General features: G+C 70.5%; 95 protein-coding genes, 3 tRNA genes and 4 pseudogenes (1 of these 102 only partly in view). 43 read left to right on the top strand and 59 right to left on the bottom strand.

All coding sequences use genetic code 11. The features are described 5' to 3' along the window. Positions 1-762 carry the 5' portion of a membrane-associated oxidoreductase gene (locus OG747_RS13740; RefSeq protein WP_405885532.1) on the bottom strand. 813 nt of this gene lie to the left of the window's left edge, so the window shows 762 of its 1,575 coding nt (coding positions 1-762); it begins with the start codon at positions 760-762; its stop codon lies off the left edge, out of view. Between the two features lie 8 nt (positions 763-770). Further along, the gene (locus OG747_RS13735; RefSeq protein ID WP_405879609.1) at positions 771-1,478 is read right to left on the bottom strand and encodes a vancomycin high temperature exclusion protein; all 708 of its coding nucleotides are present in this window, start codon (positions 1,476-1,478) and stop codon (positions 771-773) included. A gap of 367 nt (positions 1,479-1,845) precedes the next feature. Between OG747_RS13735 and OG747_RS13730 the strand changes: the two genes are divergently transcribed. The 5 genes from OG747_RS13730 to OG747_RS13710 all read left to right on the top strand — a co-directional run bounded on the left by OG747_RS13730 (position 1,846) and on the right by OG747_RS13710 (position 9,159). Beyond that, a complete protein-coding gene (locus tag OG747_RS13730) occupies positions 1,846-2,673 on the top strand; it encodes a sirohydrochlorin chelatase (protein WP_405879608.1) in 828 nt (275 codons plus the stop codon). 62 nt (positions 2,674-2,735) lie between these two features. Further along, positions 2,736-4,178: a deoxyguanosinetriphosphate triphosphohydrolase gene (locus OG747_RS13725; protein ID WP_405879607.1), complete on the top strand. Its 1,443-nt coding sequence runs from the start codon at positions 2,736-2,738 to the stop codon at positions 4,176-4,178. Positions 4,179-4,269: 91 nt separating this feature from the next. After that, a complete protein-coding gene (locus tag OG747_RS13720) occupies positions 4,270-5,535 on the top strand; it encodes an NAD(P)/FAD-dependent oxidoreductase (protein WP_405879606.1) in 1,266 nt (421 codons plus the stop codon). 46 nt (positions 5,536-5,581) lie between these two features. Beyond that, entirely contained in the window at positions 5,582-7,486 is a 1,905-nt protein-coding gene (gene dnaG / locus OG747_RS13715) for a DNA primase (RefSeq protein WP_405879604.1), read from the top strand. Positions 7,487-7,755: 269 nt separating this feature from the next. After that, positions 7,756-9,159: an RNA polymerase sigma factor gene (locus tag OG747_RS13710; protein WP_405879603.1), complete on the top strand. Its 1,404-nt coding sequence runs from the start codon at positions 7,756-7,758 to the stop codon at positions 9,157-9,159. A gap of 74 nt (positions 9,160-9,233) precedes the next feature. Here OG747_RS13710 and OG747_RS13705 read toward each other — a convergent pair whose 3' ends face one another. The 4 genes from OG747_RS13705 to OG747_RS13690 form a co-directional block, all read right to left on the bottom strand. Next, positions 9,234-11,213, bottom strand: a complete 1,980-nt coding sequence (locus tag OG747_RS13705; RefSeq protein ID WP_405879602.1) for an ABC transporter ATP-binding protein — start codon at positions 11,211-11,213, stop codon at positions 9,234-9,236. Further along, positions 11,213-12,946, bottom strand: a complete 1,734-nt coding sequence (locus tag OG747_RS13700) for an ABC transporter ATP-binding protein (RefSeq protein ID WP_405885531.1) — start codon at positions 12,944-12,946, stop codon at positions 11,213-11,215. Before OG747_RS13700 ends, OG747_RS13705 begins: the two co-directional genes overlap by 1 nt. A gap of 204 nt (positions 12,947-13,150) precedes the next feature. Next, the gene (locus OG747_RS13695) at positions 13,151-14,605 is read right to left on the bottom strand and encodes an FGGY family carbohydrate kinase (protein ID WP_405879601.1); all 1,455 of its coding nucleotides are present in this window, start codon (positions 14,603-14,605) and stop codon (positions 13,151-13,153) included. A gap of 197 nt (positions 14,606-14,802) precedes the next feature. After that, positions 14,803-15,108 carry a YtxH domain-containing protein gene (locus OG747_RS13690; RefSeq protein ID WP_405879600.1) on the bottom strand — a complete coding sequence of 102 codons (306 nt, stop codon included), beginning with the start codon at positions 15,106-15,108 and terminating at the stop codon, positions 14,803-14,805. A 145-nt stretch (positions 15,109-15,253) separates the two neighbouring features. Between OG747_RS13690 and OG747_RS13685 the strand changes: the two genes are divergently transcribed. From OG747_RS13685 to OG747_RS13675, 3 genes are all read left to right on the top strand, one after another. Then, a tRNA-Asn gene (locus OG747_RS13685) sits at positions 15,254-15,326 on the top strand. 5 nt (positions 15,327-15,331) lie between these two features. Next, a tRNA-Asn gene (locus OG747_RS13680) sits at positions 15,332-15,404 on the top strand. Positions 15,405-15,569: 165 nt separating this feature from the next. Further along, positions 15,570-15,643: transfer RNA gene (locus OG747_RS13675), tRNA-Ile, on the top strand. 1,477 nt (positions 15,644-17,120) lie between these two features. Here the strand turns inward: OG747_RS13675 and OG747_RS13670 are convergent. Beyond that, a complete protein-coding gene (locus OG747_RS13670; protein ID WP_405879599.1) occupies positions 17,121-18,182 on the bottom strand; it encodes a glycoside hydrolase family 5 protein in 1,062 nt (353 codons plus the stop codon). A gap of 1,206 nt (positions 18,183-19,388) precedes the next feature. On the opposite strand from OG747_RS13670, the gene OG747_RS13665 reads away from it, so the two are divergent. Next, complete coding sequence (locus OG747_RS13665; protein WP_405879598.1) at positions 19,389-20,327, top strand: class I SAM-dependent methyltransferase; 939 nt, start codon at positions 19,389-19,391, stop codon at positions 20,325-20,327. Between the two features lie 184 nt (positions 20,328-20,511). After that, positions 20,512-21,261, top strand: coding sequence for an SDR family oxidoreductase (locus tag OG747_RS13660; RefSeq protein ID WP_405879597.1), 750 nt, complete (start codon positions 20,512-20,514; stop codon positions 21,259-21,261). Between the two features lie 24 nt (positions 21,262-21,285). Here OG747_RS13660 and OG747_RS13655 read toward each other — a convergent pair whose 3' ends face one another. Continuing rightward, a complete protein-coding gene (locus OG747_RS13655) occupies positions 21,286-22,035 on the bottom strand; it encodes an SDR family NAD(P)-dependent oxidoreductase (protein WP_405879596.1) in 750 nt (249 codons plus the stop codon). 206 nt (positions 22,036-22,241) lie between these two features. Between OG747_RS13655 and OG747_RS13650 the strand changes: the two genes are divergently transcribed. Continuing rightward, a complete protein-coding gene (locus OG747_RS13650; RefSeq protein WP_405879595.1) occupies positions 22,242-23,132 on the top strand; it encodes an alpha/beta fold hydrolase in 891 nt (296 codons plus the stop codon). Between the two features lie 60 nt (positions 23,133-23,192). Here OG747_RS13650 and fxsT read toward each other — a convergent pair whose 3' ends face one another. From fxsT to OG747_RS13610, 8 genes are all read right to left on the bottom strand, one after another. Next, positions 23,193-27,119: an FxSxx-COOH system tetratricopeptide repeat protein gene (gene fxsT, locus OG747_RS13645; protein WP_405879594.1), complete on the bottom strand. Its 3,927-nt coding sequence runs from the start codon at positions 27,117-27,119 to the stop codon at positions 23,193-23,195. Beyond that, positions 27,116-28,561, bottom strand: a complete 1,446-nt coding sequence (locus OG747_RS13640; protein ID WP_405879593.1) for a TIR-like protein FxsC — start codon at positions 28,559-28,561, stop codon at positions 27,116-27,118. The genes fxsT and OG747_RS13640 overlap by 4 nt, the downstream gene beginning before the upstream one ends. Before the next feature lie 180 nt (positions 28,562-28,741). Continuing rightward, positions 28,742-30,991, bottom strand: coding sequence for a radical SAM/SPASM protein FxsBH, inactivated beta-hydroxylase extension form (fxsBH, locus tag OG747_RS13635; protein ID WP_405879592.1), 2,250 nt, complete (start codon positions 30,989-30,991; stop codon positions 28,742-28,744). 369 nt (positions 30,992-31,360) lie between these two features. Continuing rightward, positions 31,361-32,908, bottom strand: coding sequence for a GAF domain-containing protein (locus OG747_RS13630; protein WP_405879591.1), 1,548 nt, complete (start codon positions 32,906-32,908; stop codon positions 31,361-31,363). 26 nt (positions 32,909-32,934) lie between these two features. Further along, the gene (locus OG747_RS13625; RefSeq protein WP_405879590.1) at positions 32,935-33,972 is read right to left on the bottom strand and encodes a rod shape-determining protein; all 1,038 of its coding nucleotides are present in this window, start codon (positions 33,970-33,972) and stop codon (positions 32,935-32,937) included. A 268-nt stretch (positions 33,973-34,240) separates the two neighbouring features. Then, positions 34,241-35,593, bottom strand: coding sequence for a carboxyl transferase domain-containing protein (locus OG747_RS13620; RefSeq protein WP_405879589.1), 1,353 nt, complete (start codon positions 35,591-35,593; stop codon positions 34,241-34,243). Beyond that, positions 35,586-37,130 (bottom strand): acyl-CoA synthetase, encoded by a 1,545-nt coding sequence (locus OG747_RS13615; RefSeq protein WP_405879588.1) that lies wholly within the window; start codon positions 37,128-37,130, stop codon positions 35,586-35,588. The genes OG747_RS13620 and OG747_RS13615 overlap by 8 nt, the downstream gene beginning before the upstream one ends. A 219-nt stretch (positions 37,131-37,349) precedes the next feature. Continuing rightward, positions 37,350-38,099 carry a metallophosphoesterase gene (locus tag OG747_RS13610; RefSeq protein ID WP_405879587.1) on the bottom strand — a complete coding sequence of 250 codons (750 nt, stop codon included), beginning with the start codon at positions 38,097-38,099 and terminating at the stop codon, positions 37,350-37,352. 388 nt (positions 38,100-38,487) lie between these two features. Here OG747_RS13610 and OG747_RS13605 point away from each other — a divergent pair. Then, positions 38,488-38,843 (top strand): annotated as a pseudogene (locus tag OG747_RS13605) (transposase); the annotation flags it as partial. Positions 38,844-39,097: 254 nt separating this feature from the next. Here the strand turns inward: OG747_RS13605 and OG747_RS13600 are convergent. Next, positions 39,098-39,511 (bottom strand): ATP-binding protein, encoded by a 414-nt coding sequence (locus OG747_RS13600; RefSeq protein WP_405879586.1) that lies wholly within the window; start codon positions 39,509-39,511, stop codon positions 39,098-39,100. Positions 39,512-39,670: 159 nt separating this feature from the next. Here OG747_RS13600 and OG747_RS13595 point away from each other — a divergent pair, with 159 nt between their 5' ends. From OG747_RS13595 to OG747_RS13565, 7 genes and pseudogenes are all read left to right on the top strand, one after another. Further along, entirely contained in the window at positions 39,671-40,228 is a 558-nt protein-coding gene (locus OG747_RS13595) for a GntR family transcriptional regulator (RefSeq protein ID WP_405879585.1), read from the top strand. Next, positions 40,209-40,988, top strand: coding sequence for a GntR family transcriptional regulator (locus OG747_RS13590; protein ID WP_405879584.1), 780 nt, complete (start codon positions 40,209-40,211; stop codon positions 40,986-40,988). Before OG747_RS13595 ends, OG747_RS13590 begins: the two co-directional genes overlap by 20 nt. Positions 40,989-41,273: 285 nt before the next feature. Further along, positions 41,274-41,903 carry a transcriptional regulator gene (locus tag OG747_RS13585; RefSeq protein WP_405879583.1) on the top strand — a complete coding sequence of 210 codons (630 nt, stop codon included), beginning with the start codon at positions 41,274-41,276 and terminating at the stop codon, positions 41,901-41,903. A gap of 116 nt (positions 41,904-42,019) precedes the next feature. Continuing rightward, positions 42,020-42,562 (top strand): toxin-antitoxin system, toxin component family protein, encoded by a 543-nt coding sequence (locus OG747_RS13580; protein WP_405885530.1) that lies wholly within the window; start codon positions 42,020-42,022, stop codon positions 42,560-42,562. A gap of 6 nt (positions 42,563-42,568) precedes the next feature. After that, positions 42,569-43,789, top strand: coding sequence for an MAB_1171c family putative transporter (locus OG747_RS13575; RefSeq protein WP_405879582.1), 1,221 nt, complete (start codon positions 42,569-42,571; stop codon positions 43,787-43,789). A 30-nt stretch (positions 43,790-43,819) separates the two neighbouring features. Continuing rightward, positions 43,820-44,058 (top strand): annotated as a pseudogene (locus OG747_RS13570) (pyridine nucleotide-disulfide oxidoreductase); the annotation flags it as partial. Positions 44,059-44,140: 82 nt separating this feature from the next. After that, complete coding sequence (locus OG747_RS13565) at positions 44,141-45,043, top strand: RimK family alpha-L-glutamate ligase (protein WP_405879581.1); 903 nt, start codon at positions 44,141-44,143, stop codon at positions 45,041-45,043. Here the strand turns inward: OG747_RS13565 and OG747_RS13560 are convergent. The 9 genes from OG747_RS13560 to OG747_RS13520 form a co-directional block, all read right to left on the bottom strand. Further along, positions 45,024-45,629 carry a hypothetical protein gene (locus tag OG747_RS13560; RefSeq protein ID WP_405879580.1) on the bottom strand — a complete coding sequence of 202 codons (606 nt, stop codon included), beginning with the start codon at positions 45,627-45,629 and terminating at the stop codon, positions 45,024-45,026. The genes OG747_RS13565 and OG747_RS13560 overlap by 20 nt on opposite strands. Positions 45,630-45,759: 130 nt before the next feature. Further along, positions 45,760-45,987 carry a Trm112 family protein gene (locus OG747_RS13555; RefSeq protein ID WP_405879579.1) on the bottom strand — a complete coding sequence of 76 codons (228 nt, stop codon included), beginning with the start codon at positions 45,985-45,987 and terminating at the stop codon, positions 45,760-45,762. Next, the gene (locus OG747_RS13550; RefSeq protein ID WP_405885529.1) at positions 45,984-46,889 is read right to left on the bottom strand and encodes a hypothetical protein; all 906 of its coding nucleotides are present in this window, start codon (positions 46,887-46,889) and stop codon (positions 45,984-45,986) included. Before OG747_RS13550 ends, OG747_RS13555 begins: the two co-directional genes overlap by 4 nt. Positions 46,890-46,904: 15 nt before the next feature. Then, the gene (locus OG747_RS13545; protein ID WP_405879578.1) at positions 46,905-47,687 is read right to left on the bottom strand and encodes a methyltransferase domain-containing protein; all 783 of its coding nucleotides are present in this window, start codon (positions 47,685-47,687) and stop codon (positions 46,905-46,907) included. Then, positions 47,684-49,009, bottom strand: a complete 1,326-nt coding sequence (locus OG747_RS13540) for a condensation protein (RefSeq protein WP_405879577.1) — start codon at positions 49,007-49,009, stop codon at positions 47,684-47,686. The genes OG747_RS13545 and OG747_RS13540 overlap by 4 nt, the downstream gene beginning before the upstream one ends. Beyond that, complete coding sequence (locus tag OG747_RS13535; RefSeq protein ID WP_405885528.1) at positions 49,006-53,505, bottom strand: alpha-(1->3)-arabinofuranosyltransferase family protein; 4,500 nt, start codon at positions 53,503-53,505, stop codon at positions 49,006-49,008. The genes OG747_RS13540 and OG747_RS13535 overlap by 4 nt, the downstream gene beginning before the upstream one ends. Beyond that, on the bottom strand, positions 53,502-54,281 hold the full coding sequence (locus OG747_RS13530; protein ID WP_405879576.1) for a class I SAM-dependent methyltransferase: 780 nt from the start codon (positions 54,279-54,281) through the stop codon (positions 53,502-53,504). The genes OG747_RS13535 and OG747_RS13530 overlap by 4 nt, the downstream gene beginning before the upstream one ends. 5 nt (positions 54,282-54,286) lie before the next feature. Then, positions 54,287-55,492, bottom strand: a complete 1,206-nt coding sequence (locus OG747_RS13525; protein ID WP_405879575.1) for a glycosyltransferase family 4 protein — start codon at positions 55,490-55,492, stop codon at positions 54,287-54,289. 229 nt (positions 55,493-55,721) lie between these two features. Then, positions 55,722-56,699 carry a DUF3068 domain-containing protein gene (locus OG747_RS13520; protein ID WP_405879574.1) on the bottom strand — a complete coding sequence of 326 codons (978 nt, stop codon included), beginning with the start codon at positions 56,697-56,699 and terminating at the stop codon, positions 55,722-55,724. Between the two features lie 257 nt (positions 56,700-56,956). Between OG747_RS13520 and OG747_RS13515 the strand changes: the two genes are divergently transcribed. The 5 genes from OG747_RS13515 (at position 56,957) to OG747_RS13495 (ending at position 61,998) form a co-directional block, all read left to right on the top strand. Next, positions 56,957-57,109: a hypothetical protein gene (locus OG747_RS13515; RefSeq protein WP_405879573.1), complete on the top strand. Its 153-nt coding sequence runs from the start codon at positions 56,957-56,959 to the stop codon at positions 57,107-57,109. Between the two features lie 152 nt (positions 57,110-57,261). Further along, the gene (locus OG747_RS13510; protein ID WP_405879572.1) at positions 57,262-58,476 is read left to right on the top strand and encodes a helix-turn-helix domain-containing protein; all 1,215 of its coding nucleotides are present in this window, start codon (positions 57,262-57,264) and stop codon (positions 58,474-58,476) included. A gap of 154 nt (positions 58,477-58,630) precedes the next feature. Further along, positions 58,631-59,407, top strand: coding sequence for an IclR family transcriptional regulator (locus OG747_RS13505; protein ID WP_405879571.1), 777 nt, complete (start codon positions 58,631-58,633; stop codon positions 59,405-59,407). Next, positions 59,404-60,270 (top strand): SMP-30/gluconolactonase/LRE family protein, encoded by an 867-nt coding sequence (locus OG747_RS13500; protein ID WP_405879570.1) that lies wholly within the window; start codon positions 59,404-59,406, stop codon positions 60,268-60,270. Before OG747_RS13505 ends, OG747_RS13500 begins: the two co-directional genes overlap by 4 nt. A 222-nt stretch (positions 60,271-60,492) precedes the next feature. After that, positions 60,493-61,998: an alpha-N-arabinofuranosidase gene (locus OG747_RS13495; protein ID WP_405879569.1), complete on the top strand. Its 1,506-nt coding sequence runs from the start codon at positions 60,493-60,495 to the stop codon at positions 61,996-61,998. On the opposite strand, the gene OG747_RS13490 is transcribed toward OG747_RS13495, so the two are convergent. Beyond that, complete coding sequence (locus tag OG747_RS13490; protein ID WP_405879568.1) at positions 61,995-65,009, bottom strand: beta-galactosidase; 3,015 nt, start codon at positions 65,007-65,009, stop codon at positions 61,995-61,997. The genes OG747_RS13495 and OG747_RS13490 overlap by 4 nt on opposite strands. Before the next feature lie 69 nt (positions 65,010-65,078). On the opposite strand from OG747_RS13490, the pseudogene OG747_RS13485 reads away from it, so the two are divergent. Continuing rightward, positions 65,079-65,198 (top strand): annotated as a pseudogene (locus tag OG747_RS13485) (transcriptional regulator); the annotation flags it as partial. Between the two features lie 177 nt (positions 65,199-65,375). Here the strand turns inward: OG747_RS13485 and OG747_RS13480 are convergent. After that, positions 65,376-66,059: a DUF4232 domain-containing protein gene (locus tag OG747_RS13480; protein WP_405879567.1), complete on the bottom strand. Its 684-nt coding sequence runs from the start codon at positions 66,057-66,059 to the stop codon at positions 65,376-65,378. 210 nt (positions 66,060-66,269) lie between these two features. Next, entirely contained in the window at positions 66,270-67,322 is a 1,053-nt protein-coding gene (locus OG747_RS13475; RefSeq protein WP_405879566.1) for an alpha-hydroxy acid oxidase, read from the bottom strand. 135 nt (positions 67,323-67,457) lie between these two features. On the opposite strand from OG747_RS13475, the gene OG747_RS13470 reads away from it, so the two are divergent. After that, entirely contained in the window at positions 67,458-67,970 is a 513-nt protein-coding gene (locus OG747_RS13470) for a DinB family protein (protein ID WP_405879565.1), read from the top strand. 4 nt (positions 67,971-67,974) lie between these two features. Then, positions 67,975-68,367, top strand: a complete 393-nt coding sequence (locus OG747_RS13465; RefSeq protein ID WP_405879564.1) for a VOC family protein — start codon at positions 67,975-67,977, stop codon at positions 68,365-68,367. Between the two features lie 79 nt (positions 68,368-68,446). On the opposite strand, the gene OG747_RS13460 is transcribed toward OG747_RS13465, so the two are convergent. Further along, entirely contained in the window at positions 68,447-68,866 is a 420-nt protein-coding gene (locus tag OG747_RS13460) for a nuclear transport factor 2 family protein (RefSeq protein ID WP_405879563.1), read from the bottom strand. 204 nt (positions 68,867-69,070) lie between these two features. After that, positions 69,071-69,805, bottom strand: coding sequence for a DUF2637 domain-containing protein (locus tag OG747_RS13455; RefSeq protein ID WP_405879561.1), 735 nt, complete (start codon positions 69,803-69,805; stop codon positions 69,071-69,073). Positions 69,806-70,435: 630 nt separating this feature from the next. On the opposite strand from OG747_RS13455, the gene OG747_RS13450 reads away from it, so the two are divergent. After that, positions 70,436-71,149, top strand: coding sequence for a GNAT family N-acetyltransferase (locus tag OG747_RS13450; RefSeq protein WP_405879560.1), 714 nt, complete (start codon positions 70,436-70,438; stop codon positions 71,147-71,149). Between the two features lie 179 nt (positions 71,150-71,328). On the opposite strand, the gene OG747_RS13445 is transcribed toward OG747_RS13450, so the two are convergent. The 3 genes from OG747_RS13445 to OG747_RS13435 all read right to left on the bottom strand — a co-directional run bounded on the left by OG747_RS13445 (position 71,329) and on the right by OG747_RS13435 (position 73,274). Continuing rightward, positions 71,329-72,096 carry an intradiol ring-cleavage dioxygenase gene (locus OG747_RS13445; protein WP_405879559.1) on the bottom strand — a complete coding sequence of 256 codons (768 nt, stop codon included), beginning with the start codon at positions 72,094-72,096 and terminating at the stop codon, positions 71,329-71,331. Positions 72,097-72,186: 90 nt separating this feature from the next. Further along, positions 72,187-72,432, bottom strand: a complete 246-nt coding sequence (locus tag OG747_RS13440) for a DUF397 domain-containing protein (RefSeq protein ID WP_405879558.1) — start codon at positions 72,430-72,432, stop codon at positions 72,187-72,189. After that, the gene (locus OG747_RS13435) at positions 72,429-73,274 is read right to left on the bottom strand and encodes a Scr1 family TA system antitoxin-like transcriptional regulator (protein ID WP_405879557.1); all 846 of its coding nucleotides are present in this window, start codon (positions 73,272-73,274) and stop codon (positions 72,429-72,431) included. The genes OG747_RS13440 and OG747_RS13435 overlap by 4 nt, the downstream gene beginning before the upstream one ends. Before the next feature lie 127 nt (positions 73,275-73,401). On the opposite strand from OG747_RS13435, the gene OG747_RS13430 reads away from it, so the two are divergent. After that, positions 73,402-73,950, top strand: a complete 549-nt coding sequence (locus tag OG747_RS13430; RefSeq protein ID WP_405879556.1) for an ATP-binding protein — start codon at positions 73,402-73,404, stop codon at positions 73,948-73,950. Here the strand turns inward: OG747_RS13430 and OG747_RS13425 are convergent. From OG747_RS13425 to OG747_RS13385, 9 genes are all read right to left on the bottom strand, one after another. Further along, entirely contained in the window at positions 73,859-75,127 is a 1,269-nt protein-coding gene (locus OG747_RS13425; protein WP_405879555.1) for an extracellular solute-binding protein, read from the bottom strand. The two genes, OG747_RS13430 and OG747_RS13425, sit on opposite strands and share 92 nt — an antisense overlap. A gap of 575 nt (positions 75,128-75,702) precedes the next feature. Then, complete coding sequence (locus OG747_RS13420; protein WP_405879554.1) at positions 75,703-77,547, bottom strand: aminotransferase class I/II-fold pyridoxal phosphate-dependent enzyme; 1,845 nt, start codon at positions 77,545-77,547, stop codon at positions 75,703-75,705. A 205-nt stretch (positions 77,548-77,752) separates the two neighbouring features. Further along, entirely contained in the window at positions 77,753-78,928 is a 1,176-nt protein-coding gene (locus tag OG747_RS13415) for an aldose epimerase family protein (protein WP_405879553.1), read from the bottom strand. 58 nt (positions 78,929-78,986) lie between these two features. Next, the gene (mmsB, locus tag OG747_RS13410) at positions 78,987-80,231 is read right to left on the bottom strand and encodes a multiple monosaccharide ABC transporter permease (RefSeq protein WP_405879552.1); all 1,245 of its coding nucleotides are present in this window, start codon (positions 80,229-80,231) and stop codon (positions 78,987-78,989) included. Next, complete coding sequence (gene mmsA / locus OG747_RS13405) at positions 80,228-81,778, bottom strand: multiple monosaccharide ABC transporter ATP-binding protein (RefSeq protein WP_405879551.1); 1,551 nt, start codon at positions 81,776-81,778, stop codon at positions 80,228-80,230. Before mmsA ends, mmsB begins: the two co-directional genes overlap by 4 nt. A gap of 43 nt (positions 81,779-81,821) precedes the next feature. Continuing rightward, on the bottom strand, positions 81,822-82,931 hold the full coding sequence (gene chvE, locus OG747_RS13400; protein ID WP_405879550.1) for a multiple monosaccharide ABC transporter substrate-binding protein: 1,110 nt from the start codon (positions 82,929-82,931) through the stop codon (positions 81,822-81,824). Positions 82,932-83,073: 142 nt separating this feature from the next. Then, on the bottom strand, positions 83,074-84,042 hold the full coding sequence (locus OG747_RS13395; protein WP_405879549.1) for a hypothetical protein: 969 nt from the start codon (positions 84,040-84,042) through the stop codon (positions 83,074-83,076). A gap of 167 nt (positions 84,043-84,209) precedes the next feature. Continuing rightward, positions 84,210-85,214 (bottom strand): zinc-binding dehydrogenase, encoded by a 1,005-nt coding sequence (locus tag OG747_RS13390; RefSeq protein WP_405879548.1) that lies wholly within the window; start codon positions 85,212-85,214, stop codon positions 84,210-84,212. Continuing rightward, positions 85,211-86,368: a mandelate racemase/muconate lactonizing enzyme family protein gene (locus OG747_RS13385; protein WP_405879547.1), complete on the bottom strand. Its 1,158-nt coding sequence runs from the start codon at positions 86,366-86,368 to the stop codon at positions 85,211-85,213. The genes OG747_RS13390 and OG747_RS13385 overlap by 4 nt, the downstream gene beginning before the upstream one ends. Positions 86,369-86,633: 265 nt before the next feature. Here OG747_RS13385 and OG747_RS13380 point away from each other — a divergent pair, with 265 nt between their 5' ends. Then, entirely contained in the window at positions 86,634-87,401 is a 768-nt protein-coding gene (locus OG747_RS13380; protein WP_405879546.1) for a hypothetical protein, read from the top strand. Between the two features lie 189 nt (positions 87,402-87,590). On the opposite strand, the gene OG747_RS13375 is transcribed toward OG747_RS13380, so the two are convergent. Continuing rightward, positions 87,591-88,025, bottom strand: coding sequence for a MarR family winged helix-turn-helix transcriptional regulator (locus OG747_RS13375; RefSeq protein WP_405879545.1), 435 nt, complete (start codon positions 88,023-88,025; stop codon positions 87,591-87,593). 124 nt (positions 88,026-88,149) lie between these two features. Between OG747_RS13375 and OG747_RS13370 the strand changes: the two genes are divergently transcribed. Both OG747_RS13370 and OG747_RS13365 read left to right on the top strand, forming a co-directional pair. After that, positions 88,150-89,169 (top strand): NADP-dependent oxidoreductase, encoded by a 1,020-nt coding sequence (locus OG747_RS13370; protein ID WP_405879544.1) that lies wholly within the window; start codon positions 88,150-88,152, stop codon positions 89,167-89,169. Positions 89,170-89,341: 172 nt separating this feature from the next. After that, positions 89,342-90,166: an EI24 domain-containing protein gene (locus OG747_RS13365; RefSeq protein WP_405879543.1), complete on the top strand. Its 825-nt coding sequence runs from the start codon at positions 89,342-89,344 to the stop codon at positions 90,164-90,166. A gap of 181 nt (positions 90,167-90,347) precedes the next feature. Here the strand turns inward: OG747_RS13365 and OG747_RS13360 are convergent, their stop codons facing one another. Beyond that, entirely contained in the window at positions 90,348-91,280 is a 933-nt protein-coding gene (locus OG747_RS13360; protein ID WP_405879542.1) for a LysR family transcriptional regulator, read from the bottom strand. A 49-nt stretch (positions 91,281-91,329) separates the two neighbouring features. Here OG747_RS13360 and OG747_RS13355 point away from each other — a divergent pair, with 49 nt between their 5' ends. From OG747_RS13355 to OG747_RS13345, 3 genes are read left to right on the top strand one after another with little or no spacing between them, the layout of a single operon-like run. Next, a complete protein-coding gene (locus OG747_RS13355) occupies positions 91,330-92,145 on the top strand; it encodes an NAD(P)-dependent oxidoreductase (RefSeq protein WP_405879541.1) in 816 nt (271 codons plus the stop codon). Positions 92,146-92,157: 12 nt separating this feature from the next. Further along, positions 92,158-92,565, top strand: coding sequence for a RidA family protein (locus tag OG747_RS13350; RefSeq protein WP_405879540.1), 408 nt, complete (start codon positions 92,158-92,160; stop codon positions 92,563-92,565). Between the two features lie 25 nt (positions 92,566-92,590). Next, positions 92,591-92,920, top strand: a complete 330-nt coding sequence (locus tag OG747_RS13345) for a YrdB family protein (protein ID WP_405879538.1) — start codon at positions 92,591-92,593, stop codon at positions 92,918-92,920. Positions 92,921-93,173: 253 nt separating this feature from the next. On the opposite strand, the gene OG747_RS13340 is transcribed toward OG747_RS13345, so the two are convergent. Next, the gene (locus OG747_RS13340; RefSeq protein WP_405879537.1) at positions 93,174-94,154 is read right to left on the bottom strand and encodes an aldose epimerase family protein; all 981 of its coding nucleotides are present in this window, start codon (positions 94,152-94,154) and stop codon (positions 93,174-93,176) included. 49 nt (positions 94,155-94,203) lie between these two features. Next, positions 94,204-95,106, bottom strand: coding sequence for an SGNH/GDSL hydrolase family protein (locus OG747_RS13335; protein WP_405879536.1), 903 nt, complete (start codon positions 95,104-95,106; stop codon positions 94,204-94,206). A 242-nt stretch (positions 95,107-95,348) separates the two neighbouring features. On the opposite strand from OG747_RS13335, the gene OG747_RS13330 reads away from it, so the two are divergent. After that, positions 95,349-95,843: a DUF3145 domain-containing protein gene (locus tag OG747_RS13330; RefSeq protein ID WP_405879535.1), complete on the top strand. Its 495-nt coding sequence runs from the start codon at positions 95,349-95,351 to the stop codon at positions 95,841-95,843. Positions 95,844-96,038: 195 nt separating this feature from the next. On the opposite strand, the gene fabF is transcribed toward OG747_RS13330, so the two are convergent. The 5 genes from fabF to fasR all read right to left on the bottom strand — a co-directional run bounded on the left by fabF (position 96,039) and on the right by fasR (position 101,007). Further along, positions 96,039-97,310, bottom strand: coding sequence for a beta-ketoacyl-ACP synthase II (gene fabF / locus OG747_RS13325; protein WP_405879534.1), 1,272 nt, complete (start codon positions 97,308-97,310; stop codon positions 96,039-96,041). Positions 97,311-97,416: 106 nt separating this feature from the next. Then, entirely contained in the window at positions 97,417-97,665 is a 249-nt protein-coding gene (locus OG747_RS13320; RefSeq protein WP_028800941.1) for an acyl carrier protein, read from the bottom strand. A gap of 74 nt (positions 97,666-97,739) precedes the next feature. Further along, positions 97,740-98,771: a ketoacyl-ACP synthase III gene (locus OG747_RS13315; RefSeq protein ID WP_405879533.1), complete on the bottom strand. Its 1,032-nt coding sequence runs from the start codon at positions 98,769-98,771 to the stop codon at positions 97,740-97,742. Positions 98,772-98,785: 14 nt separating this feature from the next. Further along, a complete protein-coding gene (locus tag OG747_RS13310) occupies positions 98,786-99,712 on the bottom strand; it encodes an ACP S-malonyltransferase (protein ID WP_405879532.1) in 927 nt (308 codons plus the stop codon). 89 nt (positions 99,713-99,801) lie between these two features. Beyond that, the gene (gene fasR, locus OG747_RS13305; protein WP_405879531.1) at positions 99,802-101,007 is read right to left on the bottom strand and encodes a fatty acid biosynthesis transcriptional regulator FasR; all 1,206 of its coding nucleotides are present in this window, start codon (positions 101,005-101,007) and stop codon (positions 99,802-99,804) included. A gap of 129 nt (positions 101,008-101,136) precedes the next feature. Here fasR and OG747_RS13300 point away from each other — a divergent pair, with 129 nt between their 5' ends. Next, on the top strand, positions 101,137-101,796 hold the full coding sequence (locus OG747_RS13300; RefSeq protein WP_405885527.1) for a pirin family protein: 660 nt from the start codon (positions 101,137-101,139) through the stop codon (positions 101,794-101,796). A 32-nt stretch (positions 101,797-101,828) separates the two neighbouring features. Here OG747_RS13300 and OG747_RS13295 read toward each other — a convergent pair whose 3' ends face one another. Together OG747_RS13295 and OG747_RS13290 are read right to left on the bottom strand one after the other, a co-directional pair. After that, positions 101,829-102,653: a serine hydrolase domain-containing protein gene (locus OG747_RS13295; protein ID WP_405879530.1), complete on the bottom strand. Its 825-nt coding sequence runs from the start codon at positions 102,651-102,653 to the stop codon at positions 101,829-101,831. Between the two features lie 19 nt (positions 102,654-102,672). Continuing rightward, a complete protein-coding gene (locus tag OG747_RS13290; protein ID WP_405879529.1) occupies positions 102,673-103,149 on the bottom strand; it encodes a GNAT family N-acetyltransferase in 477 nt (158 codons plus the stop codon). 149 nt (positions 103,150-103,298) lie between these two features. On the opposite strand from OG747_RS13290, the gene OG747_RS13285 reads away from it, so the two are divergent. Together OG747_RS13285 and OG747_RS13280 are read left to right on the top strand one after the other, a co-directional pair. Further along, positions 103,299-103,787: a MerR family transcriptional regulator gene (locus tag OG747_RS13285; RefSeq protein WP_405879528.1), complete on the top strand. Its 489-nt coding sequence runs from the start codon at positions 103,299-103,301 to the stop codon at positions 103,785-103,787. Then, entirely contained in the window at positions 103,784-104,800 is a 1,017-nt protein-coding gene (locus OG747_RS13280) for an aldo/keto reductase (protein WP_405879527.1), read from the top strand. The genes OG747_RS13285 and OG747_RS13280 overlap by 4 nt, the downstream gene beginning before the upstream one ends. 118 nt (positions 104,801-104,918) lie before the next feature. Here the strand turns inward: OG747_RS13280 and OG747_RS13275 are convergent, their stop codons facing one another. The 3 genes from OG747_RS13275 to OG747_RS13265 all read right to left on the bottom strand — a co-directional run bounded on the left by OG747_RS13275 (position 104,919) and on the right by OG747_RS13265 (position 107,925). After that, complete coding sequence (locus tag OG747_RS13275; RefSeq protein WP_405879526.1) at positions 104,919-105,773, bottom strand: DUF4429 domain-containing protein; 855 nt, start codon at positions 105,771-105,773, stop codon at positions 104,919-104,921. Between the two features lie 66 nt (positions 105,774-105,839). Then, positions 105,840-107,057: an alpha/beta hydrolase gene (locus OG747_RS13270; RefSeq protein WP_405879525.1), complete on the bottom strand. Its 1,218-nt coding sequence runs from the start codon at positions 107,055-107,057 to the stop codon at positions 105,840-105,842. 202 nt (positions 107,058-107,259) lie between these two features. After that, positions 107,260-107,925 carry a TetR family transcriptional regulator gene (locus OG747_RS13265; protein WP_405879524.1) on the bottom strand — a complete coding sequence of 222 codons (666 nt, stop codon included), beginning with the start codon at positions 107,923-107,925 and terminating at the stop codon, positions 107,260-107,262. Between the two features lie 113 nt (positions 107,926-108,038). Between OG747_RS13265 and OG747_RS13260 the strand changes: the two genes are divergently transcribed. Then, on the top strand, positions 108,039-109,661 hold the full coding sequence (locus OG747_RS13260; protein WP_405879523.1) for an MFS transporter: 1,623 nt from the start codon (positions 108,039-108,041) through the stop codon (positions 109,659-109,661). A 324-nt stretch (positions 109,662-109,985) separates the two neighbouring features. Here OG747_RS13260 and OG747_RS13255 read toward each other — a convergent pair. Both OG747_RS13255 and aceE read right to left on the bottom strand, forming a co-directional pair. Then, positions 109,986-110,126 (bottom strand): annotated as a pseudogene (locus OG747_RS13255) (two pore domain potassium channel family protein); the annotation flags it as partial. 102 nt (positions 110,127-110,228) lie between these two features. Further along, complete coding sequence (aceE, locus tag OG747_RS13250) at positions 110,229-112,976, bottom strand: pyruvate dehydrogenase (acetyl-transferring), homodimeric type (RefSeq protein ID WP_405879522.1); 2,748 nt, start codon at positions 112,974-112,976, stop codon at positions 110,229-110,231. 481 nt (positions 112,977-113,457) lie between these two features. Between aceE and OG747_RS13245 the strand changes: the two genes are divergently transcribed. From OG747_RS13245 to OG747_RS13235, 3 genes are all read left to right on the top strand, one after another. Further along, complete coding sequence (locus tag OG747_RS13245) at positions 113,458-113,886, top strand: DUF3052 domain-containing protein (protein WP_405879521.1); 429 nt, start codon at positions 113,458-113,460, stop codon at positions 113,884-113,886. A 179-nt stretch (positions 113,887-114,065) separates the two neighbouring features. Further along, positions 114,066-114,524 carry a peroxiredoxin gene (locus OG747_RS13240; RefSeq protein WP_405879520.1) on the top strand — a complete coding sequence of 153 codons (459 nt, stop codon included), beginning with the start codon at positions 114,066-114,068 and terminating at the stop codon, positions 114,522-114,524. A gap of 128 nt (positions 114,525-114,652) precedes the next feature. Next, positions 114,653-115,228 (top strand): TerD family protein, encoded by a 576-nt coding sequence (locus OG747_RS13235; protein ID WP_405879519.1) that lies wholly within the window; start codon positions 114,653-114,655, stop codon positions 115,226-115,228. Positions 115,229-115,343 lie beyond the last annotated feature (115 nt).

Below are 115,343 nucleotides of genomic sequence, written 5' to 3'. Positions count from 1 at the left end.
GGCGGTCTCACCGGGCGGCGCGTACAGCTCGGCGTCGTCCAGGTTCAGCAGCCCGCCGACCGTGGCCCCGTTCAGCCGTACCTGGCCGTGCGCGACGAGGCCGACGGCCCATACGTCGGTGCCGATGTCCGCGTGATTGAGCTGGAGAACCGGTTCCTCGGGCTCTTCTGTGTCTGGGGCGTCTGGGGCGTTCGGGGTGTCCGGAGTGGCCGGGGCGTCCGGGGTGTCCGGGGCCGTCGGGCGGCCGAGCCGCGCCCCGTTGACGAAGACGGCGCCGGAGATCTTCGCCCCCTGGAGCAGCACCGGGCCGGAGATGCGGCAGCAGCTGAGCCGCAGCACCCCGTCGACGCGCAGGTTTCCCGCCCTGAAGCCGGGCAGCACAGAGTCGCTCAGCACCAGGGCGCGCAGCCGCGCCCCGTACAGCTTCGGAGCCTGTTCGAAGTGGCAGAACCGCAGCTGCACGGCCTGCTCGACCGTCCCGTACCGGAGATCCAGCTGTCCGCTGAGGCGCGCGCCCGTGAGCTTCAGGCCGGCGATCTCCCCGTCGCGCGCCGGTGCGCCGAGCAGCAGCGCCCGCAGCACCTCGGCGCGCACGGTCCGCTCGGGGCCCCAGGATGCGCCGGCCGCGGGGTCGTCGGCGGCGTTCTCACCGGAGGCGGCTCCCTCGCCTCCCTCGCCTCCCTCGCGGAAGTCGACGCCCTCGCCGAGCGGGAAGGCCTCCCAGACGCGGCGTTCCGCGGGCGTCAGATCGGTGGGATCGATGACCGCCCTCACTTGCGCACCGCCGCCAGGGCCCGGGCCACCCCCGGCTCCTTCGGCCCCAGGAACTGCGGATCGGGCTTGAACACCGCGTCCAGCACGGCCTTCCCCGCCGCGAACACCTCGCGCGTACCGCCGTAGTACCAGGTGACGTCGTGGGTCGCGTCGACCCCGATGCCGTACGACCGCACGCCCGCCGCCCGGCACAGCGCGACCGCCCGCCGGATGTGGAAGCCCTGGCTGATCAGCACGGCCTCGTGGACGCCGAAGATCTTCCGGGCCCGTACACAGGAGTCCCAGGTGTCGAACCCGGCGTAGTCGCTGACGATGTGCCGGTCCGGCACCCCGTGCTTCGTCAGATAGGCCCGCATCGCGTCCGGCTCGTCGTAGTCCTTGCGGCTGTTGTCCCCGGTGACGAGGACGACCTCGATCCGCCCGGCCCGGTACAGCTTCGCCGCCGCGTCCAGCCGGTGCGCGAGGTACGGGGACGGCTCGCCGTTCCACAGCCCGGCCCCGAACACCACCGCGACCTCGGTGCGGGGGGCGTCCGCCGTCGTGCGCAGCCGGTCGGCCGTGCTCACGTACAGCCAGGTCGCCGGAAGCAGCGCCAGCACGCACAGCAGCATGATCGCCTGCACGGCGCGCCGCTGCCCGGTGCGGGTGCGCGGCAGGCGGGGCAGCCGTGGTCTGAGGATCCTCGGGTGCGGCAGGCGCGGCATGGTTGTTCGTCCCCCCGGTGACGTCGGCTCGCGTGGGTGCTCGCGTAGGTATTCGACAGATGGGGACGCAGCGTAAGCCCGTTCGGTTCGCGCGGTTACCGTGACCGGGCTCACTCGGCGCGAAGGAGCCGCAGGTGGGAGGCGCTCACACCGGCACCGTTCCGTACCGTGAACCCCCGGAAAACACCCGTCATGCCCGTGCAACGGTCCGGCAACCTGCTGCCGCCAGGATCAGTCCATGACGGCGTCGAACCCCTCTCCCGACGAGTCCAAGCCCCTCGCCCACTCTCGGCTTCGCTCGAGCGGGGGGACCCCCACCGGCGGCCAGCCACTCCGTGGCGCCCACCTCGACAGTACGGCGCAACTCATGAACGCGATCACCAGCCAGCTCGGCAGCCAGCTCAGCCTCGTGTCGCTCAACGGCACTCGCCGCCCGCCGCCGCCGCTACTCGTCCTCGTCGCGCACGGCAGCCGCGACCCGCGCGCGCTGAGCACCGTACGTACCCTGATCGAACGCGTCCGCGAGCTGCGTCCGCACCTGTCCGTGCACCTCGGCCACATCGAGCTCAACGAACCGCTGCTGGCCGACACGCTCGCCTCCCTCGACCACCCCAAGGACGGCGCCGTCGGTGCCGTTCTCGTACCGCTGCTGCTCAGCCGCGGCTACCACGTCAAGCGGGACATCCCCGAGGCCGCGGCCGCCGTACCGGGCCTGCGGGCCCGTGTCGCCGCGCCCCTCGGCCCGCACCCCCTCCTCGTCGAGACGCTGTACGAGCGGCTCGTCGAGGCCGGCTGGCGGACCGGGACGAGCGCCGCGGCCCGGCGCGGCGACGGTGTCGTGCTCGCCGCCGCGGGCTCGCGCGACCCGGAATCGATCGTCGACACCCGCCGCACCGCCCAGCTGCTGGCCGAACGCCTCGGCGTGCCCGTCGTCCCCGCGTACGCCTCCGCCGCCGCGCCCACCGTCGCCGCCGCCGTGCGCGCCCTGGCCGCTCGCGGCCGCCACCGCATCGCCGTCGCCTCCTACTTCACCGCGCCCGGCCGCTTCGCCACCGAATGCGCCGCGGCCGCCCCCTGGATCGCCGCCGCCCCGCTGGGCACCCACGCCGCGATGGCCCGTCTGGTCCTGCACCGTTACGACCAGGCCGTCGCGACCCCCGAACCGGCCCCCGAACGCGAGCTGGCCTCGGCCTGAACCACGCCTCCCCGCGGTAGGCCGCGCCCCGTTTGTCACCGGCTGCGTTTACTGTCGGGTGCATGGACGGCACTGCACCGAAGGCACCGAACGCACCGAACGCATCGGCGACATCGACGACATCGGCGACATATGAGGGCCACGCCACGCTCACCGCGTCCGGGGCGTCCGGGGCGTCCGGGGCGTCCGGGGCGTCCGGGGCGTCCGGGGCGTACGAGGCGTACGACGAGTCGTCCGTCGAGCGCTGGGCCGTCGAGCCCGACAAACGCCCCGGCCGCACCGCCTTCCAGCGCGACCGCGCGCGCGTGCTGCACTCCGCCGCGCTGCGCCGCCTCGCGGGCAAGACCCAGGTCGTCACCCCGGGCACCCGCAGCCAGGCCTGGGACGCCAGCCCCCGCACCCGGCTGACGCACTCCCTGGAGTGCGCCCAGGTCGGCCGCGAGCTGGGCGCCGCCCTAGGCTGCGACCCCGACCTCGTCGAGGCGGCCTGCCTCTCCCACGACCTCGGCCACCCGCCCTTCGGGCACAACGGCGAACAGGCGCTGAACGAGTTCGCGGAGGACTGCGGGGGCTTCGAGGGCAACGCGCAGTCGCTGCGCCTGCTGACGAGGATCGAGCCCAAGCGCTTCATGCGCAGCGACGAGACCGGCGAACTCGTCAGCGTCGGGCTCAACCTCACCCGCGCCGCCCTCGACGCCGCCACCAAGTACCCCTGGCCGCGCGGCGCCCACCCCACCGCCCCCGGCTCGCGGAAGTTCGGGGTCTACGAGGACGACCGGCCGGTCTTCGACTGGGTCCGCAAGGGCGCCCCCGGCAGCCGTACGTGCTTCGAGGCCCAGGTCATGGACTGGTCCGACGACGTGGCGTACTCGGTGCACGACGTCGAGGACGGCCTGCACGCCGGACACATCGACCCGGGCTGCCTGCACGCCGAACCGGAACGCCAGGAGATCTTCAAGGTCGCCATCGGGCGGTACGTGCCCGCCGACACCGACCCCGCCGAGCTCGCCGAGGCCCTCGACCGGCTCCTGGAGCAGGAGTGGTGGCCGCACGGGTACGACGGATCGGCCGTCGCGCAGGCCCGGTTGAAGGACGCCACCAGCCAGCTCATCGGACGCTTCTGCCTGGCCGCCGAGGGCGCCACCCGCGCGCGGTACGGCGCCGGGCGGCTCACCCGGTACGCGGCGGAGCTGGTCGTCCCGCGCGCCGCCCGCCACGAGTGCGCCGTCCTCAAGGCGGTCGCCGACCGGTACGTCATGCAGCGCGCCGAGCAGGAGCGGCTGCGCGCCGATCAGCGGATCGTCGTCGCCGAGCTCGCCGAGGCGCTCACCGCGCGCGCCCCCGACGGCCTGGACCCGCAGTTCCGGGCGCTGTTCGACGAGGCCGGGGACGACCGCGCGCGCAAGCGGGTGATCGTCGACCAGATTGCCTCGCTCACCGACGCCTCGGCACGTTCACTGCACCTCAGGCTCACCACCCGCCCCACAGGCGGCGGCGGAGGGTGACCCTGCGTGGCCTGATCGGGCCACACCCTCTTCCCGCATCACGCTGCGTGCGGGACGCTCGCTTGGCGACAACGTTACGAGGAGGCATCAAGTGGTCGACGCGGATCAGACATTCGTCATCGTCGGAGGTGGCCTGGCCGGCGCCAAGGCGGCCGAGACGCTCCGAGCGGAGGGTTTCACCGGCCGCGTGATACTGATCTGCGACGAACGTGACCACCCCTACGAGCGCCCGCCGCTCTCCAAGGGCTATCTCCTCGGCAAGGAGGAGCGCGACAGCGTCTTCGTGCACGAACCCGCCTGGTACGCGCGCAACGACGTGGAGCTGCACCTCGGCCAGACCGTCGACGCGATCGACCGCACGGCGAAGACCGTCCGCTTCGGCGACGACGGCACCCTCGTCCACTACGACAAGCTGCTCCTGGCGACCGGCGCCGAGCCGCGCCGCCTCGACATCCCGGGGACGGACCTCGCGGGCGTCCACCACCTGCGCCGCCTCGCCCACGCCGAACGCCTCAAGGGCGTGCTGGCCGCGCTCGGCCGTGACAACGGGCACCTCGTGATCGCGGGCGGGGGCTGGATCGGCCTGGAGGTCGCTGCGGCGGCCCGCGAGTACGGCGCCGAGGTCACCGTCGTCGAGCACGGGCCGACCCCCCTGCACGCGGTCTTCGGCCCCGAGCTGGGCAACCTCTTCGCCGAGCTGCACCGCGAGCACGGCGTTCGCTTCCGCTTCGGCGTCCGGCTCACCGAGATCGTCGGCCAGGACGGCATGGTGCTGGCCGCCCGTACCGACGACGGCGAGGAGCACCCCGCCCACGACGTCCTGGCGGCCATCGGGGCGGCGCCGCGCATCGGGCTCGCCGAGGCTGCGGGGCTGGAGATCGCCGACCGGGCGCACGGCGGCGGCATCGCGGTCGACGACCGGCTGTGCACCTCCGACCCCGACATCTACGCCGCCGGTGACGTCGCCTCCTTCCCGCACGCCCTCTTCGACACCCGGCTGCGGGTCGAGCACTGGGCCAACGCCCTCAACGGCGGACCGGCGGCGGCCCGCGCGATGCTGGGCCGCGAGATGACGTACGACCGTGTGCCCTATTTCTTCTCGGACCAGTACGACGTCGGGCTCGAGTACTCGGGCTGGGCGCCCCCGGGGACGTACGACGAAGTGGTGATCCGGGGCGACGCGGGCAAGCGTCAGTTCATCGCTTTCTGGGTGAAGGACGGGCGGGTGCTGGCCGGGATGAACGTGAATGTGTGGGACGTCACGGAACCCATCCAGCGGCTGATCCGATCCCGGGCCCAGGTGGACACCGAGGCGCTGGCGGACCCGCACGTCCCGCTGGACAGCCTGGTCCCGTGAGGGACGGCGGCGCCCGACTGTCACACCACCCCCGTAGAATTCACGCGTGGCCGGAAGGATCAACGACGAGGACGTGAAGGCGGTTCGGGACGCGGTCCCGATCGACGCCGTCGTGTCCGAGTACCTCCAGCTGCGCAACGCGGGCGGCGGAAACCTCAAGGGTCTCTGCCCCTTCCACGACGAGAAGTCGCCGTCCTTCCAGGTCAGCCCGAGCAAGGGTCTCTTCCACTGCTTCGGCTGCCAGGAGGGCGGCGACACCATCACGTTCGTGATGAAGGTCGACCACCTCACCTTCTCCGAGTCGGTCGAGCGCCTCGCCGCGCAGGCCGGCATCACGCTCCGCTACGAAGAGGGCGGGTACAACCCCTCCCACCAGCGCGGCGAGCGCATCCGCCTGGTCGAGGCGCACAAGATCGCCGCGCAGTTCTACATCGAACAGCTCGACACCAGCCCCGAGGCCGACACCGGCCGCACGTTCCTCGCCGAGCGCGGCTTCGACCAGGCCGCCGCCGCGCACTTCGGCGTCGGCTACAGCCCCCAGGGCTGGGACCACCTCACCCGCTACCTCCGCGGCAAGGGCTTCACCGACAAGGAACTGCTCCTCTCCGGCCTCTCCCAGGAGGGCCGCCGCGGCCCCATCGACCGCTTCCGCGGCCGCCTGATGTGGCCGATCCGGGACATCGGCGGCGAGGTCGTCGGCTTCGGCGCGCGCAAGCTGTACGAGGCGGACAACGGGCCGAAGTACCTGAACACGCCGGACACCGCGATCTACAAGAAATCCCAGGTCCTGTACGGCATCGACCTCGCCAAGAAGGACATCGCCAAGGCCAGCCGCGCGGTGGTGGTCGAGGGCTACACGGACGTCATGGCCTGCCACCTCGCGGGGATCACCACGGCGATCGCGACCTGCGGTACGGCCTTCGGCGGCGACCACATCAAGATCCTCCGCCGCCTGCTGATGGACAACGGCTCGGCCCGCGTGATCTTCACCTTCGACGGCGACGCGGCCGGCCAGAAGGCGGCCCTGCGCGCCTTCGAGGACGACCAGAAGTTCGCCGCCGAGACGTACATCGCCATCGCGCCGGACGGCATGGACCCCTGCGAGCTCCGCCTCGCGAAGGGCGACGAGGCGGTCGCCGACCTGGTGGAACCCCGCACGCCCCTCTTCGAGTTCGCCCTGCGCCAGATCGTCGCGCGCTACGACCTGGAGACCCCGGCGGGCCGGGCGGCAGCCCTGGACGAGGCAGCGCCCATCGTGGCCCGCATCAAGAACACCGGCGCACAGCACGAGGTCGCCGTGCAGCTCGCGGGCATGCTCGGCATCCTCGACACCCAGTTCGTGGTCAAGCGGGTGGCCCAGCTCGCCCGTTGGGCCCGCGACCGCGGCGGCAAGGGCCCGGCTCCCACGAACGGGCAGCGCCCCCAGCAGACGTACGCCGCCGTCCAGGGCCCCGTCGGCGGCCCGGCGCTCAACCTCCGCAACCCCGTCTACGCCACCGAGCGCGAGCTGCTCAAACTCGCCCTCCAGCGGCCCGAGCTGGTCGCCCCGGCCTTCGACGCGTACGGGATCGACGAGTTCACCGCCCCGCCGTACGCCGCCGTGCGCCTGGCGATCATGGAGGCGGGCGGCGCGGAGTACGGGGTCCCGGACTCCCAGGAGTATCTGGTCCGGGTGCGCGAGGTGGCCCCGGACGACGTGGTCCGCGCCATGGTCACCGAGCTGGCCGTCGAGGCCATCATGCGCAAGACCGTCGACGAGACCTACGCCGGCGATCAGCTCGTCATGGTCCGCCGCCGCGCCGTCGAGCGCCGCATCGTGGACGTCCAGGGCGCCCTGGCCCGCGCCAGCGCCCAGGGCGACCCGGCCCAGCTGGCGGCCGTGCAGAACGAGTTGTGGGTACTCCAGCAGTACGGGCAGGCACTGCGGGAGCGGGGCGCGGAGGCGCTCTGAGGGTGCGGGCGCGGGGCGCGGGGCGCTCCGAGGGTCAGCCCGGCGGCGGCAGTCCACCGCTGCAGCCGCTCGGACTCGACGGGACTGTCGCAGTGGACGGTCACGTGGGTTTCGTAGAGGGAACCGGGCATCGGGCGATCGTGCCAGATCAGGGCACGAACAGGCACTCGAGTTTCCCGCGAGGGTCACCAGGTGGTCACGGACCGGACGCAAAAAGTCACCGCACGCCCCTCGTGGCGGCGATGTGTCGTACTCCACACTGGGTTCCGGTGCCTGAGTCCTCGGAGCGCGGCCGACCCGCACGCGACGGGTTCCCGATCCCCGCCGTTCCGCCAAACGACTTCGGGATGGACCGCGGCGAGGCCGTCGACCCCATCCCCGACGTACCGCTGCCGCACGTCTCAGCAGCGACATTCCTGGAGGTCGCCCCCGTGCAGACCCAGACCCTCACACAGACCGACAACGTCACGGACACGGACACGGACACGGACACGGACAGGGACAGGGATACGGATAGGGATACGGACAGGGATACGGACAGGGACGCCGAGCCCGACGTCGTCGCGGCGCTCTCCCCGCAGAGCCGTGCCGCGCACCACCCCGAAACGGAACCCGAGGAGCGGCCGGAGCCGGACGAGCCGCCGGCCGGCGCCGTCGAGGCCGTCGGGGCCGCCGAGGCCGGGGCCGAAGTCGAGGTCGAGATCGAGGCCGAGGCCCCCGAGCCCGTCGAACTGCCCCGGGGCCGTACCACGGACACCGGTGGCCCCTCCTCCGACCTGTTCCGCCAGTACCTGCGCGAGATCGGCCGCATCCCGCTGCTCACCGCGGCGGAGGAGGTCGAACTCGCCCGCCGGGTCGAGGCCGGCCTCTTCGCCGAGGAGAAGCTCCGCCTCACCCCCGACCTGGACAGCCAACTCGCCCTCGACCTGGACAAACTGGTTGTCATGGGCCGTATGGCCAAGCGGCGTCTCATCGAGGCGAACCTGCGCCTGGTCGTCTCGGTCGCGAAACGCTACGTGGGCCGGGGCCTGACCATGCTCGACCTGGTCCAGGAGGGAAACCTCGGTCTGATCAGGGCGGTTGAGAAGTTCGACTACGCCCGTGGGTACAAGTTCTCCACGTACGCGACCTGGTGGATCCGGCAGGCCATGTCGAGGGCACTGGCGGATCAGGCCCGTACGATCCGAGTCCCGGTCCACGTGGTGGAGTTGATCAACCGGGTAGTGCGCGTCCAGCGGCGGATGCTGCAGGAGCGCGGCTACGAACCGACGCCGGACGAGGTCGCCGCCCATCTCGACCTCCCCGGTGAGCGCGTGAGTGAGGTCCTGCGCCTGGCCCAGGAACCGGTGTCGTTGCACGCGCCGGTGGGCGAGGAGGACGACGTGGCTCTCGGTGACCTGATCGAGGACGGTGACGCGACGTCTCCGGTGGAGTCCGCGGCCTTCCTGCTGCTGAGGGAGCACCTGGAGGCGGTGCTCTCCACGCTCGGCGAGCGTGAACGCAAGGTCGTCCAACTCCGCTACGGCCTGGCTGACGGCCGTCCTCGCACCCTTGAGGAAATTGGCCGCATCTTCGGCGTCACGCGCGAACGCATCCGCCAGATCGAGTCCAAGACCCTGAACAAACTGAGGGACCACGCCTTCGCGGACCAGCTCCGGGGCTATCTGGACTGAGGAACCCTTTCCTTGCGGTAGGGGCGGAGGGGGCGAGGAGAGCCTTGCCTCCGCCGCCCCCACCCGCGTACCCGCTAGTCCACCTCGGCCACCGCCTGGGCGAACTGGGCCTTGTACAGGCGGGCGTACGCCCCGTTCGCCGCGAGCAGCTCCGCATGGGCGCCCTGCTCCACGATCGAGCCGTTCTCCATCACGAGGATGGTGTCGGCGTCGCGGATCGTCGACAGGCGGTGGGCGATGACGAACGACGTCCGGCCGTCCGCCAGTTTCGCCATCGCTTTCTGGATCAGCACCTCCGTACGGGTGTCCACCGAGCTGGTCGCCTCGTCCAGCACCAGGATCACCGGATCGGAAAGGAACGCCCGCGCGATGGTGATCAGCTGCTTCTCACCCGCGCTGACCCCCGTCCCCTCGTCGTCGATGACGGTGTCGTAGCCCTCCGGGAGCGTACGGATGAAACGGTCCGCGTGAGCGGCCCGCGCCGCCTCCTCGATCTCCCCGCGCGTCACGCCCACCCGTCGCCCACCACCACCCTTGCCGGAGGCACTTCGCGCCGCCCCTTCTACTCCAGCCCCGTACGCGATGTTCTCCGCGATCGTGCCGCCGAACAGCCAGGTGTCCTGGAGCACCATCCCGATCCCGGCCCGGAGTTCGTCCCGGGACATCGAGGAGATGTCGACGCCGTCCAGGGTGATCCGGCCGCCGGTGACCTCGTAGAAGCGCATCAGGAGGTTCACCAGGGTCGTCTTGCCGGCGCCGGTCGGGCCGACGATCGCCACCGTTTGGCCCGGCTCCACCTTGAGCGACAGGTCCTCGATGAGCGGCTTCTCGGGGTCGTAGCGGAAGGACACGTTCTCCAGCGCCACCCGTCCGCGCAGCTCGTCGGGGCGTGCCGCCGGCACCGGGTCGGCCGCCTGCTCCTCCGCGTCGAGGAGTTCGAAGACGCGCTCCGCCGACGCGATACCCGACTGCACCAGGTTCGCCATCGACGCCACCTGCGTCAGCGGCATCGAGAACTGGCGGGAGTACTGGATGAAGGCCTGCACGTCGCCGATCGACAGCGAGCCGGACGCGACACGCAGTCCGCCGACCACCGCCACCAGCACGTAGTTCAGGTTCGACACGAACATCATCAGCGGCTGCATGACCCCGCTGTTGAACTGCGCCCTGAACCCGGCCTCGTACAACTTCTCGTTCTGCTCGGCGAACTGCGCCGCCGACTCCTCCTGCCGCCCGAACACCTTCACCAGCGTGTGCCCGGTGTACATCTCCTCGATGTGGGCGTTGAGCTTGCCGGTGGTGCGCCACTGCTGCACGAAGTGCGGCTGCGAGCGCTTGCCGATGCGGGTGGCGACGAAGAAGGAGAGCGGGACCGTGACCAGCGCCACCAGCGCGAGCAGCCACGACACCCAGAACATCATCGCGAGCACGCCGACGATGGTCAGCAGGGAGTTCACCAGCTGGCCCATCGACTGCTGCAGGGTCTGCTGGATGTTGTCGAGGTCGTTCGTGGCGCGGCTGAGCACCTCACCGCGCTGGCGCTTGTCGAAGTACGAGAGGGGCAGGCGCGAGAGCTTCGCCTGCAGGTTCTCGCGCATGCGGTAGACGGTCTTGTTGACGGCCCGGTTCACCAGGCGCGTCGCCACCGCCATCAGCAGGCCGGACAGCAGGAACGTACAGAGCGCGAGCAGGAGTACGTTCCCGACGGCTCCGAAGTCGATGCCCTTGCCGGGGGTGAAGTCGGTCCCCGAGAGCATGTCGGCCATGCCCCCCTCGCCGCGCCTGCGCATGCCGGCGAGGACCTCGGCCTTGGTGGCGCCGGCCGGCATCTGCCGTCCGATGATCCCCGCGAAGACGAGGTCGGTGGCCTTGCCGAGGATCTTCGGTCCGATCACCGAGAGCGTCACGCTCAGGACGACGGCGACGAGCATCCCGTACATTGTGGTGCGTTCGGGTTTGAACTGTGCCAGGAGCCGTTTTCCGGACCCCTTGAAATCCATCGAGTGCTGATCGGGGCCACCCCCGGCCATCATGCGTCCCATGGGACCGGCCATCAGGCAGCCTCCGCTTCCGTCAGCTGGGAGAGCACGATCTCCCGGTAGGTCTCGTTGTCGGCCATGAGCTCGTGGTGACGCCCCGTGCCCACGACCCGGCCCTCGTCGAGAACCACGATCCGGTCGGCTTCCCTGATGGTCGACACCCGCTGGGCGACGATCACCACGGTCGCCTCGGCGGTCTCCTCGGCGAGCGCGCCGCGCAGCGCCGCGTCGGTCGCGTAGTCGAGCGCGGAGAAGGAGTCGTCGAAGAGATAGATCTCGGGGCGCTGGACGAGCGTGCGGGCGATCGCGAGGCGCTGCCGCTGGCCGCCGGAGACGTTGGTGCCGCCCTGTGCGATCGGTGAGTCCAGGCCGTTCTCCAGCCGCTCCACGAAGCCCTTGGCCTGCGCCACCTCCAGCGCGTGCCACAGCTCCTCGTCGGTCGCGTCCGGATTGCCGTACCGGAGGTTGGTGGCGACCGTGCCCGCGAACAGGTACGGCTTCTGCGGGACGAGTCCGACCGTCTTCGCGAGCAGCTTCGGCTCGATGGTCGACACATCCACGCCGTCGACGAGTACCTCTCCGTCGGTGGCGTCGAAGAGCCGGGGCACGAGCCCCAGCAGCGTCGACTTCCCGCTGCCCGTCGACCCGATCACGGCGGTCGTCTCACCCGGCCGCGCCACCAGCTCGATGGCCTTCAGGACCGGCTCCTCGGCGCCCGGGTAGCAAAACCCGGCGCCGCGGAGCTCCAGGTGGCCATGGCGCCGCAGCTCCACGACCGGAGCGGTCGGAGGCACCACGCTGCTCGACGTGTCCAGGACCTCCTGGATGCGCTCGGCACAGACCTCCGCGCGCGGCACCATCATGAACATGAAGGTGGCCATCATCACGGACATCACGATCTGCATGAGGTAGGCGAGGAACGCGGTCAGGTCGCCGATCTGCATACCGCCGCTGTTGATGCGGTGGGCGCCGAACCAGACCACGGCGATCGACGAGAGGTTCACGACGGTCATGACCATCGGGAACATCAGTGCGAGCGTCCGCCCGGTACCCAGCGACACCTCGGTCAGCCGCGCGTTCGCGGCCTCGAAGCGGTCCTTCTCGTAGTCGTCCCGGACGAAGGCGCGGATGACGCGGTTGCCGGTGATCTGCTCGCGCAGCACCCGGTTCACGGTGTCCAGACGCACCTGCATGGTCCGGAACAGCGGGCGCAGCCGGCGCACGATCAGGGTCACTCCGATGCCGAGCACCGGCACCACGGCGATCAGGACCGTGGAGAGCGGCACGTCCAGGCCGAGGGCCAGCACGATGCCGCCCACACACATGATCGGCGCCGACACCAGCAGGGTGAACGTCATCAGGGCGAGCATCTGCACCTGCTGGACGTCATTGGTGGTACGGGTGATGAGGGACGGCGCCCCGAAGTGGCCGACCTCGCGTGCGGAGAAGGACTGCACCCGGTCGAAGACGGCGGCCCGGATGTCCCGGCCGACGGACGACGCCGTACGGGCGCCGTAGTAGACGGCGCCGATGTTGCAGAAGACCTGGACCAGCGAGATCCCGATCATCAGGGCGCCGAAGGACAGGATGTAACCCGTGTCTCCCTTGACGACACCGTTGTCAATGATGTGCGCGTTCAGGGTCGGCAGGTACAGGGTGGCGCAGGTCTGCAGGAACTGCAGGAACACCAGCAGGGCGATGGGTTTCTTGTACGGACTGAGGTAGGCCCGAAGGAGTCGTATGAGCACGCGGCTTCTCTCGGAGTCGTCGACGGCAGTGCGGTCGGTGGTGCACCACCCCCTATCGTCGGACACTCCACCCGTGTTACCTCAACCGATTAATCCAAGAGCGGACCAAGGGCGGACCGAAACCGGACCTTGAGACGTACGCCGTAGTGCCCCTGGCGGACCGTGCCGCACACCCGAACACTCCCTATGCCCCTCTGTGCACCCCTATGCCCGGAACGCACCCGGATGCGTCTGTTCCCGTACGGACACGTACTGCTGGCGTACGGCCTGGCCCACGGCGAGTTCCTCGCCGGGCTCCAGAATCTGTGCGACCGCACCCTGCCAGACGGGTGGCAGCCGGGGGTCGAGGGTGCCCTGCGAGACGCCGAGGGCCCAGGCCGCCTGGCGGGCCGCGCCGAGCGCCGCGTAGTCCGCGGGCTGCGGTACGACGACCTGCGCGCCGAACAGCGCGGGCGCCGCGGCCTGCACGGCCGGCAGCTCGGCGGCCGCCCCGAGCAGGAACACCCGCCGGACGTCCACGCCCCGGCCGCGCAGTACGTCGAGCGCGTCCGCGAGGCCGCACAGCATGCCCTCGAAGGCGGCCCGCGCCAGGTGCTCGGGCCGCATCGACTCGCGCCGCAGCCCGGCGAGGGTGCCCGCGGTGTGCGGCAGATTCGGTGTCCGCTCACCCTCCAGATACGGCAGCAGAACCAGCCCGTGCGCACCCGGCGTGGACTTCATCGCCAGCTCGGACAGGCTCTCCAGGTCGGGCAGGCCGAGGAGTTCGGTGGCGCCGCGCAGGGTCCGTACGGCATTCAGGGTGGTCACCACCGGCAGGTGCAGACCGGTCGCGTCCGCGAGGGAGGTGATCATGCCGGAGGAGTCGACCAGCGCCTCGGTGTGTACGGCCATCACGGACCCGGAGGCGCCGAGGGACACGACCGCATCCCCGAGCCCGATCCCGAGCCCGAAGGCGGCCGCCATGGTCTCTCCGGTCCCCGCGGAGATCAGCAGCCCCTCGGGTGTCGTCCCCGCGGCCTCGGACGGGCCGAGCACCTCGGGCAGCGCGGCCTGGTGGCCGAGCGCCAACTCGACGAGATCCGGCCGGTAGGCGCCGGTCGCCGCCGACCAGTAACCGGTCCCGGAGGCCCCGCCCCGGTCCGTGGTCCGCCTGAGCGGCCGCCCGAGCAGCTGCCACACCAGCCAGTCGTGCGCCTGCAGCAGCGCGGCGGTGCGCAGCGCGGCGTCGGGTTCGGTCCTGTTCAGCCAGCGCAGCTTGGTCACCGGCTGCGCGGCCTGCGGTACGCAGCCCACGGCCTGGGCCCACGCCTCGCGCCCGCCGAGCGCGTCGACGAGATCGGCGGCGGCGACCTGCGCCCGCTTGTCACCGCCGACCATGGCCGGCCGCACCGTGTTGCCCTGCGTGTCCAGCGGGACGAGCGCGTTCTGCTGCGCGGAGACGCCGATGGCCTGCACGCCTTCCAGCAGCCCACCGCCGGCCGCCTCGCCCAGGGACAGCAGCCAGGCCTGCGGATCGACATCGGAAGGACGGCCGCCGCCCTCGGTGTTCTCCAGCGGATGCGGCGCGTACCCCTGCCTGAGCACGGCCCCCGTGTCCGTGTCACAGACGACGATACGAGTGAATTCGGGCGAACTGTCCAACCCGGCGACTATCCCCATGGTGGAAATTCTGCCGTACGGCGGGGCATGACCGCGCCGCGTGGCCCCCGCCGGGGCGGGGGTGCAGGTCGGGCCGCGTGGCGCCGGCCGGAGCCCCGCGCCTCAGCCGTACCCGGGGCTCCGCCCCGGACCCCGGGTGTGTTCTGGGACGGGATGGGACGGGACGGGGCGACTGGGGGTGGCAGGGGCGACAAACGCTATGTGTTGCTGGTGCCCCAGTCGTCCCCGCGGGTGCCGTTGGTGTTGCGTCCGCGCAGGGAGCGGACTCGGTCGGCGACCGAGTCCGGGACGTGGTCGCCCACCTTCTCGCTCACCGTGTGGAACGCCTTGCCCGCGAACTCCCGCCCCTGCTGGGCGGCGGTCTCCGCGGTGTTGCGCACCGCCGGGTTCTGCGCGACCTCGCGCGCGGACTTCTTCAGCTGCTCGTAGCGCTCGCGCCCGGCGCGAGTGCCGAGCACGTAACCCAGGACCAGTCCGGCGACGAATGTGAGCCGGTAGCGCATGACGGCCACCCTTCCCTTGCGTCGACATCGGTGCGGAGGGAACCGATTGGCGGAGCACCCCCCTGCTTGCGCTAATGTATGTGTCGCAGCGAGCGCACGCCCCCTGGCGAATACCCGGGTAGGTGCGTTCGATGCAACGAAGCAATCCTCCGTAGCTCAATTGGCAGAGCAGCCGGCTGTTAACCGGCAGGTTACTGGTTCGAGTCCAGTCGGGGGAGCTCGATCTCCTGTAGCTCAATTGGCAGAGCAGCCGGCTGTTAACCGGCAGGTTACTGGTTCGAGTCCAGTCGGGAGAGCAACGAAAGAGGACCCCTCAGGGGTCCTCTTTCATGTCCGGGGGAACCGCTCGGACCGCGTCGAAGTCCTCATGGTCATGCGATGCCGACCATCCGAAGCAGGAGATCGTATGAGCGGCTATGCTGCGGCAGACGGCGCGCACAAATGTGCGCGACGCGCCGTAAGGGGCGGTAGCTCAGCCGGTTAGAGCAGCGGACTCATAATCCGTCGGCCGTGGGTTCGAGTCCCACCCGCCCCACCGCGCACTACGCGTGCAGAATCGATCTCACCTGCGGAGACGTGACAGCGGCGGTCGCCACGCCGACGCGGCGCCCCCCGTTCACTCCTCCAGACCAAGACCAAGGGGTCCTACAGGGGCTCGGGCGGCCGAACACCGGCCAAGAGGTGCCCGTTGGCGGCTGCACGGCCTTCCGGGACCGTGGTGAAGGATGCCGGCCGACGCGGCTTCGCGAGCTGCCGGATCGAGGGCTGGGCGTGGCGGACGGCCCCATCGGGTGGGGCGGGTTCCGGCCTCGTGGCTGCAGGCGGTGTCGATCACGCCGGTCCGCCCGGAGGGTTCGTGGCCTCAGTGCAGGTCGGAGGAGTTCCGGCCGGATACTGCGCCCGTGCCGTAGACGGCGGTCGGGGTGGTGTCGATCGGCACCCATTGGCCGTTCTGGCGCACCTGCTGCGGGCTGGATGAGCCGCGGCGGGTGAAAGTACCGTCGGGGTTGGGCGACCACTGTTGTCGTGGTGCCGGTCAACGAGTCGATCGGCATGGGCCTGCCCGAGGACTTGGCGGTGTCGATGGCGGCCCGGAGCGGATCCGCGCTCCTGGGCGCGGTGGCCGCGGCCTTGCCGGAGGTGCTCGCGGGGGTCGCGGCGTGCGCCGCTGTCGCGTTGACGCTGAGCGCACCCGCCGTCACCAACGCCGCGAGGCCGGCCGCGAGCGGTCGAGCTCCTCCGGAGCGTGGGGCGGCTCTTCGTGAGCGGAGTTCCGCGCAGCGGTCATTCCGCGGGGCAGCTGTGGGGCTGATCAATTCTTGGGCCCCGGCAGCCCCTGGGGTGATGCCCCGTCAAGTCCCTGAAACTGCCCAGGCCACACAGAGAAACACCTGGGGGCGGCTTCAGCGTGCCCTCGGCCGGGAAGTACCCGGTGGGCGGCATCGGCGACGACCTCGCCGCCTACGTGGAGGAGCGGGCCTCGGCCGTCCTGCCCACCAACGCCCTGCTGACCGTGGACGGCCAATGGCGCGGCATCGCGGGCCCGGACCTCCGCCGCTACTTGACGCCTACCTCGATGAGCTGCCGGCCGACGCGATCGTCGACGGGTCGCCTCGAACCTGTCTCCCTGGGGAGGGCACGGGAGAGATCCGCGTGCGGCCCGAGGAAGGTCTCGCGCGGCCCCGTAGTGGACACGCGGTGGACGGAAGGATCGGGAAAGGCCGGGAAGTCCTCCGCGGGAGTACGTACCTCGGCATCGCTTCGCGCGCCGGCCGCAAAGGTTCCGCCCCGAGTACCGGACGCTGTTGGCGGATCCACCGCGGGTGGGGTGCCGGCCGCGGGAATGTGACACTCGCACGGCAAGTGTCACATTCCCGCGGCCGCATACAGGGGATCTGGTGCCGAAGGCCGGTCGCCCGGGGCGGAGCCTCTGCGCGTGCGAAGGGCCGTTCGCCGCAGGTGAGTTCACACCATGAGGTGCGGCGGGCAGGGTGCGGTCGGTGCGGACCGGGTCAGGGCTGGACGGGCTTGCCGCGTCCCCAGGCCCAGGCGAGACGGTCGGCGCCGGACTGGTTGGTGGTGGCCAGCCAGGGCCGGGCGGGGTCGCCGGTCAGGGTCTGCAGCGAATAGGTGTCGTCGGTGCGCAGGCCGGGCCAGTACACGGACCCCATCTTGAGTTCGCGGAAGGTGTCGGTGACGGCCTGAACGTAGTTGATGTAGTTGTCGGAGGCATCCGGCTTGTTGTAGTCGAGGCCGGTGGTCATCGGGGCGCCGAACTCGTCGGCGACGGTCCGGTCGGCGCAGTCACCGATGCGCTCCTTGAGGTCGGCCACCCACTGGTCGTAGGTGGCATAGCTCTTCCAGAACCCGTAGTGGTGCAGCGAGAGGTACGTGCCCTTCAGGCGCGGGTCGGCGCAGACGGAGGTGACGTGGTCGTTGTAGCCGGCGCCGCTGACGAACACCCGGTCGCGAGGGACCGACGGGTACGTGGCCAGCCACTTCGCGGCGATGTCGGCCCACTCGGTCTCGGTGTAGCCGTGCGGCTCGTTCATCGGCTCGAAGTAGACCCGCTCGTCGTTCTTGTAGGTCTTGACCACGGTGTTCCACATGGGCCAGAAGGTGGCGGGGTCGTCGATGAAGCCGTCCTTGCGGGAGCCCGTCCCCTCCCAGTAGGAGACGATGACCTTGAAGCCCTTGTCCGACGCCGCGTCGATGACCCCGCGGTAGGACTTCCAGTAGGCGCCGTTGACGGTGTACGGGTTGATGGGCAGCCGGACGGTGTTGGCACCGAGGTTCGCGCGGAACGCCGAGATCACCCGACTCGCCTTGGCGTAGGTCTGGGCGTAGCTGTCGGAGATCGACAGACCGGACAGTACGACGGGGTCGTCGGCGAAGTTGTCGCGGGGGTCGGCCCAGTTCACGCCCTTGAACTGGGTCGTGTCCTTGTGCGGCGCGGCGTAGGCGGGGCTGCCGGCGACGGCCGTGCCGCTGGTCCCGGCGATCAGCAGCGCCACGAAGGCGGCGCGCAGGCGGGGGGTGAAGCGGGTGCCTGCGGGGATTTTCGTTCTGCGCATCAGCTTGGCCTTTCAAGAGAGGGCGACTCGGTGCAGGGCGGTGCGTGTGCGTGGCTGAGCGGCCGTCGGAAGGTGTGCCGGGCCGGACGGGCGGTGTCGGCTCGCCGTCGGGGGCCCGGTGATGTCCGGTGATGTCCGGTGGTGGCGGGGGGAGGTCGCCGCCTTCGACGCGTGTCCGCGCTCCGGCATGGACGTTGAAGGGCTCAAGGGCTCAAGGAAGGTGTGAGGCGGGGTTCTTGTCGGTGCCGGCCTCCGGGACGGCCGGGGAGGTTCCGACGCCGCACGGCCGACCGGCCCATGGACGCCGTCCCGAGGGCGACGGCCTCCAGGCATCGTGAACGCTCGCCTGCGGCGCTGAGACCATCGTTCCGTTCCTCCCTGCTCCGCCGACCGCCGCGCGGTGTTTACGTAAACACGCTTCGGTACGTGGAGATGTTTACGTAAACATGGCGGCGCCGGAATCGTGGCACCCGGCCACAGAGATCGTCAAGGTTTCGCGCACGTAACGTCGTTGGCGTCGCGCGGGAGGTTCCGGACCCGGGCCCGAGGGAAGCGGAAGGGGTGGAGCGACGGCCGGAACGACCGTGAGCGGCGGGTTTCCGCACCCGCGGGCGCCGCGTCACGCGCCATCGAGGCTCCGCCGCCCGATGGCCGGGGCGGAACCTCTCCTGTGGGAAGGGGGGCGGTCGAGGGTGAGTTCGCGACCCTTGTCCGAGCCGGCGGGATCGTGCGCCAGGACTTCGGCCCGGGGGCCCGAGCGGTGCCGGAACGCGCCGCTCGGTCGGGTGGCGGCGCGAGGCCGGGGCGGTCCCCGAGCGGGGCTTGTCGGTCGTCGTGCTGGTGTTCGCTTTCGCGAACCGGACGGTGTGGCCGAGGGTGGTCCGCTTGGCCTTGGAGGGGGCTCCTGGGGTGCGGGAGAGATGGGTCTTCCTGTGCCCGTGGGCGTGCTCGGCGCATCCACGTCGCATCAGTCGCGTCACGCCGCATCACGTCATCGGTCCCGTAACCCTCCGGTCGCCCAAACATCATTCACGCGTCTCCCGCTCGGGGTTCTGCGTTTGCTGTGTTTGAACTGTGGACGGTTTACGCTTTACCGTCCTTTGGGCGTAGGGCCCCACTGTGCCGCCCGTCACCGCCAGGGCGAGCGCACCTTCTGTCCCCATGTGTACGCAGCACTTCTCCTATACCTGCGAGGGTCACAGAGCCATGCGAGCGTTACTCACCACCAAGGCCGCCAGGCGCGCCCTGCGTCCGGTCGCCGACCTCATCGATCAGCGCATCGAGCGTCAGATCCGCCGCTCCATCGGGGACGGCTCCGCGGGCGGACTGCAGCGCGAACTGACGGCGCTGCGCAACCGCCAGCGCCCCCTCGAACTGCTGCTCGACGGAACCGGACGCGGCGTGTCGCGCATGCCGGCCCAGGTCCATCTCGACCGTGCCATCGACGAGTTGGCGCAGGTGAGCGGGGACAGGGGCGGTGCGGAGCGGAACATCGCCCAGGCGTTCCGGCTGCTCATCGCGCTGGAGGCGCTCGGGGTCGGCCGGATCGCCGGTGGCACCATGAACATCTGCGGCAAGCTCTCCGCCGTACCGCTGCTCGACCCGCCGAACGACGAGATCCTCGAAATCGGCACCCTGTACGGGATGTTCGGCGCGGCCCTGATCCGGATGATGGAGCGCGCGGGACGCGACCCGCGTCTGACGATCGTCGACCCGCTCGCGGGCCTGCAGCTGCAGCCCGGCACCACCGAGGGCGCCGACCCGACGGGCACGCCCGTGCGCGGGGCCGCGGTGCGCGCCAATCTCGCTCTGGTCGGCGCGGCCGGTGCCGCGGCCCGTGTCCAGCAGGGCTTCTCCGAGGACCCCGAGGTGCGTGCCCTGGTCTCCGACCGTGCCTACGGAGTGATCATCGTCGACGGTGACCACTCCGCCTCCGGCGTCGCCGCGGATCTGGAGTGGGCCGAGCAGATCGTCGCGCCCGGCGGCATCGTCGTACTCGACGACTTCGGGCACCCCAAGTGGCCCGGTATCAAGGAGGCCTTCGAGAAGCACATGGCCACGGACACCCGGCTGACGTTCCTCGGTCAGGTGGCGAACTCGGGTTATCTGCGTGCGGATGCGAAGCCCGGGGGCGCCTCGGCGTGACGCGGGCCGCCGCCGAATCCCGTTCCCGAGCCATGCCATGGATGCCCTCGGGCACATCTCCGTGCGGCGCTTGGTGATATCGCTGTGCCGGGCATCGGTGGCGGCAGGGGGTCTGTCCCTCTGCCCGGGGTCGTGATAGAAGCGGCGGAAAGGGATTGTCGGATACTGAGAATGAGGTTCTGGCATGCGGGCTGTCGTGGTGGGTGCCTCGAGTGGACTGGGCCGGTGCATAGGGGTCGACCTGGGGCGCCGTGGCGACCAGGTCGCCCTGCTGGCACGCCGGCACGACCGGCTGGTGGACGCGGCGAAGGAGGCGGGAGCGGACGCGCTCGCCGTCGCCTGTGACGTGACCGAGGAGTCCTCGTGCCAGGCGGCGATCGAGGAGGCCGCCGCCGGACTGGGCGGCATCGACGCCCTGGTCTACGCGACCGGCGTCGGCCCCCTCGCCCCGATCGAGAAGCTCGACGGCGACACCTGGCGCCGGACCATGGACACCAATGTGATCGGCGCGGCGCTGGTCACCAATGCCGCGCTCCCGTACCTGTCGGCCTCGGGCGGCGTCGCCGCCTACCTGTCCTCCATCGGCGGCTCGCTCACCCCGTCCTGGCCGGGAGTCGCGGCGTACCACGTGAGCAAGGCGGCCCTGGAGAAGCTCGTCGAGGCGTACCGCGTCGAGCACCCGAGCGTGGGCTTCACCCGGTTCGTGGTCGGCGACTGCGCGGGCGGTGAGGGGGACGCGCGGACCGAGTTCAACAACGGCTGGGACCGGGCGTACGCGGCCGAGATGGTGCCGGTGTGGCGGCAGCGCGGCTATCTGACGGGCTCTCTGCTGGAGGTGGAGGAGTTTCTCCGCGTGCTCGACACCGTCCTGCGCTGCGGCGGCACCATCCCGGAGGTGACGGTGACGCCGCGCCCGCCGGCCCGCTCCTCGTAGGCCCGCTCCTCGTAACAGCCGGGGCTAACGGCCCAGCGCCGCGCCCCCGTTGATGTGCAGCAGCTGCCCCGTCAGATACGCGGCCTCCGGTGACGCCACGTACCGGACGGCCGCGGCGATCTCGGAGGGCCGGCCCGGTTGGCCCGTCAGGGTCTGGGCGACCCGGGAGGCGATGAACTCCGGCGTCCCGCGGTCGCCGAAGAACTCCGTGTCGCCGACGAAGCCGGGGGCGACCGCGTTCACGGTGATGCCCTCGGAACCGACGCGCTGCGCGAGGTCGTAGGTGTACGTGTTGATCCAGGCCTTGGAGCCGCCGTACGAGCCCGGGCCGCGCAGCGAGGCGATGGAGGAGAGCTGCACGATCCGGCCGCCGGGGCGCCGCATATGGGGGAGCAGCGCCTCGGTGAGCAGGACCGCGGTGAGCACATTGGCGTCGAAGTTGTCGCGGTAGCTCTGCGCGAGGGAGGCGAGCGTGCCGTCCTGCGCGCGGGCCGCGTTGCCGCCCGCGTTGGCCACCAGCACATCCACCGGGGTCGCGTCCGCCGTGATGAACTCCCGTGCCGCGCCGACCTGTTCGGGGTCGGCGAGGTCGGCCGCGCACCAGGTCGCCGTGGACTGCCCGTACTGGCCGTTCAGCGCGTCGGCCGCCTTGCGCAGCACGTCCTCGCGGCGGCCGAGGAGCACCACCCGGTCCCCGTCCGCCGCGAACGCCTCCGCCGTCGCCAGGCCGATTCCGGTACCGCCGCCGGACACCACCACACGTCGCTGGGTCATGGGCACCCCGTCCTCAGATGTGAATACCGGTCATCTGCCGGTCATAAGTGAGCGCGGGCTGCGACGCTACGGAGGGCGCGGAAAGACGTCAAGTAGCCTGAGACGAGGCGTGGTTGACCTGCGCAATCGTTTTGTGGCACGGGCTCGTGGGCAGGGTCCGGGCAGCGTTTGCCCCGGGTCCGCCGGACGGAGGGAGAGAGAGCGCTGTGTCTGACCAGGTACGGACGGCGGACGGGCGGCTCCTGCGGGTCGACGTCTCGGGCGATCCGTGCGGACGCCCGGTGTTCCTGCTGCACGGCACACCCGGCAGCCGGGTCGGCCCCAGACCGCGCCCCATGTTCCTCTATCAGCGCGGCACCCGGCTCATCAGCTACGACCGCCCCGGGTACGGGGGTTCCGACCGCCAGGAGGGACGCCGGGTCGCGGACGTCGTGACGGACGTGGTCGCCGTCGCCGACACCCTCGGAGTGGAGCGGTTCGCGGTCGTGGGCCGCTCCGGCGGCGCCCCGCACGCCCTGGCCTGTGCCGCGCTGCTGCCGGACCGGGTGACGCGGGCGGCGGCGCTGGTGGGGCTCGCGCCGCGGGACGCCGAGGGGCTGGACTGGTTCGCGGGGATGGCGCCGTCCAACGTCGAGGAGTTCCGCGCGGCGTTCACCGACCCCGAGGGGTTCGTGTCCTGGCTGATCCCGCGCTCCGCCGCCATCCGTCAGGACCCCGCGCGGCTCCTCGGTGAGCTGCGCCACGACCTCACCGACGGCGACCGGCAGATCGTCTCGGACACCGGCATACGCGCGATGCTGCTGCGCAACTACCAGGAGGCGCTGCGCACTTCGCCGTACGGCTGGATCGACGACGTCCTCGCCCTGACCGAACCCTGGGGTTTCGACCCGGCCGGGATCAAGGTGCCGGTGCTGCTCTGGCACGGCGCTCAGGACGTCTTCTCACCGGCGTCCCACGCCTCCTGGCTCGCCGAGCGCATCCCTCACGCGACGGTCGTCGTCGAGCCCACCGCGGCCCACTTCGCGGCCCTGCCGGTGCTGCCCAAGGTGCTGAACTGGCTGCTCGCGGAGTCCTCCGGCTGGCCGGCACCCCGGTGAACGCGCCCCCTGCGCCCGACCCGCGTGCCGCGCCCGCCTCCCGCATACCGTGGCCGCCGGTCACACCGCCAGCGGCTCCAGATCCCGGTAGATGCGCCTCTCGTCCCGCGCCGCCTGCGCCATGCTGTTCTCCTCGCCGAGCAGGGAGCGCAGCTCCGCCAGGGCCTCGGCGCGCCGTCGGCGAGCCTCGTCCTCGCGGCCCAGCGCGGCCAGCGTCAGCGCGGAGTTGGCGAGGACGGCCAGCGTCTCCGGGTGATGCGTTCCGAGCGCCGTACGCAGCGTGACCAGGGCGTTCTCCTCCAGTTCCAGGGCTTCGTCGAGACGTCCCCGCTGGGCGAGGACATTGGCGTAATTGATACCGGTGAACATGGTGTGAGGGTGCTGTTCACCGAGCAGCTGAGCCATCTGCGGCAGCACCTGGCGGAACGCGCTCTCCGCCTCCTCGGTGTCCCCGCAGCCCCAGTGGAAGATCCCCAGATTGTTGAGCGCGGCCTGGGCGTACGGGTGGAACTCGCCCGGCACCTTCACGTACTTGGCCAGCGCCTCCTGGGCCACCTCGCGCGCGGCCTCCCGCTCGTCGGCGGCGTACAGGTCGGCGGCCATGTTCAGGTCGCAGGCCAGCGATTCCGGCGTCGGTTCCCCGGGCAGGGCGCGGTACTGCGCGCGGGTCGCCGTCGTCAGCCGCCGGGCGTCCTCGAACTGTCCCACCCGGCGCAGCGACACGGCGAGCGACTTGGCGCAGCTCAGCGTCCCGGGGTAGTCCTTGCCCAGCAGCCGCTTGTGGGAGTCGTAGGTGCGCGAGAGCAGGGACACCGACTCCGCGTACCGGCCGACCTCCCGCAGGTCGCGGCCCAGCCGGGCGGCCGAGGCGAGGGTGGAGGGGTGGTCGGGGCCGAGGACCTCCAGACGCCGGTCGAGGGTCTCCTGGTCGAGGACGCGCGCCTCGGCGTAGCGGCCGACCATGCTCAGCGCGAGCGCGAGGTTGTTGGCGGAGTTGAGGGTGCGGCGGTGCGACTCGTGGAAGATCTGGCTGAAACCGTCGTGCGCCTCGCGGGCCAGCTCGACCGCGGTCTGGTACTCGCCGAGCGCCGCGTGGTCGCTGGAGAGGCTGGACGTGGTGACGTAGGTGTGCGGATGCGAGGCCCCCAGCACCCTGCGCTGGCGCTCCAGCACCTCGGTGTCGATCTCCCGGGCCCTGACGTAACGCCCTTGTGAACGCAGCACGTTGGCGAGCTGGCAGCGCAGATACAGGTACTGCACGTCGTCCGCGCCGAGCGTCGCCTCCCAGCGCGACAGCAGATCCTCGGCGAGCTCCTGGGCGCCCGAGAGCTCGCCGCGCTTCCACAGATAGCGGACGCGGTCGATGAAGAGCCGGCGGGTCTCCGGGTTGGTGCAGTTGTCCGCGCGCGACGCGGCGAGGTGCGGCCAGATGAGGGCGAAGCGCGGCCAGTTCTCCGGGTCGTCGATGGGCTCGTCGCTGGTGGGGCGGGCACCCGACAGGACGGTGTGCACGACGTGCCGTGCCTCCTGCTGCTCCGCGTCGTCGAGCTGGGAGCGGATCACGGACTGCACCAGGCGGTGCACCTGGATGCTGTCGGTGACCTGGTCGACCTTGGCGAGCGCGAACCGGCCGATCTCCCGGATGACCCGGCCCAGCATCAGACTCTCCTGCAGGTCGGGGTCGTACGGCTTGAGGGCGTCGATCATCTCCTTGCTGTAGAGCAGACGCGAGGAGATCGGCTCGGGCGCGAGGAAGGCGCACAGCTGGAGCAGCCGCACCGAGGCCGGGGAGCGTTCCCGCAGCCGGGCGATGGAGACGTTCCAGGTCGCGGCCACGGTCTGCGGATAGTTGGCGGGCTGGTTGACGCTCAGCACCTCGGTGGTCTGCTCGGCCAGCTGCAGCAGATAGTCCTCGATCGGGGTGGCCGTCTCGGCCAGCCAGGCCGCCGCCACCTCCACCGCCAGCGGCAGGTCGCCCACCGCGGTCGCCACCTGGTCGGCCTCCTCGGTGGCGAGCCCCGGAGCCCGCCGGGTGAGGTGCTCCAGGCTCTCCTCGCGCAGGAACACGTCGATCGGCAGCGACTCCACCTGCTGCGCCCAGGCCTGGTTGCGCGAGGTGACGAGGATGTGCCCGCCGCCTCCGGCCGGGAAGTAGGGGGTGAGCTGCTCGGGGTCGTCGGCGTTGTCGAAGACCAGCAGCCAGCGCTTGGTCGGCAGCCCGCGCGCCAGCATCTGCAGGGCCTCCTGGCTGGCCAGTGTCAGGTCCTCGCCGCCCGGTGCGCCGATGCGGTCGGCGAGTTCGGCGAGCGAGGCCACGACGAGGTCCGACTGCTCGGCGGAGATCCACCACACCAGGTCGTAGTCGGCCATGAACCGGTACACGTACTCCAGCGCCACCTGTGTCTTGCCGACGCCGCCGAGCCCGAACAGCGCCTGCGGCTGCGGCAGGACGACGGAGATACCGCTGCTGAGCTGCTCGCGGACCCGGTCCAGGACGGAATTGCGGCCGGTGAAGCTGTAGTTGCGCTGGGGCGCGTTCCAGATCGCCGGGGTGTTGCCGGGGAACCGCGGGCCCGAGGGGTCGCTCTCCGGGGGCCGGCCGGGCAGTTCCAGGGCCTGCAGCAGCGCCGTGACGCACTGGGCCTCGCCGAGCCGGTGCAGGTCGAGCGGGTTGTGGTCGAGGTAGGACCCGGGCAGCCGCACCTCGTCGACGCGTAGCGGGAGGGTGGTGCCGCGCGGGGTGTCTCTGTCGGAGTCGGCTTGGGTGAGGGTGCGCCAGACGAGGTCGGCGTAGCGGGACTTGCGGAAGCCGTTCGACAGCAGGACGAGGCTGCGCGTCGCCGAGTCCGGCCGCTCCACGGGCCCGGTCGAGATGTCGTGCGAGGTGACCTGGCAGCCGACGCGCCCCAGCAGCGCCGCGACCCAGTCGGCCCACATGCGGTTCTCCGGCGCGTAGGCGATGAGGACGTCGGCCGCGGTCGCCATCGGCCGACGGCGCAGGAACGCGTCGCGGCAGCGCAGCCGTACCTGCTCCGGCACCGGCGGCAGCGAGGTGACCGCGCCGTCCGAGATGACGGCGGTGAGCCGTTCGAAGGCGGACAGCAGCGAGTTGGTGATCCCGCTCTCGTCGCCGACGGTGGCGAGGGTCTCCTCGTACGCGTAGTACGGTCGGTAGGGGATCTCGACGGCGCCCCAGTACGCGGTCAGCTCCTCGGGGCCGAGCCCCTTGGGCAGGCCGTCGAACTTCAGCCGGGCCAGCGCCCGTCCCGCGTCGGCCTTCTCCTTCTCGCCCTCGTCGATGCGCATGGGTACCGGCAGCACCCGGATCTTGCGCTTGCGGTGGTCGTCCTCGATGCTGCGGGCCACCGCCGCCGCGCCGTCCATCGACTGGTCGCTGAAGGTGAAGCAGTCCACGACCGTGTCGGGCATCTGGATGGTGCAGATGTCGGCGTTGTCCGACAGCCCGGTGCGGCTGTCGATCAGGACGTAGTCGTACGAGGCCTTCATGTCGTCGCGCAGCGCGTCGAGGAAGAGCCCGCCGCCCAGCCGCTCGTAGAAGTTGTCCCATTCGAAGGACGACACGGTCGCGGAGTACGAGCGGTCCTGGCGCCCCGCGGAGAGGAAGTCGAGCGAGCCGCCGTCCGGGAAGCGCAGCCCGAGGCGCTCGGGCGTCAGCGACAGCGCGTGCCGCTCGACGCGCGCGTAGTCGAGGTGCCAGGCGCCGGAGCGCTGGGTTCCGGTGGTCGCGGCCCAGGCGTAGTCGTTGATGATGTCGATGACACCGGTGGTGGCCGCGAGCGCGTTGGGGTCGAGGAAGGGGTGGAAGAAGCGGTGCAGGCCCGGTGCCTCCAGGTCCCAGTCGACGGCCAGTACGCTCCTGCCGTTGGCGGCGAGGATCCACGCCGTGTTGGCCAGGGCCATGGTGCGGCCGGTGCCGCCCTTGTACGAGTAGAACGTGATGATGCGTCCGTCCGGCGCGGCCGTCATGCTTCTCCTCCGGGGTCTGCTCCGCCTGCGCGGTACGGCGAGTGGGTGGGGCCCGTCAGACGGGGCCGGGGGGTCGGCGGCCCCGGCGGCGGATGGGCCTCGGCGTGCTTGAGGTACTGCCGGGTCGCGTGCGCGACCACGGCGGGAAGGACGTCGGTGAAGGCCTTCAGGGTGGGGACGCCGTTGACCGCGACCCGGCAGTCGGTGCGCCGGCCCCGGTCCAGGATCAGCGGCAGGGTGCGCTCCAGCTCCGCCGTGAGCCGTCGGCCCTCGTCGCCGTGGCACTGGGTGTCGGCCTGGTTCCAGGGGACGATCACGCCGACCCAGGGGCGGGCGCCGGCGTCGAACGCCGCGAGCCTGCGCCGCCGTGTCTCGTCGGTGAGCGCCCAGCGGTCGACGAGGAGGATGCGGGGGTGGTCGGGCGGCGCCTTGTCGGGGTCGCCCGCGGCCGGACTCCCGCCGCTGCCCCAGCCCATGTCCCCGGCCGTGTTCCCGGCCCTGTCCTCGCCCCCGTCCCGGCCGCTGTCCCCGCCTGTGTCCCCGCCCTTGCCCTCGCCGGTGTCCTCGTCCCCGTTCTTGCCCCCGCCCTCGCGGGTGCCCTCGTCGTCGAAGGAGGACACCGTGATCAGGTAGTCGAGGGAGCGGATCAGCTCTTCGGCGAGCGCGGACAGCGGGCGGGCCGACTCGGAGTGGTACGGGTTCCAGTCACGGGCGTCCTCGCCGTACGGGCGGGCGTCACGGTGCTCGGGGATGCTCTGCCGGGTGGGGGCCGCCACGGTCAGATGGATGTGCCGCGGGCCCGCGTCGAGGCGCGGCGGACCCTGGTCGCGCGGGGTGAACGCGCTCGGCGTGTGCTCGTACGACGGGAGCCGGCCGGGCGGCACCGGTGACTCGTGCGCGATCCGCACGATCCGGCGGGCCAGGCCCAGCACGGTCTCCTCGTACTCGTCGTGCAACCGGTCGAGTTTGATCAGCCCGTAGATCCCGCCCGCCGCGTAACGGACCCCGAAGACGGAGTGATCGACGTGGAGGTGGCGTACGGAGTCGGGGAGCCGGTCCTCGGCGATGTGCGTCCACAGGACCGGAACGGTCCCGGAACCGGTGGCGCGCGCCCACACCCTGCGCTCGTGGAACGCGGACCACTCCCGCCCGCAGCTCTCGCTGGTGAAATAGCGCGGCGAGAACAGCGGCACGAACACCCGGCAGGTCGCGAGGTTCTCACGGAGCCGCTTGGGCCAACCGTCGCCCGGTCGTGTCTGCCGGTCCATGAAACCGGCGGGGGCACCGGCGGGCAGGTCCGTGAGCGCCGTGACGCGGTCGCACAGCGCCGTGAAGAACGTGTGCACCCAGTGATCGGGGTCCCCGCCGTCCGGCCCCCAGGCGGGAGTGTGCGCATAACTCAGGAAGAAGTACGGCCGGTTGTCCGTGTCCCGATCGGGCATGTCCACACGTCCCCCTGCCTGTGGATGAACCCTCGCCCCGTTCCCGCCGGTGGCGCATTCGGCGGGAACCAATAATCTTCCCGACCACCGACCCGCACGGGTCATTTGTTTCACGTCAATCAGCGGTGATATCCGGACATCTTGTGGCTTGATCTTTCCGGCGTGCGGGCGGGCACGGGATCAGCCATGGTGGTGGCCGGCCCACTCGGCCCGCAGTTCCCCGGCCAACACCTCGCCGGTCGGGGTCAGTTCATGCTCCGGCAGGGCGGCCAGCTCCACCAGGGCACGGCCCGCGCGCTCCAGCGCCGCCGCCCGGGCCACGGGATCGCCTGCCCAGTAGGAGGCGTTGCCGAGCGCGTCGCTCGCCTCGTCCAGGAGGCGTCCGGCGAGATTGCCCGGCACGTTCAGGTCGGTCGTCTCGCGCAGGGCGGTGAGGCGGGCGAGCCGGGCGGCGCGGGGCAGCGCCCGGACGAACTCCTCGGGCTCGATGTCGACGGCCACCCCCAGCGCGCCGAGACCGTGCGCGCCGAGCCGCACTCCGGTGCCCGCCGCGAGCGGGGTGACCGTGGTGGTCGTGGTGACCGAGGTGACCCTGGCGACCGAGGTGGCGAGGAGCGCGGGGACGCCGTCGCGCGGTGCGGGCTCGCGCTCGTACAGCAGCGCGCACGCCGCCCGCAGCCGCTCGGTGAACCGGTCGAGGTCGGCGGGGGCCAGGGTCGGGGCTACGGGCACGGGGTAGCAGTCCCGCAGGGGATCGGCGTCGTCGACGACCACGGGCGGTGCGCCGGGGCCGAGGACCGCACTTGTCAAGGGGCGCCATACGGCGGGGGTGGCCGCGGGGAGGCCTTCGGGGAGCCCTTCGGGAGTGGCCTCGGGGGCGTACGTCCGGCCGTCCTCGGTACGCACGCGCGGGCGGCCCGCCGTCACGGTGACCCGGACGCGGCCGGGCCCCGGGAGGGTCAGGGTGCCCAGGGTCGGGAGGTACAGCGCCGGGGCGGGCTGGTCCCAGGCGAGCCGCAGGGAGGTGCGCGCGCGGACCGCCGCCGCGACGACCGCCGCCGCCAGGGGCGCGGGAGCGGTGCTCCGGCCGTGCAGACAGTGCTTGAGCAGGGTGTGCAGATAGGGGTGGGCGAGGATCTCGTCCAGGTGTGGCGCGGTCTCCGGCGTCCCGTCGAGGTCCAGGAGGGCGCGCCACACCGCGTCCCAGTCCGGCTCACCGGCGTGCCGGGCCGCGATGACGGAGAGCGTGTGCCGGTCCGACTCGGCCCCCGCGAAACGGAGTTCGTCCTGGTCGAACACGGCCGGGCTGAGAGTGCGGTCGGTGATCCGCTCGGCGACCCCGTCGACGAAGGCGCGCAGGTCGGCACAGAAGACGGACGGATTGTCGAAGCCGCGTTCGCCGCTGTACCGGTGCGCGTACAGCCCTCCGCCGCAGGACGCGACCACCGGGCAGCGGCGGCAGGTGTCGCTGACCCCGTCGATACCGAGCTGCCGCGCGCGTACGCCGGGATGCCCCGCCACCTCCTCGAAGGTGTGCCGGAAGACGTCGTAACCGGTCGCGGGGGCGCCGTCGTAGGCGGTCTTCAGCGAGTCCGCCTGCTCGTAACTGCCGTCGGTCTCCACCACCGCGAGGTCGCTCGGGGCCAGCCCCAGCGCCTCCGTCGTGCTCGGGCCGCCGCGCAGGGTGCTGAGCACGGATTCGAAGGTCCGCACCGGCACCGTGCGGCCCTGCCGGTCCCAGTGGTCGAAGATCCTCAGCAGCCAGTCGGCGTACGCGGTCGGGGCGTTCGGCGGTCTGGGCGGCGGGCTGTCCCAGGTGGAGTGCGGAAGCAGGTAGTCGATCCGGGGCGGGTCGAGCGCGGCCAGCGCGTCGTGCACCGCGACGGGGTCGTTGGCCACGTCCACGGTGCACAGCAGACCGCTGTAGAGATGCCGGTACTCGGGGGTACGCAACAGGTCGATCGCACGCAGCACCCGGTCGTAACTGCTGCGCCGGCCGCGGTCGAGCCGGTGCCGGTCGTTGGCGGCGCGGTCCCCGTCGAGCGAGACGCTGACCTTGACGTCGAACTCCCGGAACACGTCGAGCTGACGGGTGTCGAGCCGCACACCATTGGTGTGAATGTGGAGATCGAGCGAGGTGACCGGGGAAAGGGCACGGGTGAGTTCCGCACAGATATTCCTCATCCGGGCGGGACCCACGAGAAGGGGTTCGCCGCCGAGCAGGATCACGGAAACGGAAGGGAGTTCCCGTGCTTCCGCATAGGCGGCGAAACGATGGGCGACCGCGGCGAGCGTTTCCTCGGAAATGAAGGCCGGGCGCCCTTTCCAGCTCTGGTCGGCGTGCTCGTAGACATAACAGTGATCGCAGGCGAGGTCACATCTGCTGTGGACCTTCAGAACGAGTTGTCGGAGCGGGGCAGCGCCGTTCACACTGCCGAGTTGAAGGTGGGGAGCGGGGCCGGACGCCTTCCGGGAACGTCCGCCACGCGGTCGGCGGACCGCACCGCGGCGGGTGCGTGCGGGTCGATCGCCGACAGGCGCGTGTGGCGCCTGCGCGGGGGCCGGGGGGCGGACGAGGAAAGCGTCGTCGGCGTCACCGAAGGATTCATTTCACCGCTTTCATCGGGGACTTCGGGGGCACGGCCGCCACGAGCAGAAAGGCAACCGCTTGATCCCAGGAATACCGCTGACTTCGCGTGCGAGCAATACGGCGGCGGCCGCCCTGGGCGAATCCCGGCCATGCCAGAGGCAAGGCTGTGGGCAAGGCTGTGGGCAAGGCTGTGGGCATGACAGCGGGCCTCACAGAGGTGCCTGCCAGGTGACTGTCGTACCCGCCCCGCCCTTCCCGCCATGTTCCGGGGCGCCGTCGTCGAAGACCGTCAGCCGGAGCCCGGGCCGCCCGTCGGGAAGGGCCGCCGTCGCGTCGACCGTGACCTCGATGCGGGACACCCCGGAGCGGCGCGACGCGGCGGCCAGCGCCCGGCGCAGCGCAGCGAGCAGTTGGCCGGCGACGGGCTCCTGGACACGGCTCTCCACCGCGCCGGTGAACTGGGTGGACGGCTGGAATCCCAGCACGGCCGCCGCGCCCGCCGTCTCGCGCAGCACCCTGCCGCGGAAGGTGGTGGGGGCGTCGGCCGGTGGCTGCTGGAGCGCGAAGATCGCCGTGCGGACTTCCTGGATGGTGGACTGGAGTTCGTCGACGGCCCGGCCGAGGGTCGCGTGCACGGCATCGGCATCGACATCGGCATGGGCACGGGCATCGCCGCCGGCGGTGGCGCCCGCGCTGCGGCGCTGTGCGGACTCCAGCATCATGCCGGTCGCGAACAGCCGTTGGACGACCAGGTCGTGCAGGTCGCGGGCGATCCGGTCGCGGTCCTCGTAGACCGCGAGCCGCTCCCGGCTGTGCTGGGCGTCCGCGAGGACCAGCGCCAGCGCGGCCTGCGAGGCGAACTGCGTGGCGAGCAATCGCTCCACCGTGCTGTACGGCCGGTCGCCGCGCCGGCGGGGCAGGGCGAGCGTGCCGATCAGGCGGCCGCCCGCCTGGAGCGGCAGCATCATGTTCGGCCCGAACCGGTGCCGTACGCGCGTGGTCATCCGCGGGTCGGTCGCCGAGTCGTCGATGAACACCGGTTCACCGCCCAGGAGTGGTTCCAGGACGGGGCTGCCCGGCTCGATCGTGGTGCCGACGAGGTCACCGGGGTCGTCGAGCGTGGAGGCGGTCACGATCTCCATGCCGCCCTCCTCGGTGGGCTGGAGGATGACACCCGCCGAGGCGTCGGCGAGGAGCCGGGCCCGTTCGGCGACGGTCATCAGCGCGTCGGTGGCATTCTCGCCGGTGAGCAGCGCGGTGGTGACGGCCGCCGCGCCCTCGATCCAGCGCTCGCGCTGCCGGGCCGTCTCGTACAGCCGGGCGTTGCCGATCGCCGTGCCGGCCTGGGCCGCGAGCACCCGCAGCAGCCGCTCGTCCTCGTCCGTGAACGGACCGCCGTGCTTCTGGGCGAGGTACAGATTGCCGAACACCTCGTCGTCGACGCTGATCGGGACGGCCAGGGTGTCCTTCGACCGCCTCGCCGCCGCGTGCTCGGGCAGGTCGGCGGTACGGATCTCCACGAGTCCGTCCTGTTCCGCCTCGACCATGTCGAGCTCCGCGTACCGGGCCCCCGTCAGCTCGGCCGCGGCGTCCACGATGCGCTGGAGCGTGGCCCGCAGTTCGAGGTCGGTGCCGACGCTGAGGACGGCTTCCAGGAGGGCCGGCAGGCGGGGGACGGGATCGGGAACGCCGGAGTCGGGGGCGGGGGCGGGGGCGTGGGTGGGATCGGGATCGGGATCGGGATCGGGATCGGGCATCACGGGACTCTTCCGGGTCCCGGCCGTCAGTTCGCCAGCGGGTCCAGGCCCAGCGGCTCGATCTTGCCCTCCAGCATGTAGCCCAGGCCCTGCACCGCGCACACGTCGGGCCGTTCGGCGATGTGCACCGGCATGCCCGTCGCCTGCCGCAGCATCTGGTCGAGCCCCGGGAGCAGGGCGCTCCCCCCGACCATCATGATCCCGCGGTCGACGAGGTCGGCCACCAGGTCGGGTGGGCAGACGCGCAGCACCTTCCCGATGCCGTCGAGTACGGCGGTCAGCGGGGTCTGGATGGCGTCGCGCACGGCGGCGGTGTCGACCCGCACGGAACGGGCGAGGCCGGTCGCCACGTCCCGCCCGTGGATCTCCGTCGAGGCCGGGCCGTGCGGGGTGAGCCCGTTCCCGGACAGGGCGAGCTGCAGCGGCCGTACGGACTGCGACGGCAGCATCAACTCGTGGTGATGCCGCAGGTGCTGCACGATCGCGTGGTCGACGGCCTCGCCGCCCACCGGGATGCGCTCGGCGGTCACGATGGACCCCAGCGACAGCACGGCGACCTGGGTGGCGGCGGCCCCGCACACCATGATCATGGTGGCCTCGGGCAGCTCGACGGGCAGCCCGCACCCGACGGCGGCGGCGATCAGTGTGTCGACCAGCTCGACCCGCCGTGCCCCCAGCCCGACCAGCGTCTCGATCGCGGCGCGCTGTGCCAGCGGGTCCGCGTCGTGCGGGGTGCAGGCCGCGGCGCGCAGCCGGGGTTTGCGGCGCAGGGCACGGCGGACCTTGTCGCCGAGCAGCTGGCGCAGCATGCGCTGGGCCATCTCGATGTCGACGACCGTACCGCCGGACACCGGCCGCATGACCCGGATGTAGTCGGGGGTGCGGCCCGTCATCTTCTCCGCGAACTCGCCGACCGCGATCAGCGCACCGGTCTTCGTGTTGATCGCGGCGACGCTCGGCTGGTCGACGACGAGTCCCGCGCCCTTCACATACACCCGGGTCCGGGCCGCGCCCAGGTCGACGGCGAAGTGGCAGCGGCGCAGCTGCTCCAGACTGGCGGTCATGGCAGGTCCTCCCGAGAGCAGACCGTCTGGCTCCGCCGGGCGGCGGTCCTTACTCGCATCGTGTGGGGGAGAGGGACGAGGCGCCTTTTGTGGGGGGCCGGCTGGGGTGCCGCTGGACGGGTGGTCTTGCTGAGGGGATGAGGGGATGAGGGAGAATCCGGGGCCCTCGGAGGTGGCGCCCTCGGAGGTAGGGGGCCAGGGGGCGCGTACCGGTCGCCGTTCGCCCTGGCGGAAAGCCGCCAGGGCAGCCTCCCGCCAGGTTCCGTCTTCAGTGCCCCGGGTACTCGACGATGCCCCGGATCACACCCAGGTCCAGCAAGTCCTGCGGGCGGATGCGGAGGTGGTCCGCCGTGGCACGAACCTCGCTCGCGGGCCGCTTGAGGATCGCCGCCGCGAGCTCCGGCGCGATGACGGAGAAGTAGCTGTCCGGGGTGGCCCAGGTGTTACCGGGCGAGGCCAGCGCGAGCGCGCCGCCCGAGCCGCCCTCGCCGATCACCAGCGTGGTGACCGGCGTACGGGCGGTGGCCACCGCGGCGAACAGATCCGCGATCGCGGAACCCGCGCCCTGCCGCTCGGCCTCCGCGTCATTGGCGGCGCCCGGGGTGTCCACCAACGTCAGTACGGGGATGCCGAGCCGGTCGGCGAGGTGGATCAGCCGGGCGGCGGTGCGGTATCCGGCGGGGCGGGTCGCGGTCCCGCACTGGGCCGCGTACGCCACGGTCCGCCCTCCGGGCCCGGAACCGGAGCCGGAGCCGAAGCCGCACAGCATGCCGTCGTCGGTGCCTCCGCAGCGGTCGCCGCTGATCGCGGCGCGGCGCGTGAAGAGGGCGTCCAAGTAGGCGGCGGCCCGGGGGCGTTCGGGGGAACGGGCATGCTGGACGGCGTCCCAGCCGGTGGCGGGGAGGGCGGGGGTGCCGAGGGCGGGCGGGGGAGGGACGGCCTTGGCGGAGGGGCTGGTGAGCAGCCCCAGCCACAGCGCCAGCGTCTCCCGCAGCTCCTCGGGCCGTACGACGGCGTCCACCGCGCCCGCCGCCACCTGGGCCTCGGCCGTGTACGCCGCCGGGTCCGCGCCGGGCGGACGGACCCGGGAGCCGGCGAAGCCCACCTGGGCGCCGGGCAGCGCCAGGGTCACGTCGGCACCCGCGCCGAGCGTCGCCCAGCCCCCGCCCGTCGTCGGGTCCCGCAACACGGCGAGCTGCGGCAGCCCCGCCTCCCGGGCGAGCGCCGACTGCCGTGCCACGCGCTGGAGCTGGGTGAGCGCGAGCATGCCCTCCTGCATCCGGCTGCCGCCCGTCGCGACGAGCGAGACGACGGGGAGGCGGTGCTCACGGGCGTAGGTGTACGCCGCCTCGATACGGTCGCCCGTGCGCTCGCCGAGCGAGCCGCCGAGGAAGCCGAACTCGAAGGCGATCAGTACGGCGCGGGTGGCGCCGATGACGGCGCTGCCGCAGACCACCGACTCGTCCTCGCCGGTACGGGTGGTGGCGCGGCGGCGCGAGTCGTCGTACCCCTGCCAGGACAGCGGGCCATCGGGCTTGAACATCCTTATCGGGACGGGTAGTTCACTGAACTCGTCGGTGGCCAGGGCGATGGCCTCGCGGGCGGAGAAACGCTCAGTCATGCGTGAGGGGGCCATTCTTCTCAGGGCCGTTCGTGAGGGCGTCAGGAAGGGCGTCAGGAAGGGCTCGCTTGAGAATCTTGCCCATGTCGTTGCGGGGCAGCGACGTGAGGAAGCGCACGACACGCGGGCGTTTGTGCGGGGCGAGGCGGCGCGCCACGTGGTCCGCCAACTCATCGGCGGACGGCGGGGATTGGGGATCGCCGGGGACGATCCACGCCACGATCCGCTCGCCGAGATCCGCGTCGGGCTCACCGGTGACGGCGGCCTCGCGCACCGCCGGATGCTCCAGCAGCGCGTTCTCGATCTCGCCGGCGCCGATCTTGTAGCCGCCGCTCTTGATCAGGTCGGTGGCCTTGCGGCCGACGATGCGTACGGAGCCGTCGGGGTCGATGACCGCCATGTCGCCGGTGCGGAACCAGCCGTCGTCGGTGAACGCGGCGGCGGTGGCGTCGGGCCTGTTCAGATACTCGGTGAAGAGGTTCGGCCCGCGGACCTGGATCTCGCCGACGCGCTCGCCGTCGTACGCGCCCGTGGGGGTGCCATCGATGTCGTACGAGGCGATCGTCGTCCCGTCCTCCTCGACGAGCCGCAGGTCGACGCCGGGCAGCGGGACCCCGACGGTTCCGGGCCGGGGTTCCCCGTCCACCCGCACGCTCGTGTTCATGAGGGTCTCCGTCATGCCGTACCGCTCGATGACCCGGCGCCCGGTCGCGGCCGTGATCCGCTCGTGGTCGTGCACCGGAAGCGCGGCGGAACCGGAGACGAGCAGCCGCGCCCGCCCGAGCGCCTTGGCGAGTTCGGGGTCCTGGGGGAGTGCCTCGGCGAGCCGGTGGTACATCGTCGGCACTCCGAACAGCATCGTCGCGCCCTCGCCCAGCTCCCGCGCCACGCCCTCCGCGCTGAACCGCCCCAGATGCCGCACCGCCCCGCCGCGCCGCAGCGGTCCGAGGATGCCCAGGATCAGCCCGTGCACATGGAAGAGCGGCAGCCCGTGTACGAGTACGTCGTCGCCGGTCCACTGCCAGGCGTCGGCCAGCGCGTCCAGGGTCGAGGCGATGGCGCGGCGCGGGACGACGGCACCCTTGGGCGGGCCGGTGGTGCCGGAGGTGTAGACGACGAGGGCGGGGGCGGCGGGGTCGTCCGGCTCGGCGGGGCGCGCGGGGGTGTCCGAACCGGTCGCGAGCGCCTGGACGTCGACGCGCTCCACGTCACGTACGGCTGGCGGGAGTTCGAGGCCCGGCTCGGCCAGTACCAGCGACGGCGTGCTGTCGGACAGGATGTGCCCCAGCTCACCCTCCCCCGACTTGGGGTTGAGCGGCACGGCGGGCACCCCGGCGAGCAGCGCGGCGACGACCCCGACGGCGGTCTCCAGGGACGGGGTCGCCCACACGGCGACCCTTCCCCGGCCGTCGAGCCGCGCGGCCAGGGCGCCCGCAGAGGCGGCGAGCTGCGCGTACGTCAGGGACCGGTCGCCGAAACGCAGGGCGGGCCGCCGTGCGGTCGAGCCGCTGACCAGGGCGGGGAAGAGGGAGGACACGCGGGGTACTCCTTGCCGTAGGGACCTGCTGGAGGACGTTCTGCCGGTGACAGTCAGAACCGTTCCTACACCAGGGCGAGGGAAACCCGCCGTTGCCTGAGATCGATGCGGCGGACCGGAACGGGCAGTTCTTCGCCTTCCTGAGGCCAGGTGGACCGTTCCGGCCACGCGTCGGCGACCTCGATCACGCCGAGGAGGCCCTCGACCCCGTTGCGAAGGTCACACGGCGACGGTCCGGTAGTGGGTGGTGAGCCGTCCCTCCTCGTCCAGCACGTGGAACGCGAGCGCGGGCGGCAGGTCCAGGTGGACGTGGTCGTCCGGATGGGCGCGGTGTTCCCACGGGAGGCGGCTGGTGGAGACGACGCCGGGGGCGACCAGGAGGGGGCGGCCGGCGAAGGTGGTGGCCGCCGGGGTGTGGGCGTGGCCGGTCAGGAAGGCGGTGAGGCGGGGGTGGCGGGCGGCCAGGTCGGCGAGGCGGTGCTCGTCGACGAGGCGGATGCCGTCCACGTAGGGCATGTTGAGCGTGGCCGGAGGGTGGTGGAAGGCGACCAGGACCGGAGCCGTGGCCTTCGTCAGTACATCGTCCAGCCAGCTCAGGGTCTCGTCGGCGAGGTGGCCGTGGTCCTTGCCCGGCACGGAGGAATCGCACAGGGCGAGCACGAAGCCGGGTGCGTGGTGGACCTGGTTGACCGGCCCCGGCGCGGGCGGAACCCCGAGCAGGTGCGCGCGGAACGCGGCGCGTTCGTCGTGGTTGCCGGGGCAGACCAGGACCGGGTGCCGGGAGGCGAGGAGCCGGCCGGCCTGCTCGTACTCGGACGGCAGCCCGTGGTCGGCGATGTCTCCTGTGACGAGAACGGCGTCCAGGTCGTAGGGCAGGTCTTCCAGATACGCCATGACGGCGCGGGCGCGCTCGACACTGCGCTGCCCGCTGTCGATGTGAAGGTCGCTGACGTGCGCGATCACGATCACGGTGGGGTCCTTTCGTCGGAGGTCGCGTCGGAGGCGGGTTGGTCCCGCGACCGACCCTGGAAACCCTCCGGACCAGACTTGAGATCCAGTCCCATGCCCGAAAACTGGACCAGTTCGCGGCTGGCCGGACAAGTCGACCTGCACCTCGACCTCGGTGGCCTCGGCATCCCTTGGACGTGGTTGTCCCGCGTTGCTGCTCCGCTTCCTTGGCGTGCTTGGGGCAGCGTCCGCCCGTGGTCAGTTCCGGGCAGCCGGGTACCGAGCACGGAGGGCGGGGCTTTCTCGGCATGGGGGATCACCTACCAGGGGTGGGTGTGGGAAAGGTCACGCATCTACCAGGACTCCGTTAGGTCCTTCTGCCGGTCGTGTTCAGCGGCATGGTGGGTGTGTGGACGCACCTGAAGTGAATCGGGTTCGGGCGAAGTGGCGAAGTCGGCGTTATTCGTGGCTGATGTGTTCGCCTCGGTGCCGCGGAGGGACCAGCGGGCCAAGAGCGACTGCTGTCTGCGGAGACTGATGATGGACGGTCGCCGCAAGTCCATCCAGGCCATGGCCTCGCGGCTGCCGGACGGCAATGAACAGAACCCGCAGCAGTTCGTGAACCAGTCCACCTGGAATCCGGTGTTGGTGGGGCGGCGGATCGCGCAGCGGATGGTGCCGCTGATCGGTCCGGATGTCCGGGCGGTCGACGACGTGTCGTTTCCCAAGGACGGAAAGATGTCGGTCGCCGTTGCCCACCAGTACTGACGCTGAGGAGAAAACCTTCCGCAGTTGATCGTCAGGCTGCGGGAGGTTCGGCGGTGATATGCGGCCGCGGGAATGTGACACTCGCCGTGCGAGTGTCACATTCCCGCGGCCGGCACCCCGCCCGCGGCGGATGCGCCAACAGCGTCGGTACTGCGGGGCCTTGGGAAAGCAGGCGAACTGTCAGGTGGCGGTCAGCGAACGCGGGTACCCGGCGGCCCTCGACGCGCTGTGCGGTGTACTGGCGGACTCCTTCACGGGCCCGGATGCTCGGTGCCAGGGGCCGCCGCGACTTTGAAGACGGCCCAGACGGTTTTGCCCAGGCTGTGGTCGATGACGCCGAACTCGTCGGCCAACTCCTGGACCAGGTAGAGCCCTCGGCCGCCGCACCCCTCCGCGTCGGGCTCGCGGACTTCAGGGTCGCCGTCGCCGCTGTCCAGTACCTCGACCTTGAGCAGGTTGGAGTCCAGGGACAGACGGAGTAAGTACTGCCTGCCGGGCGGCACTCCGTGGAGTACCGCGTTGGTGGCGAGTTCCGAGACGCACAGCCTTATGTCGTCCTGGCGGTCGGTGATCCCCCATTCCATGAGCGTGGAAAGGGCGAACTCGCGTACCGCGCGGACAGAGGCACGTGCCCGCGGGAACCGTCGGTGCCGTAGCAGGGGCACGGTGAACCACCACCTTGATCCTGAGCTGTACGACCCTCAGCACCGTACTGCTATTCACGAAAAGCAGCAAGGTTGCCTTCGAGGGACTCCCGGCGCCAACTCGCTTACTGTGTAAAGCGGCAAGGTTCGGCGGCGCGCGGATGTGAGGAAGGGGACGCCATGAGTCCCGGCGAGTGGACCAGTACCTCGATGCCGTATCTGACTCCGCGTAAGCACGGGCAGTCGGACGCCTGGAGCGCGGAGCTCGAAGCGCGGGGACAGCGGGGCAGTCAGCGCGTCGTGCACGCTGGCGAGGTGTCGGCGCCCTCCGGCATCGCGGAGCTGCTGGGCCTGGCCGAGGCTGAGACGGTTGTCGTACGCCGACGCGTCATCTACCTCGCGGACGAGCCCTGCGAGCTGACGGACACGTACTACCCCCTCGACATCGCCCGGGGCACCCGGCTTGCGTCGACGGCCAAGATCCGTGGAGGGGCGGTCACGCTGCTCGCCGAGCTCGGGCATACGGGAGCTCACGTGCGGGAGGACGTCGTGGCCCGCATGCCGACCGCGGACGAGCGGGGCGTGCTGCGGACGGCGGACGACGAACCCGTCCTGCAGCTGACCCGGGTCACCCTGGATCGGAACGGGCGGCCGATCCAGGTCGACCGTATGGCCATGCCTGCCCATCGCCAGCAACTCCGGTACGAGATCAGGATCGGTGACCGTGCCCAGAGCTGAGGACGAAGACATCGACCGCCGCTCTCTCCACGAGCGGATCGCGGCCGATCTGCGCGACGACATCATGAGCGGGAATCTGCCGCCGGGGGCCAAGCTGCCGTCCACCGTACAGCTCAAGGCACGCTTCGACGCGTCGAACGCCACCGTGCAGAAGGCGCTGCAACTCCTCAAGGACGAGCGGCTGGTCGTCGGGCGGGCGGGCGCCGCCGTCACCGTGCGCGAGCACCGGCAGCAGACGGTCCGGCCGGCCGATTACATGGCTCCCGCCGAGCGCGGTGAGCCCTACCGTTGGGTCACGGAGTCGTCCAGGGGCGGGGCGGGAGCGCGCAGTGAACTGCTTGAAGTGGCGGAGGTGGTGCCTCCGGCGGATGTCGCGGACGCCTTGCGCCTGACTCCGGGCGACACCGCTCTGCTTCGCTGTCAACTTCTGCTGATCGACGATGAACCGGTCGAACTGGTCAAGTCCTACTACCCGTTGGACATCGCCCGCGACACCGCGATGACCACGCGCCGCCGGATCAAGGGCGGGACACCGACGCTCCTCGCGGACCTCGGCTACCCGCCGCGGCTCAGCGTGGACAGGGTGTCCGCCCGCGTTCCCACCCAGGAGCAGTATCGGGCGCTACGACTGCCCAGCAACCTCCCGGTTTTGCGCACGCTACGCGTTGTGTACAGCGACGGCGAAACGCCCATCGAAGCGTCGGTCCTGGTCAAGGCGGGGCACTTGTACGAGCTGCGCTACGAGTTCACCGCCGACTGAGGCGCACGCCGGACGAGTCGGCGTCTGCCCTGCTCGACACCGACGACCACATCGGGCTGTACGACGACGACACCTACGTACTTCCGGCCATCGACCGGGCGGTTGCCTTCTTCGATCACTCCTTCGACTCTTCTCGCTTTGGGAGCGATCGTTCTTGAACCGGGAACGATCGTTCGGAAAGCGTGGCGCCGGTCGAGCCGGGCCCGTAGTCTCGGCCCACAGCGGGACCATTTGACGGGTAAACCGTCGGTACTACGTGACGGGTCAACTGCCGGGAGCGCATGGGTGAGTGCGTCACTGTCTCCTCTTCACGAGACACTCGCGCGCCTCGACGCGCGGATCGCCGAGAAGGGCCTCGACCGCGGCGACGTCCTCGACGTACGGGAGTTGTCGAGACGAACGGCCCTTGCCGAGGGGGAGATCCGGGCGCTTCTCGACGGCGCCGCATCCCTCGACGACAAGGTCGACGACCGGATTCGCGGGCGGGTGCGGGCACTGTACGAGGCGTATCTCGTCGAGAGCGGGAAGCGGCCCGCCGATGTGTGCCGGAACGTCGCCGGGCGGCTCGGGATCAGCGACAAATGGGCCCGCAGTCTGCTCAACGGCGACAAGATGCCGAACGTGCCGGACCTCACCCGGCTCGCCGAGTTCTTCCGGATCGGGGAGGGCACGAAGTTCTTCACCGACCCCGCCCCCGTCGCCCTGAACACGGCTCTGCGGCGCATCCTCCACGAGTGGGAAGGCGGCCTCCAGGAGCTGGATGACGGCACCGAGGACGGACCACTGCTCAGGTTCACGCTCAAGCATGGAGTCGTCACCCTCGCCCTGCGGGGCCGGCAGCTGACGCCCCGCAAGCAGGAGGCCCTCGCGCTCATGCTCGAGGGGCTGTTGAGCAGCGAGGAGGCGGAACGGTGAAGCCTCTCCGCACGGTGAAGCCTTTTCCCACGGCGAGGCCTTTCCGCACGGCGAGGCCTTTCCACGCCGTGTGGAAGCGCGCCGCCGCTCTGTTCTCCCGCCGGGCCGACTCCGAGATGCGCGCACTCGCCGTCGAGCTCACCCGCGCGCTGAAGAAGCGGCTCGACGCGCCCGTCGACGTACGGGAGTTGGCGCAGGCCCTGTGTCAGGAGATGAGCCGGCGCCGCAACGACCGTCCCATCCAGCTCCGCTTCGAGCGCTTCCCCGACGAGATCGAGGTCACCGGCCTGTGGATGGAGTTCCACGACTTCGACCTCGTCATCGTCGAGGAACGCGCCGCGACGGTCCAGCAACTCGTCATCCTCGGCCATGAGTTGTGGCACATGATGGCGGGACACTCCCACTCCCACCACCACGTCGCCGGCGCGGCCGTCGCCGCCCGCGCCCTGTCGGACGACCCCGGCTGGCAGGAGATCGCGCTCACCGTCGCCGCCCGCAACGGCTCGCACGACGCCGACGAGGCCGAGGCCGAGGACTTCGGCCTCTATCTCGCCAGCGTCTTCCGCTCCTGGGTGACCGGCCCCCGTACCCAGGGACCCGTCGACCCGGTCGGACGGGCCATCCAGGCCTCCCTCGGCTACCGCGGACCCCAGGACTGACCGGCGATGCACCCTTCCCGCTTCTTCGCCGGTCTCTACATCTCCTTCTGGCTCCCGACGGCGGTCCTCACCGCCGCCCTGGCGATCAGACTGCCCAGCATCGTCAAGCTCTGGAAGGACCCGCTGCTGCGCGCCGTCGGCGGCCTCCTCGTGCTCGCCTGCGGCGTCTTCGTCTTCGCGGCGCCTCCCACCATCGCCTGGACCAACCGTGTCACCGGCGTACCGAACATCTCGGCGCCGCTGGTCTACAGCCTCATCACCGCGTTCTGCGGTTCCTGCCTTCTGCTCGTCATCGCCTGGCGCGACGGCGTCTCCGACCGCTCCGAGGTCACCCGCCGCGCCACCCGCTGGGTGATCATCGTCTACGCGGGCGTGATCGTCGCGCTGTGGGTGCTGTTCGCGCTCTCCGACGCCCGCGTCGAGCGGTTGCGGGACCTCGACACGTACTACGCCCGCACCCCCTTCATGGGCGAAGAGATCGTGCTCTATCTGCTCGCGCACACCGTGGCCGGCCTGTTCACGCTCAAGCTGATCCGGAACTGGATCCGCACCGACGGACTCGACGGCTGGCTGCGCGGCGGCCTGACGTTCCTCGGCGTCGGCTCCGTGACGAACCTGCTCTTCGACAGCGCCAAGCTCGTCGCCGTCTTCACCCGCTGGACCGGCCACGACCTCGACTGGCTCAGCACCGGCCTCGCCCCGCCGGTCGCCTGCCTCTCCGCCATCCTCATCGCGGTCGGCTTCGTCCTTCCGCACGCCGGCCAGTATCTGCACCGCCGTACGCGCACCCGGCTCGCCCACTGGCACCTGCGGCCCCTGTACCGGCTGATGCGGACCGTCATGGGCGGCGACCGCGTCCCCTTCAAACTCCGCGCCACCCCCGAACTGCGGCTGACGCGCCGCGAGACGTTCATCCGGGACGCGCTGCTGCAGCTGACCCGGTTCATCGACGGGGACCTGTGGCGCAGGGCGTACGACGCGGCGCGCGGCCTCGGCTTCGACGCCGACCGGGCAGGGGCCCTCGCCCATGTCGTGACGATCCAGGACGCCATCGAGGCCAAGAAGCGGACCCGGCAGGACGATGCCCCCGCTTCCCTCAACACCCCGGACACGGGAAACCTGCTGGCGGAGATCGAGGCCGTGTCCCGAACCCTCCACCACACCGACGACATCCGGGCGGTCCGCGAGCGCGCGGCCGCGGCGACAGAGAGCGTGCCGACCCCATGACCGCCGACCGAGGACCCGCGCGTGTCCCTATCCGGCCCCACCCTCCGCGACCGCTGGCTGGCCGCGTACGTCGACCGCCTCCTCTACACCGCCACCGGCAACGGCCGCGTCGCCCGCCGCTTCACCGATGTCTCATCCCTCTCCAGCGCGGCACCCATGTCCTCCTCGCCCCCAGCGTGCTCCTGGCAGCCGCGATCGGCCCCCTGAAGCCCCAGCTCACCGCCCCGCCCCTCACCCGCGAGGAGTGGAAGGCGGTCATCCCCACCTGATGCGGCCGAACCGTTGCTGTCGTTCCCCCCGAGATTGTTAGCCTCGCAGGGGACCAGCAGCCGTTACGAGGAGGAGTCCGCAGTGGCCCGCACAGCCGCCCGCGCCCGTATCGCACTCGCCACCTACAGGCCGGAAGAGGGCGAGGAGAGCGCGGACCGGGATCTGCCCGTGCTGAAGGCGGCCCTGGAGGACGCCGGGGCGGAGGCCGTCGTCCGGTACTGGGACGATCCGGAGGTCGACTGGGCGGCGTTCGACCTCGTGGTGATCCGGTCCACCTGGGACTACAGCTGGCGGGTGGCGGAGTTCGTGGCGTGGGCCGAGCGCTGCGGGAAGCTGACGCGGCTCGCGAACCCGGCTGCCGTGGTGCGGTGGAACACCGACAAGCGGTACGTCGGCGATCTCGCGGAGGCCGGGGTGCCGACCGTGCCGACCCGCTATCTCGCGCCGGGTGAGCCCGCCGAGTTCCCCGACGACCACGAGTACGTCGTCAAGCCCACCTCCGGCGCGGGCGCGCGGCTCGCCGCCCGCTATATCCCCGAGGAGCGGGAGACCGCCGTACGGCAGCTGGAGCGGATGCATGCGAAGGGGCTGACCGCCATGGTCCAGCCCTATCTGACCAGCATCGACACCGCCGGCGAGCGCGCGCTCCAGTTCTACGGCGGCCGCTTCCTGCACGCCAGCCGCAAGGGTGCCGTACTCGCGCGCGGCACGGCGTACGACGCGGACAAGGTCCCGCACCCCCGCCTGGAGCCCTGGCGGCCGACACCGGCCGAACTCGCCGTCGCCGAGCGCGCGCTCGCGGCCGTACCGCAGGGGCCGGACGGCTCGGAGCTGCTCTACGCCCGCGTCGACCTGGTCGACGGCGACGACGGGAACCCGTGCGTCATGGAGCTGGAACTCGTCGAGCCGAACCTGTTTCTGTGGCTGCACCCGGAGTCGGTGCCCGTCGTCGCGGAGACCATCGTCAAGGCCGCTCTCCGCTGACGGCCACCCGCTGCAGCAGCCCCCAGGTGAACTCCGCCGCGCACTCACGCGGTACCCTCGACGCGTCCGGCGCCGTGAACGCCAGCCCCCAGCGGGTGGGGGCCGTGCCCTCCAGCGGGCGGGCGGGGGCGAAGGCGTGGGCGAGCTCGTCGACCGTGCAGGACCAGGGACGGAGGTCGTCCACCGTACGGAGATCAGGGCCCGGGGCGCCCGGGGCGCGGACCAGCCACTCGTTCCAGGCCACGCCGTTCGGGGCGACGAGGACCTCGAAGCGGAGGTCCGGCCAGAGCGGGATGGGCCAGAGCAGGGCTTCGCAGGCAAGGTCGCCGATCTGGCGCGGCTGCACGGACTCTGGGGCGCCGAGGATCGAGCGGTAGCGGGAGGTCGCGGCGCGGGAGCGCGGGGCGTGCAGCATCGCCTGCCAGCGGCGGTTGGCCTCGCGCATGTCGGCGATGGAGACGCCCAGCTGGTGGCGGGCGTCCTCGACGAGGTCCGGGTTGTGGTCGGCCATGCGGCGCAGCAGGACCAGTTGGAAGTCGAGCGGGGTGAAGGGGCTGGCGGGTCGCTTGGCGGGCATGGGGTCCATGGTCGCGCATCGGGTGGGCGCCCGGTCGGCGGCCGTCCGGGAGGAACAGGACCGAGTTCACGTAACGGGGGCCGGGCGGGTCCTGGGCGGGTGGGGAGGTGGGGGGCGAGCCGGGCGGCCCATGTCCTCGTCAAGGGGCCATCCGTTTGAGGAGTTCCTCGTGCTCGTCCTCCGTGACCTGCTCCCCGGAGGACGGCAGCAGCTGCGGGATGCCGTCGACGATCGGGTAACGGCGGTGCAGGCGCGGGTTGTAGAGCGCTTCCTCGGAAGCCGGGGTCTCGTCCGCCGCGAGCAGGTGGAGCGGGCCCTTGTCCAGTGGGCAGGCCAGGATCTTCAGCAGCGGGTCGTCGGGGGTCATGGTGGCGTCAACTCCTTGGCCACGATGGTGGGTTGGGGTGCCGTGTCGTGCTTGGGCATGACCAGCAGCACGGACACGGCGAGGGCGGTGCCCGCCAGGCGCAGCGTCAGCCGCACCGGGTCGTGCGGCAGCGCCTCACCGAACGCGAGCGTGCCGAGCACCGCCGTGAACAGACTGGTCACCGTCGTACAGACCGGCACGATCAGCGAGGCCCGACAGCGCTGCAGCGCCGCCTGCGACATCACGAGGCCGAACGCGCCGGTGAAGAGCAGGAGATAGGGGTATGGGGAGCGGAGCACGGCGACCACCGCCCCGGCCAGGTCGCTTGTCGTCAGATAGCTCGACACGCCCTTGATGGCCAGCGAGCTCACCCCGTACAGCAGGCCCACCGCCACGCCGTACTCGACGCCCGTCGTCGGCATCCGGTGCCGGTGCCGGGCGCGGCGTTCGGCGGACCCGTACAGCCACAGGCCCCCCGCCAGCGACGGCAGGCAGACGGTCAGGATCAGCGGGGCGGGGGCGCTCCGGCTGACCCGGTCCGAGCCCTCGCGCAGGGAGAGGACCATCATCAGCAGGGCGAGAAGGATCGCGCCGAGCGCGTACCGCTCGCGGCCCGTCGTCTCCTCGCCGAGCAGCCGGGAGGAGAGCAGGACGAGCAGCACGAGTCCGGAGACGAAGATGCCCTGGGCGGCGGCGATCGGCAGCGTGCGGTAGACGGCGAGCTGGGCGCCGAAGCCGGCGGCCAGCGCCAGCGAGCCGCCGATCCACAGCGGGCTGCCCAGCACCAGCCGCAGCAGCCGGACGGGGCGGCGGATGTCCACCTCGGGCAGCGCGGCCAGCGCACGCTTCTCCAGGACGAATCCGGTGCTGTACAGGACGTTCGCCAGCAGGGCCGCGGCCACTCCCCACCACATGGGCTACGTCCTTCGGGCGTGCAGGAGGAGGATGGAGGAGAGGGGCGGCGCCGCGCAGGCCAGCCGGTCCAGCGGCCGCAGGGGGCGCGGTACGCCGTGGAAGGGCGCCCCGCCCAGCCGTACGACCTCGAAGCCGGCAGCGGTCACGAACTCCCGCAGTGCGCGGGCGGTGTAGAGCCGCAGATGGCCCACGACCTCCTTCCCCGGGCGGCCGTGGATGGCGCGCAGGCTCACCTCCGAGAAGACGGGCTGGACTCCGGCGAGCAGCAGGGCGCGGTTGTACCAGGCGGCGAGGTTCGGGGTGGAGAGCATCAGGTGGCCGCCGGGGCGCAGGACGCGGCGGATCTCGTCCAGGGCGCTGTCCGGGTCCACGAGGTGCTCGATGACCTCGCTGAAGAGCACGGCGTCGGCCGACGCGTCCGCGAACGGCAGCCCGCCGTCGGTGAGTTCGCCGCGGATCGCGTACGGCAGCCGGGTGTGGGCGCGTCTGAGGGCGTCCTGCGACCAGTCGACGCCGACGAGGCGGTGTCCGGCGAGCAGGGGTGCGGCGGTGGCGGCGGCGGTGCCGTCGCCGCAGCCGATGTCCAGCACCGTCCGTGCGCCGGCCGTGGCGGGGCCGAGCGCGGCGGCCAGCATCCGGGCCTGGCGGAGGCTGCGGGGGGTGCCGGAGGCGACGGGGACGGAGGGGTCCTCGTAGAAATCGCGAAGTCCCCGGCGGGCAGCGACTGTTGTCGAGTTCGAGTTCGAGTTCGTGGTCGTGGTCGTGGTCGAGTTCGTGGTCGTCATGAGCTGACGTCCTCCTCCGTCGCGTGCAGATAGTGCTCGAAGAGGTCGCGGAGGTGGGCGCCGTCGCCGTGGCTGAGCAGGGTGCGCGACCAGCGCAGGGCGACATGCAGCCGGCCCGCGGTGGACGCCGTGGTGACGGTCAGACCGCGGGGCACCCGGGCGGGCGCCGAGAACCACACCGCGTGCGCGCGCCCGGCCTCCCCGCCGAAGTCCAGCGCGTACGGGATGCGGCCGATGTTGCTGAGCAGCGTGGTCGAGGTCCAGGGCCCGGCGGCGCGGCGCAGGCCCCGGGTGAGGGCGGCGCGCCAGGCGACCGGGACGACGGGAGCGGTCAAGAGGGCAGCCCCGTGGCCGAGTTGAGGACGGGGGAGCGACTTGAGGGCGCGCGTCCGCTCGGCCGTACGGCGGAGCAGCTCGCCCATCCGCGCGGGGTCCAACTCCCCCGGTGCGAAGGGGACTTCGACGAGCCGGGTTCCGTTGCCGATGGGCATGTCCGTGCCCCGGGAGCGGTCGTCGACCGGCATCGTGATGCGCAGGGGGCGCGGCCGGGCGCCGTGTTCCCTGTTCCAGTGGACGATCATCAGGGCCGTGGCCGCCATGAGCTGGTCGTTCACGGTGTACGGGGCGCCCTTGGGGCGGCGCGGGACGCCGAGCTCGGTGACGAGCAGGCCGTTGCCCGGGGAGGGCTCGGGGGTGCCGTGGGCGACCCGGGCGGGCGGGGCCCAGGTGGAGGGCGTGTCGACCTTCCCGGCCTTCGCCTCCCTCTCGGACGTCCGCACGGGGGGCGCGGCCGGGGAGTTGTCCTTGCCGCCGTACAACTCTGCCGCGGTGGCGAGGATACGGAGGCAGGCTGGGCCGTCGAGGGCGGTGTGGTTGACGGTGAGGAACAGGACCGTGCCGTCGGACCTGTCGTCCTCGTCGACGACTTCCAGCCGTATCGGCGGCGAGGCCGACAGCGGCGGGGCCTGGTCCAGTGCCCGGTCGCGGGCGTGCTTGAGGGCGTCCCGGTCCGGCGGCGGGAACGACACGACCTGTACGTCGGGGTCGGGGGTGAGTTCCCACTCGTAGCGGCGGCGGTACCAAGGCCCCGCGGCCTCGCGCATCAGGATGCGGGGGTGGCGGTGCAGGGCCTCGGTGAAGGCCGAGGTGAGGCGGGCGGGGTCCGGACGGCCTGGAAGGTGGACCTCGATGTGGACGGTCTCGGGTTCCTCCTCCTGGAGGCAGTGCCGGGCGACCTCGTCCACGACGGGGAACGGAACGCGGGCGCAGGGCCCGGGCGGCCCGTCGGTACCGTCCCGTGCCGGGTGCTCGACCGCGGTCACAGAGGCTCGCCCCTCTCCGTGTCGTCGTCCGCGGGGCCGCGTGTGGTGCTGCCGGGGCCTCGCGCGGAGAGGGTGGGGCCGGAGACACGGACACGGTCGGGCTCGGGGGCCTGTGCGGTGGGCTCGGCTCCGGTGGCCGGTGCGGCGCCGAGCGCCGTGGTCTCCGGGCCCGGCTTCTCCCCGGTCGGCTCGGCCTCCGCGCCGGACTTCTCCTCAAGGGCGCCCGGGCCGCCGTTCTCGCCCCGCTGTCGGCGCGGCAACGGGGCCGTCGGAGCCTGCGAGGCCGCTGGGACGCCGAGCGGGAACGGTGTTCCCGAGGTTCCAGGGCTTGAGGTTCCAGGGCCCGAGGTTCCCGGGTTTCCGACCCCCTGCGCCTGCCCCGACGGCTCCTGGACGCTCACCAGTCCCGCGAACAACCCGATCAACGCCAACAACTGCGCCGCGGGCCCGAACGCCCCGTCGCCCGTCCCCGGCGCCGACCCGGCACCCACCGCGGCAGCGATGCCCGCCCCCGCGAGCGCGAGGAACGCGATCGGTACGAGCAGCGCGTGCCGTTTCCACGCGAGCAGCGCCAGCGCGGGCACCAGCAGGGCGAACGGGCCCGCGATCACGACACCCACGACCGTGAGCGCCACCGTGCCGAGCCAGGGCCCGGCCCCCGGCGCCACCGGCTGCGGCGCGTCGGGGTTGGCCTCGCGGCGCCGCCACAGCACGAGGCCCGCGAGAGCCGCCACGCCGACCCCGCCGCCGATCAGCCCGGCCTCGTACGTCGTCGAGGGCTCGTACGACAACTTGACCGTGCCGCCCGCGCCGGACGGGATCTGCCAGCCCTGCTGCCAGCCGTCGAGCCGTACCGGTGTGAGTTCCTTGCCGTTCAGCGTGGCTTTCCAGCCGTCGTTGTAGTTCTCGTACGTCGTGAGGTACGAGGCGGCGCCGGAGCCGACCGTCACCTCGCGGCGGTCGCCCAGCCAGTCCACGATCCGCAGTTCCCGACCGGCGCCCGCCGCCAATGTGACACTCCCCCGGGTCAGTGTCACATTCGTCACGGCCAGCGGTCCGGCATCCCCGGCCTCGACCCGGTGCGAGCCGGAGCCGAGGTCCAACGCCGCATTCTCAGCTCCCTCTTGACACAGAGCCAGGTCCACCTGCCGCCGCTCCAGCAGATCCCGTACCGCCCCCTTCGCGCTCGTCTCGTACAGCTTCCCGTCGACCGCGAGGGTCGGCCCCTTCCCGCAGGGGAGCGAGAACCGCTGTGTCTCCGGGGGCTGCGGGCTGCGGTACTGGGCGAGGGCGGGGAGGTACACCTCCGTCAGTCCGACCGGCAGTTGCAGGTCGGCGTTCGCGACCGGGTTGTGGAGGGTCAGCGGCGCGGTCTCGGTGACGGTGATGTCCAGGTGGTTCGTGGTGATCGGGTCGAAGCGGGCCCAGCCGTTCTCGTCGACCCCGACCACGGCGTCCCCGTCCGGGGAGCGGATCTCGATCTTCGTCGGACGGGTGGAGAGGCCGCCCGCCGGGGCCAGGACCAGGGACGAGACGGGCTGTTTGTCGGGCCAGCTCAGGTGGATCGTCGGCTTGTCCCCGGCGATCCAGGCCGTCGTCAGATTGCCGTCCGTGAGGTTGCGCGCGTCGAGGCCGGGGCCGAGGTCCGTCGTGGAGTCGGCCGTCGCGACGATGCGGCTCTGCTGCTCGGGCGCGACCTCGTACAGCAGCTTGTCGAGTGCCTCGCCCGTGATCGTGACCGCGCTCGCCTTCACCTCGTACGATCCCGCCGTCGAGGTGGAGAAGGTGCGGTGCAGGCCCGCCTCCGTGCCCGTCGGGGCGAGGCCGGTGGGGTCGGCGGTGCGGTGCAGGGAGACGATCTCGGCGGAGGCGTCCGAGCCGGCGGCGTCGGTCGGGAGCTTCAGCAGGCGGGTCACCTGGACGTCCGGGAGGGCGATCTCGGAGAAGCCCGCGCCGGTGAGACCGGCGTGCTGCTCGGTGGAGTCGACGATTGTCAGTTTCATCCAACTCGTCGACCCGGGCGGGGACTCGATGGACTGGGTCATGCCGTTGGGTTCGAGGTAGCTGGTGGCGGAGCCCTTCTCCGTCTCCACCCGGACCCGGGTCGCCGCGGACCGTACGCCGTCCTGCGGCAGCGGGGTGACCTTGAAGGACTTCGGCATGTTCACGGAGCCCTCGAAGCGGATCCGCAGCCACTGCCCGTTCGCGGAGCCGGGCGCGCCCTCCGCCCACCCGGTGTCGGGGTTGCCGTCGAAGGCGTTCACGGGGTCGTACTGGGGGAGGTAGAAGAGCCAGTTGCCGGTGGAGGAGGCGGTCACCGAGCGGGCGCCGCGCAGTTCGGCCACCGTCTGGTGCTGGATGCCCTTGGTCGGCAGGATCTGGTGCGGCTTCTTGCCGGCGTCCTGTGTGCTGCCGCTGTCGTTGCGCTGGTCGGGCGTGTACGTGTACGAGGTGTTGGAGTTGAGCAGGCCGAAGCGGGTGTCGGCGCGGCGCAGCCCGTCGCCCACCACCTGGACCGCGGCGGTGCCGAGACCGGGATGGTTGTCGCCGGTCAGGACGGCGGGGCGGCCGCGCATCGAGGGGTCGGCGGCCAGCGGCAGCAGCGCCTCGGGGCCGCCGGAGACGACGGCGGTGTCCGCGATGGCGCTGAGCCCGGCCTGTCCGGGGCGCGGCACGTCCTTGCTCGCCGGTTCGTAGATCTCGACGGCGCGCTGGCGCGGGTAGAGGCCCTCGACCTGGAGGGGGGTGTGGTTGGCGATCCGGCCGCCGGTCATGACCGGCCCGAAGCCGGTGACGCGCTGGTAGCCCGACTGCTCCAGGGTCCGCTTCACGGTCTGGGTCGGGACGTAACCGAGCTGGTCGGGATCGAGGTCGTTGCGGACGACGACGTAGTAGAGCCCGGAGCGGCTCAAGTAGTCGGCGAGTCCCGGGACATCACTGCCCGTCATCAGCGACTGCTCGACGGCGTCCATGGCGCGCCGGTTGCCGGGGGTGCCGAAGGGGACGTAGTCGCGCTCGGCCCAGCGGGAGTCGGCGAGCACGTCGAGGGGCTCGTCGATGGGGGAGCCCCAGGTGTAGAGGCCGTGCGCGGTGGCGGGGACGACGAGGGCGCGGGAGTCGGGGGAGTACTTCTTCAGCCAGTCGGCCGTGGTCTGCCAGTACTTGGGGAGCTGCTGGAACGAACCCGGGTTGAGGATCGACCCGTTGAGGTACGGCCAGGCGAGCCCCGGCAGGATCAGCACGGCGGCGACGAGAGGCGCGTAACGGCGGCCGCGTACGGGGCGGGCGCCGCGTGGCTCCGCCGCGACCCCGACTAGATGCGCGAGGCCGAGGACCAGTGCCAGGGCGAGCCCCGTCTGGAACTTGTAGATGTTGCGGAAGGGGACCAGCCAGCCGTTCAGCCAGTCCTGGACCACACCGTGGAAGGGCGCGCCGAACGCACCGCCGTACCCCGCGAGGGTGAGGAGCGCGACCGACAGCACGGTCAGGACCAGCCAGCGGCGCTCGGGCATGTCGCGTCTCGCGAGCCCGGCGAGCCCCAGCCCCGCCGCCAGCGCCGAGCAGACGATCACGATCACCGAGGCGGCGACGGTCCAGCCGGCCGGCAGCCAGGCCTCGCCGAAGTGCAGATATCCGACCCAGTTCCCGGCGCCGCGCAGGGACTCGGTGGCGGACATGGTGGCGGTCGTGGTCTGTGAAGTCTCCACGTACGGAAGGAAGTTCTCGCCGTAGATGCCGAGCATCAGCAGCGGGACCACCCACCAGGCCGTCGCCAGGATCACCCCCGGCACCCACCAGGTGATCAGTCTCCGCCGCCGGGGTCCGCGTGGACGGGAGAGGAGATACAGCCCGACGGGGAGCAGCGAGGCGAGGGTCGCCGCCGCGTTCACACCGCCCATGAAGGGGATGACCAGCGCCGAGCGGAGGGCGGCGACGCGGGCGCTGTAGCGCTCGTCGGTGAGCGGGAGCAGGACCCAGGGGAGGAAGGCGCCGGGCAGCGCGGCGGCGGAGGTCGAGCCGACGACGATCGTGAAGACCGGCCACAACGCGTACGCGACGGCGGCGAGCAGCCGGGAGGCGGGGCTTCCGATCCGCAGCCGCTCGGCCAGCCGCAGGGCGCCCCAGAAGGCGACGGACACGACGATCGACAGCCACAGCCGCTCCGCCAGCCACACCGGGAGGTGGATCAGCTTGCACAGGCCGTAGAACGGCAGCATCGGCCAGACGTACCCCACGTACTGGTCCTGGATGCCGCCGAAGCCGCCTCGGTCGTGCCACAACTGGCCCAGGTCGGAGAGGAACTGCCACGGGTCGAGCGCGACACCTAGCTTGGTGTCGAACGTCATGCGTCCGGGGTGCACGGCCAGGAACAGCACGAACACCACGGCCCAGAACCCCAGCAGCCAGCGCCTGGACCGCGGCCCGTGCGGGGGGCCGGAAGTGGTCGTCACGGGGCGGACGGCTGCCGGGGGAGGAGCCTGGACCGTGGTCGTCATGGTGGACACCGCCGGAGGATGAGGAGGAGGTTCCAGGTGGCGAACTCCCGCAGCCCCGGCGCCCTGGTGACGGCGGAGGCGAGGAACGGCCAGTAGCGGGAGCGCGCCGAGACGACCGTGACGTCGTCGCGGGCGCGCACCTGCCGCAGGGTGGTGCCGATGTGTACGGCGAAGAGGTTCTCGCCGAGGGTGTGCTTGGCGGGCTTTCCGGTACGGCGGTGATAGCGGGCCCGCGCCCGCTCCGCGCCGAGGTAGTGCCAGGGCGCCCACTCGTGACCGCCCCACGGGGAGAGCCAGTTGGTGAACGAGACGTAGATCAGTCCGCCGGGCCGGGTGACGCGCACCAGTTCGCTCAGGAAGGTCCCCGGATCGGCGACGTGCTCAAGGACGTTGGAGGAGAAGGCGACGTCGGCGACCCCGTCGGCCAGCGGCAGCAGATAGCCGTCCGCGACGACCGCCGAGTCGGGGGGCTTCGTCCCCAACTCCCGCACGTCCGGTTCGAAGAGGTACGCGTGCGCGCCGCGCCGCCGGAACTCCTCGGTGAAGTACCCGCTGCCGCCGCCGACGTCCACGATGGTACGGCCCTCGACGGCGCCGTACGCCTCCACCTGGTCGGCGGCGTCACGGGCCAGCAGGGAGTAGCAGGCCTCGGGATCGTCCTGCTCCCGCATGAAGGCCCGGAAGAGCGTGAACGAACGCCGGAAGGAGGGGTCCTTCCAGGCGGGGGGCGCGCTTTTGGCGGGGGCTCGGCGGGGTATCTCGGGGTCGCCGTCCATGGACGTCACCTCCGCCAGGAGGTGACCGCCTCCGCGGCCACCGCCCTGAACTGGCGGACCGTGTTGTTCCAGCGGTACTGGGCCGCGCGGTCGCGGGCGGACTTGCCCATGAGGGTGCGGCGGTGGGTGGACAGGGCGAGGGTGCACCAGGCCGCCGCGAAGGAGGACTCACCGCGGGCCAGCACGCCCGTCTCGCCGTCGACCACGGAGTCGCGCAGGCCAGGCACGTCGAAGGCGATCGCCGGGGTCTCGCGCGCCGCCGCCTCCGTGACCACCAGGCCCCAGCCCTCCACCGCGGAGGGATGCAGCAGTAGCCACGCGGCACACAGCAGCCGGTGCTTCTCGGCCTCGGTGACACGGCCGGCGAACTCCACGCCGGGACCCGCGAGCTGTTCGAGCCGCTCCCGCTCGGGACCGTCACCGACGATCACCAGCCGGCCGCCGGTGACCGGACGGACCCGCTCCCACAGCCGCAGCAGCAGATCGATCCGCTTGTACTCGACCAGCCGTCCCATCGCCACGAACAGCGGCTCCGGCGACCGCTCGGCCCGCGGCCCCGGCTCCTCGACCCCGTTGTGCACGACCCGGATGCGCTCCCGCTCCACCCCGATCGCCCGCAGCGCGTGGGCCGTCGACGGCGAGACGGCGACCAGCAGATTGCTGCGCTGTGCGCCCGCCAGTGCCCAGTGTTCGAGTCTTCGGCCGATCCGGGCGGCGGGCGCCAGCGGCCCGCCGAACCGCATCCGCCACAGGTCCGTGTGGACGTGGTTGACCAGGCACAGGGTGGGGCCGTGGTGCCAGAGCGGGGCCAGGTACGGCATGCCGTTGCAGACCTCGACCAGCAGGTCGCAGTCGCCGACCTGACGGTGGAAGGCGGAACGGGCGCGCAGGAAGTGGCCCAGGTCGCCGCCTGCCGAGACGACCCGGTAGTCGTGGAAGGCCGCGGGACCGCCGCAGAGCAGGGTGACCTGGTGGCCGAGGCCGGTCAGCCCGTCGGCTAGCCGGTCGACGAGGATCTCGGAGCCGCCCGCGGACCGGTTTCCGAGATCCCGGTGGGCGAGGAAGACGATGCGGCGCGGCTGTGGGGGAAGCGCAGGAAGGGACGGTGCGGGCTGTGCGGAATGTACGGACGGTACGGACGGTACGGACGGTGTGGGCTGTGCGTCGCGCGGGACCGCGGCGCGCAGCGGGGAGGGCACGTGCTGGGGCATGGGTGCTCCAACTCGTCTCAGGGTGCGGAACTCAGCGTGGGGGGCAGGGCGTCGGGCAGATGAGTCGATGGTGCGGGAAAACAGGCGATCTGTGGGGGAGCCGGGTGGCGGCTGTCACGGGAGTGTGGGCGGGCTGTGCTCGGGTGGGGGTGGATAGTTTTCGCCCGGCGATTCGAAGCTGCTACTCACCGAGGTGACAAATTCCGGGCTTTCTGGAGCTGACAGACCATCACATCGTGAGGGGCGAAGGGGAGTTACCGGATGAACCGGGATTCCGACGCCCTCGTACCACCAAAACGCCCCCCGTCACGGCAAGGGCGAACCCGAGCACGCCGGCCCCCACGGGCAACGTCTGCCCCAGCATGCGCAGTTGACCGCTCTCCTTCTTCGCCTGCTTGACCTGGTCCTTCTGGGTGGCCGGGGTGAAGGCCAGCTTGTCGGCATCCAGGAGCAGCGTCGCGTCGTACGTGGAGCCCGGGGCGCGCAGCGTCCTGCGCGGGCCGACCTGGGCGTACAGCACCCGGCCGGTGCGCTGGTCGACGACCAGCTCGATGCCGTGGTTGGAGTACCACTCCTCGGCCAGCACCTGGGGGCGATCGGGCAGGTCGACGATGCTGCCCGGCACCATCCGGGTGCCGATCTTCGTCGGGGCGACCGTGCCGGTGAAGCGGTAACCCGTGTAGCCCTGGATCTTCTTGGTGCCCTGGTACTTCAGCGTGACGGGTGCGCCGAGGGAGTTGTCCCACCAGCGGTAGGCGTGTTTCCGCACGTCGAAGGGGAACTTGAGGTAGGCGTCACCCTCGAAGTACGGGTTCTCCTGGCAGCAGTGCACCGGCTGGTTGGTCTTCCGGTCGGTGACCCAGCGGTTCGGGAAGAACTCCAGCGCGTCGTACGGGTCGGCCGCGGGCAGCGACTTGTCCGTGTCGACCGTCGTCGTCACGTCCCAGACGGCGCGCCCGCTGTGCTCGCTGTCGGCGACATCGCCTCTGACCTGCTGGGTCACGGTGATCCGTTTGTCGTACAGGGTCTGGACCTGTGCGGTGTCGAAGTAGGCGCCCGTGCCGGTGTAGACGGCGGTGGTGTCGATGTCGATCGGGTTCACGGCGGCCCGCGGTTCCACGTACCACGCGAGCATCGGGGCCAGCACGAGCAGAAAGGTGCCGAGGCCCAGCAGGACCAGTGCGAGAGGTGAGGTTTTCAGGCGCATCCGGGCACTCCAGGGGCGTGAGAAGGCTCGACGCACGGGTGATGCAGGTGATGCGGGGTGGTACGCGGTGATACGGGTGCGTCGACACAAGGAGGGAAAGTGCACGTGCGGTATGGGCCGGGAACCGTACGGGCACCCTTGACGGAGTGTCAATGCATTGTCGAGACTGAGGACTCGCCGGACGGGACCGGCGAAACGGGTTGCGCGGATCAAGGGAACGGGTGGGGACGACCTCCGACAGAGAGGCTCACCCTGCGATGTCCAGACTGCTCGCCGCCGCGCTGACCGTCGCGGCCGCCGCCGCGCTCGCCGTGGGCGCCGCGCTCGGCATCGTCGCGCTGCTCGACGCGACCCCTGACCAGCCGAACACCCCACTGATCACCTACGAGCATGCGAACCAGGAGCGCTGACCGTGCCGAGCCGGAGGGGCGCGCCGGTGTCGAGAGGGGGAGCGCCCGGAGGCCCCGACGAAGGAGGGGCTGAGCACGGTCGCCCTCTCGACACCGGCTGTAGCGCCCCGGAGGCGGACCGAAAAGTGCAGGCCGGTCCAGGAACCGTCGCCATGCGCTCGGCCTGGCATGACGTTCCCCGCCCCCAGGTGCGGCAGTTCGCGGCGATCGCCCTGGCCGAGGCGCCGGCGCTCGCCGAGGAGATCCTGCGCGAGATCCGCCGCGAGTACCCCAACCTGCCCCTCGTCCTCGACGACTCCGGCGAGCCGATGGCCCTCGTCGGCATCCGCCGGGCCATCGAGGTCTTCGTGCAGCACCTGGAAACGGCGGAGGGCCGGCCCCGCATCCCCCCGGAGGTCTTCCAGGAATTCGGCCGGGGCGAGGGCCTGCACGGCCGCAGCCTCGATTCACTGCAAGCGATCTACCGGCTGGGCGTCCGCCTCGCCTGGCGCCGGTTCGCCGAGATCGGGCAGCGGGTCGAGATCCCGCCACCGGCGATGTACGAGCTCGTCGACGCGGGATACGAGTACCTGGACGGCCTGGTGGATCAGTCCGTACGGGGTTACGCCGAGGCCGCGGCCCGGCAGGCGGGGGAGCGCCTGCGCCTCCAGCGCCGCCTGATGGAGCTGCTGCTCGCCGAGCACCACCGGGGTGACCCCGCCGAGGCGCTCGTCGAACGGGCCGCCCGGATCGGCTGGCCGCTGCCGGACAAGGTCGCCGTGGGGGTGCTTCTGCGGCCCGCCCGCGAGGCCGTGGCGCCCGCCGTCGGGCAGGGAGTGCTGCTCGACATGGAGTACGAGCAGCCCCGGATGGTCGTGCCCGAGCCGGACGCCGCCGGGCGGCCGGAGCTGCTGCACCGGGCACTGACCGGCTGGTCCGGGGCGATCGGGCCGCCGGTGCCGCTGGCCGACGCGGCGAAGTCGCTGCGCTGGGCGGATGCGGCGGTACGGCTCATGGAGCGGCGGCTGCTGCCCGGCGGGGAGGTGCTGCACTGCACCGAGCACACCGAGGCCCTGGTGCTGCTCCAGCCCGAGGAACTGATCGACGACCTCGCCCTGCGCTGTCTGGCCCCGCTCGCACACTGCGGGCCCACGCACGGGCGGCGTCTCGCGGAGACGTTACTGGCGTGGCTGGAGACACGCGGGGGCGCCCCCGAGGTCGCGGCGCGGCTCGGGGTGCACCCCCAGACCGTCCGCTACCGCCTCCGGCAGATACGGGAACTGTGGGGCGACGAGATCGACGACCCGGACCGGCGCTTCGAGCTGGAGCTGGTGTTGCGGGCGCAGCGACTCAGGGGCGAGCTCGGGGACCCAGGAACCCGCCGCTGACCTCACGTCTTCGTCCCCCGCCCACCCGACGGTCCCGCACGCCCCCGAAACCTCACCGTTACCCACCCATTGCCCCTGCAAGAGCACCATGAGTAGCCTGTGTTCGTCATGCCGATCGGCTGTTGAAATTTCGAACATAGGGAGGGGGCCGGTTGTGGGACGCCTCGTACCTGCCGTGACCCGAGCTCTCGACATACTTGAGCTCTTCCTCGACGGGGACGGGACTCTCTCCGCCCCCGACATCGTGCGCAAGCTCCAGCTGCCGCGTACGACGGTGCACGAGCTGGTCACCACGCTCGCCGCCCGCTCATACATCGCGCAGGTGCCCGGCCAGCCGGGACGCTACCGCCTCGGTGTGCGCCCGTACCAGCTCGGGAGCCGATACGCCGAGCAGCTGGACCTCGCCGCGGAGGGCCAGCAAGTCGCCCGCTCGGTCGCCGAGACCTGCGACGAGACCGTCCACGTGGCGATTCTCGAGGGTACCGACGTCATCTACATCGCGAAGGTCGACTCCACGCACGCCGTACGCATGGTGTCCGCGGCGGGCCGGCGCCTGCCCGCCCACTGCACCTCCGTCGGCAAGATGCTGCTCGCCTCGCTCCCCGACGTGGAGCTGGCCTCCCGCATCCCCGACAACGCGGACCTGGTCGCGATGACTCCGAACAGCATCGTCGAGCCGGCCGCCCTGCGCGAGGCTCTCGCCGAGATCCGTCGCCGCGGCGTCGCCGTGGAGAGCCGTGAGTCCAACCCGGACGTCAGCTGCGTCGCCGCCCCGGTGCGCGACCGCACGGGACAGGTCGTCGCCGCGCTCTCCATCTCCGTACCGATGATCCGCTGGAGCGACGAGCGCCGCGTGGAGCTGGAGCAGCTCGCCGCGAAGGGCGCCGTCGAACTGTCCGAGCGGCTCGGCTACCGGAGCGTGGTGGGATGACGGGGACGACGGCCTTCGACGTAGCGGTACGCGCCGAGGCGGCCCTCGGCGAGGGTCCGACCTGGGACTCACGGGCGCAGCGGCTGATCTGGATCGACATCCTCGGCTCCCGGGTCCACACCTACGACCCCGCCTCCGGCCGCCGTACGGTCATGGTCACCGAGCAGCACGTGGGCGCCGCGAAGCCCCGCGCGGGCGGCGGCCTGGTCGTCAACCTCAGGGACGGCCTGGGGCTGTACGGGCCGAGCGGGTCCGGGGAAGCGTTCCGCTGGCTGCACCACGACCCCGTCCCCGGCCGCCGCGCGAACGACGCCGCGGTCGCCCCCGACGGCTCGCTGTTCTTCGGCACCATGCGCTACGACGAGGCACCCGGCGGCGGCGCCCTGTCCCGGATCACCCCCGACGGCACGGTCACCACGCTCCTCGACGACGTCACCGTCAGCAACGGCACCGGCTGGAGCCCGGACGGCCGGCTGATGTACTACATCGACTCACCGACCCGCCGCGTCGACGTCTGCGACATGGGTGACGATCAGCTCCCCCTGAACAGGCGCCCGCTGGCCGTCATCGAGGAGGGCGCGGGCTGGCCCGACGGCCTCACCGTCGACGCCGACGGCTGCGTCTGGGTGGCCCTCTGGGACGGCGGCGCCGTCCGCCGCTACACCCAGGACGGCGAGCTCGACCGGGTCGTGGAACTCCCCGTCCGCCGCCCCACCGCCTGCGCGTTCGGCGGCGCCGGCCTGACCGACCTGTACATCACCACGGCGCGTACGGGCCTGGAGGCGCCGCATCCGCTCTCCGGCTCGGTGCTCGTCGTTCCCGGCGCGGGGAAGGGCCTGGCGCAGCCGGCGTTCTCCGGTTAGCAGCTCCTCCGAAGCCCCCGCCCAGTCACGGCAGTCACTGAGCGGGCGCCTCGTTTTTTATGCAAACCGCTTTTTGCGCAAACCATTGACGAGAAAGCGTCGGTCTTCCGCGCCCAGGGCAAGGACCTGGGGGCGCGGGGAACTGCGCGACCAGCCCAGCACAACCCGCAGTCGCCCAGGAAGCAGAACGCCCCCCACCAAAGGCGCCCTCGAAAGGAAAACATGCGCACCGCCCGCTTCGCCCTCGACCCCGCCTTCACCATCGGCGAGGTCAACCCCCGACTCTTCGGCTCCTTCGTCGAGCACCTCGGCCGCTGCGTGTACACCGGCATCTACGAACCCGGCCACCCCACAGCCGACGAGGCCGGCCTCCGTACGGACGTGCTGGAGCTGGTCCGCGAACTCGGCGTCACCGCGGTCCGCTACCCCGGCGGCAACTTCGTCTCCGCCTACAACTGGGAGGACTCGGTGGGCCCGGTCGAGGACCGTCCCCGCCGCCTCGACCTCGCCTGGCGTTCCACCGAGACCAACCGCTTCGGCCTGTCGGAGTACATCGCCTTCGTGAAGAAGCTCGGCCCGGGGGCCGAGCCGATGATGGCCGTCAACCTCGGCACGCGCGGCGTCGCCGAGGCCCTGGAACTCCAGGAGTACGCCAACCACCCCGCCGGGACCGCCCGTTCGGATCTGCGGGTGACGCACGGCGACAAGGACCCGTTCGGCATCAAGCTGTGGTGCCTGGGCAACGAGATGGACGGGCCCTGGCAGACCGGCCACAAGACGGCGCGGGAGTACGGCCGCCTCGCCGCCGAGACCGCCCGCGCGATGCGCCAGATCGAGCCGGACCTCGAACTCGTCGCGTGCGGCTCGTCGGGGCAGAACATGGAGACGTTCGCCGAGTGGGAGGCGACCGTCCTCCAGGAGACGTACGACCTCGTCGACTACGTCTCCCTGCACGCCTACTACGAGGAGACCGGCGGCGACCGCGACTCCTTCCTCGCCTCCGCCGTCGACACCGAGTCCTTCATCGAGAACGTGGTGGCGACCTGCGACCACGTGGGTGCTCGACTGAAGTCCAAGAAGAAGATCAACCTCTCCTTCGACGAGTGGAACGTCTGGTACCAGAGCCGGCCGAACCCGCATCCGGTCGAGGACTGGCAGGAGGCCCCGCGCATCCTGGAGGACGTCTACTCCGTCACGGACGCGGTCGTCTTCGGCTCCCTGCTGATCGCGCTGCTGCGGCACGCCGACCGGGTGACCGTCGCCTGCCTCGCCCAGCTCGTCAACGTCATCGCGCCGATCATGACCGAGCCGGGCGGCCCGGCCTGGCGGCAGACGACGTTCTTCCCCTTCGCACAGGCGTCGGCGTACGGGCGCGGGGAGGTCCTCGACGTCCGCGCGGCGTCGCCGACGTACGAGACGAAGAAGTACGGGGAGGTGGACCTGCTGCACGCCACCGCCGTACGCGCCGAGGACGGCTCGGTCACCGTCTTCGCCGTCAACCGCAGCCAGACCGAGCCACTGCCGCTCGAAGTCGCCCTGAGCCGACTGGGGTTGACAACGGTCGTCGAGCACAGCGCACTCGCGGACGCCGACCCCGACGCCCGCAACACCCTCGACGACCAGGAACGCGTCACCCCGCACCCGGTCGAGGGCACCACCCTCCAGGACGACGGCACCCTGACCGCTGTCCTGGAACCGCTGTCCTGGAACGTGATCCGACTGGCCTAAGGGACCTGGGCGAACACGCGGCCGGGGGAGTCCACCGGTGTCACCGGCACCCCTCCGGCCGCGCTGCCCATCAGCGTCAGCTTCACCTCGCCGGGACCCGCCGGGGTGGTGCCGTCGGACAGCACCGCGAGGGCCAGGGTGTTGGACCCCCGGGTGCGCAGCACCCCGTTGGGCAGGACGAAGGTGTGCTGGGGGCCCACGTCGTTGATGTACTGGCCCATGTTCCAGCCGTTCAGGAAGATCTGGACGCGGTAGGCGCGGGTCGGGTCGTCGGTGAGGGTGAGCCCGATCGAGGCGTCCATGCCCGGGTGGACCGCGAGCCGGAACCTCGTGCGGTACCAGGCGACCCCCTGCCCCCGCTCCGCCCGCGGGAACTCCACGGCCTTCCAGCCGCCGTCCGCGAGCCCCGGCAGATGCCAGCCCCGCCGCTCCCCGTACAGCCCGCCGTGGTTGAGCGGCCCGCGCACCGGGTCGGGCGCCGCCGCCCCCTGGATCCGCCAGGTGACGGCCGGGCTCGCCCCGGTGAACGTCACCGCCTTAAGACCCCGTGCGGCCTTGTGCGTGTCCCGCGCCGCGCCGTCCTCGTCGTGCTGCATCCGGCGTACGAGTACGGACAGGACGTGCGACCCCTCCTTGTGCGGAACGGGAAAGGTGGCCGTCGCCGCCCAAGTCCCCTTCCGCACGTTCGCCTTGTCCGGCACCGGCATCCGATGCGTGCCCAGCGGTTTCCCGTCCAGCCACGCCATCAGCATCCCCTGCGTGCCCGTGACATACGAGAGGGACACCGACTCGGCGCCGCCGCTCGCGTCCGTGAAGTGCCCCCGGTACCAGACGTCTCCGTAGTGGAACCCGTAGTCGTCGGCGAAGAGGACGGGCTGCCCGGCCGGTACGGGGGTGGAGCTGTAGGACGAGGCCCTGTTCGCGACCTTCCAGCCCGAGTCGTCGAAGTCGGCGGCGGACTCGGGGTTTTCGGCGTGATGGCGCCAACCGCGCAATGCGGGAAGGCGGATGTCCGCGACCCCCGGCAGCGGCCGCACGGCCCGCAGACTCCCGGAGGCGGTCGCCCGGGTCCTCAACACGCCCTGGTTCCACATCACTTCAGTCACCCCGCGAGGTCCCCAGACCTCCAGATCGGCCGCCTCGACCGTGTCTCCTGTCAGATGAACAGTCGTGCCGCGCAGGACGGCGGTACGCAGGAGCGCCGGACCGCGTACGAGCACGGGCCCCGACGGGGTGTCGTACCGCCACAGCCGTACGGAGGTCTCGTCGTCGGCGAGCAGGAGGAGGAGCGGGGCGGAGGTGCCGCCGCCCTCCATCAACAGCCGTGTCAGACCATCGAGTTCGGCGCCGACCCGCAGAGCACCGGCCGTGTACTCATGGTTGGCCCTGCCCTCCAGCACGGTGACCGTGGGCCTGCTCGCGCACTCCAGCACGGTCTCCGTCGACTCCCCCTTCCGGCCCGTGAACACGGCGATGTCCTGCCGCCCGGCGGTGAGCCGCAGCATGGGCTGGGCGCTGGAGTACCTCAACGTCCGCCGCCCGAGGGAGAGCCCGGTGGCGAGCAGCCGGGCGTCGAGCCCGGGGACGGGCACCGTCACGCCCGCCCCGGCGAGCGTGACGGCGGCGACGACATCATCGGCCCGGTCGTTGCGCAGCACATAGAAGTGCGCTTTCGTGTCCGGGTTGACGAGGTGGTACGCCGTGATGCCGGAGTCGGAGGTCCCCGCCACCCCGTCTCTCCCGCCGTCTCTCCCCCCGCCTCTCTCGCCGACCTTGACGTCCTCCGCCCGGTCCAGCTTGGCGAGGTCGGGCACGGAGTGCAGGAGCTGCCCGATCTGGTGCATCGGGACCAGCTTCGGGGTGGGCCTGCGGGCCTCGTCGAGGGCGGCCCCGTAGTCGTACGAGGTGTAGACGACCGGCGCGGGCAGCCACCCCCAGGAGGTCCCTCCGAACGTCATGTAGACGTTGTGGACCTTGATGCCGTTGGCGAGGTTGGTGAGGTAGAAGCGCCGCTCGTACGCCGCGTCACGCGTCCGCGCCGACCCCGTGTACCCCTTGCCGTCGAACTCCACCCCGCCCCACGGGTCGAACCAGCCCCCGCCGAACTCGGCCAGGAACCCCGGGGTCTCGGGACTGGCGGTCGAGCCGCCCTTCGTACCGCCGATGCCGTAGTAGCCCCAGTCGGGCGGGGGCGCGAAGGGCGAGGGATAGCCGTCGAAGCCGTACAGGTACCGCCCTTTCTCCCCTCCCGTGTCGAAGGTGCCGGGCGCCCAGTACCCGTTCCGCCCCTTGTCGTTGTGGAACAGCGGCACGTCGATGCCGTCGGCGCGGACCTTGGCGTGGAGGTGGGCCATGTAGTCGCGCCCGAGGGCGCCGGTGGTGTTGTTCGCGTACTCGTTCTCCAACTGGTAGAGGACGATCGTGCCGGTGCCGTGGGTGTAGAGGTGCCGGCCCACGATCCGGTTCACGGCGCTCAGCCACTCGTCGACGTACGAGAGGTAGGTCGGGTCGGAGGTCCGGGCGGTGCCCTTGGTGGCGGTCAGCCAGCCGGGGAAGCCGCCCGCGTCGACCTCCGCGTTGATGTACGGGCCTGGGCGCAGGATCACGTACAGGCCGGTCTCGGCGGCTGTGCGCAGGAACAGGTCGAGGTCGCGGACGCCCGTGAAGTCGTACTGTCCGGGCGCGGGGGAGTGGTAGTTCCAGGAGACGTAGACGCTGATGGTGTTGTAGCCGTGGGCGCGCAGCTTCTGCAGCACGTCACGCCAGAGGGAGGGGCTCGGCAGACGGAAGGGGTGGACCTCGCCGGACCACAGGACGACCCGCTTGCCGTCGATCAGCATCGAGTACCTGTCGAAGCCGACGGTGTGCCCGGTGCCGTCGGCGTGGGGGGTTGCGGGTGCGGGGCCGGTGGGCGCGGTGGCGTGCGCGAACGCACCGTTGCTCCCATCGAGGGACAGGCCGAGGGCGGCGGTGCCGGCGAGTGCGCTGAAGGTACGTCTGCTCAACACCATGCGGGGCCTTTCGGGGACAGCGGCGCGGGTGCGGCCATTGTCCACAGCGGTACGCCTCACCATGGTCGTATGAGGATCTCGGCGCGGGCGGATTACGCGGTACGGGCGGTAGGGGAGCTCGCCGTCCGGCAGGGCGGGGAGCCCGCGACGGAGCCGGTCAAGGCGGAGACCATCGCCCTGGCGCAGGACGACTGGGTGGGCGCGTCGGGCGTGATCAGCGCCGTCGTCCACGTCCTCCCGTACGCGCTGTGGGCTGCCGCCCTGACGTACTCGATCCGCGCGTACCGGAGGGAGAAGGCGGAGGAGCCGGCGTCGGAGGAGCGGCAGCCGGTGACGGCCTGAGGAACAGATGAGGGAGCAGGTGGGTCAGGAGGGCTTGGCCGCCGACAGAGCGGTGACGGTCACCTTGTCGTCGCACTCGGCGATGACGCCGTCCGCCAGGGCGACCTGGTGCGCCCCGGCACTCGGCACACCCACCACCAGGGTCGGATAGCTGGCAGGCGTGGCTCCGGACCTGCAATAGCCGTCGGCCTCACCCTGGACCTGGACGAACGTCAGTTTCGTCCAGACCTTCCCGCCCGGTGCGACCTTCACCGATTTCGCGGTCCCGGTCGTGGTCACCTTGAGCGGACGATTCTTCTGCGGGGAACCGTTGCCCGCACCCGCCACGGTCGGATGCCCCTGGACGGTGCACGGCTTGCCGGACACATTGGTGAACTCGACGATCGCCGCCCCGGTCCCGGTGCCGCCCGGTCGTACGCCGGCCTGGTACATGGACGCGTTGAGATCCGCCAGGGCACACGCCTTGGCAGCGGCGGACGATATTGCGCTCGCCGAGCCCGTGGCCGTGGGGGTGGTGTTCCCCGCGGGCCGGGATGCGGTGGGGGTCGAGGCCCCGGCGGAGGACGCCGCCGGCTTGACCGGCACGCCCGACGCCGAAGAACCCACGGCCGTCGGGCTGCCGCCCGGCTGACACCCGGTCATGAGCAGGGTGGCGGCCGACGCGGTGACCATCGCCGTCGTGACTCTGCGGATACCGATGCCGTACATGAAGTCCCCCGAAGTGGTTCAGGCGCCGGTCTGTCACCGACACTCTTCGCTTCAGAGCGCATTGCGGACTTCCCGGTTTCACCTGCGGGACTGTCTGTGACACGACAGTGACACAGCGGGTCACGGACCGCATGTCGTGGCCGCCCCGCGAGGGATGCCCCAACCCTGCGTACGGCGGTGGGGAGGAGCGGAACGCCGGGGCCCGATCGTTCAGTGGGGCGCCCTCCACAGGAGGTCGCGGGTCAGTTCGGGCACGCTCGGTGCGCCGGTCAGGCTCATCGCCTCGATGAGTTCGTCGGTGAGGTCGTCGAGCAGGCGGGTCACGCCGGCGGCGCCGCGGACGGTCAGGGCCCACAGGACGGGCCGGCCGATGAACACGGCGCGGGCGCCGAGGGCGAGGGCGGCCAGGATGTGGGTGCCGCGTCGCAGTCCGCTGTCGACGTACACCTCGGCGCCCGTGCCCGCCACCGCGTCGACGACCTCCGGCAGGGCCCAGGCGGTGGGCACCAGTCCGTCCAGTTGGCGCCCGCCGTGGTTGGAGACGATGAGTCCGGACGCACCCGCCGCCACCAGCTCCCGTGCGTCGTCGCCGCGCAGTACGCCCTTGACGACGACGGGGAGGCCGCGGCTCCGTTCGCGCAGCCAGCCGATGACCTCGGGGGTCAGATCCGGCGCGTGCTCCGCGGCCTCGGGGGCTGGAACGCCGGTGACGTTGCCGTAGAGGTCCTCCGGTCCGACGAAGTCCCCGACGTGCGCGCCACGCTTGCCCCGCGACCCGATGACCGGCGTGTCGGCGGTGAGTACGACCGCCCGCGCCCCGGCCGCGACGGCCCGCTCCAGCGTTTCGATGGTCAGCACGCGGTCCCGGGCCACGTACACCTGAACCCACCACGGTGCCCCGGTCGGCACGAGATCGGCGAACGGAACAGCGGTGTTCGAGGTCACCGCCAGCAGCGATCCCGCCGCCGCGACGCCCCGAGCGGTGGCCGCCTCCCCGTCGGGGTGGGCCTTGCGCTGCAGGGTGCTGGGCGCGACGAGTACGGGTGTACGAACAGGCGTACCCAGTACGGTCGTCGAGGCGTCGCATGTCGAGACATCCCGCAACAGTCTTGCGCGGAAACGGAACTGATCCCAGGCCTCGGTCGCCTCCGCCACGCTCATGCCCTGACCGGCACCGCGCCGGAAGTACGCGTAGACGTCCTCCGGCAGCACCTCGGCGGCCCGCTCCTGAAGTCCGTCCATCCACCGACCGATGTCTGTCACCTGACATCCCTTCGTCGTACGGTGCGACGAAGCAAGGGTGCCCCAGGCACCCACCGCGGCGGTCTCGATCGCCGGTCTTGTTCGCTGCTCTTAATCGTTCGACATCGGGCGGGCGAGTGGGGATGCTGCACCCCTATGACGCGAACCGACACGCCTCCCGCCTGGGACGAGCGCACACAGCTGACCACCTTCCTCGACTACGCCCGTGCCACCGCCCGCGCCAAGTGCGAGGGTGTCTCCCCGGAGAACGCGCGCAAGGCTCCGCTGCCCGGGTCTCCCCTGATGACGTTGTGCGGGCTGATCAGTCATCTGCGCTGGGTCGAGTACCACTGGTTCCAGGTGGTGTTCCTCGGCGAGGAGAACGACGGTCCGACCGCGGACGCGACCGACGACGACCCGGACCCGGAGATGCGGATCGCCGTCGACATTCCGCTGCCGCGGCTCCTGGAGGAGTACGAGGAGCAGAGCGCCCGCTACCGGCTCCTGGTCGCCGATCACGACCTGAACGCCACGGCCAAGCGCCCGTTCAGGGACGGCCGGCATGCCGACCTCCGCTGGGTCCTTCTCCACCTGATCGAGGAGACCGCCCGTCACAACGGCCATGTGGACATCATTCGGGAACTGGTCGACGGATCGACGGGGGACTGAACTCATGGGCGAAGCACGTGGGTTGAACCCCACTATCCGCACTCTCACCTTCGACTGCACCGGTGACCCGTACGATCTCGGGCTGTTCTGGAGCGAGTTGCTCGGCCGTCCGCTGGACGACGACGACAAGCCGGGAGATCCGGAGGCGGTGCTGCGCGATTCGTCCGGCGGTCCGATGCTGCTCTTCGTGCACGTGCCCGAGGGCAAGTCGGCCAAGAACCGTGTCCACCTCGACCTGCAGCCGCACGGCCGGACCAGGGCGGAGGAGGTCGCCCGCGCCCTCGCCCTCGGCGCCCGTCAAATCGCGGACCACACCCGGCCCGACGGAGGCGGCTGGGTCGTCCTCGCGGACCCGGAAGGGAACGAATTCTGCGTGGAGCGCGGGGAGTTGGGCTGAGCGCCAGGCCGCCGCCCGTGCCCAAGCCTCACCCGTGCCCAAGCCTCACCCGCGCCCAGGGCTCAGTGGTGTCCAGGGCTCACTGGTGCGCGCCCGTCGCACCGTTCAACGGCACCCGTCGCGCCTCCACCGCGCGCCGCGAGATCCGCCATCCCCCGTCACGACGCACCACGATGTCGTCGTACGACACCGATCCGCAGGTACCGTCCGCCATGACCGCCAGTCCCTTGGACCGCACCTGCGCTCGCCCGTCGCCGAGGTCGGTGATCACGATGTTGGTGACGTGGTGGGCGACGGCGTTCGCGGCACCGAGTGCGAGGGCGGCGTTCCGGATCGCCCCGATCCCCGACAACTCGCCCTGCCCGAAGGCGGACACGTCATAGACGACGTCCTCGGTGAACAGCTCCGCCAGGTCGTCGAGGCGTCCGTCGTCGAAGAGATGGCCGTGCAGGGAGATCAACTCGGTGATGGCCAGGCGGTCTTCGGCAGGGAGTGTCATGGCCTGCCCTTCAGGGGGCTGAGCCCGGCCGGGCAGCCGCGCTGCTGGGCCCCTCAGTATGCCGAGCCCTCGGTATGCCGAGTTGTTGGCTTGGGCCGTTCCCGGGGCGGGTTCGTTCGTGACGGGGTGCTCCGTCGGCTGCCGGCATCGGCAGGGCCGGGGACATGCCCCGGCCCGCACATCATGCTCGCCGTCGGTGACCGCCTACGGCCTTGGCTGCTTGGACCGCTTCACGGTGTGGAAGGCATGCCGAGGGCCGTTCTGGGGCGAGATCTGGCCGACGAGTTCCCGGAAGCAGACCAGGGCGGTGATCGGCGGAATTCCGACGACGACCATCGCGAGCAGAGAATGCGCTGAATGGCCGACGCACAGAGCTACCGCCGTGGCGGAGGAGGTCAACATCACGGCCCAGGACTGCCAAGCGGTGCGGTGCTGAACGGAGGCCCGCAGGATGGACAGACCTGCCACGAGCCACGGCCCGTACACCGTGAGCGGCCACCATTGTGCCAACTTGGCCGAAACCACCAGCAGCGAAACGCCGCGCAGTTGATTGTATGAATAAGAGAGGGACCAGCCCAGCATCATCGCTCCGGATACAATGATCATTGTAACCAAGAAAAAAACCGTGATGATCCTGTGTTTAGCGGCAATGGCCTGGAACCCTGGCCGGGGTCGCCGTCGATTGACCGGGCGGCGAGGCTGCGCATGGCCGCCCAAGGGGGCCGGAGCGGAAATCGTGCTGGACGCCGTGTACAGCATCTGGGCCAGCTCTTCATCCGGATCCCATCCGTCCGGAGTGATCGCCGGATCGGGGACGTGCCAGGCGTGGGGAGGCCCCAGCGGATCCGTGCCATGGAGCTGTTGGTTTACCGGATCATAGGTGGTTCGCGGATCGAGCTGAAGGTCACGGAGGGTTGGATCATCCTGAATCCAGTCCATCTTTGGCTCCTTTTTGCCCTGGTTCAGAGTGTTCCGTCTGGAGGACGATGATCGGACTGGGCGGCGATCGCGCCCGCGGTGCCATGTCCTTCCGGCGCAGCCCGAAGGTATTCGCTTTCCATCCGACTTATGGCCTTGAGGAAGTCCTCGAGCAGGTCCGCGCAGTGCTCGAGGCACACCCTGCCGCCGGCCGCATCAAGCCAGATGCTGCCGCTTCCTGCTGGTGTCTGATCAGCTGAGGAGAAAATCCGCTGTTCCGATTTCCCGGAGCCCCCCTGGTGAGAGAGGAACGGACGAGTCTCGTCTGCATGCCTATCCTTCAGAGTCACGACAACGTAACGAGCATCACGGTGCAAGGTTTCGGGCATTCGGGGGAATGCGCATCAACAGGGATTATCTTGATTAAGGGATGGTGGAGCATGGTTGATGAAATTCTGAAGATGTTTTGCACGGCTTTACTGACATCGTCACCCGAGCCGCACTGAACGTCTTATCGACGTCTCGATGAGGTGGAAATCAGGTTTGTCGTCGGTGTGATCAGTCCCGCGTGGAACGTCCGAACTATTTCTGTCCGGTACGCAGCGGGCAGCGATCTTGTGGTGGCAGGATCGCGGGGTGAGCGTCGATGCGATGGTGGTTCGTGCTCGTGGGCTGTGGGAGACGTTGGCCGCCGCGCCTGTCTCGTTCGCGGGGCCGGGCGGCGTAACGGTGGTTGCTTCGCCCGGATCGGGGCTGTGTCCGCCGTCCTGGGCGGGGATCGTGGTGATCGGTGACGCCGCGATCGTGACCGCGCCCACGGATGCCGCAGCGCGAGCATTGCGCCGGGCGTTGGTCCCGGTGCCCGTGGAATCGCTCACCCGCGCCGAGGTGGTGCGGGCGGTGCTGCCGGTGACCGACGTACTCGGCCCGGCCACCTTGGGCTACGTGTCCCGGGACGGCTTCCGGCCCGTGTCCGACGGTGACGCCGTGGGGCAGTTGGCGCCTGGGTATCGCGACCTGCGCGACCTGCGCGACCTGCGCGGGCTGGTGGGGGCGGCGGGACCGGAGGACGTGGGCGAGAGCGGGATCGAGGAGATCACCTCGCCCGCGTTCGTCGTGCGTGAGGGAACGGACGTGGTGGCCGCCGCCGGGTACCGGACCTGGCCTGCCTCGACCGCGCACGTCGGCGTGCTGACCGCGCCGGAGCGGCGAGGCCGTGGGCTGGCCCGGCGGGTGGCTTCCGCGGCGGTGGCGCATGCGCTCGCCGCGGATCTGTTGCCTCAGTGGCGGCCTGGGCCGGTGGAGTCCCGCCGGGTTGCCGGGTTGCCGTATCGCTCGGGTTTCGGGAGGTGGGGGCGCAGCTGAGTGTTCGGCTGGATCAGGAGAGGCTGGTCGGCGGAGGGTGAGCGGCCGGCGTTGTTACACCATCGCCGTCACTGTCACATTGCGCTTCCAGGACATGCCCACTGCGTGTACGGAGTGTGGTGCGAGGGGCCCCACCTGGGGATCGGTGGGGCCGCCTCTGGGGTTTCGGGGAAAGGGGGTCAGCTTGTCGCGACGCCCACCGTGAGGGTTCCCGTGTAGCCCGATGACGCCGTGCTGCCCAGGGCCGTCAACGTGAGGAGGCCCGACGCGGCGCCCCCGCCGTCGTAGACCGAGTCCTGGGCGAGGGTGGTGCGGGTGACCGTGTTCGTGGAGTACGGCGAGACCTTGGCCACCGCCGTCGTGATCGTCTCGTTGAAGAAGAGCTGGCCGGTGTGGAGTTCTTGGCCGCCGGTGAAGCTGCCGTCCGACGTGAGCGTTACTCCCGTGTGCACCTTGAGGTGGATGTGGATGCAGCGGCCCCGGTACCAGCCGGGGTAGACGGTTGTCAGGTGCGCCACCCCGTCGGTGCCGGTCAGGACGCCGCCCCGGAGGAACGTGCCGTCGTCCGCTTCCGAGTGGCCGTTGTTGCCCACGAAGCCGGAGTACTCGCCCAGTGCGTCGCAGTGCCAGATTTCGACCAGGGCGTTGCCGAGTGGTGCGCAGGTGGCGTCGTCGACGACGGTGAGCGTGAGTTTGAGGGGGATACCCGGTTTGCTCTCGGTGATGTCGGCGCGGACCAGGGCGCCGTCCAGGTAGTAGGGACCTTCGGTCATCTCCTTGGTGAGGGTGCAGACGGCCGTCGCGGCGGCGGGAGTCGCGTACGCCGCGTCGGTTGTGGGGGCTTCGGGCGCGGCGGCGCCCACGGCCAGGGTGGCGGCCGTGGCGCCTGTGGCGATCAGTATGGTGCGGCGCCCGATCGGGTGTGCTGCTCCTGAAGTGTCTGTCATGAACACGGCAGGCTAGGGAGGGTTGCTGTACGTCAGCTGTCAGTCCGGCAAAGTGACAGTCCGTCAAGCCCTTTGCAGGACAGGCCGATGTCAGGCGTGCGCGGCGTATGTGACGAAGTCGGCCCAGGTGGTGGGGGAGAGGGTGAGGTGGGGGCCCTGTGGGGCCTTGGAGTCGCGGACGTGGATGGTGGAGGGGCAGGTGGCGACCTCGACGCAGTCACCATCGCCGCCGCTGCTGTAGCTCGACTTGCGCCAGGAGAGGGCGACTTCGACGCAGTCGCCGGAAGCGCTGCTGCTGTAGCTGCTTTTGAACCAGGCCAGTTCGGAAGTGCTCATAGGTCCCCTCGCATCCGCTGCAACAGGCTCACGGAGTCCTGGATGGTGAGAGCCTGTGAACGCATCCTGGCATACCGCCTCTGGAGCACGCTGACCACTTTCGAGTCGGAGATCAACTGGCCGCTCTCCTGGCCCTCGTTGTAGGCAAACCACCTGTTGTCCGGGGTCTCTGATAGGTGGAACGGACCTTGCAGTCCAGAGTGTGACTCCCGCACCAAGGGCATCACCTGGATCTCGGTGTTCCGCAGTTCGGAGATCTCCAGTACGTGATCGATGATCCCTCGCGTGACCTCCGCCCCACCGGTGCGTCGGAGAAACAGGTGCTCCTCCAGGATGAAGCTGAAGGTGGTGTTCGGGCGCTCCCTCAGTAGTCGCTGCCGCTTGATCCGGGCAGCCCACCGCTCCTCGATCTGTGCGTCGTCCAGTGGCGGCAATTGGTCGGCCGACATCGCTCGCACGTACGCCTCTGTCTGAAGCAAACCCGGGATCATGCGGCACTCATACGTGTACAGGGTGATTGCCGACGCCTCCATCCGCGCCCACTGCCTGAACCACACCGCCAACCCCGGCTGACGAGCCAGATGCCCCACCGCCTTCCGTAAAGCCCCGGTGTTCCCCAGCACCTCCTCCGCCCGCTCCACGAACGCCGGATCAGGCATCCTCCGCCCCAACTCCACGGACGCCACCGTGTGTTTGGAGAACCGCACCCGTTCCCCGAACTCCTCCCGGCTCAGCCCCGCGTGCTCCCGCAACGCCTGGACCACCGCCCCGAACGTCCGCAGACTGTCGGACGACTCGGGCTCGCCACCCGTCCCCGTCCCCACCGCACCGTCGACCACCATTGGTCACCTCCCGCGCCCATGGTCACGGATAGTCACCGGTACTGTCCACCCCGTAACCGCGTACGCTCCCGCAGCGTACGCGGCGCCGACCTGGTGAAGTCGTCGTGCCGACCGCCAGATTGGGCGCATGACAGCACCATCCACCCCCCAGCACCCGGTTACCGTACGTGTGTTCACGCAGCGGCTCAGTGCCACCCCGCGCGGCGCCCGCCTCGCCCGTCACCTCGCCCTGAACCAGCTGCACAGCTGGGGCATCCCGCACGGCTCGGACGCCTCCGACACCGTCGCCGTGATCGTCGCCGAGCTGGCCGCCAACGCGGTGACCCACGGCCGGGTACCGGGCCGGGACTTCGAGCTGCGGCTCACTCTCGTCACGGGCAGCGTCCGTGTCGAGGTCAGCGACACGCGCAGTGGGGCACGTCCGCCGGGACCCGGTGACGTACCGCCCGCGCGTCCTCTCGACGAAGGCGGTCGCGGGCTCGTGCTCGTCGAGGCGCTCGCCGACCGGTGGGAGGTGCTGGACCGGGAGCCGCCCGGCAAGACCGTCCGCGCCGAGATCGACCTTCCGGAGTGGCTGTCCCTGGTCAGGAGGTCGAGCGCGTCACCTTCGCGATCGACGACAGCACCGCCTGCGGATCCCCGCCCGGTGCCACCGCCTTGCCGATCTGTGCTCTGATCGCCGCCGCGACCCGGGACCAGCTGGTCTCGGAGAGGGGGTAGAGGTCCATGTTGTCCAGGGCGTCCAGGCCGTTCCAGAGTTTGCGGTACTGCTTGTCCTGGCGCATGGCCGTGCTCGCCGAGGTGGTGACGGGCAGGAGCTGGTACTCGGCGGCCTGCTGGGTGACGTACTTGTCGCCGTACAGGAAGTCGAGGAACTCGCCCGTCTCCTCGCGGTGGCCGGCCTGCCGGAAGGCGATGGTCCAGTCGGCGGTGCCCATGGTCGGGACGGTCCGGCCGGTGCGGCTCGGGAGCGGGACGGTGCCGTAGGAGACGTTCTGGGTCGAGTCCTCGATCTGGCGCATCAGGGAGAGCGGGGCGTTGACCATGGCCGCCTTGCCGTCCATGAAGGCACCCAGGGCCTGGTCGCGGCTGAGTTTGCCGGGGAGGGTCGGGCCCGTGAGGCCGTCGGCGACCAGGGTGGAGCGCAGCGACTCCAGCGTCGAGACGTTCTCGGCGGAGGTGAGGGCGTAGCCGCCCGTCTGGTCGGTGTAGCCGCCGCCTCCGGCCAGCAGCCATGTCAGGGTCTCGGCCTCCGCCTCCTCCGGGCCGAGCGGCACCGCGATCGGGTACTCCACGCCCATCGCCTTCAACACCCGTGCGTCGACGACCAGTTCCTGCCAGGTGCTGGGCGGCTTCAGGCCCGCCTGGGTGAACAGGTCCTTGTTGTAGTAGAGGAGGCGGGTGCTCGCGGTGAACGGCAGACCGTACTGCACGCGGCGCACCTGCCCGGCCTCCGCGAGGCTCGGTACGAACCCGCCCTGGACGGAGATCGACAGCAGCTCGTCCGCCCGGTAGAGCAGGCCCTTCGCGGCGTACTCCGCGTAACTGCCGGTCTGTACGACGTCCGGTGCCTTGCCCTGCTTGATCAGCTCGGCGACCTTCGCGTCGACCGTGTCGGCGGGGTAGACCTTCGTCTCGACGCGGATGTCGGGGTGGGCGGCCTGGAAGGCGAGGCCGACCCGGTCCCAGTAGCCGACGGAGTTCTTGTGGACGCTGTCGCCGTAGTTCGTCGCGACGACGGTGAGGGTCGTGGTGCCCGACGTCGCCCCCGAGTCCGTACCGCAGCCGCTCGCGCCCACCGTGAGGCCCAGCGCGGCCGCCATCGTCATCATGATCCGGGCTCTGCGGCGCACGGTTCCCACCTCTGTTCCAGCCACGCGCGACAGTCACGCGCGATAGCCACCTGCGATGACACGCGTAGATGAAGAGTGTTGATCGTAGGCCGGGAGACGGGTGGGGCACAGGGCCGGCGCTGTTGCGTTTTGGTTCCGGTGGTGTGACGCGGGCTGCCCGAAGTCACGTACGTGTAAGGGGAGTTGGGCGCGCTAGAAGCGCTGATATGCAAGCGCTGATGCGCAAGCGTTTCCGGAATTCCGGGACTGGATGGCCCAGCAGTTCGAAGTAGCCCATGATCCCCGCGTGGACCGGTACTGGCGGCTGGTGTGGATCGTCAACGGCCGGCAGGTGGTGCCGAGTCTGATCCCGGTGTACCCCTGGCTCATCCAGGCCCTGCGAAGGGACGGCGACGCATAGTCACCACGGCGGAGACCGCCCTGGCGCCCCGCGATCCCAGCTGGATGAATGAGCCCGAGGATTCGGCTCCGTAGAGGTGGTGTGGGTGTCCAAAGTCAGTGTGTGAACACCGAATTGGACACCCCATATCCAAGCGCCACGACCACCAACCCGGCGAACCTATGCGGTCACAGCACTAGCCGACCTGGTTGTACATCGCGCCCGCCGCCGGCCAGCCCGTGGGCTGGGGCGTCGGCGTGGGCTCCGGTTCGGTGCGGCCGCGGACCTGGGCGGCGGTCAGGCCTCGGTTGCGCAGGCCCGGCATGCCGGTCTGGCCGAGGCCCGCGGCCGGGGCGGGGGCCATGGCGGGCATCGCCGGTGCCTGGCGCGGTGGTTGCATCGACCGTGCCTGCGCCTGGAGCGCCGGTGACGGGGCCTGGGGGACCGGGGACATCGGCGCCTGCTGCATCTGCTGCATCTGCTGCATCTGGGCAGCGGGTTGCATCTGGGCGGGCTGCATCAGGGCGGCGGGTTGCATCTGGGCGGGCTGCATCTGGGCCGCGCCGGGCATCTGCGCGACCCCGGGCATCTGGGCGACCGCCGGCATGGGCTGCTGTTGGGGGGCGGGTGTCGGCATGGGCATGGGCATCGGCATGGGCATCGGCACCGCGGGCTGCTGCGGCGGCATCATGGAAGCCGCGGCCGCGGCCGGAGCGGGGGCGGGGACCAGGCCCGGCATGCCGCTGGGGGCCTGCGACGGGGGCGGGCCCGGCCAGGTCTGCGCGGGCGGCAGGCTCGGCATGGCGGCGGCCTGCGCGGCCAGCCCCGGGATGCCGGCACCGTTGGTCTCGCTGACCAGGCGGTCTACTGCCGCCGTACCCGAGCTGTAGCTGTTCCCTGTGCCCAGCTCGGGTACGGCGACTCCCCTCCTGGACCCGTAGAGCACCTGCTCCAGGCCGGACACCAGGCGACGCACGTCCGTCTGGGGGCGCACCACGAGTCTCAGGAAGCGACTGGACGAGCCGATCTTGTTGCCGCACTCACGGACCAGGATGCGGTGCTCGGCCAGCAACCGGTCCCGGACGACCGTGCCCTCCGCGCCCACGGGGAGGCGTACGAAGAGGAAGTTGCCCTGCGAGGGGTAGACCGTCAGGCCGGGCAGCGCGGAGAGCTGGCGGGCCATGTCGAGGCGGTCGCGGCGCACCAGGTGCAGGCTCTCCATGTACTCGGCGCCGTGCTCCTTGAGCATGAACACCACGGTCTCCGCGAAGGAGTTGAGGTTCCACTTGGGCAGCATGGAGCGGATCTTGCCGGCGAGCGCGGGGTTGGCCACGAGGTAGCCGAAGCGGATGCCGTGCAGGCCGAAGTTCTTGCCGAGGCTGCGCAGGACGATGACGTTGGGCCGCAGGACGGCCTCTTCCACGACGCTCGGGTCGTTCTCGGCGTCCGCGAACTCCAGGAAGGACTCGTCGATGACGATGAGGTCCAGGTCCTGGAGCTGGTCCATGAAGTTCACGACCGTGCGGCGGCTGAGGAAGCCGCCGTCGGGGTTGTTCGGGTTGCAGATGACGGCGACCTTGGTGCCGCGGGCGCGGATGAACTCGATGTACTGGGCCGGGTCCAGAGCGAAGCCGTTGGACTCCATGAGCGGGAACATGTCGACCCGCTTGCCGGTCTCCATGGGCTGGTCGGTCCAGCGGCCGAAGGTGGGGACGGGGATGGCGAGGGACTCGCGGACGAGCAGGTGGTCGATCCAGGTGATCAGTTCCGTGGAACCGTTGCCCATCGCCACACAGCTCGGCGGGAGTTGGAGCAGCGAACACAGCTCGGCCGTGATGGTGTCGGCGCTGCTCGGGTAGTACGTGATGATCTCGCGCAGCCGGCCCGCCAGTTCGTCGAACATGCCGGGCGTGGGGAAGTACGGGTTGCACGGGATACAGAAGTCGATCGGGCCGACTCCATCGCTCTCGCGTGCCAGCGCAGCCATCGAGGGGCTGTGCGCCGCAGTGCCGCGGAACAGCGAGGCGACGTTGTCGGCCATGGAACCTCCGTCTCTGGGTGGCCCGTGCGGGGGAGCACGGGCCACCCCCCTATACGGAGACGGAGGGGGCGCTGTTCAACTCGTGGGGATTGAGTAAGGGTTCACTTTCCGAGGCAACCAAAAGCGCTTCGGCGGCGGGACCCCCGGGGTCCTGGGGCCCAGGACCCCGGGACCCCGAGACCCCGGGACCCCGGGCCCGGTGGTGCTATGCGCTGAACGAGTGCACCGTCGTCGTGCGGTACGTCTGGCCGGGGCGCAGCACCGTCGAGGGGAACGACGGGTGGTTCGGCGAGTCCGGGAAGTGCTGGGTCTCCAGGCACATGCCGTCGCCCTGCCGGTAGGTGTGGCCGGAGGGGCCCACCAGGGTGCCGTCCAGGAAGTTGCCGGAGTAGAACTGCACGCCCGGCTGGTCCGTCGCGATCTTCAGGGTGCGGCCGGACTTGGGGTCGCGCAGGGTCGCGATGTGCTCGGGCTTCGCGGTGACGCCCTTGTCGAGGACCCAGTTGTGGTCGAAGCCCTTGGCGGTGACCAGCTGGGGGTGGCCGATGCGGATGTCCCGGCCGATGGGCTTGGCCTTGCGGAAGTCGAAGGGGGTGCCCGCGACCTTGGCCAGTTCACCGGTGGGTATCAGACCCGAGTCGGTGGGCGTGAAGCGGCCCGCGGCCAGGTGGAGTTCGTGGTCGTAGATGCCGCCGCTGCCCTCACCGGCGAGGTTGTAGTACGTGTGGTTGGTGAGGTTGACGACCGTGGCCTTGTCGGTGGTGGCCCGGTAGTCGATGCGCCAGTCGCCGTGCTGGGTGAGGGTGTACGTCACCTTCACCTTGAGCGTGCCGGGGTAGCCCATCTCGCCGTCGACGCTCGTGTAGTAGAGGTGCAGACCGACGTCGGAGCCCGAGGTGAAGCCCTCGATGTCCCACACCTTGGTGTTGAAGCCCTTGGCGCCGCCGTGCAGGCTGTTCACGCCGTCGTTGACGGAGAGCTGGTAGGCCTTGCCGTCCAGGGTGAACTGTCCCTTGGCGATGCGGTTGCCGTAGCGGCCGATCGTCGCGCCGAAGAACGTCGTCCCGGCGACGTAGGAGGCGAGGTTGTCGTACCCGAGGGAGACGTTGGCGTAGCGGCCGTGCCGGTCGGGGATCTCCAGGGACTGGACGATTCCGCCGTAGGAGATGACCTTCAGGCGCGTGCCGCCGTTCTCCAGCGACCAGCGGTAGACCTTGGTGCCGTCGGCGAGCTTGCCGAAGAGCTCCTTCACGGGTTTCCTGCCTCCCGAAGCGCCGCCCGAGGCGCCTTCCGCGGCCTGTGCTGTGCCTGTGCCGAGGGTGGTCGCGGCGATGCCCGCGGCCGCCGCGCCTGCAATGACCGTGCGTCTGTTCAGTTCCATGTGCGGCTCCTGCAAATAGGAGGGGCCCCGCCCACCACGGGCGGGGCCCGAGCTGACCTTACGAACCGGACTTGCGCTTGTTCCACACGTCGAAGCCGACCGCGGCCAACAGGGCCAGGCCCTTGATGACCTGCTGCCAGTCGGTGCCGACGCTGAGGAGATTCATGCCGTTGTTCAGCACGCCGAGGACGAGACCGCCGATGATGGCGCCGAGGACGGTGCCGACACCGCCGCTCATGGACGCGCCACCGATGAACGAGGAGGCGATGGCCTCCAGTTCGAAGCCGTCGCCCGCCTTCGGCGAGGCCGCGTTCAGGCGGGAAGCGACCACCAGACCCGCCAGGGCCGCGAGCACGCCCATGTTCAGGAACACCTGGAAGGAGACGCGCTTGTCCTTGACGCCGGAGAGCTTCGCCGCCGGCAGGTTGCCGCCGATGGCGTAGATGTGGCGGCCGAAGACGGCGTTGCGCATCACATAGCCGTAGCCGACGACCAGGACGCCGAGGATGATCAGCACGATCGGCGCACCGTCGTAGCTGGCGAGCAGCATGGTGAGCCAGGCGATCGCGGCGACCATGGCGACGAGCTTGAGGGCGAAGAGCCGGACGGGCAGCACCTCGAGGGAGAACTCCTGCTGGCGGCGCCGGTCGCGCACCTCCTGCCACACCACGGCGGCGATCATGACGATGCCGAGGAGCAGCGTGATGTTGTGGTAGTTGGTGTTCGGGCCGACCTCGGGCAGGAAGCCGTTGCCGATCTTCTGCATGCCGTTCGGGAACGGGCCGAGGGTCTGGCCTTGCAGGAGGATCTCCGTCAGACCGCGGAAGAGCAGCATTCCGGCGAGGGTGACGATGAACGATGGTATGCCGAAATACGCGATCAGGAAGCCTTGCAACGAGCCCGCGACGGCGCCCATCAGCAGACACAGCACCACGGCGAGCGGCCACGCCACATGATGATTGACCGTCAGTACGGCCGCGAAGGCGCCCACGAACGCCGTCAGTGAGCCGACGGACAGGTCGATGTGCCCGGCGATGATGACCAGCATCATGCCGATCGCGAGGATCAGGATGTAGCTGTTCTGCAGCACCAGGTTGGAGACGTTGCGCGGCAGCAGCAGGTCTCCGCCGGTCCAGATCTCGAAGAAGATGACGATCAGGCCGAGCGCGATCAGCATGCCGTACTGGCGCATGTTGCGGCGCAGGCCGCCCAGCATCAGGTGCAGCAGGCCGCCGTCCGCGCTGGATCCGCCCTTGCCCGGCGGTGCCGCGGCGGGCATCTTGTCGGTGACGTCCGTGCTCATCGCGTTACCTCTTTGTCCTTCGTCATCTGGCGCATCAGCACTTCTTGCGTGGCCTCGGCCCGTGCCACCTCACCGGTCAGCCGGCCGGCGGCCATCGTGTAGATGCGGTCGCACATGCCGAGCAGCTCCGGCAGTTCGGAGGAGATGAAGACGACCGCCTTGCCCTCGGCGGCAAGCTGGTCGATGACCGTGTAGATCTCGTACTTGGCGCCCACGTCGATGCCGCGCGTGGGCTCGTCCAGGATCAGCACGTCCGGGCCCGCGAAGATCCACTTGCTGAGGACGACCTTCTGCTGGTTGCCGCCGGACAGCTTGCCCACCGGCTCGAAGACGGTCGGCGCCTTGATGTTCATGGACTTGCGGAAACGCTCGGCGACCTGCCGCTCCTCGTGCTCGTCGACCACACCGCGCTTGGCGACCTTGCCCAGGGCGGTCAGCGAGATGTTCCGGTTGATCGTGTCGATGAGGTTGAGGCCGTAGTGCTTGCGGTCCTCGGTGACGTACGCGATGCCGTGCGCGACCGCCTCCGCGACGGACTTCGTACGGATCTCCGTGCCGTCCTTGAGGACCGTGCCGCCCGCGTAGCGCCCGTACGAACGCCCGAAGACGCTCATCGCGAGTTCCGTGCGGCCGGCGCCCATGAGCCCGGCGATGCCCACGATCTCGCCCCTGCGCACGTTGATCGACACGTCGTCGACCACCTTGCGCTGCTGGTCGAGCGGGTGGCGCACCGTCCAGTTGCGGATCTCCAGCGCGGGAGCCGCGCCCTCCTCCGCCTCGTGCGGGGTGCGCTCGGGGAATCGGTGGTCGAGGTCGCGGCCGACCATGCCGGAGATGATCCGCTCCTCGGTCGTCTCCGGCGCCTTCACGTCCAGCGTCTCGATGGAGCGGCCGTCGCGCAGGATCGTCACCGAGTCGGCGACCTTGCGGATCTCGTTGAGCTTGTGGGAGATGATGATCGAGGTGATGCCCTGCTTCTTCAACTCCAGGATGAGATCGAGGAGTTTGCCGCTGTCCTCGTCGTTCAGGGCCGCGGTCGGCTCATCCAGGATGAGCAGCTTCACCTTCTTCGACAGCGCCTTCGCGATCTCCACGAGCTGCTGCTTGCCCACGCCGATGTCGGCGACGCGGGTCTCCGGGTGGTCGTTCAGTCCGACCCGGCGCAGCAGTTCGGTGCCGTGCTTGAGCGTCTCGTTCCAGTTGATGAGCCCGCGCGTGGCGTGCTCGTTGCCGAGGAAGATGTTCTCCGCGATGGAGAGATACGGCACCAGCGCCAGCTCCTGGTGGATGATGACGATGCCGCGCTGCTCGCTCGCCCGGATGTCCCGGAAGTGGCAATCCTCTCCCTCGAAGAGGATGTCTCCCTCGTAACTGCCGTGCGGATGGACACCGGAGAGCACCTTCATCAAGGTGGACTTCCCGGCGCCGTTCTCGCCGCAGATGGCGTGGACCTCGCCCTGACGGACTGTCAAAGTGACGTCCGACAGCGCTTTGACACCGGGAAAGGTCTTGACGATCGAGCGCATTTCCAGGACGGGTCCCGCCATGGTCGTGCCTTCCAATCAGTGTGGGGTGGGGGGGCCTGCGGGACTACTTGAGTTGGGCGTCGGTGTAGTAGCCGCCCTTGACCAGCACGTCCTCGTAGTTGGTCTTGTCCACGCTCACCGGCTGGAGCAGCATGGCGGGGACGACCTTGGTGCCGTTGTTGTAGGTCTTGGTGTCGTTGGTCTGCGGCGTCTTGCCGTTGAGCACGTCGTCGACCATGGTCACGGCGACCTTGGCGAGCTCACGGGTGTCCTTGTAGACGGTCTGCGTCTGCTGGCCCGAGATGATCGACTTCACCGAGGCGAGCTCGGCGTCCTGGCCGGTGATGACGGGCAGCGGGTTGCTCGACGAGCCGTAGCCGTCCGACTTCAGCGCGGAGATGATGCCGATGGAGATGCCGTCGTAGGGCGAGAGCACCGCGTCGACCCGGCCGGTCTTGTAGGAGGAGGTGAGGATGTCCTCCATGCGCTTCTGCGCGGTGGTGCCGTCCCAGCGCAGGGTGGTGACCTTGTTCAGGTCGGTCTGGCCGGACTTGACCACCAGCTCCTTCTTGTCGATGTACGGCTTCAGCACGCTCATCGCACCGTTGAAGAAGTACTGGGTGTTGTTGTCGTCGTTCGACCCGGCGAACAGCTCGATGTTGAACGGGCCCTTCTTGCCGCTGTCCAGACCGAGCGTGTGCGTGATGTACGTGGCCTGCAGGACGCCGACCTTCGTGTTGTCGAAGGAGGCGTAGTAGTTGACGTTCTTGGTGCCGAGGATCAGCCGGTCGTAGGAGATCACCGGGATCTTGGCGTCGGCGGCCTGCTGGAGCACGCTGTTCAGGGACTTGTTGTCGATGGCCCCGATGATCAGGCCCTTGACGCCCTGGGTGATCATGTTCTCGATCTGCGAGACCTGGGTGGCCGGGTCGTCCTCGCCGTACACCAGCTTGGCCTTGTAACCCTTGTCCTGCAGTTGCTTGACCATGTTGTTGCCGTCGGAGATCCACCGTGCGGAGGACTTGGTCGGCATGGCGATGCCGATGGTGCCACCCTTGGCGCTGCCCGCCTTCTCCTTGCTGCCGCCCGAGCCGCTCTGGCCGCAGGCGGTCAGGGTGAGGGCGAGGGAGGCTGCTCCGGCTATGGCGGTGAGGGCGGCTCTGCGGTTACGCATGATCATCATCCTTGATGTCTTGGACCGGCTCGGTCTCGCGTTACGGGGATGCTCCGAGAGCGTTGCGAGGGAAAGACCGAGTAGAGGTGTGTGGGATTGTGCGCGGCTGTGTCGGCTTGTGTGAAGGGGTTTTGTGCGAACGTTATGAGGTGGTGTTGAAGCGCTTGAGAGTTCCGGGCAGCCGGGAGCCGAGCGGCGCCATGTCGCCGTCCGCTCCGTGCCGCGCGAGCAGGTCCAGGGCGAGCCGGCCGCGCCGCACCCGTTCCTTGGCGGTGTTGAGGGCCAGGTCCCTCAAGTGGTGCCCGTACGGGTAGATTCCGGGGGATTTGGACAGGCCGAACTTGAGGTACAGCGGTGCGCCGCGCCGGATCAGCTCGGCGACCTCGTACATCCGCACATAGCCGCCGAGGTCGTCGGGAGCCTCGATGTACATGTCCATGGGAGCGGCCGAAACCCGTCGTATCTCGGTGAGATGGTCGAGCGTCAGGTCGCTGGGCACGTTGATGGAGTCCGCGCCGAGGTTCTCGTACACCGCGTAGGAGGCCGGGTTGACCGGGCCCACCAGTGCCGAGAGCTTGAGGGTCGTGTCGGCCGGGATGATCCCGGCGATGCGCGCCCGGTGCAGGGTCCACAGCACGCCCTCGTCGGCGACGAGGAGACACTTTACGCCCAACTCCGTTGCCCGGACGGCGTCTTCGACGCAGCCGGCCACCGCGTCGTGGCCACGGGCCCGCAGGCCGCCGCCGCGCGAGTCCGAGCGCACCGAACCGCCGATGTCCCAGGTGCCACGCGGCCCGGTGAACAGACACAGTTCGATGTCGCGCTCACCGGTGGCCTCGATCATCTCGGTGATCTCGGCGTCGGTCAGCATCCAGACGCCGCTGCCCTGGCTGATGCGGTGGATCGGTACGTCGAGCCGCGAGGACTCCTTGAGGACCACGGCCAGGGCCTCGGGCCCCTCCACGGAGGGAACCTCGGTGCGCCAGCGGCCGCCTCCCGGGAAGGTGTGCGGCGAGGCGTCGGCGGGGGAGAGGGCGGGCGCGCCCAGGCCGAGCGCGGCGAGCGCCTGCTCACCGGGTCGACGGGCTGCCGTAGGGGCGGCGTCGGTCACTGGCTGTCCTTCGTGTTCGAGGGTTGCGCGTGCAATACGTTCGGTATTTCGGACGGAGTTCGCGGCTCTGGGCGCACGGGGCCTGGGTGGTACGCCGGTACGGAGCCGTCAGGTAACTCCGTACCGGCGTACGGCTCGGGGGAGCTCTCGGGGGAACTCCCGGGGAACTACGGCTTCAGCAGGACCTTTCCGACCTTGGGATCGCCGGACCCCACCAACTCGATGGCCTCCGGGAACTCGGCGAGCGGCAGCTCGTGCGTGATCAGCGGCGACGGGTTCAGCAGCCCGGCCCCGAACACCCGCACCGTGTGCGCCCAGGCCGCCGGCGGCGCCCCGAACACGGTGTGCACCTCCAGCTGCCGTACGACGAGATCGGTGGGGTCGAGCCCCTCGGCACCCGGCGCCGGGATTCCCGTGAGGACCAGCCGGCCACCGCGCCTCAGCAGGGAGGCGGCGGTGCGCGCGGCGGACGCGGACCCGGCGGTCTCGATGACGACGTCGAAGTCGTCGGGGAGCTCCTGGTCCTTCGTACGGAAGTCGGTGGCGCCGAAGTCCTTCGACAGCGCGGCCCGGTCCGGGCGGGTCCCGACCACGAGCAGCTCCGCCGGGGAGCCCGCCTTCAGGAACTGGACGGCGAACATCCCGAGCGTGCCGGTCCCGACGACGGCGACCCGCTCACCGGGCCGGGCGTTCGCCTTCAGCGCGGCGGCCGCGATGCAGGCGGCGGGCTCCAGGAGAGCCGCGGCCGTCAGGTCGGCGTCGTCCGGCAGGACGTGCAGCAGCCGGGCCGGAAGGGTGAGCGTGGTGGCCATCGCGCCGGGCTGGGTGAACCCGGTCTCCTCGTACCCCGCCGTGCACAACGTTGTCTCGCCCGCATGGCAGCGGTCGCAGACCTGGCAGTTGCGGAAGCCCTCACCGACGACCTTGCACCCGACGATCGACTCCGGCACCCCGGCCCCGACCGCCTCGACGGTTCCGGACCACTCGTGGCCGGGCGTGAGCGGGTAACGGACGTACCCGTCGGGCCGGTTGCCCTGGTACACCTCGCGGTCGCTGCCGCAAATACCGACGGCGTGCACGCGGACCAGGGCCTCACCGGCGCCCGGCCGCACCGGCTCGTGCTCGATCAGCCGGTGCTCGCCCGGCGCCTCGATGACGACCGCGGTGCTCACTGCGCCCCCTTCGGCTTGCGCTGCTCCCAGCCGTCGGCCCACAGGTCGAAGCGGGCCTGCTGCTGCGGGAACTCGGCCGCCGCGTCGACGTCCAGCTCGACGCCGAGACCGGGCTCGTGGGACAGCTGGAAGTAGCCGTCGACGACCTGCGGGGCGCCCTTCACGACCTTCTTGATCTCCGAGTCCGCGAAGTCGTTGAAGTGTTCGAGGATCTTGAAGTTGGGGGAGGTGAAACCGACCTGGAGGGAGGCGGCGGTCAGGACCGGGCCACCGACGTTGTGCGGCGCGACGAGGACGTAGTGCGCCTCGGCGGTCGCGGCCAGCTTCCGCGTCTCCCAGATGCCGCCGATGTGACCGACGTCGGGCTGGATGATGTCCACGGCCTGGCTCTCGAAGAGCTCGCGGAACTCGATGCGGTCGTGGATGCGTTCACCGGTGGCGACCGGGATGTCCACCTTGGCGGCGACCTTCTCCAGGGCCTTGAGGTTCTCCGGCGGGACGGGCTCCTCCAGCCACGCGGGCTTGAAGGGCGCGAGCTCGCGCGCGAGCCGGACGGCGGTGGACGGGGAGAACCGGCCGTGCATCTCCAGCATCAGCTCGGCCTCGGGGCCGATCGCGTCGCGCACGGCCTCGATGAGGGAGACGGAGTAGAGGGTGGCTTCGTGGTCGAGCTCGAAGTGCCCGGTCCCGAAGGGGTCGATCTTCAGCGCCTTGTAGCCGCGGGCGACGACCTCCTGGGCGGCCTTGTGATAGGCCTCCGGGGTTCGCTCGGTCGTGTACCACCCATTGGCGTAAGCCTTGACCTTGTCGGTGACCTTGCCACCGAGCAGCTGCCACACGGGGACGCCGAGGGCCTTCCCCTTGATGTCCCAGCAGGCCATCTCGATGACGGCGATCCCGGACATCACGATCTCGCCGGCGCGCCCGTAGTCGCCGTACTTCATCCGTCGGACGAGGTCCTCGACAGCGAACGGGTCGGAGCCGAGAATGTGGTTGGCCTCCGCCTCTCGCAGATAGCCGATCAGTGCGTCGGTGTGGCCCAGCATGCGGGTCTCGCCGACGCCGGTGACGCCCTCGTCGGTGTGCACCTGGACGTACGTCAGGTTCCGCCACGGCGTCCCGACCACGTGCGTGCTGATTCCCGTGATGCGCACGGCTTTTGCTCCCTGTGCTCTTGCGGCTCTGTTCGAAATTTCGTCACACGTTCGAAATGCTGGCGTGACAGTAAGGACGCGGCCCCTGGGGTGTCAATGGGTCGAACAGAACGGGACGGTGACGGATTTTGACGGTATGCCTCGCTCGTCGCGCGCGCGATGCTGTGAACGGGCGGCGCGGCGCACCGGAACGAGGGCTTCCCTACACAATTTTCACAGCTGTGACTATGAACGTGACCGGTGCGGAACTTAGTCTTCCGGCGTCATGGACTACTGCTTCCCGTGCCGACGGCACCTCAATGGCGCCCTTGCCTGCCCGGGGTGCGGCACACCAGCCGAAGAGCTCCGCACACATGCGGAGGAGATCGACGTGCGTCCCGAAACGGGCACGGGCGCGGCCGATGCCGACAGCGACGCGTTGTACGAGGACGACAACGGCGACGACGAGGGCGACGACGAGGGGCAGCGGCCCGGGCGGGCCGCTGCCCGTCGCCGCGGGCGCGGTGACTCGGGCGGTCCGGGTGGCGCGAGCCGGCGTGACCGCAAGGCCGCGGCGCACCGTCGGCGGCGGCGCCGGACGCTGCTCATCGCCGCGGGGTTCGTACTGGCGGCGGGTGGGCTGAGCCTCGCGGAGCTCGGTATCGACGGGCCGGGGCTGTTGCCGAAGCCGGCCGTGGCCGGGGGTGAGTCGGCGGACGGTTCGGCGTCCTCGGACGCCGGGACGGCGCGGCCGCTCGCCGACTCGGGGGGTTCGTCCGGCGGTGCGCCGTCGGTCACGGCCTCTCCGGACGCGTCGGCGTCCCCCTCCGCTTCCGAGTCCGCCAAGGACCGCAGGTCCAAGGACGGCAAGACGAAGGACACGCAGAAGCAGTCGGCCACGACGAGTGCCGTGCCGTCCACGACGGCCGGTCCCGCGTCCTCGACCCCTCCGAAGTCGTCCCGCACGCCGACGGCCGCCCCGACCTCGAAGGCCCCGAGCCCTTCCCCTTCGCCTTCGCAGACGTGCAACCGTTTCCTGTGGTGGTGCACGTAGGACTTTCCCCGTCCTGAAACGCCGGACGGGCTGAATGACGCGGGCCTGCGTCCCGTCAGGGGCGCGGGGTTGTGACATTGTGCGGCTCCGCCGCGTGGGCGCGCCCAGCCCCCACCGGCCCGCAGCCAAACGAATCCGGGGCGGACGGGGAGCCGGGGCGCAGCCCTACCCCAGGGGCGCAGCCCCTGGCTACGCCGTGAGCATTCTTTGCAGGAGGTCCCGCAGGGACAGGCGTTCCTCGTGGGAGAGGCCGGCCAGGGGTTCACGGGCGAAGTTGAGGGCGTCCCGGAGGGAGCGCGCGACACGCCGGCCCTCGTCCGTCGCCGCGGCCAGCTTCACGCGCCGGTCGGACGGGTCGGGACGTCGCTCGACCAGCCCCCGTGCCTCCAGCCGGTCCACGATCCCCGTCACATTCGACGGTTCGCACTTCAGCTTCTGGGCGAGCCGTCGCATCGGCAGCGGTTCCAGGGACAGCAGGCTCAGCAGTTTCGCCTGCGCCCCCGTCAACGCATGCTCGGCGGCGGCGTCCTCGTACTCCTCGTGATACCGGGCCACGACCGTGCCGATGAGCTCGACGACCTCAAGGGTCAGCGGGTCTATACGGGGTGTTCTCTGCGTGGCCATGGGCTCCAGGTTACCGCGTTACTTGACATCATGAAATATTGAGGCGCATGGTTGTTTCAGGTACTGAAGTATGAGAGCCGTAGTCGCACGTACGCGTGCATGCACGTAGGAGAGGCGCACCCCCATGACCGAGACCCAGCTCCCCGCCGTCAACCGCGAATGGCACCTGGTCAGCCGCCCGGTCGGCTGGCCGAAGCCCGAGGACTTCGCCCTGGTCGAGGCCGAGGTCCAGCAGCCGGGGGAGGGCCAGGTCCTCGTGCGGAACGCGTACGTGTCCGTCGACCCGTACATGCGCGGCCGCATGAGCGCCGCCAAGTCCTACGTCGCCCCCTTCGATCTGGGCAAGGTCATGCAGGGCGGGGCGGTCGGTGAGGTCATCGCCTCGAACGCCGAGGGCATCAAGGTCGGCGACCACGTCCTGCACTTCTTCGGCTGGCGCGAGTACGCCGTCGTGGACGCCAAGCAGGCCGTCAAGGTGGACCCGGAGGCCGCGCCGCTGTCGACGTACCTCGGCGTGCTCGGCATGACCGGTCTGACCGCCTACGCGGGCCTCCTGCGCACCGCCTCCTTCAAGGAGGGCGACTCCGTCTTCGTCTCCGGCGCCGCCGGTGCCGTCGGCAGCCAGGTCGGCCAGATCGCCAAGCTCAAGGGCGCCTCGCGCGTCATCGGCTCCGCGGGGTCCGACGACAAGGTCAAGCTGCTCGTCGAGGAGTACGGCTTCGACGCCGCCTTCAACTACAAGAACGGCCCGGTGAGCCGGCAGCTGCGCGAGGCCGCCCCCGACGGCGTCGACGTCTACTTCGACAACGTCGGCGGCGACCACCTGGAGGCCGCCATCGGCCAGCTCAACCGGGACGGCCGCATCGCCATCTGCGGCGCGATCTCCGTCTACAACAGCACCGAGCCCGTCCCCGGCCCGAAGAACCTCGCCCGCCTCATCCAGACCCGCGGCCGCATCGAGGGCTTCCTGGTCGGCGACCACTACGACCTGCAGTCGCAGTTCGTCCAGGAGGTCGGCGCCTGGGTCCGCTCCGGCGAGCTCAAGTACGGCGAGACGGTCGTCGAGGGCATCGAGAACAACCTGGAGGCGTTCTTCGGCGTCCTGCGCGGCGACAACATCGGAAAGATGATCGTCAAGCTCTAGGACCCGGCAGGCGGCAACATCACCGTGACGCTCGCCTGACCGCGCTCGTTGTCCGCAGCGGAGGCCGCACCCCAGGACGTGGGGTGCGGCCTCCGCCCATGCGCGGGCGAACGAACCAGCCCCCGGGTCTGGGGCCGAGAAGCCCCGCCCGTGCCCCGGTAAGGTGCCCCGCATGCGTGATCTCGGGGTGGGATTCAACTATCTGATACAGGGCCAGCGGTGGGTGGCGCGGCACGGGAAGCGGTACGGGTTCGGGCTGCTGCCCGGGCTGATAACCCTGGTGCTGTACGCCGCCGCCCTCATCGCCCTCGCCCTCCACGGCGAAGACTTCGTCGCCTGGGCCACCCCCTTCGCCGACGGCTGGTCCAGCCCCTGGCTGGGACTCTTCCGCGGGCTCCTCACCGCCGTGCTGTTCGCCCTCGCCCTCCTCCTCGCCGTGCTCACCTTCACCGCGGTCACCCTCCTCATCGGCCAGCCGTTCTACGAGTCCCTCTCGGAGACGGTCGACAAGGACGTCTCCCCGGACGGCACGGCCCCGGAGTCGGGACTCCCGCTCTGGCGCGAGCTGTGGATCTCCGCGCGCGACAGCCTCCGTATCGTCGTCAGGGCCGCCGTCTGGGGCGTCCTCCTCTTCGGCCTCGGCTTCGTGCCGTTCATCGGGCAGAGCGTCGTCCCCGTGACCGGCTTCTTCGTCACCGGCTTCTTCCTCACGGAGGAACTGACGGCGGTGGCCCTCCAGCGCCGCAGCGTAGAACTCCGCGACCGCCTCGCCCTGCTCCGTTCCCGCAAGATGCTGGTCTGGGGCTTCGGCACCCCGCTGGGCCTCGTCTTCCTGGTCCCGTTCGTCGCCGTCTTCCTGATGCCGGGCGCGGTCGCGGGCGCCACGCTGATGGCCCGCGCCCTGCTGGGCGAGGAGACGGGAGAGCCGGACGGCGACCATGAAGACCATGAAGACCATGAAGACCACGAGGACCAGGAAGAACAGGCCGGCGCGTGACCGCGATCGGCTCCGTCCCGGCCGGCCTCGGCATCACTTTCGCGTTCGCCCCGTCGCACTGACACCGGAACCGGCGCCGGCAAGGGAGTTGATGCCCTCCGTCGCCGTGGGGAGCTGCCGGACGGCCGCAGTACCGCGTGACGGAGGGGACGTACGTCATGGGACGTGACGCCCGTGGCGATCAGATGGCGATCCGCGTCGCCGCCTCCCGCAGTGTCCCCAGGAATGCCTGCGCCGCCGGTACCAGGCTCCGGCCCCGCACCGTCGCCGCGTACACCGCCCGCGCCGGCGCCGCCTCGTCGCGCACCGGAAGCAGCGCGATGTCCGGGCGTACGGACTCCGCGGCGAGCGCCGGGACCAGGGTCACCCCGAGACCGGCGGCGACGTACCCCTGCTTGGCGGTCCACTCGGCCACGACGTGTGCGACGCGCGGCCGGAAACCGTGCCGCGACGCCGCGTCGAGGAGGGTGTCCTCAAGGCGGGCGGAACCGGATATCCAGTCGGCGTCGGCGAGTTGGGGGAGCCGTACCGAGGGCTCGGCGGCGAGCGGGTGGTCGGTGGGCACGGCGACGTACAGGGACTCGTCGAGGAGGTGGTGCAGGGTGTACGCGTCCAGCGGGGCGCGGCCCGTCGTCGAGACGATCGCCAGGTCCAGGCGGCCCGCGGACAGCCGGTCCAGGAGCGCGGGCGTCAGGCCCTCCTCGCGGGTGAGCCGCACCCCCGGATGGCGGGTGCGGAACGCGGCGATGGCGTGCGGCACCAGCGCCGCGTCGGCCGTGGCGAAGGCGCCGAAGCGCAGCCGGCCGCCGGCCACCTCGCGCAGCGCGGCCAGTTCGCGGCCCGCGCCGTGCAGCCGCTCGACCACCGCCTCGGCGTGCGGCACGAGGACCCGTCCGGCCTCCGTCAGCCGTACGCCCCGGGGCAGCCGGTCGAAGAGCGGGGCCCCGCCGAGCGCCGCCTCCAGCGAGGAGATCTGCCGGGACACCGCGGACTGCGTCCAGCCGAGGGTCCGCGCGGCCACGGTGAACGAACCGTGCCGGGCGACCTCCAGGAAGACCCGCAGCCAGGTGGTGGAGAGGTCAGGTGTGGCATGCGGGTCGGGCATGAGAGCCATGCTAGACATTCGCTTGTCGCATCACGTGGGGCCGCCTAGCGTCGACGGCATGGAAAAGATCGCATTCCTCGGACTCGGGCACATGGGCGCCGCGATGGCGCGCCGACTCCTCGCCGCGGGATTCCCGCTGACCGTCTGGAACCGCACCGCCGCGAAGGCCGAGCCGCTGGTCGCCGAGGGCGCCACCCTCGCCGCCTCCCCGGCCGAGGCCGTACGGGACGCGGACGTGGTGATCACCATGCTCGCCAGCCCGACAGCGCTCGACGAGGTCGCGGACGCCATCGCGCCGGAGCTGCGCCCGGGCACCACCTGGGTGGAGATGTCGACCGTCGGCCCCGACGTGGTCAAGGAGCTGGCCGGCCGGCTGGGGGAGGGCGTGACGCTCGTCGACGCGCCCGTGGCGGGCAGCACGGACAGGGCCGCCGCCGGGCAGCTCGGCATCCTCGCGGGCGGCGACGTGGCGGGTGTCGAGCAGGTACTCGCCCACCTCGGCACGGTCACCCGCACCGGCCCGCTCGGCTCCGGCGCCGCGCTCAAGCTCATTGTGAACACGGCCTTGCTCGGCGGGGTCGCCGTCGTCGCCGAGACCATGGCCCTCGCGGACAAGCTCGGCCTCGACGAGAACGTCGCGCGCACCGCCCTCGCGGGCGGCCCGCTCGGCGGCGCCGTCGGCCGCGCCTTCGCCGAGGACGTGCACTTCGCCACCCCGCTCGCCGCGAAGGACGTCGCCCTCGCCACGAAGGTCGCCGAACTCCCGGTCATGGAGGCGGTGCTGGAGCACTACAAGCGGGCCGCCGCCGATCCCGCCGTCGGCGACGCGGACATCGCGAAGGCCGTCGACCACATTCGCCGCCACTCGGCCTGAGGGGTGCCTCCCGTGCGGATCACGCTCGACAACCCACCGTCCGCACCCCAACCCGCCAACGCCTACTACTCCCAGGTCGCCCGCGTCGAACTCGCGGGCGGTGGCGCCCTGTTGTACCTCTCCGGCCAGGTCGCGGAAGGCGCCGACCTCACCGAACAGAGCCGCGGTGTCTTCGAGACCATCGACGCCCTGCTGGGGGCACACGGCGCGGGCCTCGCCGACATCATCAACATCCGTACGTATCTGACGGACATCGCCCAGCTCCCCGCCTACGGTGCCGTGCGCGCCCAGTACCTCACCGGAACCCCGCCCACCAGCATGACCTTCGAGGTCTCCCGCCTCTTCAAGCCGGAGGCGCTCATCGAGATCGAGGTCGTGGCCGCCGTCCCGGCCATATCTGACGCACGCGGGCCGGAGTGATCCCTTCCGGGTGATACTGCCACCCATGAAGGCAGCGAACCTGGGCGTCCTCTTCCTCATCGAACTCGGTGCCCTCGCAGCCGTCGGGTACTGGGGCTTCACCAGCGATGTGGCGACGCCGCTGACCTGGCTCCTCGGCCTGGGCGCCCCGGCCGTACTCATCACGCTGTGGGCGCTGTTCGGCTCGCAGAAGGCGACGCACAAGACGCGCGGCGCGGTCCGCGTCGGCTTCGAACTGCTCTGGTTCGGGGCCGGCGTGACCGCACTGGCGGTCGCCGGGGCCTACGGCTGGGCGATCGCCTTCGCCGCCGTCTGCGTGGCGAGCAAGACGCTGGCCGTCATCTGGCACCAGTAGGACGGGAGTGGGAGCTCTCCGCCGCGCCTTCGAGAGCCGGGACGAGAGCGCCGCCACGTGGGTGTTTGTGAAGGGTTCGTACGAGGTTGCGGTGAGCCGCTCGATCATCGACCGCCGGGTCGCGGCGAGGATTAACGTCTGACCCGGGACCAGCCCCCTGAGCAGCCCCGGTCCGGAACCTGACATCCGGACCGGGGCTCGTCGGCCGGACGCCTGGCGCTGCCCCATGGCACGCCCGGCTGTCGGCCGCCGGTCACTCGCCGCGCACGGCGAACCCGTACACGGTCCGGGACCGGTACACCCCGCCCGGCCGCAGTTCCGTGCTCGGGAACTCCGGCCGGTTCGGGGAGTCGGGGAAGTGCTGGGTCTCCAGCGCGATGCCGTCGCCGGGCGCGAACGGGGCGCTCAGGTGGTCCGCGGTGTAGAGCTGCAGCCCCGGCTCGGTGGTCGCGACGGTCACCACCCGCCCGGAGGACGGATCGTGCAACTCCGCGACCTCGACGGCGGTCCGCGTGAGCCCCTTGTCGAGCACGAAGTTGTGGTCGTAGCCGGAGCCGACCTTCCGCGCCGCCCGGAAGTCGAAGCGCGTAGCGGCCACGGAGTCCAGCGCGCCGGTGGGGATCAGATCCGCGTCCACCGGCGTCAACCGCGAGGCGTCGAGTCGCAGTTCGTGCCCGCCCGCGTTGCCAGAACCGGCCAGGTTCCAGTACGTGTGGTTCGTCAGGTTCACCACGGTCGGCGCGTCCGCGACCGCCTCGTACGCGATGCTCAGCGCGCCCGCGTCGTCCAGCGTGTACGTCGCGGAGACCTCCAGACGGCCCGGGAAGCCCTCCTCGTCGTGCGGGGAGACCCGGGTGAGGCGCAGCCCGTGCTCGACCGGCTCCGCGTCCCACACCCGCTTGTCGAAGCCGCGCTCGCCGCCGTGCAGGGAGTTGGGCGGGTTGTTCCGCGCCAGGTGGTAGATGAGGCCGTCGAGCGAGAAGCGGCCACCGGCGATCCGGTTCGCGTACCGCCCGACCAGCGCCCCGAAGTACGGCCCCGTGTGCGTGAGATAGCCGTCGAGGTCGGGGAACCCCAGCACCACGTCCGCGCGCAGCCCGCCCCGGTCCGGGACCTCGACCGACTGGACGATCCCGCCGTACGTCAGGATCCGCACCCGCACCGCGGCGCGCTCGAGCGTCCAGCGGTGGACCGGGGTGCCGTCGGGAAGGGTGCCGAAGAGTTCGCTGTGCATGATCGAAAGCCTAGGCCAATAAGCCGCGGGCGACCGCCGAGGACAGGTCCTAGGCGACCGGCTCGGCCGCCGTCACCACCCGATAGGCCATCTCCGCGAGCCGCGCCTGCCCGTCCTTGCTCGGGTGGAACCAGTCCCAGTGGCTCAGCTGGTCCGTGCCGAAGCGGTAGTCGAAGACCGCGCCCCCGTCGAAGCGGCAGTGCCGGTCCTTGGCGCACACGTCCTTGAGGACCTGGTTGTACGCCTCCACGCGGTCCTGCACCGTCGCGCGCCGCAGGGTCGCCGCCGAGTCCAGGGAGTCCGCGTCGTTCAGCATCGAGGGGCAGATGCCCAGCTTCCAGATCTGCTTGCCCAGCGGGTTGCTCCGCCCCTCGGACCACAGCCGCTTCAGGTCCGGCACGCTCGACACATACACCTGGGTCTTGGGCAGCGCACCGCGCAGCGTGGCCATGGCCTCCTCGAACTCGGAACGGAAGTCGGCGACGGACGTCATCGCCGAGACCGACGAACGACAGGCGTCGTTCGCGCCCGCCATCACGGTCACCAACTCCGGCTTTTCTGTGACGGCCTGCGCCATCTGACCGGGCAGATCCGCCATCCGGGCGCCGGTCACCGCGTAGTTCCAGCTGCGCTCGGCGGCCCCGGTCCGTCCGAGCAGCCGTACCGCGAGGCTCTGGACCTTCGTGTCGCTGCCGGTCGCCCAGGACACCTCCGGGCAGTCGGACAGCACGGTGCAGGCGTCGAAGCCGCGGGTGATGGAGTCGCCGACCGCGGCCATCGACTTCGGGCTGCGGTTCCAGGTGGGGGTCGGTTTGGGGGAGGGCGTCGCCTTGGCCGTCGTCCCCTGCGGAGCCGGGGAGTTGTCACCGGTGGCGTCGCATCCGGCGACGCCCAGGAGGGCCGCCGCCACGACGGCGAGAACAACCCGCGAACGGTGACTCCTGCGACGCATCCCCTGGTCCCCTCGTTCGTGAGCACGGTTGGTAAGCACCCGTTGGACACGGTTGGCCGACACCCCGCAGTACACGGCCGGTCGCACCGCGTCCCCTTGGGTGAAACCTCAATGTTTCTGGGCGCTGGGACCGACGGTACGTCACACTCCTTGCTCCGCCGCACGGTAGCCTCGCCACGTGGCCGCCCTGCCACTGCCGTGCCGCTAAGTTACAAGATGTCTCGCTCTGTCCGGAGGCCCCAGTGACGACACGTGGAGTTCTCTACGTGCACTCCGCGCCCCGTGCGCTGTGCCCGCACGTCGAGTGGGCGGTCGCGGGCGTGCTCGGTATCCGCGTCAACCTCGACTGGATCCGGCAGCCCGCCGCGCCGGGCACCTGGAGATCCGAGTTCTCCTGGAAGGGCGAGGTGGGCACCGCCTCCAAGATGGCCTCCGCGCTGCGCGGCTGGCAGATGCTGCGCTTCGAGGTCACCGCCGAGCCCTGCCCCACGGCCGAGGGCGAGCGCTACAGCTGCACCCCCGAGCTGGGTATCTTCCACGCCGTCACCGGAATCCACGGCGACATCCTGATCCCCGAGGACCGCCTGCGCGCCGCCCTCCTGCGCTCCCAGCGCGGCGAGAGCGACCTGGAGTCCGACCTCGCCAAACTCCTGGGCAAGCCCTGGGACGACGAGTTGGAGCCTTTCCGCTACGCGGGCGAGGGAGCCCCGGTCCGCTGGCTCCACCAGGTGGTCTGACGGGTTTTTGGACGGCTTCTTCAAAGCGCCCTGTGCAGGAGCGCCCCTTTAGGGGCGCGGGGCTGTGACATATGCGGCTCCGCCGCGTGGGCGCGACCAGCCCCCACACCCCCGCACCCGACGAACAACAGGTGTGGCCCCGGATTCCAGAAGGAGTCCGGGGCCACACCCCGTTCAGTACAACTACGGCCGAATTCAGATCGTACGGAACGCCAGCACCACGTTGTGCCCACCAAACCCGAACGAGTCGTTCAGGGCAGCGATGCGGCCCTCGACAGGCAGCTTGCGAGCCTCCCCGCGCACGATGTCGGCGTTCGCCTCGGCCTCGGGGTCGAGGTTGTCGATGTTGATGGTCGGCGGCGCGATCCGGTGGTACAGAGCCAGCACCGATGCCACCGACTCCACACCCCCCGCACCACCGAGCAGATGGCCGGTCATCGACTTGGTCGCGGAGACCGCCATGTGGTCGGCGTCGTCACCGAAGACCTTGCGCAGCGCCTTCAGCTCGGCCACGTCACCGGCGGGCGTCGAGGTGGCGTGCGCGTTCACGTGCACGATCTCGGCCGGGTCCAGATCGGTGTTGTCGAGCAGGTTCTGCAGGGCGCGGGAGATGCCACGCCCCTCCGGCTCCGGCTGCACGATGTCGTGGCCGTCGGCGGAGATACCCTGGCCGACCGCCTCCGCGTACACCCGGGCCCCGCGCCCCGCGGCGTGCTCGGCGGACTCCAGGACGACGACGCCGGCGCCCTCGCCGAGGACGAAGCCGTCACGGGCCACGTCGTAGGGACGCGAGGCGCCCTGCGGGTCGTCGTTGTTCTTGGACATCGCCATCATGTTGCCGAACGCGGCGATGGGCAGCGGGTGGATGGCCGCCTCCGTACCGCCGGCGACGACGACGTCGGCACGGCCGGTGCGGATCATCTCGATGGCGTAGCCGATGGCCTCGGCGCCCGAGGCGCAGGCGGAGACCGGGGTGTGCACTCCGGCGCGGGCGCCGACGAGCAGGCCCACGTTGGCGGACGGGCCGTTCGGCATGAGCATGGGAACGGTGTGCGGGGAGACGCGGCGGACGCCCTTCTCCTTCAGCACGTCGTACTGGTCGAGCAGCGTCGTCACGCCACCGATGCCGGAGGCGATGACGGTGCCGAGCCGGTCCGGGTCGACGGAGGCGTCGTCGCCCGCCCTGTCGGTGAAACCGGCGTCGGCCCAGGCCTCCTTGGCGGCGATCAGGGCGAACTGCGCCGAGCGGTCGAGGCGGCGGGCCTGCGGACGGGGGATGACCTCGCCCGGCTCCACGGCGATCTGCGCCGCGATACGGACCGCCTGCTCGGCGGCCCAGTCCTGCTCCAGGGGGCGGACACCGGACTTGCCGGTGATAAGGCCCTCCCAGGTAGAGGCTACGTCGCCACCCAGCGGTGTGGTTGCGCCGATACCGGTGACGACCACGGTGCGATTGGTCGAGCTCACGGGAATTCTTTCTCCAAATACGAGGAATCAGCGGCGCCACCGCCGGGTGGCGGGGCAACGGACTGATCGGTGGACCGGGCCAGGCGAACCGGGCCCGATCGTTGGATCAGGCCTGGTGCTTGAGGATGTAGTCGGTCGCGTCGCCGACGGTCTTGAGGTTCTTGACGTCGTCGTCCGGGATCTTGACGTCGAAGCGCTCTTCGGCGGCGACGACGACCTCGACCATGGACAGCGAGTCGACGTCCAGGTCGTCGGTGAAGGACTTGTCCAGCTGGACGTCCTCGGTGGGGATCCCGGCGATCTCGTTCACGATCTCGGCGAGACCTTCGACGATCTCTTCCTGAGTGGCGGCCATGTAGGCGCTCCTTCGGTGTGTATCCAGAGGGTTGGCGGTATTCCGTACGGACCGGATGATCCGGCACGGAGTGCCTAGGGGAGAGTAACGACCGTCGCGGCGTACACGAGACCCGCCCCGAAGCCGATGACGAGCGCGGTGTCGCCGCTCTTCGCCTCGCCGGTCGCCAGGAGCCGCTCCATCGCGAGCGGGATCGAGGCGGCCGAGGTGTTGCCGGTGGTACGTACGTCACGCGCGACCGTGACGTGCTCCGGCAGTTTCAACGTCTTCACCATCGAGTCGATGATCCGCTCGTTGGCCTGGTGGGGGATGAAGACGTCCAGGTCGTTCGAGGTGATTCCGGCCGCGTCCAGCGCCTGCTGGGCGACCTTCGCCATCTCGAACACGGCCCAGCGGAACACCGCCTGGCCCTCCTGCGTGATCGCAGGGAACTTGACCTCGCCCTTGGAGTCGAGCGGAAGCTGGGACAGGTCCGAACCGCGGAACTCGTCCCACGGCACGGTCTGCTTGATCGTGCCGGCCTTGTCGCCCTCGCTGCCCCACACGGTCGGGCCGATGTGCGGCTCCTCGGAGGGGCCCACGACGACCGCGCCCGCGCCGTCACCGAACAGGAAGGCCGTCGCACGGTCCTCCAGGTCGGTCAGGTCGGACAGCCGCTCCACGCCGATGACAAGTACGTACTCCGCCGAACCCTCGACGATCATGCCCTTGGCGAGCGTGAGGCCGTAGCCGAAGCCCGCGCAGCCGGCCGAGATGTCGAAGGCGGCGGCCTTCTGCGTGCCGAGCTTGTCGGCGATCTCCGTCGCGACGGCCGGAGTCTGGCTGAAGTGCGAGACGGTCGAGACGACCACCGCACCGATCTGCTCGGCGTTGATCCCGGCGTCGGCGATGGCCTTGCCGGACGCCTCGATGGACATCGCGGCCACGGTCTCCTCGTCGGAGGCCCAGTGCCGACTCTGGATGCCGGAGCGCGAGCGGATCCACTCGTCGGACGAGTCGATCGTCTCGAGGATCACCTCGTTCGGCACGACCCGCACGGGACGGTAGCCGCCCACACCCAGGATCCGCGCATACGGGGCGCCCTTGCTGGGCTTGATCTTCGACATGCTCTGTCGGCTCCTTAGGCGGAGGCGTGCTCTGCGATGAGTTCGCGAGCCGCGTCGAGGTCGTCGGGGGTCTTCAGCGCCAGGGTCTTCACACCCGGCAGCGCGCGCTTGGCGAGTCCGGTCAGGGTGCCGCCCGGGCAGACCTCGATCAGCGCGGTCGCGCCGAGTTCCTGGAAGGTTTCCATGCACAGGTCCCAGCGGACCGGGTTGGCGACTTGGCCGACCAGCCGCTTCAGGACGTCGGCGCCGCTCTTGACGGCCTGTCCGTCCTTGTTCGAGATGTACGTCACCTTCGGGTCCCCGGGGCTCAGATCCTCGGCGGCCTGTGCCAGCGCCTCGACCGCGGGCGCCATGTGGTGCGTGTGGAACGCGCCGGCGACCTTCAGGGCCACCACGCGGCGTACGCCCTCGGGCTTGTCCTTCTCCAGGGCGGCCAGCTGCTCCAGCGTGCCCGCGGCCACGATCTGGCCCGCGCCGTTCACGTTCGCCGCGGTCAGACCGAGCTTCTCCAGGTGCGGGACCGCCGTCTCGGGGTCCCCGCCGAGCAGCGCCGACATACCGGTCTCGGTGATCGCGGCGGCCTCGGCCATCGCCAGGCCCCGCTTGCGGACGAGCCGCAGCGCGGCCGTGTCGTCGAGCACTCCCGCGAACGCGGCGGCCGTGATCTCACCGACGCTGTGACCGGCGACGGCGCCGGGACCGAGGTCGGCGATGTCACCGAGCGCGGCGGCGGAGAGGAGGCCGGCGGCGACCAGGAGGGGCTGGGCGACAGCCGTGTCCCGGATCGCGTCCGCGTCGGCCTGCGTGCCGTAGTGGGCAAGGTCGAGCCCGATGGCGTCCGACCACGCGGCGAGGCGGTCGGCGGCACCGGGGAGATCGAGCCAAGGAGTCAGGAAGCCGGGCGTCTGAGCGCCCTGGCCGGGAGCGACGAGTACGAGCACTCTCACACTCTCTCTTGTGGACGGCCACGGCCGCCCGTGGGGACAGGGACGAAGAACACGAGGGGGAATTGTAGGGCCCCGACAAATGCCTAGGCTTGAGGATCCCCATCGGCCAGACGACCCAGGATCAGCGCGATCCGCAGTGTGAACGCGGATCGTACATCCGAAGGCGACCAACCGGTGACGTCAGTCACACGTCGGAGCCGGTAGCGCACGGTGTTGGGGTGAACGAAGAGCATGCGGGCCGCGCCTTCGAGGCTGCTCGCCTGTTCGAGATAGACACTGAGCGTTTCCAGCAGCGCGGAGCCGGCTTCCTCCAGTGGTCTGTAGATCTCCTCCACCAGTTGCTCGCGGGCCGAGGGGTCCGAGGCGATCGCGCGCTCCGGCAGCAGATCGTCCGCGAGTACCGGGCGCGGGGCGTCCTGCCAGGCGAAACACGCCTTCAGCCCGGCGGCGGCGGCCTGTGCGGAGCGGGTCGCGGCGAGCAGATCGGGCACGATCGGTCCGGCGACGACGGGTCCGGCGGCATAGGGCCCGATCAGCGACTTCGCGACGGCGAGCGGATTGTCGTTCCCGCCCGCGATGACGACGAGCCGATCCCCGAGCACACCGGTGAGCACCTGCAGCTTGGCATGCCGAGCCGCCCGCCGAATCGCCTCCACGGTCAGCTCGCTGTCACCGTCGGGCGCCGTACCCAGCACCACGCAGACATGTTCGGGCGAATTCCAGCCAAGGGCCGCGGCCCGGCTGACGGCGCCCTCGTCGGCCTCGCCGGACAGCACGGCGTTCACCACCAGGGACTCCAGCCGGGCGTCCCAGGCCCCCCGCGCCTCGGCGGCCTGCGCGTACACCTGGGCGGTGGCGAAGGCGATCTCACGGGCGTACACGAGGAGGGCTTCGCGGAGGACCGACTCGTCGCCCGGGGCGGCGACCTCGTCGATCGCGCTCTCCATGACCTCGATGGTCGTCCGCACCATCTCCACGGTCTGCCGCAGGGTGATCGCCCTGGTCAGCTCGCGTGGCGCGGTCCCGAAGACATCGGTGGAGATGGCCTGCGGCGCATTCGGATGCCGGAACCACTCGGTGAAGGCGGCGATACCGGCCTGGGCGACGAGCCCGATCCAGGAACGGTTCTCCGGTGGCATGGCCCGGTACCACGACAGCGTCTCGTCCATCCGCGCGATGGCCTGCGCGGCGAGACTGCCGGACGACTTCTCCAGCCGCTTCAGGGTCGCGGAGTGCGCGTGGATGTCGTGCGCTGGGCGCTCGGTGTTGCTGGCTTCGGGTTCGGGCACGGGACAAGACTGCCTTATCCGGACGGAGGTGTGCGGCGGAGGGTCTCAAGTAAGAGCGGGGAGGACGTGGGGCGGGGCTACGGTGGTGGCTGTGACGGACGTACGGCGACGGTGGAAGCGGCGGATCTGATGGACGTACGGCGCGCCGACGAGCGCTACCGCGGCGGTGACCCGGCGACCGGGATCACCTCCTTCCACGCCTTCTCCTTCGGCCCGCACTACGACCCCGACAACCTCCGCTTCGGCGCGGTGATCGCCTGCAACGAGGAGCGGCTCGCGCCCGGCGCCGGTTTCGACGAGCACCCGCACAGTCATACCGAGATCGTCACGTGGGTGGTGGAGGGCGAGCTGACCCACCGCGACTCGGCCGGCCATGAGTCGGTGGTCCGCCCCGGGGACGTCCAGCGCCTCAGCGCCGCCGGCGGCGTCCGCCACGTGGAACGCAACGACGCCGCGTCACCACTCGTCTTCGTCCAGATGTGGCTGGCCCCCCTCTCGCCGGGCGGTGAGCCGTCCTACGAGGTCGTCCACGGCATCGCGGACTCCACGCCGTACGCCGTACCGGAGGCAGGCGCGATGCTCCACGTACGCCGCCTGGCGGAGGGGGAACGCACGGCGGTCCCCGACGCGCCCTTCGTCTACGTCCACGTCGTCCGCGGCGAAGTCCTGCTGGACGGCGAGGAGTTGGGGCCCGGTGATGCGGCGCGCATCACCGACGCCAAGAACCTGGAGGCGCTGGCGGGCGCCCCGGCGGAACTACTCCTGTGGGAAATGCCGGCACCTTCCTGAGCCCCGGGCCCCCGGGGAAGGGAACGGTGGGATCAGCCTCGTAGGGCCCTCAGCACCGCGTCCGTGAACGGCGTCCACGCCTCCACCGCCCAGGGCCCGAACGCCCGGTCCGTCAGGGCGACGCACGCCGCGCCCGCCACCGGGTCGATCCACAGGAACGTACCCGACTGCCCGAAGTGACCGAAGGTTCGGGGGGAGGAGGAAATGCCCGTCCAGTGGGGAGACTTGGAGTCGCGGATTTCGAAGCCGAGCCCCCAGTCGTTGGGGTTCTGGTGGCCGTAACCCGGCAGGACCCCCTTCGTACCGGGGTACTGGACGGTCATGGCCTCCGCGACCGTACGGGCGTCGAGGAGCCGCGGCGCCTGTACCTCCGCCGCGAAGCGGACCAGATCCGCCACCGTCGACACACCGTCCTTCGCGGGCGAGCCCTCCAGCGACGTCCCCGTCATACCCAGCGGCTCCAGCACCGCCTGCCGCAGATACTCCCCGAAGGGGATGTCGGTCGCCTTGGCGACATGGTCCCCGAGCACCTCGAACCCGGCGTTGGAGTACAACCGCCGCTCCCCGGGCACGGACGTCACCCGGTGCTCGTCGAAGGCGAGCCCGGAGGTGTGCGCGAGGAGGTGACGCACCGTCGAGCCGGGCGGCCCGGCAGGCTCGTCGAGCTCGATCGCCCCCTCCTCGTACGCGACGAGCACGGCATACGCGGCAAGCGGCTTGGTGACCGAGGCGAGGGGGAAACGGTGGTCCACCGGACCGTACGACCCGAGCACCGCCCCGTCCGCGCGGACGACCGCCGCCGCGGCCGTGGGAACGGGCCAGTTCTCGATCAACGCCAGGGTGCTCTGCAAAGACATGCTCACGAGCCTAAGCGGCTCACAGCTGCAGCCGCATCGACGGGTCCGGCTTGCGCACGAATCCGAGCGAGGCGTACAGCGGCTCGGCCACGGCGGACGCGTTGAGGTCGACCTGCGGAACGTCCCGCTCGCGGAACCAGTCGAGCAGCGTCTCCATGCACGCGCGCGCGTACCCGCGGCGCCGCGCGTCCGGGTCGGTGGCGACACTGAAGACATGCCCGACCGCGCCGTGCGGATTGCCCGCGCGCCCGATCCGGTACTCGATCGTCCCGGCGACGAGCGCCGCGAGGGAGCCGGGCCGGTCCGGATGGTCGACGACGAAGGCCGCGAAGTCCCCTTCGGGATCGGCCAGTCTGCCGCGTAGGGTCGGGAGCGACTGGGTGTGCCAGTCCGTGGACGTGGGGCCGGCGGAGGCGAAGACCGAATCGATCATCACCTGGCGCAGGCGCAGCACTTCCCCGGCGTCCTCGGGCACGGCACGGCGTACGAGACTCATGATCGGCACCGTAGCCAGCGCGCCTCGCGGACGTCTCCGTATTTTCGGCGGACGCGTTTTCGCCAGACGTGTTTTCGCCTTTTCGCCGGACACATTCTCACCGGATTCCGCTTGCTTCGAGTGCACTCCAAGGTTTTAGCGTGGAGGTCATGACGGTGATGGAGACCACGGCCGAGGCCGCCGAGACCGGCACCAGGACCAGGACCGACGTCTGTGCGGCGCCGCCCGAGCGGCACCGGCGCCCCGACGGCCAGGACAGCTACACGATCAGCGAGGTCGTCGCCTTCACCGGCCTCACCGCGCACACCCTGCGCTGGTACGAGCGGATCGGGCTGATGCCGCACATCGACCGCTCGCACACCGGTCAGCGCCGCTACAGCAACCGCGACCTGGACTGGCTCAGCCTCGTCGGCAAGCTCCGGCTCACCGGCATGCCGGTCGCCGACATGGTGCGGTACGCGGAACTGGTGCGCGAGGGCGACGACACCTACCTCGAGCGCTTCGAACTCCTGGAGGCGACCCGCCGCGACGTGCGGGCGCGGATCGCCGAACTCCAGGACACCCTGGCGGTGCTCGACCACAAGATCAGTTTCTATGCGGACGCCGGGCGTGCCCTGGCGTCGGAGAGGTCCCGATGACGGACAGCAAGATCGCGAAGGTGGAGCTGGGCTCCGGCGGCCCCGAGGTCGGCGTGCAGGGCCTCGGCTGCATGGGCATGAGCTTCGCGTACGGGCCCACGGACGCCGACGAGGCCCGGGCCACCCTGGAACGGGCGCTGGAACTCGGCGTCACGCTCTTCGACACGGCCGACATGTACGGGGTCGGGGAGAACGAGAAGTTCATCTCGCCCTTCATCAGGGCGCACCGCGACGAGGTGGTCCTCGCCACGAAGTTCGGCATTTCCTACGATCCCGCCGAGCCGACGAAGCGGGTCATCCGCAACGACGCGCCGTACATCCGCCAAGCCGTCGAGGGGAGCCTGAAGCGGCTGGACGTCGAGGTGATCGACCTCTACTACATGCACCGCCGTGACGTGAACGTCCCCATCGAGGAGACCGTCGGCGCGATGGCCGAGCTGGTGCAGGAGGGCAAGGTCAAGCACCTCGGCCTGAGCGAGGTCACCGGAGCGGAGCTGCGCGCCGCCCACGCCGTGCACCCGATCGCGGCCGTGCAGTCGGAGTGGTCGCTGTTCAGCCGGGACATCGAGGCGGGTGTGGTGCCGGCGGTCCGTGAGCTGGGTGTGGCACTGGTGCCGTACTCGCCGCTCGGGCGCGGCTTCCTCACCGGTTCGTTCGCCAACGCCGACCAGGATCTGACCTCGGACGACTTCCGGCGCACGATGCCCCGTTTCACCGGCGACAACGCGGCCGCGAACGCCGCACTGCTGGAGCCGATCCGGGCGGTGGCCGAGGCGCACGGCGCCTCGCTGGGGCAGATCGCGCTGGCCTGGGTGCAGGCACAGGCGGCGGTGCACGGGCTGCCGGTCGTGCCGATCCCGGGCACGCGCAAGCGTGCGCGGGTCGAGGAGAACACGGCGGCGACGCGGATCGTGCTCGGTGAGGAGGACTTGGCTCTGTTGGAGCCGATCGCCTCGAAGGTGGCCGGTGAGCGGTACGCGGACATGTCGTTCTCGTCGGCTGGGCGGGAGTGACGGCGGGTCGCTCGCGGCCGCGGGGCGGCGCGGGCCGGCCGTGCCCACGCGGCGGAGCCGCACATGTCACAGCCCCGTGCCCCTGAAGCCAGGGGCGCGGGGCTCACAGGCGCGGGGCTCACAGTTCCGCTAACAGCTCGGCCTTCTTCGTCGTGAACTCCTCGTCCGTGACCAGGCCCGCCTGGTGCAGCTCGCCCAGGTGGCGGATGCGGTCGGCGATGTCGGCCGGGTCGCGGCGGGGACCCGCGCTCGCGGTCACCGGTGCGGGGCCCGAGGCCCGTACGGCCGCGAGGACCGCGGCGGCGAACGGGAGCGACTCGTGGACGGGCCCGTAACCGAGCCCGAAGACGACCGCCGCCGGGTCCTGGTCCGCGGTGGCGGGCTGGGCGGCGGCGGGCTCGCGGCGCAGCAGCCGAAGGTGGCCCTCGAAGACCTCGGGGGAGCGCCACTCGACCCCGCTCAGGCCGGCGACCGGGAAGCTCTGGTCGCCGGCCTTCCACTTCGCGGAGGACGCGCCCGTCCAGAACCAGCGGAAGGACACCGCCCTGCCGTCGAAGGACGCCTTCCCGTCGTACGCCTTGAAATGGAGGGGGGCCTCGGGCGCGCCCACGAGATAGCGCTCGGGCGGTTCGGCGTTCTCGGTGAGCGCGGCGCGCAGCTCGTCCGCGTAGTACTCGGCGAGGGTCTCCCGGTCGACGGGCAGCACCAGCCGGTAGGGGTCGCACCCTTCCTTCAGTTGCCCCGCGGCCGCCTCCATCAGCGGGTCGGCACCCGCTCTCGGCACGGCGTGCAGGACGACCGTTCCGCGCTTCCCGGGGGTCAGTGTGACCGCCGAGATCGCCTCCAGGGGGATGCGGCGTTCGCCGAGCGCCTGGAACAGCTTCGGCGTCCGGATCCCCCGTTCGAAGCGGATGAGCACGGAGTCGGACTCGAACTCCCAGGCGGCATGAAATCCGGCCAGTACGTCACCCATGCGGGCCATCGTATGCGGCGCGCCCGCCGGAGTCGCCTCCTAGGGAGGACCGCAGTTTTTCGTCCTCTACGCGCGTCCTGCCGCCGAGGCGTCGGACAAACCCTTCCGGCACGCGTCATCCTCGTGCGCGCACTCCACCGCGCGGTACGCACCAATGCCGATCTCGGCGAAGTTGCGCAGGCTCGCGGTGCCCGGCTCGAAATAGCCGGCGTGGCCGTTCGCGCCCTGGGCGGACAGCACCCGTGCCCCGAACGCCTTCGACACCGGGTCGGCGCCGTGGCCGAGCCCGCCGAATTCGAGGTACGGCACGTCCTGGATCCAGTCGCCGGGGTCCCGCATCGCCCAGACCCGGGCGGTGGTGTGCAGCGAGGACGCCTTCTGGGCCCGCATGCCGGGGCTGCCGGCGACCGCTATGTCGGAGACCCGGGAGGGCAGCGAGTGGGCGGCGACCCCGCACAGCACGGAGCCGTAGCTGTGGCAGAACAGCGCGACGGGCGCACGGCCGGGCAGCGCGCGCAGCAGCGCGTTCAGCCGGACCGCGCCCTCCGCGGCGCGGGTGCCGGTGGCCGCGTCCATGCCGAGTCCGCTGGGCGTGGTGTAGTCGGCCCAGGCGATCACGGCGGTACGCGCCAGGGGGGCGGCGGCGTGCTCGGCCCCGTACAGGGACTGAGCCATGCCGACCGGCGCCGAGTACGGCTTGTTGGTGCGCTGGAAGGTGAGCAGATCGGTGTCGACGCCAGGCACCACGACGGAGATCCGCTCGGCCCGGTCGAGGTTTCCGAAGACCTCGGCGACCCGGCCCGAACCCATCGGGTCGAAGGCGAGGAAGTCGCGCCCCTTGCTCAGCATCGCCTCGTAGCGGTGCATGCGGAGGCCGGCCTGCTGCTGTCCCAGGGACGAGAGCCGGTTGTCGTGCATGCGCTTCTTCTCGACCTTGCGCTGCTGGTCGACGGCGACGCGGTTGGCCTCGTAGCGCAGGGTCACGGGCGCGCCGTTCATGTTGCCGACCGCGAGGGGATAGCGGTGGGCGAGACGGGTGCGCTCGTGTGCGTCGAGCGAGGCGAAGAAGCGGGCCAGACGGCTCGGCGTGGCGTCGGGGTCGGGGAGTCGCTGTCCTGCGACGCTGCCGTGCTGCCACGCGGAGCGCGACGCCTGGAGAGGGGTTGCCCCTCGATGGCCCTGGACTGCGGTCCAGCCACTGGTGGCCAGCATCACAAACACCACGGCCAGCGCGAGCAGTGCGCGCCAGACGTTCAGTTGGGGGGATGTGTCGAAGGAAGTCACTGAGAGGACACCCTAGGAGAAGGTTGGTGTCTCCCGTTAAATGAGTGACTGGGATCACGTTTCTCATAGGGTAATTGGGGCAAAGCGGGTTCAGTTTCAGATAAATAGTGACGTTGGGTGTGCGGAGTTGATCGGTCCGTACGTCGGTTCGTACGTCAGTCCGTAGTCACTGCGTACGTCACTCGGTACGTCACTCGGTACGTCACTCCGGGCGCCACTTCTCCGCCAACGCGGGCCCCACGTGGTCGAGATACGAGGCCGTCAACTCGCGGATCGCGGCGATGCTGTGTTCGTCGCCCTCGCTCCACAGGCGGCCCGTGATCCGCATCACTCCGCCGAACACCGCCACCGCGACCCGGGGTCTGGGGTCCACGTCCACGTCGAGGCCCTCGCGTTCGGCGATCACCCGCGCGATCTCCTCCTCCAGTTCCGCGGAGCGGCGCAGATAGGCGGCGAGCAGGGCGGGTGTCGACTCGATCAACCGGTAGGCGCGCATGTGCAGTTCGAGCGGGACGAGGGATTCGATCGACTCGCCGATGGTCTCCCAGCCCTCCAGGACCGCGCGCCGCAGCGCCTCCAACGGGGCTTCGTGGGGCGGGCGTTCGCGCACGGCGACGAGGAAGCGGGCCTCCGCGACGCCCTGGGTGAAGAGGGCGACCTCCTCCTTGCCCGCGAAGTACCGGAAGAAGGTGCGCTGCGAGACGTCGACGGCCTCGGCGATCTCGTCGACGGTCGTCCGCTCGTATCCCTGGGTGGTGAACAGTTCGAGTGCGGCCCGCAGCAGCGCGTCCCGGGTGCGCTGCTTCTTGCGCTCGCGCAAACCTGGCCGGGGCGACGTCTGGGGAGCTTGGGGAGCTGTCGTCTCCATGGAGTCCTCTTCTGTTCTTTCCGCCCAGCTCAGCGTACTGGCGGGTGACGTGACAGTTACCGACTTGTGAATTGGTTTGTCAATTGTCAGTGGCTGTCACTAGCCTCGAACGCATGACTAGTCAGACCACCATCGACACGACGGGGTCGGGGGACAAGACTCCGGTCACCCCGGCGGAGCGGGCGCCGTCCGACGGGCTGCGCGGCCATCCGTGGTTCACCCTGTTCACCGTCGCCGTCGGCGTCATGATGGTCGCCCTGGACGGCACCATCGTGGCCATCGCCAACCCGGCCATCCAGAAGGACCTGGGCGCGAGCTTCGCCGACGTCCAGTGGATCACCAACGGATACTTCCTCGCACTCGCGGTCACCCTGATCACCGCGGGCAAGCTCGGTGACCGCTTCGGCCACCGCCAGACCTTCCTCATAGGCGTGGTCGGTTTCGCCGCGTCCTCCGGCGCGATCGGCTTCTCCAGCAGCATCGCCCTGGTGGTCACCTTCCGTGTCTTCCAGGGCCTGTTCGGCGCGCTGCTGATGCCGGCCGCGCTCGGCCTGCTGCGGGCCACCTTCCCGGCCGAGAAGCTGAACATGGCGATCGGCATCTGGGGCATGGTCATCGGCGCCTCCACCGCGGGCGGCCCGATCCTCGGCGGTCTGCTGGTCCAGCACGTCAGCTGGCAGTCGGTGTTCTTCATCAACGTCCCGGTCGGCGTCACCGCGCTGGTCCTCGGCCTGCTGATCCTGCTCGACCACCGTGCGGAGAACGCCCCGCGCTCCTTCGACGTCCTGGGTATCGCGCTGCTCTCCGGCGCCATGTTCTGCCTGGTCTGGGCGCTCATCAAGGCCCCGGCCTGGGGCTGGGGCTCCGGACTGACCTGGACCTTCCTCGGCGCCTCGGTGATCGGCTTCGTGCTCTTCGCCCTCTGGGAGAAGCGGGTCAAGGAGCCGCTGATCCCGCTGGCGCTGTTCCGCTCCGTGCCGCTGTCGGCGGGCGTGGTCCTCATGGTGCTGATGGCCATCGCCTTCCTGGGCGGCCTGTTCTTCGTCACCTTCTATCTCCAGAACGTGCACGGTATGAGCCCCGTGGACGCCGGTCTGCACCTGCTCCCGCTCACCGGAATGATGATCGTGGGCTCGCCGCTGGCCGGCGCCTTGATCACCAAGACGGGCCCGCGCATCCCGCTGGCGGGCGGCATGGCCCTCACCGCGATCTCCATGTACGGCATGTCCACGCTGGACACGGGCACCAGCGGCGCTGTCATGTCGCTCTGGTTCGCCGGTCTCGGCCTCGGCCTCGCGCCGGTCATGGTCGGTGCCACCGAGGTGATCGTGGGCAACGCGCCGATGGAGCTCTCCGGTGTCGCCGGCGGTCTCCAGCAGGCCGCGATGCAGATCGGCGGCAGCCTCGGTACGGCCGTGCTGGGCGCCGTGATGGCCTCCAAGGTCGACGGCGACCTCGCGGGCAACTGGGCCGACGCCAAGCTGCCGCCGCTCACCCCGGCCCAGCTCGACCAGGCCTCGCAAGCCGTCCAGGTCGGTGCCGCGCCGGTCGCCAAGGGCACCCCGGCCGCACTCGCCGAGAAGATCACGACCGTCGCCCACGACACCTTCATCTCGGGCATGAGCCTGGCCTGCCTGGTCGCCGCCGGGGTGGCCGTCGTGGCGGTCTTCGTCGCCCTCCTCACCAAGCGGGGCGAGAACACGGAGGCGGCGGAGGCGGGCGCCGGTCACATCTGACCTGCCCGTTTTCGTTCCGGTTTCACCTATCAGGGTGATGCCGCTGAAGATCCCTCCCGCTCGGGGCACGCCGCAGGTCACAGTGGGTCAAGTCCTCCGCACGACATGGGAGGGCGACCGGGGCTGCGGCGCGCTGCCGGAGGGGGGCGGCGCGCAGGCAGGGCTCAAGGTGAGGCCCCGCGCCTCCAAGGAGGCGCGGGGCTGTGACATGTGCGGCTCCGCCGCGTGGGCGCGATCAGCCCCCACCAATCCGCACCCGGACAACGACCCCCGCGCGTCAGCGCGAACGCTCCTCCACCACCTCCGGCACCGGGTGCCGAACGCCGTGCACAGGACCGTCACGCCACGGCTCGCATTGCCGTCCACGATCGGCACCGCATAAGCCACGGCGAACAGCACCGCCATCGCCAACAGCGGCCGTTGCGTAAAGTGCTCCCAACGGGCCTGAGCCGATTGCTCGTCCATGTCCGCATCGTAGGGACAGCGCAAACCCCGCCGGAAACGCGACGGGCGGTGAAGCCCGAGCCGAGCCCCACCGCCCTTCAACCGCTCAAGCGAGCGCGGCGCCTACGCGTCGCCGCCCGCGGCCCCCGGATGGGCCGCCGCCACGTCGAGCAGCTGATAGCGGTCGATGGCCTGCTTCAGCACCGACCGGTCGACCTTGCCCTCGCGCGCCAGCTCGGTCAGCACCGCGACCACGATCGACTGCGCGTCGATGTGGAAGAAGCGCCGGGCCGCCCCGCGCGTGTCCGCGAAGCCGAAGCCGTCCGCGCCCAGCGACTGGTACGTCCCCGGCACCCAGCGCGAGATCTGGTCCGGAACCGATCGCATCCAGTCGGACACGGCCACGAACGGACCCTCGGCGCTGCTCAGCTTCTGCGTCACATACGGGACGCGCTGCTCCTCCTCGGGGTGCAGCAGATTGTGCCGCTCCACCTCGACGGCCTCGCGCCGCAGCTCGTTCCAGGAGGTCGCCGACCAGACGTCGGCGCGTACGTTCCACTCCTCGGCGAGGATCCTCTGTGCTTCCAGCGCCCACGGCACGGCGACACCGGACGCCAGGATCTGCGCCGGCACGTAGCCCGAAGTCCCTTGCGCGTAGCGGTGGATGCCCTTGAGGATGCCGTCCACGTCGACGTCCGCCGGCTCGGCCGGGTGCTGGATCGGCTCGTTGTAGACGGTGAGGTAGTAGAAGACGTCCTCGCCGTGCGGGTGTTCGTCGGACGAGCCGTACATCCGGCGCAGTCCGTCCTGCACGATGTGCGCGATCTCGAACCCGTACGCCGGGTCGTAGGCGACACAGCCCGGGTTGGTGGAGGCGAGCAGCTGCGAGTGGCCGTCCGCGTGCTGGAGGCCCTCACCGGTCAGCGTCGTCCGCCCGGCGGTGGCGCCGAGGACGAAACCGCGCGCCATCTGGTCGGCCATCTGCCAGAACTGGTCGCCGGTGCGCTGGAAACCGAACATCGAGTAGAAGACGTAGACGGGGATCAGCGGCTCGCCGTGCGTGGCGTACGCCGAACCCGCCGCGATCAGCGAGGCCGTACAGCCCGCCTCGGAGATGCCGTCGTGCAGCATCTGGCCGGTCGGCGACTCCTTGTACGCGAGGAGCAGATCGCGGTCCACGGACTCGTACTGCTGGCCGAGCGGGTTGTAGATCTTCGCGCTCGGGAAGAACGAGTCCATACCGAAGGTGCGGTACTCGTCGGGCGCGATCAGCACGAACCGCTTGCCGATCTCCTTGTCCCGCATGAGGTCCTTGAGCAGTCGCACGAAGGCCATGGTGGTGGCGATCGACTGCTGACCGGAGCCCTTCTTCACGCCCGCGTACGTCTTGTCCTCGGGAAGCTGGAGCGGCTTCGAGCGGACGACGCGCGTGGGGACGTACCCGCCGAGCCCCTTGCGGCGGTCGTGCATGTACTGGATCTCTTCCGAGTTCCGGCCCGGGTGGTAGTACGGCGGCGCGCCGTCCTCCAGCTCCCTGTCGGAGATCGGCAGGTGCAGCCGGTCGCGGAAGCCCTTGAGGTCGGCGACCGTCAGCTTCTTCATCTGGTGCGTGGCGTTGCGGCCCTCGAAGTTGGGTCCGAGCGTCCAGCCCTTGACGGTCTGGGCGAGTACCACGGTCGGCTGGCCCTTGTGCGACTTGGCCGCCGCGAAGGCCGCGTAGACCTTCCGGTGGTCGTGACCGCCGCGGCCCAGGTGCAGGATCTGGTCGTCGGTCATGTTCTCGACCATCGCGCGCAGCCGGTGGTCGTCACCGAAGAAGTGCCGGCGGATGTACGCGCCGGTCTCGGTGGCGTACGTCTGGAACTGGCCGTCGGGGGTGGTGTTCAGCCTGTTGACCAGCACGCCGTCGCGGTCCTGTGCGAGCAGCGGGTCCCAGGTGCGGTCCCAGACCAGCTTGATGACGTTCCATCCGGCGCCCCGGAACTGCGACTCCAGCTCCTGGATGATCTTGCCGTTGCCGCGCACCGGGCCGTCGAGGCGCTGGAGGTTGCAGTTGACGACGAAGGTCAGGTTGTCCAGGCCCTCGCGCGCCGCGATCGACAACTGGCCGAGCGACTCCGGCTCGTCCATCTCGCCGTCGCCGAGGAACGCCCATACGTGGGACTTGGAGGTGTCCGCGATGCCGCGCGCCTCCATGTAGCGGTTCATCCGCGCCTGGAAGATCGCGCCGAGCGGGCCGAGGCCCATGGAGACGGTCGGGAACTCCCAGAAGTCCGGCATCAGCCGCGGGTGCGGGTAGGAGGAGAGCCCGTACGGAGCCTTCGACTTCTCCTGCCGGAACGCGTCGAGCTGCTGCTCGCTCAGCCGGTCGAGGAGGAACGCGCGGGCGTAGATGCCCGGCGAGGCGTGCCCCTGGAAGAAGATCTGGTCGCCGCCGTCACCCTCGTCCTTGCCGCGGAAGAAGTGGTTGAAGCCCACGTCGTAGAGCGAGGCGGAGGACGCGAAGGTGGCGATGTGACCGCCGACGCCGATGCCGGGCCGCTGGGCGCGCGACACCATCACGGCGGCGTTCCAGCGCGTCGCGTTCAGAACCTTCCGCTCGATCTCCTCGTTGCCGGGGAAGAAGGGCTCGTCCTTGGTGGCGATGGTGTTGACGTAGTCCGTGCTGCGCATTTCGGGCACGGCCACGCGCTTCTCGCGTGCCCTCTCGATCAGCCGCAGCATCAGATAGCGGGCGCGCTCGCGGCCGCGCTCGTCGACGGCGGCGTCGAGGGAGTCGAGCCACTCCTGCGTCTCTTCGGGGTCGAAGTCCGGGACCTGACTGGGAAGGCCGCCAATGATGATCGGATTGCGATCGGATCCGGGAGCCACGCTGTTCCTTCGCTGTCAGAGGGGCGTCTGAAGGCTGCCCGAGGGGCCGTCCGAGGGCTGCCCGCGGGGCTGTATGGGGGCGGTTTTTCGGTCTGTCTGTACCGTTCCCCATCGTGTACCTCGGGAACGGAATCGTCATCTCTACCGAGAGGTAACCGACACATTCCTGCAGTTCGTTGGGGCGGGCCCGACCAAAACGCAACGATACGCTCACCCCGTGACGCGTTCCGCAAAGTCGTTCGGGTCTCGTACGCTCCGAGGGTTCCGAAATTCGCAAATGGGGCAGAAAGGTGTGGTGTGCGTCACTTATGGTCGTGAATCGCTGCCTGAAGTTGCGGCGACACCGCCGGGATCGTCACCGTTTCGGCGGTCTCGACGGCCGGGTACTTGCGCGATCCGCCCCGCCCGTGTGGACTACGGCCAATGCTTCGCGCACGCGCGTGGCTGAGACATCTACCGAAACATGATCAGGAGGCAAGCCGTGAGCGCGACCGCGGACCACGCGGAGGAGCGGACCAACCCGGCCGGCAGGCTGGGGTTCGAGCCCGGACAGGTGGTCCAGGAGATCGGCTTCGACGACGACGTCGACCACGAGCTCCGTGAAGGTATCGAATCGTTGATCGGCCAGGACCTGGTCGATGAGGACTACGACGACGTCGCTGACGTCGTGCTGCTGTGGTTCCGCGACGAGGACGGCGACCTTACGGACGCTCTGGTGGACGCCATCGGTCTCCTTGAGGACGGCGGCATGATCTGGCTGCTGACCCCGAAGACCGGCCGGGACGGCTACGTCGAGCCCAGCGACATCAATGACGCCGCCCAGACCGCCGGCCTCTCCCAGACGAAGAGCATCTCCGTGGGGAAGGAGTGGTCGGGCACGCGCCTGGCCACCCCCAAGGCGAAGCGCTGAGCTCCGGCTCCGTCTGGCGCAGAGCACTGTGCGTGAGGCCCCCGCCGACATTCCGTCGACGGGGGCCTTTACCCATGGCCGGAGTGTCGGGGCGTGTCGGGGTGCGCCGGGGGAGTGGAGGGATCGCTGCGTAGGCTGGGCGTCACCCGAACAGTCCCTTGGAAGGGAAGCGTGTGACTATGGCGATCGAGGTCGGCACCGAGGCACCGGACTTCGAGCTCAAGGACAACCACGGCGCCACCGTGAAGCTGTCCGACTTCCGCGGTGAGAAGAACGTGGTGCTGCTCTTCTACCCGTTCGCTTTCACCGGCGTGTGCACCGGCGAGCTGTGCGCCCTGCGCGACGAACTGCCGAAGTTCGTCAACGACGAAGTCCAGCTGCTGGCCGTCTCCAACGACTCCATCCACACCCTGCGCGTCTTCGCCGAGCAGGAGGGCCTGGACTACCCGCTGCTCTCCGATTTCTGGCCGCACGGCAACACTTCGCGCGCTTACGGCGTCTTTGACGAGGACAAGGGTTGTGCCGTGCGCGGCACCTTCATCATCGACAAGGCGGGCGTCGTCCGCTGGACCGTCGTCAACGGTCTGCCGGACGCGCGTGACCTGAACGAGTACGTGAAGGCGCTCGACACCCTCTGAGCCGACACCCTGTGATTCTTCGGTCGCAGGGCCTGCAGGGTGCGGGAACCCGTCACTAGGATCGACACGTTGATCCGATACCAACGCACGACGGGGCTCCCCGCCCCCGGACACCAATGGGAGGACTCGTGGGAGTCAGCCTCAGCAAGGGCGGCAACGTATCGCTGACCAAGGAGGCCCCGGGACTGACCGCGGTCATCGTCGGTCTGGGATGGGACGCCCGTACGACCACCGGCGTCGACTTCGACCTCGACGCCAGCGCCATCCTCACGAACGCGGAGGGCAAGGTCAGCACCGACCAGAACTTCGTGTTCTTCAACAACCTGAAGAGCCCGGACGGCTCGGTCGAGCACACCGGGGACAACATCACCGGTGAGGGCGAGGGCGACGACGAGCAGATCAAGGTCAACCTCGCCGCTGTCCCGGCCGACGTCCAGAAGATCGTGTTCCCGGTCTCCATCTACGACGCCGAGAACCGCCAGCAGTCCTTCGGCCAGGTCCGCAACGCGTTCATCCGCGTGGTGAACCAGACGGGCGAGGCGGAGATCGCGCGTTACGACCTCTCCGAGGACGCCTCGACGGAGACCGCGATGGTCTTCGGAGAGCTGTACCGCAACGGCCCGGAGTGGAAGTTCCGCGCCATCGGCCAGGGCTACGCCTCGGGCCTGCGCGGCATCGCGCAGGACTTCGGCGTCAACGTCTGACGTCAATGTCCGACGGGAACGTCCGAGCCGTATCGCCTTCGGCTCTCCGGTCCGGCGCCGCACCCCTCAGGTGCGGCGCCGGGCCCGCTGTACAACTGAAAGCCTGACCTCGGGG

Origin of the sequence: Streptomyces sp. NBC_01384, from assembly GCF_045040035.1 — a bacterium.
GTDB lineage: Bacteria > Actinomycetota > Actinomycetes > Streptomycetales > Streptomycetaceae > Streptomyces.
Note: the sequence above shows the minus strand (reverse complement) of the source record. Positions and strands in the feature narration are given on the sequence as shown.

Coding starts and splice junctions, on each gene's coding strand:
- OG747_RS13735 (WP_405879609.1), bottom strand. CDS start 1,478: ATGCCGCGCCTGCCGCACCCGAGGATCCTCAGACCACGGCTGCCCCGC.
- OG747_RS13730 (WP_405879608.1), top strand. CDS start 1,846: ATGAACGCGATCACCAGCCAGCTCGGCAGCCAGCTCAGCCTCGTGTCG.
- OG747_RS13725 (WP_405879607.1), top strand. CDS start 2,736: ATGGACGGCACTGCACCGAAGGCACCGAACGCACCGAACGCATCGGCG.
- OG747_RS13705 (WP_405879602.1), bottom strand. CDS start 11,213: ATGGCCGGTCCCATGGGACGCATGATGGCCGGGGGTGGCCCCGATCAG.
- OG747_RS13695 (WP_405879601.1), bottom strand. CDS start 14,605: ATGGGGATAGTCGCCGGGTTGGACAGTTCGCCCGAATTCACTCGTATC.
- OG747_RS13690 (WP_405879600.1), bottom strand. CDS start 15,108: ATGCGCTACCGGCTCACATTCGTCGCCGGACTGGTCCTGGGTTACGTG.
- OG747_RS13670 (WP_405879599.1), bottom strand. CDS start 18,182: ATGCGCAGAACGAAAATCCCCGCAGGCACCCGCTTCACCCCCCGCCTG.
- OG747_RS13665 (WP_405879598.1), top strand. CDS start 19,389: ATGCGAGCGTTACTCACCACCAAGGCCGCCAGGCGCGCCCTGCGTCCG.
- OG747_RS13660 (WP_405879597.1), top strand. CDS start 20,512: ATGCGGGCTGTCGTGGTGGGTGCCTCGAGTGGACTGGGCCGGTGCATA.
- OG747_RS13655 (WP_405879596.1), bottom strand. CDS start 22,035: ATGACCCAGCGACGTGTGGTGGTGTCCGGCGGCGGTACCGGAATCGGC.
- fxsT (WP_405879594.1), bottom strand. CDS start 27,119: ATGACGGCCGCGCCGGACGGACGCATCATCACGTTCTACTCGTACAAG.
- OG747_RS13640 (WP_405879593.1), bottom strand. CDS start 28,561: ATGCCCGATCGGGACACGGACAACCGGCCGTACTTCTTCCTGAGTTAT.
- OG747_RS13630 (WP_405879591.1), bottom strand. CDS start 32,908: ATGCCCGATCCCGATCCCGATCCCGATCCCGATCCCACCCACGCCCCC.
- OG747_RS13625 (WP_405879590.1), bottom strand. CDS start 33,972: ATGACCGCCAGTCTGGAGCAGCTGCGCCGCTGCCACTTCGCCGTCGAC.
- OG747_RS13620 (WP_405879589.1), bottom strand. CDS start 35,593: ATGACTGAGCGTTTCTCCGCCCGCGAGGCCATCGCCCTGGCCACCGAC.
- OG747_RS13595 (WP_405879585.1), top strand. CDS start 39,671: ATGAGTCCCGGCGAGTGGACCAGTACCTCGATGCCGTATCTGACTCCG.
- OG747_RS13580 (WP_405885530.1), top strand. CDS start 42,020: ATGCGCGCACTCGCCGTCGAGCTCACCCGCGCGCTGAAGAAGCGGCTC.
- OG747_RS13575 (WP_405879582.1), top strand. CDS start 42,569: ATGCACCCTTCCCGCTTCTTCGCCGGTCTCTACATCTCCTTCTGGCTC.
- OG747_RS13560 (WP_405879580.1), bottom strand. CDS start 45,629: ATGGACCCCATGCCCGCCAAGCGACCCGCCAGCCCCTTCACCCCGCTC.
- OG747_RS13555 (WP_405879579.1), bottom strand. CDS start 45,987: ATGACCCCCGACGACCCGCTGCTGAAGATCCTGGCCTGCCCACTGGAC.
- OG747_RS13545 (WP_405879578.1), bottom strand. CDS start 47,687: ATGACGACCACGAACTCGACCACGACCACGACCACGAACTCGAACTCG.
- OG747_RS13535 (WP_405885528.1), bottom strand. CDS start 53,505: ATGACGACCACGGTCCAGGCTCCTCCCCCGGCAGCCGTCCGCCCCGTG.
- OG747_RS13530 (WP_405879576.1), bottom strand. CDS start 54,281: ATGGACGGCGACCCCGAGATACCCCGCCGAGCCCCCGCCAAAAGCGCG.
- OG747_RS13525 (WP_405879575.1), bottom strand. CDS start 55,492: ATGCCCCAGCACGTGCCCTCCCCGCTGCGCGCCGCGGTCCCGCGCGAC.
- OG747_RS13520 (WP_405879574.1), bottom strand. CDS start 56,699: ATGCGCCTGAAAACCTCACCTCTCGCACTGGTCCTGCTGGGCCTCGGC.
- OG747_RS13515 (WP_405879573.1), top strand. CDS start 56,957: ATGTCCAGACTGCTCGCCGCCGCGCTGACCGTCGCGGCCGCCGCCGCG.
- OG747_RS13510 (WP_405879572.1), top strand. CDS start 57,262: ATGCGCTCGGCCTGGCATGACGTTCCCCGCCCCCAGGTGCGGCAGTTC.
- OG747_RS13500 (WP_405879570.1), top strand. CDS start 59,404: ATGACGGGGACGACGGCCTTCGACGTAGCGGTACGCGCCGAGGCGGCC.
- OG747_RS13495 (WP_405879569.1), top strand. CDS start 60,493: ATGCGCACCGCCCGCTTCGCCCTCGACCCCGCCTTCACCATCGGCGAG.
- OG747_RS13490 (WP_405879568.1), bottom strand. CDS start 65,009: ATGGTGTTGAGCAGACGTACCTTCAGCGCACTCGCCGGCACCGCCGCC.
- OG747_RS13480 (WP_405879567.1), bottom strand. CDS start 66,059: ATGTACGGCATCGGTATCCGCAGAGTCACGACGGCGATGGTCACCGCG.
- OG747_RS13470 (WP_405879565.1), top strand. CDS start 67,458: ATGACGCGAACCGACACGCCTCCCGCCTGGGACGAGCGCACACAGCTG.
- OG747_RS13465 (WP_405879564.1), top strand. CDS start 67,975: ATGGGCGAAGCACGTGGGTTGAACCCCACTATCCGCACTCTCACCTTC.
- OG747_RS13460 (WP_405879563.1), bottom strand. CDS start 68,866: ATGACACTCCCTGCCGAAGACCGCCTGGCCATCACCGAGTTGATCTCC.
- OG747_RS13455 (WP_405879561.1), bottom strand. CDS start 69,805: ATGGACTGGATTCAGGATGATCCAACCCTCCGTGACCTTCAGCTCGAT.
- OG747_RS13450 (WP_405879560.1), top strand. CDS start 70,436: ATGGTGGTTCGTGCTCGTGGGCTGTGGGAGACGTTGGCCGCCGCGCCT.
- OG747_RS13445 (WP_405879559.1), bottom strand. CDS start 72,096: ATGACAGACACTTCAGGAGCAGCACACCCGATCGGGCGCCGCACCATA.
- OG747_RS13440 (WP_405879558.1), bottom strand. CDS start 72,432: ATGAGCACTTCCGAACTGGCCTGGTTCAAAAGCAGCTACAGCAGCAGC.
- OG747_RS13435 (WP_405879557.1), bottom strand. CDS start 73,274: ATGGTGGTCGACGGTGCGGTGGGGACGGGGACGGGTGGCGAGCCCGAG.
- OG747_RS13430 (WP_405879556.1), top strand. CDS start 73,402: ATGACAGCACCATCCACCCCCCAGCACCCGGTTACCGTACGTGTGTTC.
- OG747_RS13420 (WP_405879554.1), bottom strand. CDS start 77,547: ATGGCCGACAACGTCGCCTCGCTGTTCCGCGGCACTGCGGCGCACAGC.
- OG747_RS13415 (WP_405879553.1), bottom strand. CDS start 78,928: ATGGAACTGAACAGACGCACGGTCATTGCAGGCGCGGCGGCCGCGGGC.
- mmsB (WP_405879552.1), bottom strand. CDS start 80,231: ATGAGCACGGACGTCACCGACAAGATGCCCGCCGCGGCACCGCCGGGC.
- mmsA (WP_405879551.1), bottom strand. CDS start 81,778: ATGGCGGGACCCGTCCTGGAAATGCGCTCGATCGTCAAGACCTTTCCC.
- chvE (WP_405879550.1), bottom strand. CDS start 82,931: ATGCGTAACCGCAGAGCCGCCCTCACCGCCATAGCCGGAGCAGCCTCC.
- OG747_RS13380 (WP_405879546.1), top strand. CDS start 86,634: ATGGACTACTGCTTCCCGTGCCGACGGCACCTCAATGGCGCCCTTGCC.
- OG747_RS13375 (WP_405879545.1), bottom strand. CDS start 88,025: ATGGCCACGCAGAGAACACCCCGTATAGACCCGCTGACCCTTGAGGTC.
- OG747_RS13370 (WP_405879544.1), top strand. CDS start 88,150: ATGACCGAGACCCAGCTCCCCGCCGTCAACCGCGAATGGCACCTGGTC.
- OG747_RS13365 (WP_405879543.1), top strand. CDS start 89,342: ATGCGTGATCTCGGGGTGGGATTCAACTATCTGATACAGGGCCAGCGG.
- OG747_RS13360 (WP_405879542.1), bottom strand. CDS start 91,280: ATGGCTCTCATGCCCGACCCGCATGCCACACCTGACCTCTCCACCACC.
- OG747_RS13355 (WP_405879541.1), top strand. CDS start 91,330: ATGGAAAAGATCGCATTCCTCGGACTCGGGCACATGGGCGCCGCGATG.
- OG747_RS13345 (WP_405879538.1), top strand. CDS start 92,591: ATGAAGGCAGCGAACCTGGGCGTCCTCTTCCTCATCGAACTCGGTGCC.
- OG747_RS13340 (WP_405879537.1), bottom strand. CDS start 94,154: ATGCACAGCGAACTCTTCGGCACCCTTCCCGACGGCACCCCGGTCCAC.
- OG747_RS13335 (WP_405879536.1), bottom strand. CDS start 95,106: ATGCGTCGCAGGAGTCACCGTTCGCGGGTTGTTCTCGCCGTCGTGGCG.
- OG747_RS13320 (WP_028800941.1), bottom strand. CDS start 97,665: ATGGCCGCCACTCAGGAAGAGATCGTCGAAGGTCTCGCCGAGATCGTG.
- OG747_RS13315 (WP_405879533.1), bottom strand. CDS start 98,771: ATGTCGAAGATCAAGCCCAGCAAGGGCGCCCCGTATGCGCGGATCCTG.
- OG747_RS13300 (WP_405885527.1), top strand. CDS start 101,137: ATGGACGTACGGCGCGCCGACGAGCGCTACCGCGGCGGTGACCCGGCG.
- OG747_RS13295 (WP_405879530.1), bottom strand. CDS start 102,653: ATGTCTTTGCAGAGCACCCTGGCGTTGATCGAGAACTGGCCCGTTCCC.
- OG747_RS13290 (WP_405879529.1), bottom strand. CDS start 103,149: ATGAGTCTCGTACGCCGTGCCGTGCCCGAGGACGCCGGGGAAGTGCTG.
- OG747_RS13285 (WP_405879528.1), top strand. CDS start 103,299: ATGACGGTGATGGAGACCACGGCCGAGGCCGCCGAGACCGGCACCAGG.
- OG747_RS13280 (WP_405879527.1), top strand. CDS start 103,784: ATGACGGACAGCAAGATCGCGAAGGTGGAGCTGGGCTCCGGCGGCCCC.
- OG747_RS13275 (WP_405879526.1), bottom strand. CDS start 105,773: ATGGGTGACGTACTGGCCGGATTTCATGCCGCCTGGGAGTTCGAGTCC.
- OG747_RS13265 (WP_405879524.1), bottom strand. CDS start 107,925: ATGGAGACGACAGCTCCCCAAGCTCCCCAGACGTCGCCCCGGCCAGGT.
- OG747_RS13260 (WP_405879523.1), top strand. CDS start 108,039: ATGACTAGTCAGACCACCATCGACACGACGGGGTCGGGGGACAAGACT.
- OG747_RS13240 (WP_405879520.1), top strand. CDS start 114,066: ATGGCGATCGAGGTCGGCACCGAGGCACCGGACTTCGAGCTCAAGGAC.